This window comes from Cupriavidus sp. BIS7, from assembly GCF_000292345.1.
Classification (GTDB): domain Bacteria; phylum Pseudomonadota; class Gammaproteobacteria; order Burkholderiales; family Burkholderiaceae; genus Cupriavidus.
The window spans coordinates 113,092-228,434 of the sequence record NZ_ALOU01000019.1 but is presented as its reverse complement, the minus strand read 5'-3'; the positions used below and the strand labels follow the sequence as shown (position 1 = coordinate 228,434).

General features: G+C 63.1%; 96 protein-coding genes and 1 tRNA gene (2 of these 97 only partly in view). 37 read left to right on the top strand and 60 right to left on the bottom strand.

The window, feature by feature from the left end; translation table 11 throughout:
* The 4 genes from glp to B552_RS0107460 form a co-directional block, all read right to left on the bottom strand.
* Positions 1-201, bottom strand: the beginning of a protein-coding gene (gene glp / locus B552_RS0107475) for a gephyrin-like molybdotransferase Glp (protein WP_019448381.1). Its footprint begins 1,035 nt before the window's first position; only the first 201 of its 1,236 coding nucleotides appear in the window; it begins with the start codon at positions 199-201; its stop codon lies beyond the left edge, outside the window.
* A 150-nt stretch (positions 202-351) separates the two neighbouring features.
* Positions 352-1,797 (bottom strand): threonine synthase, encoded by a 1,446-nt coding sequence (gene thrC, locus B552_RS0107470; RefSeq protein ID WP_019448380.1) that lies wholly within the window; start codon positions 1,795-1,797, stop codon positions 352-354.
* Between the two features lie 21 nt (positions 1,798-1,818).
* A complete protein-coding gene (locus B552_RS0107465) occupies positions 1,819-3,129 on the bottom strand; it encodes a homoserine dehydrogenase (protein ID WP_019448379.1) in 1,311 nt (436 codons plus the stop codon).
* Between the two features lie 51 nt (positions 3,130-3,180).
* Positions 3,181-4,410, bottom strand: a complete 1,230-nt coding sequence (locus B552_RS0107460; protein WP_019448378.1) for a pyridoxal phosphate-dependent aminotransferase — start codon at positions 4,408-4,410, stop codon at positions 3,181-3,183.
* 307 nt (positions 4,411-4,717) lie between these two features.
* On the opposite strand from B552_RS0107460, the gene B552_RS0107450 reads away from it, so the two are divergent.
* The 5 genes from B552_RS0107450 (at position 4,718) to B552_RS0107430 (ending at position 9,169) form a co-directional block, all read left to right on the top strand.
* A complete protein-coding gene (locus B552_RS0107450; RefSeq protein ID WP_019448376.1) occupies positions 4,718-5,098 on the top strand; it encodes an Mth938-like domain-containing protein in 381 nt (126 codons plus the stop codon).
* Positions 5,099-5,291: 193 nt separating this feature from the next.
* Positions 5,292-5,753, top strand: coding sequence for a peroxiredoxin (locus B552_RS0107445; RefSeq protein WP_019448375.1), 462 nt, complete (start codon positions 5,292-5,294; stop codon positions 5,751-5,753).
* Between the two features lie 357 nt (positions 5,754-6,110).
* Positions 6,111-7,808 carry a PhoH family protein gene (locus B552_RS0107440; protein WP_019448374.1) on the top strand — a complete coding sequence of 566 codons (1,698 nt, stop codon included), beginning with the start codon at positions 6,111-6,113 and terminating at the stop codon, positions 7,806-7,808.
* Positions 7,809-7,972: 164 nt separating this feature from the next.
* Positions 7,973-8,449 (top strand): hypothetical protein, encoded by a 477-nt coding sequence (locus B552_RS0107435; protein WP_019448373.1) that lies wholly within the window; start codon positions 7,973-7,975, stop codon positions 8,447-8,449.
* A gap of 60 nt (positions 8,450-8,509) precedes the next feature.
* Positions 8,510-9,169 carry a C40 family peptidase gene (locus tag B552_RS0107430; RefSeq protein WP_026035418.1) on the top strand — a complete coding sequence of 220 codons (660 nt, stop codon included), beginning with the start codon at positions 8,510-8,512 and terminating at the stop codon, positions 9,167-9,169.
* 66 nt (positions 9,170-9,235) lie between these two features.
* On the opposite strand, the gene B552_RS0107425 is transcribed toward B552_RS0107430, so the two are convergent.
* The 8 genes from B552_RS0107425 to B552_RS0107390 all read right to left on the bottom strand — a co-directional run bounded on the left by B552_RS0107425 (position 9,236) and on the right by B552_RS0107390 (position 15,123).
* Positions 9,236-10,246 carry an inorganic phosphate transporter gene (locus B552_RS0107425; protein WP_026035417.1) on the bottom strand — a complete coding sequence of 337 codons (1,011 nt, stop codon included), beginning with the start codon at positions 10,244-10,246 and terminating at the stop codon, positions 9,236-9,238.
* Positions 10,247-10,259: 13 nt separating this feature from the next.
* Complete coding sequence (locus B552_RS0107420) at positions 10,260-10,886, bottom strand: DUF47 domain-containing protein (RefSeq protein WP_019448370.1); 627 nt, start codon at positions 10,884-10,886, stop codon at positions 10,260-10,262.
* A 149-nt stretch (positions 10,887-11,035) separates the two neighbouring features.
* Complete coding sequence (locus B552_RS0107415; RefSeq protein WP_019448369.1) at positions 11,036-12,427, bottom strand: replicative DNA helicase; 1,392 nt, start codon at positions 12,425-12,427, stop codon at positions 11,036-11,038.
* Between the two features lie 118 nt (positions 12,428-12,545).
* On the bottom strand, positions 12,546-12,998 hold the full coding sequence (gene rplI, locus B552_RS0107410; protein WP_019448368.1) for a 50S ribosomal protein L9: 453 nt from the start codon (positions 12,996-12,998) through the stop codon (positions 12,546-12,548).
* A gap of 30 nt (positions 12,999-13,028) precedes the next feature.
* Positions 13,029-13,307, bottom strand: a complete 279-nt coding sequence (gene rpsR / locus B552_RS0107405; protein ID WP_019448367.1) for a 30S ribosomal protein S18 — start codon at positions 13,305-13,307, stop codon at positions 13,029-13,031.
* Positions 13,308-13,310: 3 nt separating this feature from the next.
* On the bottom strand, positions 13,311-13,610 hold the full coding sequence (gene priB / locus B552_RS0107400) for a primosomal replication protein N (protein WP_019448366.1): 300 nt from the start codon (positions 13,608-13,610) through the stop codon (positions 13,311-13,313).
* Positions 13,611-13,630: 20 nt separating this feature from the next.
* Positions 13,631-14,005, bottom strand: coding sequence for a 30S ribosomal protein S6 (gene rpsF / locus B552_RS0107395; protein ID WP_019448365.1), 375 nt, complete (start codon positions 14,003-14,005; stop codon positions 13,631-13,633).
* 116 nt (positions 14,006-14,121) lie between these two features.
* The gene (locus tag B552_RS0107390; protein ID WP_035879533.1) at positions 14,122-15,123 is read right to left on the bottom strand and encodes an asparaginase; all 1,002 of its coding nucleotides are present in this window, start codon (positions 15,121-15,123) and stop codon (positions 14,122-14,124) included.
* Between the two features lie 203 nt (positions 15,124-15,326).
* On the opposite strand from B552_RS0107390, the gene lexA reads away from it, so the two are divergent.
* Positions 15,327-15,983, top strand: a complete 657-nt coding sequence (gene lexA / locus B552_RS0107385; protein WP_026035416.1) for a transcriptional repressor LexA — start codon at positions 15,327-15,329, stop codon at positions 15,981-15,983.
* Between the two features lie 122 nt (positions 15,984-16,105).
* Positions 16,106-16,273, top strand: coding sequence for a hypothetical protein (locus B552_RS29060; protein ID WP_019448363.1), 168 nt, complete (start codon positions 16,106-16,108; stop codon positions 16,271-16,273).
* Positions 16,274-16,456: 183 nt separating this feature from the next.
* Here the strand turns inward: B552_RS29060 and B552_RS0107375 are convergent, their stop codons facing one another.
* Positions 16,457-16,729: a hypothetical protein gene (locus B552_RS0107375; RefSeq protein WP_019448362.1), complete on the bottom strand. Its 273-nt coding sequence runs from the start codon at positions 16,727-16,729 to the stop codon at positions 16,457-16,459.
* Between the two features lie 251 nt (positions 16,730-16,980).
* Here B552_RS0107375 and B552_RS0107370 point away from each other — a divergent pair, with 251 nt between their 5' ends.
* On the top strand, positions 16,981-18,597 hold the full coding sequence (locus tag B552_RS0107370; RefSeq protein ID WP_019448361.1) for a bifunctional aspartate transaminase/aspartate 4-decarboxylase: 1,617 nt from the start codon (positions 16,981-16,983) through the stop codon (positions 18,595-18,597).
* Between the two features lie 54 nt (positions 18,598-18,651).
* Complete coding sequence (aspT, locus tag B552_RS0107365) at positions 18,652-20,340, top strand: aspartate-alanine antiporter (protein ID WP_019448360.1); 1,689 nt, start codon at positions 18,652-18,654, stop codon at positions 20,338-20,340.
* On the opposite strand, the gene B552_RS28320 is transcribed toward aspT, so the two are convergent.
* The 6 genes from B552_RS28320 to B552_RS0107340 all read right to left on the bottom strand — a co-directional run bounded on the left by B552_RS28320 (position 20,324) and on the right by B552_RS0107340 (position 25,083).
* On the bottom strand, positions 20,324-20,575 hold the full coding sequence (locus B552_RS28320) for a DUF3079 domain-containing protein (protein ID WP_083860251.1): 252 nt from the start codon (positions 20,573-20,575) through the stop codon (positions 20,324-20,326). The genes aspT and B552_RS28320 overlap by 17 nt on opposite strands.
* Before the next feature lie 179 nt (positions 20,576-20,754).
* Positions 20,755-20,830 (bottom strand) — tRNA-His (locus B552_RS0107360).
* Between the two features lie 117 nt (positions 20,831-20,947).
* Entirely contained in the window at positions 20,948-21,208 is a 261-nt protein-coding gene (locus B552_RS0107355; protein WP_026035415.1) for a hypothetical protein, read from the bottom strand.
* Positions 21,209-22,144: 936 nt separating this feature from the next.
* Entirely contained in the window at positions 22,145-23,149 is a 1,005-nt protein-coding gene (dusA, locus tag B552_RS0107350; protein WP_026035414.1) for a tRNA dihydrouridine(20/20a) synthase DusA, read from the bottom strand.
* 195 nt (positions 23,150-23,344) lie between these two features.
* Complete coding sequence (locus tag B552_RS0107345; protein ID WP_019448357.1) at positions 23,345-23,905, bottom strand: NAD(P)H-dependent oxidoreductase; 561 nt, start codon at positions 23,903-23,905, stop codon at positions 23,345-23,347.
* Positions 23,906-23,991: 86 nt separating this feature from the next.
* Positions 23,992-25,083 carry an enoyl-CoA hydratase/isomerase family protein gene (locus B552_RS0107340; protein ID WP_019448356.1) on the bottom strand — a complete coding sequence of 364 codons (1,092 nt, stop codon included), beginning with the start codon at positions 25,081-25,083 and terminating at the stop codon, positions 23,992-23,994.
* 144 nt (positions 25,084-25,227) lie between these two features.
* Here B552_RS0107340 and B552_RS0107335 point away from each other — a divergent pair, with 144 nt between their 5' ends.
* Positions 25,228-26,151 (top strand): sterol desaturase family protein, encoded by a 924-nt coding sequence (locus tag B552_RS0107335; RefSeq protein ID WP_019448355.1) that lies wholly within the window; start codon positions 25,228-25,230, stop codon positions 26,149-26,151.
* A 66-nt stretch (positions 26,152-26,217) separates the two neighbouring features.
* Here B552_RS0107335 and typA read toward each other — a convergent pair whose 3' ends face one another.
* A complete protein-coding gene (gene typA, locus B552_RS0107330) occupies positions 26,218-28,038 on the bottom strand; it encodes a translational GTPase TypA (protein ID WP_019448354.1) in 1,821 nt (606 codons plus the stop codon).
* 194 nt (positions 28,039-28,232) lie between these two features.
* Between typA and B552_RS0107325 the strand changes: the two genes are divergently transcribed.
* The 4 genes from B552_RS0107325 (at position 28,233) to B552_RS0107310 (ending at position 33,235) form a co-directional block, all read left to right on the top strand.
* Positions 28,233-28,745, top strand: coding sequence for a MarR family transcriptional regulator (locus tag B552_RS0107325; protein ID WP_019448353.1), 513 nt, complete (start codon positions 28,233-28,235; stop codon positions 28,743-28,745).
* A gap of 71 nt (positions 28,746-28,816) precedes the next feature.
* Positions 28,817-30,322, top strand: a complete 1,506-nt coding sequence (locus tag B552_RS0107320; protein WP_019448352.1) for an AdeC/AdeK/OprM family multidrug efflux complex outer membrane factor — start codon at positions 28,817-28,819, stop codon at positions 30,320-30,322.
* Between the two features lie 45 nt (positions 30,323-30,367).
* Complete coding sequence (locus B552_RS0107315; RefSeq protein ID WP_019448351.1) at positions 30,368-31,609, top strand: HlyD family efflux transporter periplasmic adaptor subunit; 1,242 nt, start codon at positions 30,368-30,370, stop codon at positions 31,607-31,609.
* A gap of 18 nt (positions 31,610-31,627) precedes the next feature.
* Positions 31,628-33,235: a DHA2 family efflux MFS transporter permease subunit gene (locus B552_RS0107310; protein ID WP_026035413.1), complete on the top strand. Its 1,608-nt coding sequence runs from the start codon at positions 31,628-31,630 to the stop codon at positions 33,233-33,235.
* A 47-nt stretch (positions 33,236-33,282) separates the two neighbouring features.
* On the opposite strand, the gene truB is transcribed toward B552_RS0107310, so the two are convergent.
* The 8 genes from truB to B552_RS0107270 form a co-directional block, all read right to left on the bottom strand.
* Positions 33,283-34,224 (bottom strand): tRNA pseudouridine(55) synthase TruB, encoded by a 942-nt coding sequence (truB, locus tag B552_RS0107305; RefSeq protein ID WP_019448349.1) that lies wholly within the window; start codon positions 34,222-34,224, stop codon positions 33,283-33,285.
* 59 nt (positions 34,225-34,283) lie between these two features.
* A complete protein-coding gene (rbfA, locus tag B552_RS0107300; protein WP_019448348.1) occupies positions 34,284-34,655 on the bottom strand; it encodes a 30S ribosome-binding factor RbfA in 372 nt (123 codons plus the stop codon).
* Between the two features lie 66 nt (positions 34,656-34,721).
* The gene (infB, locus tag B552_RS0107295) at positions 34,722-37,661 is read right to left on the bottom strand and encodes a translation initiation factor IF-2 (protein WP_019448347.1); all 2,940 of its coding nucleotides are present in this window, start codon (positions 37,659-37,661) and stop codon (positions 34,722-34,724) included.
* Positions 37,662-37,745: 84 nt separating this feature from the next.
* Positions 37,746-39,221 carry a transcription termination factor NusA gene (gene nusA / locus B552_RS0107290; RefSeq protein WP_019448346.1) on the bottom strand — a complete coding sequence of 492 codons (1,476 nt, stop codon included), beginning with the start codon at positions 39,219-39,221 and terminating at the stop codon, positions 37,746-37,748.
* On the bottom strand, positions 39,218-39,706 hold the full coding sequence (gene rimP, locus B552_RS0107285) for a ribosome maturation factor RimP (RefSeq protein ID WP_026035412.1): 489 nt from the start codon (positions 39,704-39,706) through the stop codon (positions 39,218-39,220). The genes nusA and rimP overlap by 4 nt, the downstream gene beginning before the upstream one ends.
* A gap of 355 nt (positions 39,707-40,061) precedes the next feature.
* A complete protein-coding gene (rluB, locus tag B552_RS0107280; RefSeq protein ID WP_019448344.1) occupies positions 40,062-41,987 on the bottom strand; it encodes a 23S rRNA pseudouridine(2605) synthase RluB in 1,926 nt (641 codons plus the stop codon).
* Positions 41,988-42,015: 28 nt separating this feature from the next.
* Complete coding sequence (gene scpB, locus B552_RS0107275; protein WP_019448343.1) at positions 42,016-42,909, bottom strand: SMC-Scp complex subunit ScpB; 894 nt, start codon at positions 42,907-42,909, stop codon at positions 42,016-42,018.
* A 549-nt stretch (positions 42,910-43,458) separates the two neighbouring features.
* Complete coding sequence (locus tag B552_RS0107270) at positions 43,459-44,226, bottom strand: sulfite exporter TauE/SafE family protein (RefSeq protein WP_026035411.1); 768 nt, start codon at positions 44,224-44,226, stop codon at positions 43,459-43,461.
* A gap of 84 nt (positions 44,227-44,310) precedes the next feature.
* Between B552_RS0107270 and fnr the strand changes: the two genes are divergently transcribed.
* Entirely contained in the window at positions 44,311-45,036 is a 726-nt protein-coding gene (fnr, locus tag B552_RS0107265) for a fumarate/nitrate reduction transcriptional regulator Fnr (RefSeq protein ID WP_026035410.1), read from the top strand.
* A gap of 62 nt (positions 45,037-45,098) precedes the next feature.
* Here fnr and B552_RS0107260 read toward each other — a convergent pair whose 3' ends face one another.
* From B552_RS0107260 to ugpB, 18 genes are all read right to left on the bottom strand, one after another.
* Entirely contained in the window at positions 45,099-45,344 is a 246-nt protein-coding gene (locus B552_RS0107260; protein ID WP_019448340.1) for a hypothetical protein, read from the bottom strand.
* Entirely contained in the window at positions 45,341-45,553 is a 213-nt protein-coding gene (locus B552_RS0107255) for a membrane protein (protein ID WP_019448339.1), read from the bottom strand. The genes B552_RS0107260 and B552_RS0107255 overlap by 4 nt, the downstream gene beginning before the upstream one ends.
* A 37-nt stretch (positions 45,554-45,590) precedes the next feature.
* A complete protein-coding gene (gene ccoG, locus B552_RS0107250) occupies positions 45,591-47,120 on the bottom strand; it encodes a cytochrome c oxidase accessory protein CcoG (RefSeq protein ID WP_026035409.1) in 1,530 nt (509 codons plus the stop codon).
* 55 nt (positions 47,121-47,175) lie between these two features.
* Positions 47,176-48,090: a cytochrome-c oxidase, cbb3-type subunit III gene (gene ccoP, locus B552_RS0107245; RefSeq protein ID WP_019448337.1), complete on the bottom strand. Its 915-nt coding sequence runs from the start codon at positions 48,088-48,090 to the stop codon at positions 47,176-47,178.
* On the bottom strand, positions 48,087-48,254 hold the full coding sequence (locus B552_RS0107240; protein ID WP_019448336.1) for a cytochrome oxidase: 168 nt from the start codon (positions 48,252-48,254) through the stop codon (positions 48,087-48,089). Before B552_RS0107240 ends, ccoP begins: the two co-directional genes overlap by 4 nt.
* A 4-nt stretch (positions 48,255-48,258) precedes the next feature.
* Positions 48,259-48,924 (bottom strand): cytochrome-c oxidase, cbb3-type subunit II, encoded by a 666-nt coding sequence (gene ccoO, locus B552_RS0107235; RefSeq protein WP_019448335.1) that lies wholly within the window; start codon positions 48,922-48,924, stop codon positions 48,259-48,261.
* A gap of 17 nt (positions 48,925-48,941) precedes the next feature.
* Entirely contained in the window at positions 48,942-50,390 is a 1,449-nt protein-coding gene (ccoN, locus tag B552_RS0107230; RefSeq protein WP_019448334.1) for a cytochrome-c oxidase, cbb3-type subunit I, read from the bottom strand.
* A gap of 171 nt (positions 50,391-50,561) precedes the next feature.
* Positions 50,562-50,708 carry a cbb3-type cytochrome oxidase assembly protein CcoS gene (ccoS, locus tag B552_RS0107225; protein ID WP_008647465.1) on the bottom strand — a complete coding sequence of 49 codons (147 nt, stop codon included), beginning with the start codon at positions 50,706-50,708 and terminating at the stop codon, positions 50,562-50,564.
* Positions 50,709-50,710: 2 nt separating this feature from the next.
* Positions 50,711-53,296 carry a heavy metal translocating P-type ATPase gene (locus B552_RS0107220; protein ID WP_019448333.1) on the bottom strand — a complete coding sequence of 862 codons (2,586 nt, stop codon included), beginning with the start codon at positions 53,294-53,296 and terminating at the stop codon, positions 50,711-50,713.
* A 141-nt stretch (positions 53,297-53,437) separates the two neighbouring features.
* On the bottom strand, positions 53,438-54,535 hold the full coding sequence (gene zapE, locus B552_RS0107215; protein WP_019448332.1) for a cell division protein ZapE: 1,098 nt from the start codon (positions 54,533-54,535) through the stop codon (positions 53,438-53,440).
* Positions 54,536-54,620: 85 nt separating this feature from the next.
* A complete protein-coding gene (gene lpdA / locus B552_RS0107210; protein WP_019448331.1) occupies positions 54,621-56,045 on the bottom strand; it encodes a dihydrolipoyl dehydrogenase in 1,425 nt (474 codons plus the stop codon).
* A 124-nt stretch (positions 56,046-56,169) separates the two neighbouring features.
* On the bottom strand, positions 56,170-57,429 hold the full coding sequence (odhB, locus tag B552_RS0107205; RefSeq protein WP_019448330.1) for a 2-oxoglutarate dehydrogenase complex dihydrolipoyllysine-residue succinyltransferase: 1,260 nt from the start codon (positions 57,427-57,429) through the stop codon (positions 56,170-56,172).
* Between the two features lie 93 nt (positions 57,430-57,522).
* Positions 57,523-60,375: a 2-oxoglutarate dehydrogenase E1 component gene (locus tag B552_RS0107200; RefSeq protein ID WP_019448329.1), complete on the bottom strand. Its 2,853-nt coding sequence runs from the start codon at positions 60,373-60,375 to the stop codon at positions 57,523-57,525.
* A gap of 291 nt (positions 60,376-60,666) precedes the next feature.
* The gene (gene ugpQ / locus B552_RS0107195) at positions 60,667-61,404 is read right to left on the bottom strand and encodes a glycerophosphodiester phosphodiesterase (protein ID WP_019448328.1); all 738 of its coding nucleotides are present in this window, start codon (positions 61,402-61,404) and stop codon (positions 60,667-60,669) included.
* Positions 61,401-62,507 (bottom strand): sn-glycerol-3-phosphate import ATP-binding protein UgpC, encoded by a 1,107-nt coding sequence (locus B552_RS0107190; RefSeq protein WP_019448327.1) that lies wholly within the window; start codon positions 62,505-62,507, stop codon positions 61,401-61,403. Before B552_RS0107190 ends, ugpQ begins: the two co-directional genes overlap by 4 nt.
* 9 nt (positions 62,508-62,516) lie before the next feature.
* Positions 62,517-63,365: a sn-glycerol-3-phosphate ABC transporter permease UgpE gene (gene ugpE / locus B552_RS0107185; RefSeq protein ID WP_019448326.1), complete on the bottom strand. Its 849-nt coding sequence runs from the start codon at positions 63,363-63,365 to the stop codon at positions 62,517-62,519.
* A gap of 10 nt (positions 63,366-63,375) precedes the next feature.
* Positions 63,376-64,257 (bottom strand): sn-glycerol-3-phosphate ABC transporter permease UgpA, encoded by an 882-nt coding sequence (ugpA, locus tag B552_RS0107180; protein WP_019448325.1) that lies wholly within the window; start codon positions 64,255-64,257, stop codon positions 63,376-63,378.
* Between the two features lie 77 nt (positions 64,258-64,334).
* Positions 64,335-65,645, bottom strand: a complete 1,311-nt coding sequence (gene ugpB / locus B552_RS0107175; protein WP_019448324.1) for a sn-glycerol-3-phosphate ABC transporter substrate-binding protein UgpB — start codon at positions 65,643-65,645, stop codon at positions 64,335-64,337.
* A 207-nt stretch (positions 65,646-65,852) separates the two neighbouring features.
* Between ugpB and B552_RS0107170 the strand changes: the two genes are divergently transcribed.
* Positions 65,853-66,653: an HAD-IIB family hydrolase gene (locus B552_RS0107170; RefSeq protein WP_019448323.1), complete on the top strand. Its 801-nt coding sequence runs from the start codon at positions 65,853-65,855 to the stop codon at positions 66,651-66,653.
* A gap of 101 nt (positions 66,654-66,754) precedes the next feature.
* On the opposite strand, the gene B552_RS0107165 is transcribed toward B552_RS0107170, so the two are convergent.
* Positions 66,755-71,308, bottom strand: a complete 4,554-nt coding sequence (locus B552_RS0107165; RefSeq protein WP_019448322.1) for a filamentous hemagglutinin N-terminal domain-containing protein — start codon at positions 71,306-71,308, stop codon at positions 66,755-66,757.
* A 333-nt stretch (positions 71,309-71,641) separates the two neighbouring features.
* On the bottom strand, positions 71,642-73,228 hold the full coding sequence (locus B552_RS0107160; RefSeq protein WP_019448321.1) for a ShlB/FhaC/HecB family hemolysin secretion/activation protein: 1,587 nt from the start codon (positions 73,226-73,228) through the stop codon (positions 71,642-71,644).
* 615 nt (positions 73,229-73,843) lie between these two features.
* On the opposite strand from B552_RS0107160, the gene B552_RS0107155 reads away from it, so the two are divergent.
* Together B552_RS0107155 and B552_RS0107150 are read left to right on the top strand one after the other, a co-directional pair.
* Complete coding sequence (locus B552_RS0107155; protein WP_019448320.1) at positions 73,844-75,529, top strand: hypothetical protein; 1,686 nt, start codon at positions 73,844-73,846, stop codon at positions 75,527-75,529.
* 46 nt (positions 75,530-75,575) lie between these two features.
* Positions 75,576-75,884, top strand: a complete 309-nt coding sequence (locus B552_RS0107150; RefSeq protein ID WP_019448319.1) for a hypothetical protein — start codon at positions 75,576-75,578, stop codon at positions 75,882-75,884.
* 104 nt (positions 75,885-75,988) lie between these two features.
* Here B552_RS0107150 and ntrC read toward each other — a convergent pair whose 3' ends face one another.
* The 4 genes from ntrC to B552_RS0107130 form a co-directional block, all read right to left on the bottom strand.
* Positions 75,989-77,551, bottom strand: coding sequence for a nitrogen regulation protein NR(I) (gene ntrC, locus B552_RS0107145; RefSeq protein WP_019448318.1), 1,563 nt, complete (start codon positions 77,549-77,551; stop codon positions 75,989-75,991).
* A gap of 93 nt (positions 77,552-77,644) precedes the next feature.
* Positions 77,645-78,856, bottom strand: a complete 1,212-nt coding sequence (gene glnL / locus B552_RS0107140) for a nitrogen regulation protein NR(II) (RefSeq protein WP_019448317.1) — start codon at positions 78,854-78,856, stop codon at positions 77,645-77,647.
* A gap of 5 nt (positions 78,857-78,861) precedes the next feature.
* Complete coding sequence (locus tag B552_RS0107135; RefSeq protein WP_035879552.1) at positions 78,862-79,434, bottom strand: hypothetical protein; 573 nt, start codon at positions 79,432-79,434, stop codon at positions 78,862-78,864.
* Positions 79,435-79,566: 132 nt separating this feature from the next.
* Positions 79,567-80,982 (bottom strand): 3-hydroxylaminophenol mutase, encoded by a 1,416-nt coding sequence (locus B552_RS0107130; RefSeq protein WP_019448315.1) that lies wholly within the window; start codon positions 80,980-80,982, stop codon positions 79,567-79,569.
* A 511-nt stretch (positions 80,983-81,493) separates the two neighbouring features.
* Between B552_RS0107130 and B552_RS0107125 the strand changes: the two genes are divergently transcribed.
* Positions 81,494-81,958: a rhodanese-like domain-containing protein gene (locus tag B552_RS0107125; RefSeq protein WP_019448314.1), complete on the top strand. Its 465-nt coding sequence runs from the start codon at positions 81,494-81,496 to the stop codon at positions 81,956-81,958.
* 131 nt (positions 81,959-82,089) lie between these two features.
* On the opposite strand, the gene B552_RS0107120 is transcribed toward B552_RS0107125, so the two are convergent.
* The 6 genes from B552_RS0107120 to hrpA all read right to left on the bottom strand — a co-directional run bounded on the left by B552_RS0107120 (position 82,090) and on the right by hrpA (position 90,900).
* Complete coding sequence (locus B552_RS0107120) at positions 82,090-82,890, bottom strand: molybdopterin-binding protein (RefSeq protein WP_019448313.1); 801 nt, start codon at positions 82,888-82,890, stop codon at positions 82,090-82,092.
* Between the two features lie 23 nt (positions 82,891-82,913).
* Complete coding sequence (locus B552_RS0107115) at positions 82,914-83,795, bottom strand: EI24 domain-containing protein (RefSeq protein ID WP_019448312.1); 882 nt, start codon at positions 83,793-83,795, stop codon at positions 82,914-82,916.
* A gap of 103 nt (positions 83,796-83,898) precedes the next feature.
* Positions 83,899-84,894 (bottom strand): sterol desaturase family protein, encoded by a 996-nt coding sequence (locus B552_RS0107110; protein ID WP_019448311.1) that lies wholly within the window; start codon positions 84,892-84,894, stop codon positions 83,899-83,901.
* Positions 84,894-85,742 (bottom strand): polysaccharide deacetylase family protein, encoded by an 849-nt coding sequence (locus B552_RS0107105; protein WP_237718175.1) that lies wholly within the window; start codon positions 85,740-85,742, stop codon positions 84,894-84,896. The genes B552_RS0107110 and B552_RS0107105 overlap by 1 nt, the downstream gene beginning before the upstream one ends.
* 52 nt (positions 85,743-85,794) lie before the next feature.
* A complete protein-coding gene (locus tag B552_RS0107100) occupies positions 85,795-86,781 on the bottom strand; it encodes a cytochrome D1 domain-containing protein (RefSeq protein ID WP_026035408.1) in 987 nt (328 codons plus the stop codon).
* 114 nt (positions 86,782-86,895) lie between these two features.
* Positions 86,896-90,900 (bottom strand): ATP-dependent RNA helicase HrpA, encoded by a 4,005-nt coding sequence (hrpA, locus tag B552_RS0107095; RefSeq protein ID WP_026035407.1) that lies wholly within the window; start codon positions 90,898-90,900, stop codon positions 86,896-86,898.
* A 23-nt stretch (positions 90,901-90,923) separates the two neighbouring features.
* On the opposite strand from hrpA, the gene argA reads away from it, so the two are divergent.
* The 16 genes from argA to B552_RS0107015 all read left to right on the top strand — a co-directional run bounded on the left by argA (position 90,924) and on the right by B552_RS0107015 (position 110,798).
* Positions 90,924-92,366: an amino-acid N-acetyltransferase gene (gene argA / locus B552_RS0107090; protein WP_019448307.1), complete on the top strand. Its 1,443-nt coding sequence runs from the start codon at positions 90,924-90,926 to the stop codon at positions 92,364-92,366.
* Between the two features lie 108 nt (positions 92,367-92,474).
* Complete coding sequence (locus tag B552_RS0107085; RefSeq protein ID WP_019448306.1) at positions 92,475-92,750, top strand: oxidative damage protection protein; 276 nt, start codon at positions 92,475-92,477, stop codon at positions 92,748-92,750.
* A gap of 224 nt (positions 92,751-92,974) precedes the next feature.
* On the top strand, positions 92,975-95,566 hold the full coding sequence (locus tag B552_RS27270; protein ID WP_193352175.1) for a hypothetical protein: 2,592 nt from the start codon (positions 92,975-92,977) through the stop codon (positions 95,564-95,566).
* A 238-nt stretch (positions 95,567-95,804) separates the two neighbouring features.
* Positions 95,805-97,112 carry a nitrate/nitrite transporter gene (locus tag B552_RS0107075; RefSeq protein WP_019448304.1) on the top strand — a complete coding sequence of 436 codons (1,308 nt, stop codon included), beginning with the start codon at positions 95,805-95,807 and terminating at the stop codon, positions 97,110-97,112.
* A gap of 35 nt (positions 97,113-97,147) precedes the next feature.
* Positions 97,148-98,530, top strand: a complete 1,383-nt coding sequence (locus B552_RS0107070) for a NarK family nitrate/nitrite MFS transporter (protein WP_019448303.1) — start codon at positions 97,148-97,150, stop codon at positions 98,528-98,530.
* Between the two features lie 28 nt (positions 98,531-98,558).
* A complete protein-coding gene (locus B552_RS0107065) occupies positions 98,559-102,320 on the top strand; it encodes a nitrate reductase subunit alpha (RefSeq protein WP_019448302.1) in 3,762 nt (1,253 codons plus the stop codon).
* Positions 102,317-103,870: a nitrate reductase subunit beta gene (gene narH / locus B552_RS0107060; RefSeq protein WP_019448301.1), complete on the top strand. Its 1,554-nt coding sequence runs from the start codon at positions 102,317-102,319 to the stop codon at positions 103,868-103,870. The genes B552_RS0107065 and narH overlap by 4 nt, the downstream gene beginning before the upstream one ends.
* Positions 103,871-103,886: 16 nt before the next feature.
* The gene (narJ, locus tag B552_RS0107055) at positions 103,887-104,546 is read left to right on the top strand and encodes a nitrate reductase molybdenum cofactor assembly chaperone (RefSeq protein WP_019448300.1); all 660 of its coding nucleotides are present in this window, start codon (positions 103,887-103,889) and stop codon (positions 104,544-104,546) included.
* Between the two features lie 37 nt (positions 104,547-104,583).
* Complete coding sequence (gene narI / locus B552_RS0107050) at positions 104,584-105,267, top strand: respiratory nitrate reductase subunit gamma (RefSeq protein ID WP_019448299.1); 684 nt, start codon at positions 104,584-104,586, stop codon at positions 105,265-105,267.
* A gap of 12 nt (positions 105,268-105,279) precedes the next feature.
* Positions 105,280-106,020: a carbonic anhydrase gene (locus B552_RS0107045; protein WP_019448298.1), complete on the top strand. Its 741-nt coding sequence runs from the start codon at positions 105,280-105,282 to the stop codon at positions 106,018-106,020.
* Positions 106,021-106,051: 31 nt separating this feature from the next.
* Entirely contained in the window at positions 106,052-106,411 is a 360-nt protein-coding gene (locus B552_RS0107040; RefSeq protein ID WP_019448297.1) for a cytochrome c, read from the top strand.
* Complete coding sequence (locus tag B552_RS0107035; protein ID WP_019448296.1) at positions 106,411-107,583, top strand: cytochrome D1 domain-containing protein; 1,173 nt, start codon at positions 106,411-106,413, stop codon at positions 107,581-107,583. Before B552_RS0107040 ends, B552_RS0107035 begins: the two co-directional genes overlap by 1 nt.
* 2 nt (positions 107,584-107,585) lie before the next feature.
* Positions 107,586-108,035 carry an AsnC family transcriptional regulator gene (locus B552_RS29020; RefSeq protein WP_019448295.1) on the top strand — a complete coding sequence of 150 codons (450 nt, stop codon included), beginning with the start codon at positions 107,586-107,588 and terminating at the stop codon, positions 108,033-108,035.
* Entirely contained in the window at positions 108,032-108,523 is a 492-nt protein-coding gene (locus B552_RS29015; RefSeq protein WP_019448294.1) for an Lrp/AsnC family transcriptional regulator, read from the top strand. The genes B552_RS29020 and B552_RS29015 overlap by 4 nt, the downstream gene beginning before the upstream one ends.
* A 2-nt stretch (positions 108,524-108,525) precedes the next feature.
* Complete coding sequence (locus B552_RS0107020) at positions 108,526-109,488, top strand: radical SAM protein (RefSeq protein ID WP_019448293.1); 963 nt, start codon at positions 108,526-108,528, stop codon at positions 109,486-109,488.
* Between the two features lie 119 nt (positions 109,489-109,607).
* A complete protein-coding gene (locus B552_RS0107015; RefSeq protein ID WP_019448292.1) occupies positions 109,608-110,798 on the top strand; it encodes a nitronate monooxygenase family protein in 1,191 nt (396 codons plus the stop codon).
* Positions 110,799-110,801: 3 nt separating this feature from the next.
* Here the strand turns inward: B552_RS0107015 and B552_RS0107010 are convergent, their stop codons facing one another.
* Both B552_RS0107010 and B552_RS0107005 read right to left on the bottom strand, forming a co-directional pair.
* Entirely contained in the window at positions 110,802-112,136 is a 1,335-nt protein-coding gene (locus tag B552_RS0107010) for a hypothetical protein (protein WP_019448291.1), read from the bottom strand.
* A gap of 30 nt (positions 112,137-112,166) precedes the next feature.
* Positions 112,167-112,607 carry a hemerythrin domain-containing protein gene (locus B552_RS0107005; RefSeq protein ID WP_019448290.1) on the bottom strand — a complete coding sequence of 147 codons (441 nt, stop codon included), beginning with the start codon at positions 112,605-112,607 and terminating at the stop codon, positions 112,167-112,169.
* Between the two features lie 233 nt (positions 112,608-112,840).
* On the opposite strand from B552_RS0107005, the gene B552_RS0107000 reads away from it, so the two are divergent.
* On the top strand, positions 112,841-114,856 hold the full coding sequence (locus tag B552_RS0107000) for a type IV pili methyl-accepting chemotaxis transducer N-terminal domain-containing protein (RefSeq protein WP_083860249.1): 2,016 nt from the start codon (positions 112,841-112,843) through the stop codon (positions 114,854-114,856).
* Positions 114,853-115,343, top strand: the 5' portion of a protein-coding gene (locus B552_RS0106995; RefSeq protein ID WP_019448288.1) for a response regulator. 193 nt of this gene lie beyond the right edge of the window; only the first 491 of its 684 coding nucleotides appear in the window; its start codon is at positions 114,853-114,855; its stop codon lies beyond the right edge, outside the window. The genes B552_RS0107000 and B552_RS0106995 overlap by 4 nt, the downstream gene beginning before the upstream one ends.

Below are 115,343 nucleotides of genomic sequence, written 5' to 3'. Positions count from 1 at the left end.
GCGCATCACGTAGCCGTCCATCGACGTGTTGTCGGCCGGCGGCACGCGCAGCGCGCTGGTCACCCCGGCGGCCAGCACGCGGCCATTCGCCTGGAGCGTATCGACGGTTTCGGTATCGGTAATCGGACGAACGCCGGCCATCAGGGCTTCAATTGCCTGGGCCATGGTCAGCATCGGGGGGCGCGCAGCAGTCTGGGTCATGGGATGCGTATGGGATTCGGGTTGACTCCAAATGAAACAGCCCCCGGGCTTGCAAGCCTGGGGGCCGTGGCGGAGCCCGGCAAACCCGATTGTAGCGAGTTGCAGCCAGGCCGGCGGATCACGCCGTGATAAGGGCTATTACAGCGGCACTTACAGGCCCGTGTGCTGCGCGATGTACGCCTTCACGCGGTCTGCATCGGCAGGCATCACTTCGAAGCGCTGCGGCAGACCCTCGATACCATCGAACGCGGACGGACGCTCCGGCTCATGGCCAAGCGCCTCGCGGATCGTGTCGGCGAACTTTGCCGGCAGCGCCGTTTCCAGCACCACCATCGGGACGCCTGCATCCAGGTATTCGCGCGCCACCTTCACGCCATCGGCGGTGTGGGTGTCGATCGTCACGCCATAGCGCTGGTTCACGTCGCGGATCGTCGTCAGACGGTCCTCGTGCGTGCTGCGGCCCGAAACAAAGCCGAACTGGCGGATGCGCTCGAACTCCGGCGTACCGGCCAGATCGAAACCGCCCTTGGTGTCGACGTCGCGGAACAGCGCCACGAGCTTGTCCGAATCCTGGCCCAGCAGATCGAAGACAAAGCGTTCGAAGTTGGACGCCTTCGAGATGTCCATGCTCGGGCTCGACGTGTGGTACGTCTGCGCCGAGGTCCGCACGCGGTACGTGCCGGTGCGGAAGAACTCGTCAAGCACGTCGTTCTCGTTCGTGGCCACCACGAGCTTGTCGATCGGCAGGCCCATCATGCGCGCGATATGGCCTGCGCAGACGTTGCCGAAGTTACCCGACGGCACGCAGAACGACACCTTCTGGCCCGGGCCGTTCGTGGCCAGCAGCCAGCCCTTGAAGTAGTACACGACCTGGGCCACCACGCGGGCCCAGTTGATCGAATTCACGGTGCCGATACGCTGGCGCGCCTTGAACGCATGATCGTTCGAGACAGCCTTGACGATGTCCTGCGCGTCATCGAACACGCCTTCGATCGCGATGTTGAAGATGTTCGGGTCCTGCAGGCTGAACATCTGCGCGGTCTGGAACGCGCTCATCTTGCGGTGCGGGCTCAGCATGAACACGCGGATGCCTTCCTTGCCGCGCATCGCATACTCGGCCGCGCTGCCGGTATCACCCGACGTTGCGCCAAGGATGTTCAGCTTCAGGCCCGCGCGCTTCAACGCGTACTCGAACAGGTTGCCGAGCAACTGCATCGCCATGTCCTTGAAGGCCAGCGTCGGGCCGTTCGACAGGCCCAGCAATTGCAGCTTCGTGCCACCTTCCTCGCCGAGCGTGCGCAGCGGCGTGATATCGGCAGTGTTGTCGCCCGGACGCGCATTGCGGTACACCTCGGCGGTGTACGTCTTGCGCGTCAGCGCGCGCAGATCCTCGGCCGGAATGTCGTCACAGAAGCGCGACAGCACCTCGAATGCCAGATCGGCATACGGGAGCTTGCGCCACGCTTCGAGTTCGTCGGCCGTGACTTGCGGGTACTGCTTCGGCAGGTACAGGCCGCCATCGGGCGCCAGCCCGCCGAGCAGGATTTCGGAGAACGATTGCGGCACGTCATGGCCGCGCGTCGACTGGTAATTCATGGGGCAAGCCTGCTCGATCTCTTAGTTCAGTTCTTCCATGCGCAGGCGCGTGACCGGCGACAGCACGGTCTGCAGCGCCTCGATGCTGCGGATTGCGGCATTGACCTGCTTTTCGCGCGTCAGGTGCGTCAGGATGATGATGTCGGTCTGCGGTTCGCCTTCGCGCGATTCCTTCTGCAGCATCGCGTCGATGCTGATGCCGGCCTCGGCCAGGATGCGCGTGATCTCGGCCAGCACGCCGGTCTCGTCGGACACGCGCATGCGCAGGTAGTACGAGCTCGTGACTTCCTCGATCGGCAGCACCGGCACGTTCGACAGTTCGTCCGGCTGGAACGCCAGGTGCGGCACGCGGTGGTTCGGATCGGCGGTGTGCAGGCGGGTCACGTCGACCAGGTCTGCGATCACGGCCGAGGCGGTCGGCTCGGCGCCGGCGCCCTTGCCGTAGTACAGCGTGGCGCCCACGGCGTCGCCCTGCACCAGCACGGCATTCATCGCGCCCTCCACATTGGCGATCAGGCGCGAGGCCGGCACCAGCGTCGGGTGCACGCGCAGTTCCACGCCATCCTCGCGGCGGCGCGTGATGCCCAGCAGCTTGATGCGATAGCCCAGTTCCTCGGCGTACTTGATGTCGATGGCCGACAGCTTGGTGATGCCTTCCACGTGGGCGCGATCGAACTGCACCGGCATGCCGAACGCGATCGCGCTCATCAGCGTGACCTTGTGCGCGGCATCGATGCCTTCGATGTCGAACGTCGGATCGGCTTCGGCGTAGCCCAGTTGCTGCGCTTCCTTGAGGACCGTTTCGAAGTCCAGGCCCTTGTCGCGCATCTCGGACAGGATGAAGTTCGTCGTGCCGTTGATGATGCCGGCGATCCACTGGATGCGGTTCGCGGTCAGGCCTTCGCGCAGCGCCTTGATGATGGGGATCCCACCGGCCACGGCGGCTTCGAACGCAACGATCACGCCCTTCTTGCGCGCGGCTTCGAAGATCTCGTTGCCGTGCACGGCCAGCAGCGCCTTGTTGGCGGTGACCACGTGCTTGCCGTTCTCGATGGCCTTGAGCACCAGTTCGCGGGCGATGCCATAGCCGCCGATCAGCTCCACGACGATGTCGATATCCGGGCGCGTCACCACGTCGTTGGCATCGCTGACGACGTCCACCGTGCCACCGGTCAGTTCGCGGGCGCGCTCGGTGTTGAGGTCGGCCACGACCGCAATCTCGATGCCGCGACCTGCGCGGCGGCGAATTTCCTCCTGATTGCGCTTGAGCACGTTGAACGTGCCGCTGCCGACGGTACCGATGCCGAGAAGGCCGACTTTGATGGGATTCATGGACGTCTGACTCTGGGTTGCTTGATTCTGAAATTGGGGGCGTCCGGCGGCTTAGACAGTGCCGTGACGTTTGCGATAGTTCTCAAGGAAGCGGCCCACGCGGCTGATGGCCTCGCGCAGATCCTCTTCATGCGGCAGGAACACGATCCGGAAATGGTCCGGCGCGCCCCAGTTGAAGCCGGTACCCTGCACCAGCAGCACCTTCGACTCCTGCAGCAGTTCGTAGATGAATTCCTGGTCGTCCTGGATCGGATACATCGACAGGTCGAGCTTCGGGAACAGGTACAGCGCGGCCTTGGGCTTGACGCACGTGATACCCGGGATCTGCGTGATCAGCTCATGCGCCAGGTCACGCTGGCGGCGCAGCCGCCCGCCGTCGGCCACGAGGTCGTTGATGCTCTGGTACCCGCCCAGGGCCGTCTGGATTGCCCACTGGCCCGGCACGTTGGCACACAGGCGCATCGACGACAGCATGTTCAGGCCTTCGATATAGTCCTGCGCGGGGCGCTTGTCCCCCGACACCACCATCCAGCCCGCGCGGTACCCGCACGAGCGGTAGTTCTTCGACAGGCCGTTGAAGGTCACGGTCAGCACGTCGGTGGACAGCGAGCCGATCGACGTATGGGTGTTGCCGTCGTACAGGACCTTGTCGTAGATCTCGTCGGCAAAGATGATCAGGCCGTGCTCGCGGGCGATGACCACGATCTCCTTGAGCAAGTCGTCGGAATACAGCGCGCCCGTCGGGTTGTTCGGGTTGATGATGACGATGGCGCGCGTGTTCGGGGTGATCTTGCTGCGGATGTCGTCGAGGTCGGGCATCCACTCGTTGGCCTCGTCGCACACATAGTGGATCGGCGTGCCGCCGGACAGGCTCACCGCAGCCGTCCACAGCGGGTAGTCAGGTGCCGGAACCAGCACTTCATCACCGCTATTGAGCAGCGCGTTCATCGACATCACGATCAGTTCGGATGCGCCGTTGCCCACATAGATGTCGTCCAGCCCCACGCCCTGGATCTTCTTCTCCTGGGTGTAGTGCATGATCGCCTTGCGCGCCGCGAAGATGCCCTTCGAATCGGAGTAACCGGCCGAATTCGGCAGGTTGCGCATCATGTCCTGCTGGATTTCCTCGGGAGCATCGAACCCGAACACGGCCAGGTTGCCGATGTTCAGCTTGATGATCTTGTGCCCCTCCTCCTCCATCTGCTTGGCCTTTTCCAGCACCGGGCCGCGGATGTCATAGCAAACGTTCTGGAGCTTGTTCGATTTCTGGATGGGTTTCACGGCGGTGTTGGCGATGTCAGGGCAAGCTGCCGGTCTCTGGCGGCAGCGGAATCTTGGAATCTTCTGGATTGACCTGGGCGTCTGGCGGCGCGTCCGCTGTGAGGCTCGCGAGGCGTGGCAGACCGGGAGGCAAAAGCTATAAGATATCGGATTATGACAGACTTCGGCATGGTTTCTTGCATTGCAGCGAGCGTTTTGCCCGCCTGCGCGCACGATCCTGCCACCAACCCGTCGCCAGTCCCCCGCTGCGGCACATCCCGCCTCGGGATGACGCACCGGAACCTCCCGGCGGCATGAGGCCCCCCACTTGAAACTCCACGCCGACCAGCCCCAGAACCTCAATACCGTGACCGGCTATGGCCCCGGCTATGTCGAAATCAACGCCATCCGCCACGAACAGTCCGTGCTCGTGATGCCAGAAGGCGACATCGAGCCGTGGCCGGTCAATCGTTTCGAGGATCTCCAGTCCGCCCACTTCGAAGCCCTGCTCGACAAGTCACCCGAAGTGGTGCTGCTCGGCACCGGCGGGCAACTGCGCTTCCCCCATCCGCGCCTGACCGCCGCGCTGTCGCGCCGCCATATCGGCGTGGACGCGATGGACTTGCAGGCCGCATGCCGCACCTACAATATCCTCATGGCCGAGGGCCGGAAGGTCGCCGCGGTGCTGCTGGTGGAGCCAGCCGCCTGAGACGCCCGGGCCGGCAACCGATGACGGAACCCTCTCCCGGGTTATCGTCCCGATTTTCGCCAGGTTGAGCCTACGCCACGCTTGAAGTCTCGCCGGCTGCCCCAATCTGCACTCGCCATGGCAGTACGCCCGGGACCAACATCGGGCTGCCGCCGTCACCGATGACGCAAAGCCATCCAGGAGAGCCACCAGCATGACCGTCAGTCTCAACAAGGCCATTCCCGACTTCCAGGCCCCCGCAACCGGCGGGGACTTCCGGCTTGCCGACCAGCGCGGCAAAACCACGGTGCTGTACTTCTACCCGAAGGACAACACGCCGGGTTGCACCACCGAAGCCATGAACTTCCGCGACCAGTACACCGACTTCGAGAAGGCCGGCGCCGTGGTGTATGGCATCTCGCGCGACAGCATGAAGTCGCACGAGAACTTCAAGGCCAAGCTGGAGCTGCCCTTCGAACTGATCTCGGACGCCGACGAGGCGATCTGCCAGCTCTTCGATGTCATCAAGATGAAAAAGATGTATGGCAAGGAAGTGCGCGGCATCGAGCGCAGCACGTTCATCCTGGACGCCAAGGGCGTCCTGCGCCACGAGATGCGCGGCATCAAGGTGCCGAACCACGTGGACGAAGTGCTTGAGATCGTCAGGGGGATGTGAACCCGGACGTCCACAGGGCATCTACAAGACAAGCGCGCAGCCGCGATGCAACGGCAAGTATTTGACCGATTGCAAAACAGAAAACCTTCGGGTAGATTGGGTCGTAATGCGTTCAGATCCCAGTTGCCACGCTGAAGTAACGTTCCGGCCCAGTAGGCTCAGTCCCCGGGCTGGTAGCGGATCTGCCGCGTCTTGGGTCCGCAAGCAAGCCGCCACACCTGTCCACCAGGCCTGGCGGCTTTTTTGTTTGCCCAGTCCCTCAACTTCACCCTTCGGTCTTCCCGTTTTCTGCCGTTCGTTGGCTGTAGCACGCCAGCCATTTCGCCCCCGTTTGTTTCCCTGAAAGGAAAGCCAAGCATGCCGCTGCCTACCATGCCCGCCAAGCCTGCCCAACTGCTGGACCCGAGCGAATTCGCCCCGGTCACACTGCCCAAGGCCAAAGCCGCGCAGGGTAAAAAACCTGTGCCGGTCCTGGAGCGTGTGGCACTGCTCGAGACCGGCGACACCAAGGCGCCCGCCACCCGCGCGCGCGCAGGCAGCACTACCCGGGCCAAGACAGTCGACGCTCCGGCGTCAACCACCACGCCGGCGGCAACGCCCGCGGTCAGCCTGGTCAAGCCTGCCGCCGGCCCGACGCGCCGTGCCCGCAAGGAAGCCGGTCCGAGCAAGCTGTTCGTGCTCGACACCAACGTGCTGATGCACGACCCGACGTCGCTGTTCCGTTTTGAAGAGCATGACATCTATCTGCCGATGATGACGCTCGAGGAACTGGACAACCACAAGAAGGGCATGAGCGAAGTTGCGCGCAACGCGCGCACGGTCAGCCGGACGCTGGACCAGCTCGTGGGCGGCACCGATGGCGTGCTCGACGAAGGCCTGCCGCTGGCGAAGCTGGGCAACCGCGACGCTGCCGGCAAGCTGTTCTTCCAGACCAAGCTGAACGACATCAAGCTGCCCGAAGGCCTGCCGCAAGGCAAGGCCGACAACCAGATCCTGGGCGTGGTCAGCGCGCTGCAGCAGCAGTACCCGGAACGCCAGGTCGTGCTTGTGTCGAAAGACATCAACATGCGCATCAAGGCCCGTGCGCTGGGCCTGCCTGCCGAGGACTATTTCAACGACCAGGTACTGGAAGACAAGGACCTGCTCTACTCGGGCGTGCTGCAGTTGCCCAGCGACTTCTGGGCCAAGCACGGCAAGGGCGTGGAAAGCTGGCAGGACCCGAAGTCCGGAACCATGTTCTATCGCCTGACCGGCCCGCTGGTGCCGTCGTTCCTGGTCAACCAGTTCGTCTACCTGGAGCCGATGGACGGCAGCCTGCCGCTGTACGCGCAGGTCAAGGAGATCAACGGCAAGACCGCCCTGCTGCAGACGCTGAAGGACTACGCCCACAACAAGAACAACGTGTGGAGCGTGGTGGCGCGCAACCGCGAGCAGAACTTCGCGCTGAACCTGCTGATGAGCCCGGACGTCGACTTCGTGACGCTGCTGGGCCAGGCCGGCACCGGCAAGACGCTGCTGGCGCTGGCGTCGGGCCTGGAACAGGTGCTGGATCAGAAGCTCTACAACGAGATCATCGTCACGCGCGCCACGGTGCCCGTCGGCGAGGATATCGGCTTCCTGCCCGGCACCGAGGAAGAGAAGATGCAGCCCTGGATGGGCGCATTCGACGACAACCTCGAGGTCCTGCAGAAGAGCGACGACAGTGCTGGCGACTGGGGCCGCGCTGCCACGCAGGAGCTGATCCGCTCGCGCATCAAGGTCAAGAGCATGAATTTCATGCGCGGCCGTACCTTCGTGAACAAGTTCGTGATCATCGATGAAGCGCAGAACCTGACGCCAAAGCAGATGAAGACGCTGGTCACGCGGGCCGGCCCCGGCACCAAGATCGTCTGCCTGGGCAATATCGCGCAGATCGACACGCCGTACCTGACCGAAGGATCGTCTGGCCTGACCTACGTGGTGGACCGCTTCAAGGGCTGGAGCCACAGCGGCCACGTGACGCTGGCCCGTGGCGAGCGTTCGCGCCTGGCAGACCATGCGGCGGATGTGCTGTAGATATCGGTGAGTGCAAGGGTCTGTCCTGCCGGCCTGTCATCCATGGCCGGCAGGCGGCCAATTCGCTTAGTGTGGTGAAGTACACAGCCGCAGCGTTGCACCAGCGGCACGGACCACACGACCCGGTATGATTCCCGGGTGTTCATGATTGGACGGAGGCGTCGATGAACAAGCAACAGCCGTTCAACCGGTATTTGCCAAATAGCAGGACACTATTTTCCCGCGCGACCCGTACGACACGGCGCCGCCGCATTGTCGCGGCATCGCTGATCGGCGTGACGATGCTGATCGCCGCGGCATTGCGCCCGGCGCGGGCGGCCGACGAAATGGTGATTCGCACCATGGGACCGGTCAGCTACGTATGCGGCGGCATTGCCGCGGATGAGCGCGCACAACTGGCCGAGCAGGAAAAGAACTTCAACATGGGCATCCTGTTCACCCAGGGCGATGGTGAGTTTCTGTCCGATGTTGACGTAAAAGTGACATTGGACGGCCAGCCCGTGGCGAATTTCAAGGCTGGCGGCCCTCGGTGCCTCATACGTGCTCCCGAAGGCAGCTACAATATCGAGGCCAGTTACAAGGGTCAGCTTAAGTCCATCAAGATCACTACCGGCACGCGTAACGCGCAATTGCGCTGGTAGCCCCGCTGGTAGCCCCCATGACGGACGGACGCATGACCTGGCAACCGAATCATAGGAAGGATGCCGCAGCGCCCGTTTCATTCACCCTCTCGTCGGCTTTCGCTTACCGCACTTTGCGCCACAGCCCTTTTGCTGGCCGCTTGTGCGGGAGGGCCGCCCACACGCCAGACCTCGTCGCTGCTCCGTACACCGGGCAAGCCGATGGTCGATCCGAGCGCGGGCCTTGAGGAGGTCTCGATCCAGGCGATGTCGCTGGTCGGCACCCCGTACCGCTATGGCGGCAACACCCCCGATTCCGGCTTCGATTGCAGCGGCCTGGTCCGCTACGTGGTACAGCGATCCGCCAACGTGACGCTGCCGCGCACGACCGAGCAGATGGGCCAGCGAGGCACGGCGCTCGAACGCAGCGAAGTCGCGTCGGGTGACCTGGTGTTCTTCAACACCACGGGGCGCGCCAACTCCCACGTCGGCATCTATGTCGGCCAGAACCGTTTTGTCCACGCGCCGGCTACCGGCGGCACGGTTCGGCTGGAAGACATGAGCAAGTCATACTGGGCGTCACGCTACAACGGCGCACGACGCGTGGTGGCGGCAGGCAGCCTGCCGATGACACCCGTGCCCACCGCATCACCGTCCGCGCCACCCACTGCGGCACCTCCAACGCCCCCTGCCCCAGCCACTCCGGAAGACGACCCGATTGCCGCGTTTGCAAACCGGTAAACGAAAAAAAGCCAGGCACTCAGCCTGGCTTTTTTGTTGGATGATCGTCTCGCGGATCAGTCGGCGTTACAGGATCTGTTTGCCGATCCACCACGCAATCGCCGACATGAACGCCGATGCAGGAATCGTCAGCACCCAGGCCCAGACGATATTGCCCGCCACACCCCAGCGTACGGCCGACATCTTCTGCGCCGAACCGACGCCGACGATCGCACCCGTAATCGTATGGGTTGTGGACACTGGCACGCCCATTGCCGACGCGATGAACAGCGTCATGGCGCCACCCGTCTCGGCGCAGAAACCGCCAACCGGCTTCAGCTTGGTGATCTTCTGACCCATGGTACGCACGATCCGCCAGCCGCCGAACAGCGTGCCCATGCCGATGGCGACGTAGCAGCTGACGATGACCCACATCGGAGGCTCGGCCCCACCTACGGCCACGTGGCCGCTCGCGATCAGCAGCATCCAGATGACGCCGATGGTCTTCTGCGCGTCATTGCCGCCGTGGCCAAGGCTGTAGAGCGACGCCGACAGCAGCTGCAGGCGGCGGAACCAGCGGTCCACGCGCGACGGCGGCGTACGGAAGAACGTCCAGCCGACGATCACCATCATGATCGAGCCGAAGATAAACCCGAGCAGCGGCGAAATCAGGATGAAGGCCACGGTCTTGATCAGGCCGTTGCCCACCAGCGCGCCGGTGCCGGACTTTGCCACCGCGGCGCCCACCAGGCCGCCAATCAGCGCGTGCGACGACGACGAGGGAATGCCGTACAGCCACGTGATCACGTTCCAGACAATGGCTCCGACCAGGGCGCCGAAGATGACGTAGTGATCGACGATATTGACGTCTACGGTGCCGGTGCCCACGGTCGCCGCCACTTTCAGGTGGAAGATGAAGATGGCGATGACGTTGCACATGGCGGCCATGGCCACCGCGTGATGCGGCTTGAGCACGCCCGTGGAGACTACCGTGGCAATCGAATTGGCCGCATCGTGGAAGCCGTTCATGAAGTCGAACAGCAGCGCAAGCGCAACCAGCAGGCCGATCACCCACAAGCTTATTTGAACAGTATGCATGCGAGTACGCGCCTCAGGCGTTTTCCAGGACGATGCCTTCGATGATGTTGGCCACGTCCTCGCACTTGTCGGTAATGGACTCGAGCTGTTCGTAGATCGCCTTCAGCTTGATCAGGCGCTTCACGTCGGTTTCCTCGCGGAACAGCTTCGACATCGCCGAGCGCATCACGCGATCTGCCTCGGATTCGAGCTGGTCGATCTGCTGGGCGGTCTTCAGGATCGTGCTGGCGTTGCTCATATCCTCGAGCAGGCCCACGGCGATCTTGACCTGGTCGCAGCACTGCACGCAGATCGCGGCCAGACGGCGCGCTTCGTCGGTCAGGCTCGTCACGTCGTACAGCGAGATCGTCTCAGCCACGTCCTCCATCAGGTCCAGGATATCGTCCATGGTCGTGATGAGCTTGTGGATCTCGTCGCGGTCCAGAGGCGTGATGAAAGTCTTGTGCAGCAGGTCGATCGTGTCGTGCGTGACGCGGTCCGCCTTCTTCTCGGTGGCCTGCACGCGGCGGGCATGAGCTTCGGCGTTGGGCAGGTCGTTGACCAGCGCTTCCAGTTCGTGCGCGGCGGTCACCGCGCAATCGGCGTGCTGGTTGAAATATTCGAAGAACTTGCCCTCGGTGGGCATGAATCGACCGAACATGAAATGTCCTTGTGGCGCGCCTCACGGCAGCGCTTGGTTGTTTTGCAAATGGGAGGCAGTGCAGATTGCATGACAGCCGCACGAAGCGGCTGTCATCACGGCGCAACATTTTACAGGGTTGCACCGTCCAGCGGTGTAACTGTGGAAGATCAGGTGTCGTTGTCGAAGAACGCAGGCCCGCCACTAAAGTTATCGAACTTCGTGAATTGCCCCAGGAACGTCAGCCGAACGGTGCCGATCGGACCGTTACGCTGCTTGCCGATGATGATTTCGGCAGTACCCTTGTCCTGCGAGTCGGGGTTGTACACTTCGTCGCGATAAATGAACAGAATCACATCGGCATCCTGTTCGATAGCGCCTGATTCACGCAAGTCGGACATCACGGGACGCTTGTTCGGGCGTTGTTCCAGGCTTCGGTTCAACTGCGACAGCGCGATGACCGGACAGTTGAGTTCCTTGGCCAGGCCCTTCAGCGAACGCGAGATTTCCGAAATTTCGGTCGCCCGGTTTTCGCCACCGCCTGAACCCGACATCAGCTGGAGGTAGTCGATGATGATCAGGCCAAGCTGGCCGCATTGACGTGCCAGGCGACGCGAACGCGCGCGCAATTCCATCGGATTCAGGGCCGGCGTTTCATCGATGAACAACTGCGCGTCGTTCATGCGCTGAATCGAATGCGTCAGGCGGGGCCAGTCTTCGTCGAGCAGGCGGCCCGTGCGCAGCCGGTGCTGGTCAAGACGACCCACCGAACCAAGCATACGCATGGCCAGCTGCACGCCGGCCATTTCCATCGAGAACACAGCCACGGGCAGGCCCTGCTCGACCGCCACGTGCTCGCCAATGTTCAGCGAGAAAGCGGTCTTACCCATCGAGGGACGCCCCGCCACGATGATCAGGTCACCGGCCTGCATGCCGCTCGTCATGCGATCGAGATCGATGAAGCCGGTCGGCACACCGGTCACGTCGCTGGAGGAATCGCGGTGGTACAACTCGTCGATCCGCTCAACCACCTGCGTCAGCAGCGGCTGGATCTCCTGGAAGCCCTGCTGGCCACGCGCACCCTCTTCGGCAATGGCGAATACCTTCGACTCGGCCTCGTCGAGGAGCTCACGCACTTCGCGCCCCTTTGGCGCGAACGCGGCGGAGGCGATGTCATCGGCGACCGTCACGAGCTTGCGCAGCACCGACCGTTCGCGCACGATTTCCGCGTAGCGCCGAATGTTTGCCGCGCTTGGCGTGTTCTGGGCCAGCGAATTCAGATAGGCGAGCCCGCCCACTTCCTCGGCCTTGCCGGCCACCTGGAGCATCTCGAAGACCGTGATCACGTCCGCCGGCTTGGTGGCGGAGATCAGACGGGCAATGCTCTGGAAGATCAGGCGATGGTCGAAGCGATAGAAGTCCGCTTCCGAGAGGAAGTCGGCAATCCGGTCCCAGGCGGCATTGTCCAGCAGCAGCCCGCCAAGTACCGATTGCTCGGCCTCGATCGAGTGCGGTGGAACCTTGAGACTGTCTAGTTGGGGATCTGCGGCGGGCGCGTTCATGGGGGGCAATTATAGCGGTGCAGAAGCCCCGCAAACAAAAAAGGCAGGAGCACGGCCCCTGCCTTTCTGTGCATCGGAAGCGTCAGGCAGCGCTGACGCATCGTTCGCGAAGTACGACTTAAACGTGCTCGCCCAGGACGGACACGGTCACATCCACCACCACGTCGGTGTGCAGAGCAACGCTGACCGGGTGGTCGCCCACCATCTTCAGCGGGCCGTTCGGCATGCGGACTTGAGCCTTTTCCAGCTTGAAGCCTTGGCCAGCCAGGGCTTCAGCGATGTCGGCGTTGGTCACCGAACCGAACAGACGGCCATCCACACCCGACTTCTGGGTGATCTGGACGGTCAGGCCGTTCAGCTTCTCGCCTTCGACTTGAGCGGCAGCCAGCTTTTCGGCGGCAGCCTTTTCCAGCTCAGCGCGCTTCACTTCGAATTCAGCGATGGCGCTTTGCGTTGCGCGACGAGCACGCTTGGTCGGGATCAGGAAGTTACGAGCGTAACCGTCCTTCACGCGAACGATGTCACCCAGGCTACCCAGGTTGATGACTTTTTCCAGCAGAATGACTTGCATCGTGTATTTCTCCTTGCGGTCCTGGGACTATCAGTTCTTGTGCAGGTCGGTGTACGGCAGCAGCGCCAGGAAGCGGGCGCGCTTGATGGCCGTATCCAGCTGACGCTGATAGTGAGCCTTGGTACCGGTCAGGCGAGCCGGCGTGATCTTGCCGTTGTCGCCGACGAAGTCCTTCAGCGTGTCCAGATCCTTGTAGTCGATCTGTTCGACGCCAGCCACGGTGAAGCGGCAGAAGCGCTTGCGCTTGAACAGCGGATTCTGTTGCTGGAAGCGCTTCTTGTTCTTGTTGTCACGTTTGATGAATGCCATGATTCAATCCTTTTCGAATGCTTTACATCGAGTGATGTGAAAGACCAGTGTCCTGCTGTTGCGGTGCTTGCGGGCCAGAAAGCCTTCGCAATCGAGCAGCGTGCCGAGCGGTAAGCGCTCCAGCCGCTGGCCAATGGGGCCTATACCCATGGCCACGATTGCAAACTCCACCTGTCGGGGCGTCTCCGCCTCCAGAGCCTCGCCGGCATGCTGCAGAATGCAGTTGACGACGGGCACTCCGGCCGGTGTATAGCGCAGCGTATCTCGCTCGGCGAGGGTGGCGGTCAGCCGAAGCTGGTTCACCTGGACACTGCAGTCCGCTCTCAGGCGGCCTGGCCTTCCGTGGTCGTTTGCGCGGCCTTGCGGGCTTCTTCGCGCTGCACTTCCTTCATCATCGGCGAAGGTGCGGTCTCGGCCTTCTTGGTCTGGACGATCAGGTGACGCAGCACGGCATCATTGAACTTGAACGCGTGTTCGAGTTCGGCCAGCGTTTCCTTGCCGCATTCGATGTTCAGGCAAACGTAGTGAGCCTTGGCCAGCTTCTGGATCATGTAGGCCATTTGACGACGGCCCCAGTCTTCCACGCGGTGAACCTGGCCGTTTTGCGACGTGACGAGCTGCTTGTAACGCTCGATCATCGCCGGCACTTGTTCGCTCTGGTCCGGATGGACGATAAATACGATTTCGTAATGACGCATTGACGCTCCTTTTGGGATGAGCCACCCGGGCGTCACGTCCGGTGCGGCAAGGTTGAGTAGCCCGCGAGTATAGCCCGGAACCCGGCCGCCCCGCAAGGCGCGGCCCGCATTCCGCCTCAGTACTGGCTAAAGAGGTCTTGCAGGCGAGCGCTATCGCGCCCGAGTGCCGGGTCGGCGGCAAGCAACAGCAGCAGCAGGACGCGGGCCTTGTACGGATTGAGATCCGCGGCCGATACGAATACGCCACCTGCCGGGCGCGGCGGAACAGGAATCGCCACATGACCGGCGCCGGTACGGGAACTGCGCACCACTGCCACGCCGTGCGCCAAGGCATCGCCCAGCGCGGCGGCCAGCGTTTCGTGCACCGAGCCGTTGCCCGCGGCGGCCACCACAAAGCCCTTCACACCAGCCGCCACCATCGCGTCGATGGCCACCCTGCCCGGCTGCGCATAGCTGGCGACAACCTCCACCAGCGGCCAGTCGCCCGGCACCGCGAGGCGAGGCACCGTGACGCGGCTCGGCGCGTGCGCGAATCGAACATAACCGTCCTGCACGAACCCCAGCGGGCCGGCCATTGGCGATACGAACGCATCGACTGCCGAGGTATGCCCCTTGGTAACGTCGCGCGCAGCATGGATCTGCTGGTTCAGCACCACCAGAACCCCTTTGCCCACAGCCTCCCGACAGGCGGCAACGCGCACCGCATCCAGCATATTCAAAGGGCCATCAGCCGACAGCGAAGTCGAGGGACGCATGGCTGCAGTCATGACCACAGGCACGGGGCAGGCCTGCGTCAGATGCAGGAACATCGCCGTTTCCTCAAGCGTGTCAGTCCCGTGCGTGATGACAATGCCCGCCACGTCGGGCTGCTCCGCCCAGAATCCGACTCGCGCCGCCAGCGTCTGCCAGAGGCCAAACATCATGTCCTTGCTGTCGACCTGCGCAACCTGCTCGGCCTCGATGCGTGCCACATCGCCCAACGCGGGCACGGCCTGAACCAGTTGCGATACCGGCACGGTAGCGGCCTGGTAGTGCGCGCTGCTGGCGGGATTCGCCGAAGAACCGGCGATGGTGCCGCCCGTGGCGAGCACGACGATGCGGGGCAAGAGTGCTGACATGAATGGAGCCGACAAAGCTGAATGCGGGCAGATTGTAACTGCCCGGCCGCCCGGCCGAACCCGTGGCAAACCCGTGGCCGGCACCTTACGGCCAAGCGATGTTGAGCCGGATGCGCAAATTGTGCTTGCACTTCACTCGATACTGTATAAAATCACAGCATACTGTTTAAACATACAGTGCCTCGGCACAAGACCGGCGACCCATGGCAACCCTGACACCCCGGCAGCAACAGATTTTCGACCTGATCCGCGACACAATCCGCCGGACGGGCTTTCCGCCGACGCGCGCGGAAATCGCCGCTGAATTCGGCTTCTCGTCGCCGAATTCGGCTGAGGAACACCTGCGAGCACTAGCGCGCAAGGGCGTAATCGAGCTAACGCCGGGCGCCTCACGAGGGATTCGCCTCAAGGTGGCGCGTAGTGACTCCGAGCTCCCTGACCAGTTTTCGTTACCGATGGCGGGCGTGCTGCAGTTGACGTTACCGCTGGTAGGACGTGTTGCGGCCGGCAGTCCAATACTGGCAGCCGAACATATCGATCGGCAGTATCAGGTTGACGCATCAGTATTCGATGAACGCCCCGACTATCTGCTTCGCGTCCGCGGCCTGAGCATGCGAGACGCCGGCATTCTCGACGGCGATCTGCTGGCCGTGAAAAAGGCCAGCGAGGCACCCAACGGCAAGATTGTTGTGGCTCGCCTTGGCGATGACGTGACAGTCAAACGACTGAAGAAACGGGGCGACACAATCGAGCTGATCGCGGAAAACCCCGACTTCAAGACCATCGTGCTGCAGTCAGGCCGTGACGAGTTCTCTCTTGAAGGTATCGCAGTAGGCCTGATCCGGTCCTCAGGCTTCTGACTTCCCGGACCCAGGCAGCTGGCCACCTGCCCCGGTCACCCGCTTTTGCTTTGCCAACGCCGCCCCGTCCTTGCAGGACGACGGGCGCGGACATCTGCTGTCGCAAATTACGAGGTGTTGCCATGCTGCAATCCAATCCCATCGCTTCCCGCCGCCCGGTCAAGCCTGTCCCCTTCCGCCAGATCAAGGGCGTTCGCGTCTATCAAGGCGCCCAACGCCGCACAATGGTCGGCAACATGGCCGCGATCTGCCGCATGCTCGAACTCGCGGAGCCATCATCGAAGCTGTAGGCCCGAGCACCGTTGTGGCGTTCATGTGCCATTGTGGGCACTCAATTCGATTGAATTTTGCTTATAGCTGTTAGCAAAACAATCAAATTCACTGTGACGCAGACGCGTCGCCAACGCATCGGCGCGATGCGCGGAACCGGGACTTGTCGACCTCGCCAAGTCCCGATTCTTTTGTGCACCGACTCAATCCGCCAGCGGAGCACCAAACCAGTCCACCGCAAGGTCTGCCTCAAAGGCGGCCAACCAGGACGCGTCACCACCGGTTTTGTCGTTGTATTGCTTGAAGTGACCGCCTATCACTCGCTCGACCGTCACGATCCGTTCTGCGATCTGACCTAATGCGGGCGTGTCCGCAATCTCGAATTCAAAATCTTCAGGAACAAATCCGCGCCTCGCGCACATGGATTCCAGGGCAGCCCGCACATCGGGAGAAAGTTCGTGAAATCTGAGTGTCATGTTTCACCTCCACTGAAACAGCAGATTGTGTTCTTCACAGATTACAAAGCAGACGCTGCAAAGTCCCCAAAAATCCTAGGTGATATGTAGTTCTTTGGGCCAATGAAAATTTCCGGCTCTCCAGCTAGGGTGATTAGCGGGACCATCGATCGTGGCGCAAAGCATCAAGTAGCAGCGTATTGCTCACCGCACGGATCGATGCCGATAAATGAAAAACCCCATTGCGGGACAGCACCTTCAGGAGATGCACGATGGCCAAGCACGATACGTCCAAGCTCGCCAGTCTGTCGCCTTTCGAACTCAAGGATGAGCTTATCAAGTTGGCGGGCAGCGTATCGAATCGCCTGATGCTCAATGCCGGCCGCGGCAATCCCAACTTCCTTGCAACCGTTCCGCGCCACGGCTTCTGGCAGCTTGGCCTCTTCGCCATGATCGAATCGGAGCGATCGTTCTCATACCTGCCTGAAGGCGTGGGCGGCTTTCCGAGGCGCGCGGGAATTGAAGAGCGATTCGATCTCTTTGCACGTGTGCACAAGGATGTACCGGGAGTGAAATTCCTGTCAGGGGCCGTTTCATTTGTGCGCGACCAACTCGGACTCGACGGCGGCGATTTTCTTTATGAAATGTGCGAAGGAATATTGGCCTGCAATTACCCGGTTCCTGATCGCATGCTGCGATTGACAGAGAAAATCGTCAAGCAGTACATCCGCAAGGAAATGATTGGGACGCACCCATTCATTGGTGATTTTGATCTGTATGCGGTCGAGGGCGGCACGGCGGCCATGACATACCTGTTCAATTCAATGCGCGTCAATCACCTGCTCAATCCAGGTGACACGATCGCATTAGGCATGCCGATCTTCACGCCCTATATCGAGATACCAGAGCTGCAGGAATATCACCTGACGGAAGTCTCGATTGATGCCGATCCGGCAGGCGGATGGCAGTATCCCAAGAAGGAACTGGACAAGCTGCGCGACCCCAAGGTCAAGGCATTCTTCCTGGTGAATCCAAGCAATCCCCCATCGGTGAAAATGAGCGATGAGAGCCTGAGATACATCGCCGAAATTGTTCAGGAGCGCCCGGACCTTATTTTGCTCACAGACGATGTGTATGGCACGTTCGCCGACAATTTCACATCCCTGTTTGCGATGTGCCCCAAGAACACGCTTCTGGTGTATTCGTACTCGAAGTACTTTGGCGCCACCGGCTGGCGGCTTGGCGTTATTGCCACACACAAATCCAATTTATTTGACGAACAGATTGCCAAGCTGCCCAAGGATATCCAGAAAGATCTGAACAAGCGCTACTCATCCATTACCACTGAACCAGAGAAGCTGCTCTTCATCGATCGCGTAGTGGCCGACAGTCGCACAGTGGCGCTCAACCACACCGCGGGCCTCTCCACACCTCAGCAGGTCCAGATGGTGTTGTTCTCGCTATTCTCGCTAATGGATTCGGCGGACCGCTACAAGAAGACCATGAAGCGGCTGATCAGAAGCCGAAAGGCTGCGCTGTATCGCGGCATGGGCGTCGCCCCGGAGCCCGTGGACGAAAACGTCGTCGATTACTACACGCTGCTCAATGTCGAGCAGATGAGCCGCGAAGTCGGCCCCGATTTCGTCAAATGGCTGCTGGAATCGATCCAGCCTCACGAGCTGCTGTTCAGGCTGGCAGAGGAAGCCGGAGTGGTTCTGCTGCCCGGCGGCGGCTTTGGTACCCGACACCCATCCGGGCGGGTCTCGCTGGCCAATCTCAATGAAGAAGACTACGTAAAGATTGGCCGTTCCGTGCGCAAGCTGCGTGACGAGTATCTGGCGCGCTATCAGGAAACCGGCGGCAAGACACAGAAGCCGAAGAAGAAGTAACTCGCAAATTCGCAGCAGTTCCTACATTTCAGTCTACAACAACGGGAGTAGGCAATGACATGGTTTGTCTCGACCCTCAAGGCGTATCCCGAAATTTCGATCTTCCTTGCGCTTGGAATCGGTTACTGGGTTGGCGGGAAAAGCTATAAGGGATTCAGCCTCGGTGCCGTGACATCGACACTGCTGGTGGCGATCGTTATCGGCATCCTGGGCGTGAAGATCTCGCCGAATGTAAAGTCGGTCTTCTTTCTTATGTTTCTGTTTGCCGTTGGTTATGGCGTGGGACCGCAGTTTGTTCGCGGCATTGCCAAGGACGGCATCCCGCAGGCCATATTTGCAGCGATAATGGCCGTGCTTTGCCTGGCCTCTTCGGTCGTCGCTGCGAAGATTGCCGGCTACGACCTGGGGTCGGCAGCCGGACTCTTCGCGGGTTCGCAGACGATTTCAGCGTCAATGGGCCTGGCTACCGATGCCATGAACCGCTTGGGGCGATCCCCGGAAGAAACCAAGCAGCTTCTTGACGGCATGCCAATTGCCTACGCGGTGACCTATATTTTCGGCACGGTCGGTTCCGCGATCATCCTGGCACAGATTGGCCCCAAGTTGCTTGGTATCGACCTGGTTGCGGCCTGCAAGGATTACGAGCGGGAGCTTGGCGCCGGGGCAGAAGGCGAAGGCGGCACCGAATGGCACGATTTCGAGTTGCGCGCCTATGCGCTGGCGCCGCAGAGCCCTTACATCGGCAAATCAGTGGGGGAACTGGAAGCTCACACTCCGGAAGGCGTGCGCGCGTTTATCGAGCGCATTCGCCGCGGCGGCAAGATCATCGAGGCGAACGCCGACACCGTTCTTGAACCCGGCGACGTTGTTGCAATTGGAGGGAAGCGCGATCAACTGATCGCTAAACTCGGGCCGAGCGGACGAGAAGTCGAAGACTTGGAACTGCTCGACGTACACACCGAAGGCGTGGACATCTACATCACCAATAAGAAGGTGGATGGCCATACTCTCCAGGAAATGGCCCACTGGCCCGGGGCCCGCGGTGTGTTCCTGAAGAAAATCAAACGGGGCCCAACCGAAACGGTCATTCCGGTACTGCCCAAGACCAAGCTCTATCGCGGCGACGTCGTTACCGTGGTCGGCCGCACGCAAGACATCAACACGACGGCCAAGCAAATTGGCTATATCGATCGCCCAACGACTGTCACCGACGTAGCATTCGTGTCGCTGGCCATCACCGTCGGCGCATTGATTGGCGCCATCGTGATCAATGTCAGCGGAATCCCCTTGACGATTTCCACCGCAGGCGGCGCGCTGATTGCCGGCATTATCTTCGGCTGGTACCGGGCCATTCATCCGACCTTCGGTCGCATCCCCGAACCAACTCTCTGGTTCATGAATTCGGTCGGCCTCAATGTGTTTATTGCGGTTGTGGGAATTTCTGCGGGCCCGGGCTTCATCGCTGGCTTGCAGAAGCTCGGCATCAGCCTTTTTCTATGGGGCATATTCTCGACAGCGGTACCCCTCATTATCGGGATGTTCCTGGCCAAGTATGTGTTCCGCTTTCATCCGGCGCTTGTGCTGGGAACCTGCGCCGGCGCGCGAACCACCACGGCGGCGCTTGGCATGATCTGCGAAGCAGCACAGAGCCAGGTGCCCGGCCTTGGCTACACGGTGACCTATGCCGTAGGCAACACACTGCTTACGATCTGGGGGATGGTCGTGATCATGCTTTTGTCGTGACCGAGTTCTGATCAGCACGCAGCACTGGTACGACTTTCGTTTCGGGAGCTACTTCGACTTGGGGCTCAATGCCCCAGTCGCCGTGCAGAAACCAATCCTCACCGAGCAATTCGGCAGGATGCTGCGTGCGGCTCGATCCATTGCCGCAGCCCAGGGCATCGACGGAGCAATACTTGTCGCAGCCCCAACACACACGCTCAGGGTGCTTGGGATGAATAGGAAACTTCTTGGCCATGGCTAGCAAACATCGCTGAAATCCGATGGCTTGATGGTAGTGCGGGGAAAGTTGGCTCGATGGTAAAACTGGACGCCAGTTGCGCCAACGCAAACTTTGCTCAGATCCTAGCCACTCGATGAACACCCAGAAAGCAAAACAGCCGCTTGTCTAAGCGGCTGTTTTGCAAGGGAATTCTTTGGGGTGGCTGATGGGACTCGAACCCACGACGACAGGAATCACAATCCTGGACTCTACCAACTGAGCTACAGCCACCGTAGAGATTTTTTGCTGCCGGCGTTGCCGATCAGCGAAAAACAAGACTATACAAGACTTTCAAGCCGATGGCTAGTATCCGGCACAAAAAAATTCAAAAAACTTCGATGCTGGTCGTCAGCGAGGCCCCTGCCACTTCGCCTCCAACAGCACGGCCTCCCTGATGGCGGCGATCGTATCCGCTTCAGTGGGGAACAATCCAAGCAATCGCTTCGATTTGCCGTTCAGCACATCGCGCTGCAGGGCCTTTCCCGCCTCTGCCGACGTCCCTTCATGCCAGCAATAGCGCGCGGTCCATTTACCGTCCTGCAGTTGCTCAACTACCCAGATCACCCGGTAGTCCTCGAAAACCTCACCGAATGGCTCGTCCGTTTCCATGCTGAACCTCCAGAGCTCGCTTCCGATCCGGAGCAACGGCGCCCGCTCCGCAAGCGCTCAATTCCCGGTCGGCCAGCCCCGCTTCTTTTATTCCCCCACTTGAACCAGCCCAACGCGGCCGGCTCACTGCCCACATGCCGACTGCGCGGCAATGGGCGACATCCTAACATGGCGCCAACGCACCTCAGCTGCCGCAACTCAAGCAGGGGCGCACAGCCAGGCTGGAAAGCGCCCAATGCAGACTCCGCACCAAAAATCAGTAACTGAGCAATTCAAAAATACGCTCATCTGCCCCCACCAACGCAGGGTTCAATGGAATGATGCTGCCGGGGATACTCCTATTTGAGGGACATTGACCCCCCTCGACATTCCCGTCAGGCGACCTTCAAACGAACGTCGCCTGTTTTTTTATTCGACGTAGTTGTAGCGCCGGAATAATCCGCAACAACATTGTCGAATTATTCCCTGCCAGTGAACCTGGAACTCTTTTTACGTCCGCCTGTCGAAGCCTTGTTCCTAAAACGACGGCAAGCTCCATCCAGGACGAGGCAAAAAAAAGAGCCCGCCAAAGCGGACTCTCAATTTAGCGATCTCAATGCCCTGAAGGCGCTTTCAATGTAGACGCAGGATGGAACGTCCACTATCCGGGCAAACCCAAGGGCCCGGAAAGTGATGAAAAGACATCAAACAAGAAAAAACAGCCCGCACACGGCGGGCTGCAAAATCAGTTGAAGAAAGCCCTGTATTCGAGGGCAGGCACAGTGTAAGAACATGGGACGCCGCTGGCTAATTAGGGGAATCCCTTTGCTGGCGCGGGTTTCAGGCCAACCGACAGGCGCAAACGCCGCAACAGCATACATTTGAGTCTTACGGCACGGAACGACTGTTCTATTTTAGAGTCCTTCCTCGACATCCAGTCATCAAAGTGACACCGGGTCAGGCAGCCTCAAGCAGGTCTGGACGAAGATGCGAACGCGCTTCCTCGAACAGCGCATCGACATCCGCACGGGTGCGTGCGGCATTCATGCGGCGCGCGTCTGATAGCACACGCCGCCAGCCACGCCCACCGTGCACGCCTCGATGCAATCCGAGCATATGGCGCGTTGCCGCACCCATATAACCGCCCTGCTCCACAAGCTTGCCAATATATTCCTGCATTGCCATCTCGGCATTTTCACGCGTGGGGATGGGCGTGTCTGCCCCATAGAAGCGCATGTCCATTTCGGCAAGAAAATATGGCTCGTGGTAAGCCTGGCGTCCGATCATTACCCCATCGACATGTTCCAGGTGCTCTGCAATTTCGCCGTACGAAACAACGCCACCATTAATCAGGATTTCGAGTTTCGGGAACTCGTCCTTTAGCTGATAAGCAACCTCATATCGTAGCGGCGGAATTTCACGATTCTCCTTTGGGCTCAATCCTTTCAGAATCGCATTGCGGGCATGAACAATGAAAGTTTCACAGCCGGCATCGGCAATAGTGCCGACAAAATCACGCACAAAGCCGTAATGCTCGATCGTGTCGATCCCGATGCGATGCTTGACCGTCACAGGCACGGACACCACATCGCGCATCGCCTTCACGCAGTCGGCCACAAGCTGTGGTTCTGCCATCAGACAGGCGCCGAAGGCGCCGCGCTGCACGCGCTCTGACGGGCAGCCACAGTTCAGATTGATTTCCTTATAGCCCCATTGCTCGCCGAGCTTTGCCGCTTGCGCGAGATCGGCCGGCTCGCTGCCGCCAAGCTGCAATGCCACGGGCTGTTCCGCCGCACTGAAGTCGAGATGCCTCGCAACATCCCCGTGCAGCAACGCGCCCGTCGTCACCATTTCCGTGTAAAGCCAGGTGTGCTGGCTCAGGGCGCGGTGAAATGTGCGGCAGTGGCGATCCGTCCAATCCATCATGGGGGCCACCGAGATGCGGCGCGGATTTATAGTCATGCGAGTAATGCGGCGGGAATGACGTCGGCAACTGCAGCCAATCGTCGGATATTGAGGACCAGAAAGTATACGCGACTTGCCGCACCCAGGCAGGGCCACGCAAACACGCGTGAACTGCTCAAAAGGAAAACGGCACCCGGAGGTGCCGTTCCAGCAACTCGCCCGGTGCCAATTGGCGGGAGACCTCTCTTCTAATCAGCGTGGCGCGTTCTTCTCGATCCAGGACGCGAATGTCGCCAGGTACTTGCTCAGGAAGCCTCGTGTCGATTCATTGGCGATGGCGCCGTGTTCGTCAAACAACTTGTCCGCGCCGCTGATATAGGCCTCGGGCTGCTGCAGAACCGGGATATTCAGGAACACCAGCGACTGGCGCAGATGGTGGTTCGCGCCGAATCCACCAATGTTTCCCGGCGATGCGCTGATCACCCCGCCCGGCTTGCCATCCCAGGCACTCTGGCCATAGGGGCGCGAACCGACGTCGATAGCATTCTTGAGCGCGCCGGGGACAGAGCGGTTGTACTCGGGCGTCACAAACAGCACCGCGTCGGCACGACGGATTCGGTCACGGAACGCCACCCATTCGGCGGGCGGACTGGCATCGTCGTCCTGGTTGTACAGCGACAGTTGCCGGATCTCGACAATGTCGAGCTTCAGTTGCGGTGGCGCGAGCGCGGCGAGGGCCTTGGCCAGTTTCAGGTTGAAGGATTCCTTGCGCAGGCTTCCCACCAGTACGGCAACATCACGAGGACTGCTCATATCGGCTCCTTTCACTGTTCACACGAGTTCGAAGTGAAGCGAAGGCCGGCCCGGCGTCAATGCTGCGGGCCAGTCCAGCCGTCACTCTACTCGACTTGGCCGCCCAGCGTGGCAAGAGGATGATCCTCCCGGCGCCACGGGCTATCGAAGAATGCGCGCACGCGCGCCGGACTAACTTCATCCAGGGGCAGAGGGTTCCATTTGGGCTGGTGATCCTTGTCGATGGCCAGTGCGCGAATCCCTTCGACACCATCCCCATGGCGGAATACGTCATGCATCATGTCGAGTTCCATGCGCAGTTCGTCTTCGAGCGACATCGTGCGGGCGCGACGAATCTGCTCGAGCGTGACACACAGCATCAGCGGCGACCGGCTGCGCAGCGCGGCCGCAATCTGCGCGGCCCAGTCGCCTTCGGCATCGCTCACGGCGGCCAGAATGGCTTGCGCCGTCGCCCCGGCAAACAGCGCGTCGATCTGGTCCGCGTGGCGCGCCAGTTGACTGTCACGCGGCACACAGGCGCCAGTGTGCTGGCGCGTGAAGGTTGCAATGTGGGTCAGCACCGCATCGCCATTGTCGAAGCGTTGGGCCTGCATGGAAGCCACCATCTCGGCGACCGCGTTCGTCGGCAGATAGGCATCGGCCAGCCCGGCGAAGAGCGCATCGGCCGCGCCGATCACCGTGCCAGTCAGGCCCAGAAACTCGCCGATACGACCCGGTGTACGCGCCAGGAACCATCCGCCGCCGACGTCGGGGAACAGGCCGATATTGGTCTCCGGCATCGCCATCTTCGTCCGCTCGGTCACGACGCGCAGTCGCGCCCCTTGCGAGATTCCCATGCCACCGCCCATCACCACGCCGTCCATCAGTGCGATGTAGGGCTTGCCGTATCGATGGATCAGATAGTTGAGCGCGTATTCCTCGACAAAGAACTGGTCGAGCAGCGGATCGTTAGCATGGTGTGCATGGTGGAACCAGCGAATGTCGCCGCCAGCGCAGAATGCCTTGCCGCCGGCGCCAGCTACTACCACCGCGTGCACCTCGGGATCGCTCTCCCAGCGTTGCAGCGCGTCCGTAAATGCCCGAATCATCTCGAGCGACAGCGCGTTCAGGGCCTGCGGGCGGGTCAGCGTCAGGTAGGCAACGCCGCCCTGTACCTGGGTCGATACAAACTCCGTCATTTCTGTCTCCAATCCTGAAGGCAGCGATTCTACGCCAGTCACGTTTCCTGCCTTCGGAGCATGCGGAGGAGGCCCACCCGCCACTTGCGCGCGTATGGAGGAATCCTTCCATGCGAAGTTGCTGAAAATGTGCACACTTGCGCCATGACACCGAACGCTCCCGCCCCCGCTGCATTCGATCCCGGCCTGATCCTGCTGGCCTTCGCCCCGGTCTTCGTGCTGACGATTGGCTGGGAGGCCTGGTACTGGTCGAAACGAGACCGCACGGTCTATAGCTGGCGCGACACGCTGTCCAACGCCACGCTCGCGCTGATGCACCAGGCGTCCGATGCGTTCTTTCTCTGGCTGATGGTGCGCACGGTCTATACATGGTGCTACACGCATGGCTTGCGTGCGATGCCGGAGACCCTGTGGTCATTTGCCCTGCTGTTGCTGCTTCAGGACTTCCTTTACTACTGGTTCCATCGGGCCAGTCATCGCGTGCGCTGGATGTGGGCGTCGCACGTGGCGCACCACTCCTCTGAGGGCATGAACTTCTCGACGGCCTTCCGTCAGAGCCTGACCTACCCGATCTCCGGCATGTGGATCTTCTGGATTCCGCTGGCCTTCATCGGATTCACGCCAGATTGGGTGATCCTGGCCGTAGGCCTCAACCTGGCCTTTCAATTCTTCGTGCACACCCGGTTAGGGCAGCGCTGGCCGCTAATCGAAACGCTCGTCAATACGCCTTCCGTGCACCGTGTGCACCATGCGAAGAATCCGCAGTACATCGATCGCAACTACGCGGGAGTTCTGACGATCTGGGACCGGATGTTCGGTACGTTCGTACCTGAAGGCGATGCGCCACAGTATGGGATCACGCGACAGGTTCACACACACAATCCGCTGACGCTGACGTTTCACGAATGGCGCGATATGTTTGGCGACGTATGGCGCGAAAAGGATCTGCGTTATCTGTGGAAGCCGCCGGAATGGCGGTGTTCGAAAGCTGCGGCACTAGACACGCCTGCCCTCTCCCCCGACCACTCTCCCGCAGGCGGGCGAGGGGAGCGAACCGAGGGCATCTGATTCGCTAGAGGACATAAAAAAAACCGCGCCAGAACGGCGCGGTTTTTTGTTCGGCGAGAACCGGTATTACACCGCTTCGCGCGAAGCACGCTTGCGCTCGTGCTCCTTCAGATGGCGCTTACGCAGACGAATGCTCTTCGGCGTAAGTTCGACCAGTTCGTCGTCGGCGATGAATTCCACCGCGTACTCGAGCGACATCTGGATCGGCGGCACCAGGCGCACCGCTTCGTCGGTACCCGACGCGCGCACGTTGGTCAGTTGCTTGCCCTTGATCGGGTTCACGACCAGGTCGTTGTCGCGGCTGTGGATGCCGATGATCATGCCTTCGTACAGCGCATCGCCCGGCTTCACGAACATGCGGCCGCGATCCTGCAGCTTCCACAGTGCGTAGGCCACGGCATCGCCGTCGTCCTGCGAGATCAGCACGCCGTTGTGGCGTTCGCCCAGGCCGCCTTCGCGCACCGGTGCGTAGTCATCAAAGATGTGGCTGATCAGGCCGGTGCCGCGCGTCAGCGTCAGGAACTCGCCCTGGAAACCGATCAGGCCACGAGCCGGGATGCGGTATTCCAGACGCGTACGTCCCTTGCCGTCCGAAGCCATGTCGAGCAGTTCGCCCTTGCGGCGGCCCAGCTCTTCCATGACCGAACCCTGGTGGCCGTCTTCGACGTCCACGGTCAGCAGCTCGTACGGCTCGTGCTTGACGCCATTGATTTCCTTGAACACCACGCGCGGACGCGACACGGCCAGCTCGTAGCCTTCACGGCGCATGTTTTCCAGCAGGATGGTCAGGTGCAGTTCGCCGCGGCCGGACACTTCGAAGATCGTGTCGTCGCCCGTATCGCTCACGCGCAGCGCCACATTGGACTTCAGTTCGCGGTCCAGACGCTCGCGCAGCTGACGGCTGGTCACGAACTTGCCTTCGCGGCCGGCCAGCGGCGACGTGTTGACGCAGAAGTTCATCGTCAGCGTCGGCTCGTCCACCTTCAGCATCGGCAGCGCGTCCTGGGCATCCGGCGCGCACACCGTGCAGCCGATGCCCAGTTCTTCGATACCGTTGATCAGCACGATGTCGCCGGCTTCCGCCTCGGACACGATCTCGCGCTCCAGGCCGCTGAACTTCAGCACCTGGTTGATACGGCCCTTGATCGGGTTGCCTTCCGGACCGAACTTGACCACCACGTCCTGCAGCGGCTTGGCGCGGCCACGCGAGATGCGGCCAACGCCGATCTTGCCAACGTAGCTGGAATAGTCCAGCGAGATGATCTGCAACTGCAGCGGGCCGTCGAGGTCATCGTTACGGACCGGCACCTTGTCGAGCACGGTCTCGAACAGCGGCTTCATGTCGCCGTCGCGCACGTCTTCGGTCATGCCGGCGTAGCCGTTCAGGCCCGACGCGTAGATGACCGGGAAGTCGAGCTGTTCGTCGGTAGCGCCCAGCTTGTCGAACAGGTCGAAGGTCTGGTTGATCACCCAGTCCGGACGCGCGCCCGGACGGTCGATCTTGTTGATCACGACGATAGGCTTCAGGCCCAGCGCCAGTGCCTTGCGCGTCACGAAACGCGTTTGCGGCATCGGGCCTTCCACGGCGTCCACCAGCAGCAGCACGCCGTCGACCATCGACAGCACACGCTCCACTTCACCGCCGAAGTCGGCGTGTCCCGGGGTATCGACGATGTTGATGTGCGTGCCGTTGTACTCGACGGCACAGTTCTTCGCGAGAATCGTGATCCCGCGTTCCTTTTCCAGATCGTTCGAGTCCATCACCCGTTCGGCGATCTGCTGGTTGTCGCGGAAGGTGCCTGCCTGACGCAGGAGTTGGTCGACCAGTGTGGTCTTGCCATGATCGACGTGGGCGATGATGGCGATATTACGGATGGCGCGGGTCATTCGGCGTCCCCTGAAGCGGAGCTATCGGAAAAAATTAACCCGACATTCTAGCATGTTGCAGCGCAGAATGCTCCATTGCTGTTCAGCATAGATCAACGGACGCGATTGCGTTTTCCGCAATAGCCTATTTCCGATCTTGTCCTATCATTGACACATGCTTATATTTGCCCAGGCAAAGATTGCAGCGACAAGAGATGACGTCAAGCACACCCACTGACCTGTTCGATCCCGAGCATTATGAAATCGGCAAGAGCGTCGGCTATCTGCTCGCGCGCGCCAGGAGCATGCTCTCCCAGGGTGTCGAGCAGGAGCTGAACGGCATGGACATGACTCATGCCCAGGCCAGTTGCCTGATGATGCTGGCCAAGGGGGAAGCGAACACGGTGACCGACCTGGCCCGCGAACTCAGTACCGATGCCGGCTCGGTGACCAGGCTCCTGAGCCGCATGGAAAAGCGCGGCCTGATAGAACGCACACGGCGAGACAACGACCGCCGCGTGGTTGACCTGTCGCTGACGCCTGAAGGCGAGACAATGGTCGACAAGCTGCCAGTGGTGTTCTGCAACGTGATGCGCCGGCATTTCGATGGCTTCAGCCAGGAAGAAATAGATATCCTGCGCAGCTTTCTGCTTCGGCTTATCGCGAACAACCGCGGCGGCAGTGCCAGTGCCGTCTGCCCTTTGGACGAAAACGAAAACTCCGGATAGGGCCCGAACAAGTATTCAAACCAAGGCCGAGTGCCCTTCCCGTTTGAGAAAGATCTGGTCACAGTCACACCATGAATCCCTCCACTTCCTTCGCCCCCGACCGCAATCGTATTGCGGCCCGCGCCGGCAGCCTGGCCTTGACGGTCCTGGCTGCCGCGGCCATTTCAGGCTGCGCGGCGCTGGGCAATTCGCACAGCACCCAGACGATGTCCGAGCCCGGCACGCTGGCATCGCCGCAGACGTTCACCGCCGACCACGGCCAATGGCCGTCGCAGGATTGGGTTGACCAGTTCCACGATCCGCAACTGCGTGCGCTGGCCGATGAAGCCGTCAACGACAATCCGAACCTGCAGATCGCCCTGGCGCGCGTGGAGGCCTCGCGCGCGATGGCGGACGCCACGCGGTCCGCGCTGTATCCCAGTGTCGATTTCGAGGGCAGCATCATCCGCCAGCGCTTTTCGGCCACCGACCTGTTTACGGGCACGCCGCTCGCGGGCTCGTGGCAGAACCAGTCACGCCTGCAGTTCGGGCTGTCGTGGGACCTCGATTTCTGGGGCAAGAACCGCGACGCGCTGGAAGCCGCGCTGTCCGACGACCGCGCAACGGAAGCCGAAAGCCAGGCAGCGCGCCTGATGCTGACCACGTCGATCGCCCGCAGCTACAACCGTCTGGCCGCCCTCTACGCCCAGCGCGATGTGGCCGAGCGCGCGATCGCGCAGCGCCGCGACCTGACCGACCTGTCGCGCCAACGCCTGGCCGCCGGCCTGGACACGCAGGTGGAAACCACCCAGGCACGTGCCACGGTGGCATCTGCGCAGACAGACCTGCAGGCTGTCGACGAGGAAATCGCGCTTGCGCGCAACCAGATTGCGGCGCTGCTCGGCAAGGGACCGGACCGCGGCATGCAGATTGCACGCCCCACCCTGCTGGCCAATCCCACGCCCCAATTGCCTGATGATCTGACGATCGGACTGATCGGCCGCCGCCCGGACCTCGTCGCCGCGCGCTGGCGCGTGGAAGCGACCTCCAAGGACATCAGCGTGGCCAAGAAGGAATTCCTGCCCGACGTGACGCTCACCGCGTTCGCCGGCCTGGCTTCCCTTGACCCTTCCAACCTGCTGATGAGCGTCAGCCGGACGTTTGGCATCGGCCCGACGCTGCGCCTGCCCATATTCGAAGGCGGCCGCCTGCGCGCCAATCTCAAGGGCAAGTACGCGCAATACAACATCGCCGTGGCCAGCTACAACCAGACGCTGGTTGACGCACTGCGCGAAACCGCCGACACCGTAACCAGCATTCGCAGCGTAGACCAGCAGATCAAGACCCAGCGCGAAGCGCTGGAACTGGCCGAGCACGCCTATTCGCTGGCCACCACGCGCTACAAGGCCGGCCTTGGCACCCAGTTGACCGTGCTAAACGCGGAAAGCACGGTGCTGCAGCAGCGCCGCCTGGCCACCGACCTGCAGGCGCGCCGCCTGGATCTGCAGATGGGGCTGATCAAGGCCCTCGGCGGCGGCTATCAGGAAGCCGACGAACAGGCCGGGAAGCCCGGCACGGAAAAGGGTACCCGGGGCTGACAGCCGGGCCACGCAAGACACGACGATAAAACGTACGAGATCGATATGAGCAACAACCCGCAATCGGCCGGCCAGAATCCCGCCCCCACAGCAGACAACAAACGCAAGCGCCTGCTGATGACGCTGACCGCCGCGATCGTGGTGGCCGGGGTCGGCTATGGCCTTTACTGGGGCCTCTATGCACGTCACTTCGAAAGCACCGACGATGCCTACGTAGCTGGCAACGTGGTCCAGGTGACCCCGCTGGTGGGCGGCACCGTGGTGTCGATCGCCGCCGACGATACGCAACTGGTCACGGCTGGCCAGCCGCTGATCCAGCTTGATCGCGCCGACACGCAGGTGGCCATGGAGCAGGCGGAGGCCCAGCTCGCCCAGGTCGTGCGTGAAGTGCGCACGCTGTACGTCAACAACGGCTCGCTGGCGGCCAACGTGGCACTGCGCGAGGCAGACGTGGCCAAGGCGCGTGACGACCTGCGGCGCCGCCAGGCCATCGCCGGCTCGGGCGCGGTATCGAATGAAGAGATTTCACATGCGCAGACCTCGCTGAAGGCCGCCGAGTCGGCCCTGCTTGCCGCGCAGGAACAGCTTGCGTCGAACAAGGTGCTGACCGACCAGACCACAGTGGAAAAGCACCCGAATGTGCAGCGTGCCGCAGCCAACCTGCGTTCGGCCTACCTGGCCTTTGCCCGCTCGACGCTGCCTGCGCCCGTTACCGGCTATGTGGCCAAGCGTTCGGTCCAGGTGGGCCAGCGCGTTTCCGCCGGAACGCCGCTGATGGCCGTGGTGCCGCTCGACCAGGTCTGGGTCGACGCCAACTTCAAGGAAGTGCAGATCACCCATATGCGCATCGGCCAGCCGGTTGAGCTCGAGGCCGACGTCTATGGCTCGAAGGTCAAGTACACCGGCCACGTGGAAGGCTTCTCCGCCGGTACCGGTGCCGCGTTCTCGCTGCTGCCGGCACAGAACGCCACCGGCAACTGGATCAAGGTGGTACAGCGCCTGCCGGTGCGCATCGCGCTCGATGCGCAGCAACTGAAGGAGCACCCGCTGCGCGTGGGCCTGTCGATGAACGTGACGGTGGATGTGCGCAAGGAAGAAGGCGCGGCACTGATCACGGCGACGTCCGCCAAGCCGCTTCAAACCGACGTCTATGACAAGGTGGCGCAGGATGCCGACGAACTGATCGCGCGCATCATCGCCGTCAATAACGGCGGCCGCACGCCGGCACCGTCCGCTCCGGCGGCGGCCAGCGCAGCGCGCGCCGCGGCCAAGCCGGCCAACACCTGATCCACAGGCTGACTGTCCATGGCAGATTCAACCACCGCAATGCCGGGTTCCGGCGCGGCGCCGGCGCCAAAGCCCGCTCCCGCTCGCCCGGCAGCGCATCCGCCGCTGTCCGGCGGAAAGCTCGTGATCGGCACGATCGCGCTGTCACTGGCCACGTTCATGAACGTGCTGGACTCGTCGATCGCCAACGTGTCGATCCCGGCTATTTCGGGCGACCTCGGCGTGTCGCCAAACCAGGGCACCTGGGTCATCACGTCGTTCGCCGTAGCCAATGCGATCTCGGTGCCGCTGACCGGCTGGCTGACCACGCGCTTCGGCGCCGTACGCCTGTTCGTGCTGTCCATCCTGCTGTTCGTACTGTCGTCGTGGCTGTGCGGCGTGGCGCCGAACCTGGAGACACTGCTGGCCGCGCGGGTGCTGCAAGGTGCAGTGGCCGGCCCGATGATTCCGTTGTCGCAATCGCTGCTGCTGGCCAGCTACCCGGCAGCCAAGAGTTCGATGGCCCTGGCGCTGTGGGGCATGACCACACTGGTGGCGCCGATCATGGGGCCGCTGCTGGGCGGATGGATCTCGGACAATTTGACGTGGCCGTGGATCTTCTACATCAACGTGCCCATCGGCATCATGACGGCCTACGCCACGTGGGCGATCTACCGTCACCGTGAGACGCCAACCAAGATCCTGCCGATCGACCGGATCGGCCTGGCCTTGCTGGTGATCTGGGTTGGCTCGATGCAGCTCATGCTCGACAAGGGCAAGGAACTGGACTGGTTCCACTCATCGGTGATCCTGACGCTGGGCGTGGTGGCAGTTGTCGGATTCCTGTTCTTCCTGATCTGGGAGAACTACGAGAAACACCCGATCGTCGACATCCACCTATTCAAGGGCCGCAACTTTGCCGCTGGCGTAGTGGCAATCTCGGTGGCGTACGGGCTGTTCTTCGGCAATCTGGTGATTCTGCCGCTTTGGCTGCAAACCATCGTCGGCTATACGGCCACCGATGCGGGCCTGGTCATGGCGCCAGTCGGGATCTTCGCCATCATCCTCTCTCCGATCATCGGGCGCACGCTGCCAAAAGTGGACGCCCGATGGGTGGCCACTGCCGCGTTCATCACCTTTGGCGTGGTCAGTTTCATGCGTGCCGGGTTCACCACGGGGGTCGACACGCGCGCGCTGGTAGTCCCCACGCTGATCCAGGGGGCTGCGATGGCGATGTTCTTCATCCCGCTGACGTCGATCATCCTGTCGGGCCAGCCACCCGAGAAGATCCCGGCCGCGTCCGGCCTGTCCAACTTCGTGCGGATCACGTTCGGCGCAATCGGTGCGTCGATCTCGACGACGATCTGGGAAAACCGTTCGGCGCTGCATCATGCGCAACTGATCGAGCAGATCAATCCATACAACCCGGTGTACCAGGCGCAGATCGACCACCTGATGCAGATGGGCATGAGCCGAATGCAGGCAGACGGCATGATCGAGCGCAATATCTCGCAACAGGCAGCAATGCTTGGAGCGAACGATATCTTCTGGATCTCAGGCGTGCTGTTCTTCGTGCTGATCGGCTTTGTCTGGCTGACAAAGCGGGCGAAGGGCGGCGGCGGCGCAGACGCGGCCGGCGCGCACTGATCGGATTGTGCCCCCCTCTCCCGTTTTTTACGTGAGAGGGGAAAACCTCAGAGCTTCACCAGCCGTTCCGGCCGCAACGCGCCTTCCCGCATCCGGGCAACGCCGAGCAGGCGGCCGTCATCGCCATAGACACGCGCCAACGCACCTTCTTCGGGTACCTGCCCCTCCGGCAGATCCCGTCGGGCAATGCGCTGCCCTTGCAGGAAGCGCCCCACGGCGGCGGCGTCCAGATTCACGGGTGTGCAGCGCTGCAGCAATGCATCGACGGGCGCAAGCATTGCCGGGCGCATCTCGTCGGCTTGTGCTTCGATCTGTTCGAGCGTGACCGCGCCGGCCAGCGTCAAATCGCCCACGGCGGTCCGGCGCAGCCCAGTCAGATGTGCTCCGCAGCCCAGCGTCTCGCCGATGTCCTCCGCCAGCGTGCGGATGTACGTACCCTTGCTGCACGTAACAAGCATCGTGAACGCTGCGGCATTCAGATCGACGTCCAGCAGGGAGATTGCGTGAATCGTGACCCGGCGCGCCGGGCGCTCAACGGTCTGGCCCGCTCGCGCATATTCGTAGAGCGGCTTGCCATCCTTCTTGAGCGCCGAATACATCGGCGGCACCTGATCGATCTCGCCCGTAAAGCGAGCGATTGCCGCATCGAGTGCGGCGCGGTCACACGTCACCGGGCGCTCGACGACGATCTCGCCCTCGGCATCGCCAGTGCTTGTGGTGGCACCAAGCCGTACCGTCGCTTCGTAGGTCTTGTCCGCATCCAGCAGATCCTGCGAGAACTTGGTCGCCTCGCCAAAGCACAATGGCAGCAGCCCTGTTGCCAGCGGATCGAGCGTGCCCGTATGGCCGGCCTTGTTGGCGCGCAGCAGGCGCTTGGCCCGCACCAGCGCATCGTTGGACGACAGGCCTAGCGGTTTGTCGAGCAGCAGCACGCCATGCACGTCGCGGCGGGGCAGCCGGGGCGGTCGGTTGGCTTGGAAATCGGTCATTGCGGGGGAGGAGATTGCGGCGCCGGCACCAGGGCCGGCTCGCGGGATACGCCGGAGACTTACTCGTCGTCCTTGGCGCGCGTCGAATTCGCTTCGTTGATCAGCTTCGACATCTCGATCGCGTGTTCAACCGACGTATCGTGATGGAAGTGCAGCGTCGGCACCGTATGGATATGCAGACGCTTGAACAGCAGCGAATGCAGGTAGCCCGCCTTCTCCTTGAGGATGGCAGCGGCCGTCTCGGGCTCGGCGCCAAGCACCGTGAAGTAGACCTTGGCGTGCGCGTAGTCGGGCGTCAGCGACACCGACTGCAGCGTCACCAGGCCCAGGCGCGGATCGCGGATCTCGCGCTGGATCATCGCGGCCAGTTCCTTCTGGATCTGATCCGAGAGACGCAGGTTACGGGAGGAAATATTGCCTTTCTTGGCCATGCAAAACTGAGAGCGTGAGCCGAAGTGAAAACGGCAGGCCGGAGCCTGCCGTCTTTGCGTATCGCCTTACAGCGTACGCGCCACCTCGGTGATTTCGTACACCTCGAGCTGGTCGCCTTCCTGAACGTCGTTGAAGTTCTTGATCGACAGACCGCACTCGAAGCCCTGCTTGACTTCCTTGACGTCGTCCTTGAAACGCTTGAGCGAGTCGAGTTCGCCGTCGTGGATGACCACGTTGTTGCGCAGCACGCGCACCATCGAGGAGCGCTTGACGAGACCGTCGGTGACCATACAGCCGGCCACAGCACCCACCTTCGGCACACGGAAGACCTGGCGGACTTCCACCTGGCCAATCGTGGTCTCGCGCTTTTCCGGCGCCAGCATGCCCGACATCGCCGCCTTGATCTCGTCTACCGCATCGTAAATGATGTTGTAGTAGCGGATGTCGATGCCGTTGTGCTCGGCCAGCTTGCGCGCACCAGCGTCGGCACGCACGTTGAAGCCGATGATGACCGCCTTCGAAGCCGTCGCCAGGTTGACGTCCGACTCCGAGATGCCGCCCACGCCGCCGTGCACAATCTGCACGCGCACTTCGCTCGTCGACAGCTTCTGCAGCGACTGCACCAGTGCTTCCTGCGAACCCTGCACGTCGGCCTTGACGATCAACGGCAGCGTCTGGACTTCGCCCTCGGTCATCTGCTCGAGCATCGTTTCCAGCTTGGCGGCCTGCTGCTTGGCGAGCTTCACGTCGCGGAACTTGCCCTGACGGAACAGTGCGATTTCACGCGCCTTGCGCTCGTCCGGCAGCACCAGCACTTCCTCGCCGGCGGCTGGCACTTCCGACAGACCCTGGATTTCCACCGGGATCGACGGACCAGCTTCCTTGGTCGGCTTGCCGTTTTCGTCCAGCATTGCACGCACGCGACCGTAGGCGCTGCCGGCCAGCACGACATCGCCGCGCTTGAGCGTACCGCTGCTCACCAGGATCGTTGCGATCGGGCCCTTGCCCTTGTCCAGCTGTGCTTCCACCACCAGACCCTTGGCCGGAGCTTCGACCGGGGCCTTCAGTTCCAGCACTTCGGCCTGCAGCGAAACCTGCTCGAGCAGATCGTCGATGCCGGAACCAGTCTTGGCCGACACCGGCACGAACGGCGAATCGCCACCGTACTCTTCCGGCACCACCTGTTCCGCCACAAGCTCCTGCTTGACGCGATCCGGGTTGGCTTCCGGCTTGTCGATCTTGTTGATCGCAACGACGATCGGTACCCCAGCAGCCTTGGCGTGCGCAATCGCTTCCTTGGTCTGCGGCATGACGCCGTCGTCGGCGGCCACCACCAGGATCACGATGTCGGTTGCCTTGGCACCGCGCGCACGCATGGCCGTAAAGGCCTCGTGACCCGGGGTATCCAGGAACGTGATCACGCCGCGATCGGTTTCCACGTGGTACGCACCGATGTGCTGCGTAATACCGCCCGCTTCACCCGCAGCAACCTTCGTGCGGCGGATGTAGTCGAGCAGCGAGGTTTTGCCGTGGTCGACGTGACCCATCACGGTCACCACCGGAGGACGCGGCAGCATTTCTGCATCGCCGTGATCCTCGCCACCCACCACCAGCAGCGCTTCCGGATCGTCCAGCTTGGCGGCGAACGCCTTGTGGCCCATTTCTTCCACCACGATCATGGCGGTTTCCTGGTCCAGCACCTGGTTGATCGTCACCATCTGGCCGAGCTTCATCATCTGCTTGATGACCTCGGAAGCCTTCACCGCCATCTTGTGGGCCAGATCGGCCACGGAGACGGTTTCAGGCACGTGCACTTCACGCACCACCGGTTCGGTAGGCGCCTGGAAGTTGCTCCGGGAATCATCGGCGTGCTGCTTGCCGCCACGGCCACGTGGGCCGCTGCGCCAGCCGCCAGTACCGCCCGACGAATCTCCACGCGTCTTCAGGCCACCGCCCTTCTTGCCGCGGCTGCCTTCATCCTTCCACGTCGAAGCGCCAGCACCCTTGCCACCCTTCTTGTCGCCAGCGGCGGCAGTCGTGGTCGATGCGGCCGGTGCGGCCTTCTTGTCGTCCTTCTTGGCTTCTGCCGTAGCGCCAGCCGGCTTCACCGGCTTGTGCAGCGTACCGGTCTGCTCGGCCTTCTTTTCCTCGGCCTTGCGTTCCGACGGCGCCTTCAGCACGCGTGGCGGCGCATTCAGCATCTGCTGAATCGCGCGCGCTTCCGCTTCTGCGGCCTCGCGACGGCGACGGGCGGCAGCATCCTGCTCGGCACGTGCCTTGTCGGCCGCGGCCTTGGCGCTGTCCTGCTCGGCGCGTGCCTTGTCGGCGGCAGCCTTGGCGTCGTCGGCGTTCTTCTGAGCCTGCGCGCGTTCGGTGGCCAGACGGGCCTTGTCCTCTTCTGCCTTCGTGCGCGCGGTTTCCTCGGCGGCATCGGCTGCGGCCTGTGCGGCAGCAGCTTCTTCAGCAGCCTTCTGCGCCAGTAACTCGGCCTGACGACGCTGCTCGGCCTCGAGAGCCTCCTGCTTCGCGCGGCGCTCCGCCTCATCACGTTCGGCGGCCTCGCGGCGTGCCTGCGCCTCGGCTTCCTGGCGTGCCAGGGCCTCAGCTTCCACGCGGCGCTGCTCTTCTTCGCGGCGCACCTGTTCGTCGGCGGCCTCGACCGCTTCCTGGGAGTCGGCGCCATCGCCGTGCGATTCGACCTCATCGCGCTTGATCAGGACGCGCTTCTTGCGCACCTCGACCTGCACCGTACGGGTCTTGCCCGTGGAGTCGGACTGGCGGATCTCGGAAGTCTCGCGCTTGGTCAGCGTGATCTTCTTGCGCGCGCTGTCATCGGACTGACCGTGTGACCGCTTCAGGTAATCCAGCAGTCGGGTCTTGTCCGATTCGGTGATGATGTCTTCTGGCGTTGCCTTGCCCACCCCAGCTGCCTGCAATTGTTCCAGCAGTGCAGCAGGGCTGCGGCTCAGTTCTGCGGCCAGTTGGGCAACTGTTGTGCTTGCCATTCAAACCCTTTCAATGCTCGGTTTCTACGTCGGGACAATTCGTGTGTGGAAAGCGCGTCCGGGCCACAGGCCCGGACGTGTCCCTCAGTTAAACCAATGTTCCCGTGCTTTCATGATCAGCGCCTTGGCCTCTTCCTCGCTCACGCCGGCCAGTTCGACCAGTTCGTCCACGGCCAACTCGGCCAGGTCGTCACGCGTGTGGATGTTGCCTTCGGCCAGCTTGCCGATCAGCTCGGGGGTCAGGCCGTCGAGCGAACGCAGATCCTGCGACACCTCTTCCACCTTTTCTTCCCGGGCCAGTTCCATCGTCAGTAGCGCATCGCGTGAGCGATTGCGCAGCTCGTTGACGGTGTCCTCATCGAAGGCCTCGATTTCCATCATCTCGCTGATGGGCACGTAGGCCACTTCTTCCAGCGTGGAGAAACCTTCCTCGATCAGGATGTCCGCCACTTCCTCGTCCACGTCCAGTTTGGCCATGAACAGCTTGCGTACTGCTTCGCTTTCCTCGGCCTGCTTCTGCGCCGATTCTTCCTGCGTCATGATGTTGATCTGCCAGCCAGTCAGTTCCGACGCCAGGCGTACGTTCTGACCGCTGCGACCAATGGCGACGGCGAGGTTTTCCTCATCCACCACCACGTCCATGCAATGCTTCTCTTCGTCGACGACGATCGACTGCACCTGCGCCGGTGCCAGCGCGCCGATGACGAACTGCGCCGGATCTTCCGACCACAGCACGATATCCACAGCCTCGCCGCCGATCTCGTTACGCACCGCGGTCACGCGCGTACCGCGCACGCCCACGCAAGTGCCGATCGGATCGATACGCTTGTCATGCGCCACCACGGCGATCTTGGCGCGCACACCCGGGTCGCGGGCGGCTGCCTTGATCTCCAGCAGTCCTTGTTCCATCTCGGGCACTTCATTCTCGAAGAGCTTGATCAGGAACTCGGGTGCGGTACGCGAAAGTTCGATCTGCGGCCCGCGCGCGGCGCGGTCCACATTCAGGATATACGCCCGCACACGGTCGCCGGTGCGCAGATTTTCCTTCGGGATGATCTGATCGCGGGCCAGCAGTGCTTCGACGCGGCCCGATTCAACGATCAGGCCCTTCTTGTCGGCGCGCTTGACCGTGCCGGTCATGATCTTTTCGCCGCGATCCAGGTAATCATTCAGGATCTGCTCGCGCTCGGCATCGCGGATGCGCTGCAGAATGACCTGCTTGGCAGCCTGCGCACCGATACGGCCGAACTCGACCGACTCAATCTGCTCTTCGATGAAGTCATCGATCTGCATATCGTCGTTCTGCTCGCGGGCTTCGAACAGCAGGATCTCCTTGTCCGGCTCCTGCAGGCCCTGTTCGTCAGGGACGACAAGCCAGCGGCGGAACGTCTCGTGCTCACCGGATTCACGGTCGATATGGACGCGAATATCCACGTCCTCCTCGAAACGCTTCTTGGTGGCCGAGGCGAGAGCTGCCTCCAGCGCACCGAAAACCACATCCTTGTCGACGTTCTTTTCGCGCGCTAGCGCATCGACGAGCAACAGAACTTCGCGGCTCATTGCTTGTTCCCTTTTCTTTGATTTCCCTTGAAGTCGATCACCGGCACCAGGCGTGCGCGATCGACATCGGATATGGCGAATTCCAGCAGCGCCGTACCGTCCTTGCCTTCGAATTCCAGACCGATCTTCTCGGCTCCGGCCTCACCGGCGGGTTCCCGCAGGATGCCCACGAAATTCTTCTGGCCGTTGACGGGCAGGCGCAGCGTGACCCTGGCCTCGGCGCCGGCAAAACGGACATAGTCAGCCAGCTTCTTCAGCGGGCGATCCAGGCCGGGCGACGATACTTCGAGGCGTTCGTAGTCAACGTTTTCGACGGTGAGCACGTGCGTGAGCTGGCGGCTGACCTTCTCGCAATCCTCAATGACGATGCCGGTTTCAGGCTGATCGATGTAGACACGCAGAAGTCCGGCTGGGGCACGCTCAAGCTCAACCAACTCGTAGCCCATGCCGATAAGGGTGGTTTCGATCAAATCTGCCAGATGCACTGTAATCCCGAGTAGTGGCCTTCAACACCGTGGCAGACACTGGACAACGCCATACGTTCTGAATCGAGATTCCGAAACGACGAAACGACGAAACGACGAAACGACCTGCAACTTGTCCTGCCTGCCTCATCACCCCACCGGCACCGCATATCGCGGAGCAAACCAGTTGCTGCACAAACGGGCGAACCAAAAAAAAATGGGCGCAATGCCCATCATTCGCCCATCCTCGCCGAGGATGATACTTTTGAATAGACTTGGATTATACGCGGATTATGTCCAAAAGGCAAAAGCCCCTGGAAATCCTCGATGGACCGCGGCGAGTGCCGGCTGTCGCCGGCACCGCCCGATCCATTAATCAGCGCTGACCGCGGCCACGCGGGCGACGATTGCCGCCACTACCGCCGCCGGCACCGCCCTTGGCAGCCTTTGGCATCACATTGCCATTGGCATCGCCACCTCGGCGCTGACGGTTGCCACCAGTGTTGCCGCTGGCGTTGCCCGCCGCATTGCCGCCACGGCCACCTCGCCCACCCGCACCGCGCATGCCACCGGCGCCGCGCATGCCACCGGCGCCGCGCATGCCACCGGCGCCTGCACCACCACCAAATTTGGTTGTGTGTGACGTCAGCGGAGCCGGACCCGACGGGATATAGCCCATCGAGGTCTGCATCGGATCTGGCTGGCCGCGACCCGCGCCGCCATTGCCGCGGCCACCGCTCTTTTCATAGCGCGGCAGGCCATCCATGCCCGTGTGCATCGGCATGCCGGCAATCGCGGCTTCCGTACGCTGCTTGCGCCCGCCAACCTTTGTTGCACCCTTGCCACCACCCTGGCTGTCCTTCGAGGGCGCTTTCAGACCAATATTGGCCATCAGGGTACGCACCTCGGTCGGGTCAAGCTCCTGCCAGCGGCCACGCTTCAGGCCGCGCGGCAGCAGGAACTGACCATAGCGGGTGCGGATCAGGCGCGACACGGTCAGGCCGACGGCCTCGAACATGCGGCGCACTTCGCGATTGCGACCTTCAGTCAGGGCAACGTGATACCACTGATTCACGCCCTCGCCACCGCCATCGGCAATGCGAAGGAAATTCGCCTCGCCATCGTCCAGCTGGATACCGTGCAGCAGGCGCTGACGATCGGCCTCGGCCAGTTCGCCAAGCGTGCGTACCGCGTATTCACGCTCCACACCATAGCGCGGGTGCATGAAACGGTTGGCGATATCGCCCGACGTCGTGAAGATCAGAAGGCCCTCGGTGTTGAAGTCGAGTCGACCCACGGCCACCCACTTGCCGTTCTTGATACGCGGCAGACTGTCGAATACGGTCGGACGGCCTTCCGGGTCCGACTGGCTGACGATTTCGCCCGATGGCTTGTGGTAAAGCAGCACACGCGGCGGCTTGGTCGTGACCTTGCGGTGAATCAGCTTGCCGTTCACGCGAACCTGGTCGGTCGGCAGAATGCGCTGGCCGATATGGGCAGGCAGTCCATTCACCGAGACGCGCCCCTGCAGGATCAGCTCTTCCATCTCGCGGCGCGAACCGAGCCCGCCCTCTGCCAGCACCTTGTGGAGCTTGGGCGCATCGTCGTCGGCCGACAGTTCGCGCACCGGCTTGGCCTTGGTGCGCGGAACAATCGTTTCTTCCTGGTCGAACTGCTCCGAGATGACGAAGCGGAACAGATCCTCGCCGCCAGCCGCCGGCTTCGCACCAGCTTTGCCGCCCTGCCGGCCCGGCCTGTCGCCCTGGCGCTGTTCGGCACGCTGCTCGCTCTTTTCTCCGCCCTGCTTGCCGCCCTGCTGCGGGCCCTTGCGCTGGCTGCCCTTGTTGCGTCTGCCAGACTGTTCCGCGACGGGCTTGCTGTCACCATCGACCAGCGCCGCCTTGCGCTGCGGCTGCTGGCGACGCTTGCGCGCACCCTGTGCCGGTTGGGCTGCCTGGGGTTGCGCCGGCTGCCCTTCTCCGCCGGTCTCGACGGCAGCGGATGCCGCGGCAACATCAGCGGCCGGGGCCGGCTTGCGGCGCCCACGGCCACGGGCAGCGGGAGCCGAAGATTCGGCCTGCTGCACACCTTCGGCCGGTGTGGCAGCGTCATCACTACGGCCAGTATCCTGGGCATCCCTATCCTGCGCGGACTGGCGGCGCGATGCCACCAGATTACGCAGGCCACGGCGAAGCCCCTTGCGGCGGGGAGCGCCTTCGGCGCCATTGCCCCCTTCGGGAGCTGCGCCGGTATCGCCCGGCACGTCCGGCTGGCGGACGTCTTGCTCAGCGGAATCAGACAAAGTATTCACTATCGATGTTGCATGTTGTTCAGTTGGACACGCGCTCGTCGTCGTCCTCGGTCGAAAGCGGCGCGTTGCCGTCCCGATCCAGGCTTTCGGCGTCTTCCCGTGCGGGAGACTCGGTGTCCACGTGGAATCCGTTGGCAAGTGCCACCGGCGCGTCGTCGTCCAGCCCGATTTCGCGGGTTAACTGCGCAACGCTGTCATTCTGTTCGTCTTCGCCGTGAGTGGCGCCACTCACGTCAATCGGCTGGCCATGAGGCTCAGCCGGAGCCGATTCCTGGCCCGGCTCTTCCACCGCGGCTGCGGCGTCAGCAAATGCCTCTTCGTCACCGGCTGGCGGATTGGCAGTTGCAATCGCCTCAAAGTCGATCGCCTGCTGATCCAGCAGCGCCGCCTGGGCTTGCGCCTGAGCGTCCTCCAGCGGCGGCAGTTCGTCGAGCGAACGCAGCCCCAGATCGTCAAGGAATGCCTTGGTCGTAGCATAAAGCGCCGGCCGGCCCGGCACGTCGCGGTGACCGATCACCTCGATCCAACTCCGATCCTCGAGCTTCTTGACGACGTCCGTGCTGACCGTCACACCCCGGATTTCCTCGATATCGCCCCGTGTCACAGGCTGACGATAGGCAATGATGGCCAGCGTCTCCATCACCGCGCGCGAGTACTTCGGCGGCTTTTCCGGATTCAGCCGGTCAAGGAATTCGCGCATCTCGGGCCGGCTCTGGAAGCGCCAGCCACTGGCCAGCGCCACGAGTTCCACCCCGCGCTGCTGCCAGTCCTGGCGCAGTTCCTCCAGGAGGACCCGGATGGTATCGGCACCGACATCGTCGGCAAATAACCGCCGCAGATCGCTGACGCGCAGCGGCTCCTGCGCACAGATCAGCGCGGTCTCGAGGACGATCTTCGCCTCTTGGGTATTCATGTGATTGCGTGCAGCCTGTCTTTGCACCTGCTCCCGGACGAATCCCGGAGCACTGGAGATTGCAGATACAGCGAGGCCGAAGCCACCGCCATCTCATCGCGCAGCCAACTCGCATGCTCATCGCAGCGCAGCCGTGCACCTCATTTCACTGCATCGAATTGCCGGGTCGGTCCGGCAGGAGATCGTCCGCGTCCGGCAAACTTCGCCAGTCAATGGACCTCTTGCGTCGCGCCTTCTCCCTTTGGGGCGGACATTCGCCTGGGCAACCAGATTGCCAAGGCGGCAAGAAACTTACCGATATCGGTTCAGGCAACATCGCCTGAAACCGGCGTCACCCTTCCACACAGCTTCGCCAGCCTTTGGAACCAGATCTTTTGAACCGGATGGACTGTGGGGACTAGTCCGGCAAGCCAAAGCTGCCAGGAACCCCTGGATTGGCACCCCAGATCAGGATTGCCGCCCCGGCGACGCCACGAGCACGACGCGGCGCGATACCGTGGTTTCGCGATTGTATGGCATTCCCGCCCTGCCCTGCAACCGGCAACAAGCCTAGAACACTACACAGAAACCATGACTTGCCAGGGTTTCCGGCAGCCAAATGGCGCGCGCTACCCCCAACGCACCAAATCCGATCACAACCAGCGCGGCCGCCATGCGCACGGCCGGCCGCCGTGACAATTGCCTCAAATGGCCAGACAACCCTGAAATCACCAGCAGATTTGGCAGCGTGCCCAGGCCGAACGCGGCCATCACAAGCGCCCCCGAGGGCGCGTTGCCAGCCAGCAACGCCAGCGCGAGTGCACTGTAAATCATGCCGCACGGCACCAGACCCCATGCAAGACCCATGGCAAAACGGCGCGCCATGGGGCCACTTCGGCTCAACCGCGTCGGAATCGGCACACCAAGCAGCCGCACGCCCCGCACAACGCGAGAGGCCGCCTGCGCCGCAAGCTGCTCGAGCCAAGCGGCCTGCATGACGCGGCCGCGCAGCAGCCAAACCCCGGTCAGCAACAGCAAGAGGCTGCCCGCGCCATACAGCCAGCGCTGCACTGGCAGGTACTCCTGCTTCCAGACAGTCGCGCCTACCGCTCCCATCAACGCGCCGAGCAACATATACGTAGTGAGCCGGCCCGCATGCATGACCAGCAGTTCTCCCCACCACTGCCGCCGCGATCGGTGCACAACGCTGATGGTCGCAACTACTGAGGAAGTCTGCTTCTGCTCAACCGAAATAGCAATTCCTCCACACATCGCGGCGCAGTGCATACCACCAAGCAGGGCAAGTGTGAAAACACTGAAAAGCACACCAAATGGCAACTGTTCCTCGCTTCTGCGTCACATCACGCTGTAAAATGCCACCATCGCGCCATCACTGCAAGCGCACTCATACGAGCACCACAATTGCTTACCTCCATTCCTGTCACCGAGATGTCGCCGCGTTGCTCCACATGTTCCATGGGCCAGCTTTGCCTGCCCGTGGGCATGTCACAACAGGACCTCACGAAGATGGACACGCTCGTGCAGGAACGCGTTCGCGTCCATAAGGGCGAAACGCTTTATCGTATGGGCGAGCCGCTCACCGCGGTCTATGCGATCCGCTTCGGCACGTTGAAAACGCACGTCACGATGGAAGATGGGCGCACGCAAATCACGGGCTTCCATCTGCCCGGGGAGGTCATCGGACTCGACGGCCTCGGCGAGATGCAACATGCTTCCGATGCCACGGCGCTTGAAGACACCGAGGTCTGCGTCGTTCGTTTCGATGACCTGCAAAAACTGTCGGGAACCCTGCCCTCGCTGCAGCAGCAATTCCTGCGGCTGATGAGCAAGGAAATCTCGCAGGACCAGCTCATGCTGATCACGCTGGGCTCGATGCGCGCCGAAGAACGCCTTGCAGCGTTCCTCGTCAACATGTCCGAGCGTCTTTCGATGCGCGGCTACTCGTCCAGCGAATTCGTGCTGCGTATGAGCCGCGAGGAAATCGGCAGCTACCTCGGACTCAAGCTCGAAACCGTAAGCCGTCTCTTCTCCCGCTTTGCAGAGGCCGGCCTCATTCAGATCAGGCAAAGGCATGTAAAGCTCGTGGACATGGCGGGCATCAAACAGGTTTACAGCCGGGGCTGCTGACGCTCGGCTATGGACGGAACAGGCCGCCCCGGAGATCCGGGGCGGCCTTTTTGTTTTCATTGCTACTCAAGCTCCTCGGTATCCTCGAGCTTCGTTGGTATTGTGTACAGCGTCAGCCCACTGGACAGCGCACAGAAAAACCACGCCACCAGGAAGCCGATCGTGTAAACCGCCTCGCGCGAAGCGTCCAGCGGATGGCCGAAGAAATTCAGATCGCCCGGGTCGACGACGGAAAACACCACGGCCGTAGCCGCACCGCCCATCAGGAACGCCGGCCACAGCACCCACATCAGCCAACGGAATCTCATGGGCGCCTCGCCGCGGCCGAGTCGACATGATCTGCACCCGCCTTCTGGATGACAAGGCCATGGCGCTCGGCACCAGTCACTGGCAAATCAGGATGCGTATTGGCGAGCCAGATGGTCACGCCGCAACCGATTATCGCGAGCAACGGTCCACTCATCAGAAGCCATGGCCACGGTTCCTTGTACCAGGGCTTGGACTGCTGGGATGTCATTGCACTCTCCTTGTTCACAGCCGCTTAGCTTTCAGCATCACAGATTTCGGGGAACAATGAAACTTGTGGATTGCCCGATATGCGCATTGCGTCCGTCCTCGCCTTCGGCGGTCACGGTCACGTTGATCTTGTGCGTACCTTCCTTGGCATCCTCTATCGGCACGCGGATACGGATCGGCAGCAGCCGGTTCGACGTCGGCGACAGCGCTTCCGCAGCCTTGTCATATTCGACGGTCAACCCCTTGAGGTCATCGCCCTCGGCCTGCACACGGATTCGCATTGCCGCTTCCGTCGTGTTGATCACCTGCAGGCGATAGACGTTCTCGATCCAGCGCCCTTCCACTTCACGGCCTAGTGCCCCGCGGTCCCGAATGATGTCGACCTTGATCGGCGATCGCATTGCCAGCGAAGCAACAAACCCTGCCGCGAGCAGCAGCCAGATCAGCGAATAGATGATCGTGCGCGGCCGCAGCAGACGCTTGCGCGCGTCCGAGGACGTGAGGGACTTGCGCATCGCGTTCTCCGATGTGTATCGGATCAGGCCGCGCGGATAATCCATCTTGTCCATGACCTGGTTACACGCGTCGATGCACGCGCCGCAGCCGATGCACTCGTACTGCAGACCGTCACGGATATCGATGCCAGTCGGACAGACCTGCACGCAAATGCTGCAGTTCACGCAGTCACCGATGCCAGCCGCGTGCCGATCCGTCTTGCGCGACCGGCTGCCACGCGGTTCACCCCGGCCCACGTCGTATGTCACGACATAGGTATCGCGATCCACCATTACGCTCTGGAAGCGCGCATAGGGACACATGTACTTGCATACCTGCTCGCGCATGAATCCCGCATTGCCCCAGGTGGCGAACGCATAGAACAGCATCCAGAAGCTCTGCCAGGGACCAAGCGTGAAGTGCAGGACCTCGCTGCCAAGCTCGCGAATCGGTGCGAAGTATCCGATAAACGTAAAGCCGGTCCACAGTGCAATCACAACCCAGAGGACGTGCTTCGTCGCCTTGATCCGGAACTTGCGCAGACTCCACGGATCGCCGTCGAGACGGATGCGCGCAATGCGGTCGCCTTCGACATGCCGCTCGATCCACATGAAGATCTCGGTGTAAACCGTTTGCGGACAGGCATAGCCACAGAACAGGCGCCCCGCGATAGCCGTGAACAGGAACAGGGACAGTGCGGAAATCACCAGCAGCACTGCGAGGTAGATCACATCCTGCGGCCACAACACCAGGCCGAAGATGTAAAACTTGCGCGCACCAAGGTCAAACAGGACGGCCTGGCGATCGTTCCATTGGAGCCATGGCGTTCCGTAATAGACCAGTTGCGTCAGGATGACCAACCACACCCGCCAGCTTGAGAACGCGCCGGTAGTCGAGCGAGGGTAGATTTTGCGACGGACCTCGTATAAGGCCTCCTCGGTCGTCTCGGCGTCCTTGGGAGGGGGCACCGGACGCCAGACATTACCACCACGGTCCTCCGCGGATTGGCTTGCGGCCGGATCATTCGATGCGCGATTGTCCGACCGATCTGGGGCGTTAAGGGGCGCGTTCATCGTGTTGCCCTCACGCCCCGGCGGGCGGCTTGCCGCCCTGTCCCGGGGCTTACTGTCATTTTGCTGCGCCTCCCGTGTTCGAGAGGCCCCACACATACGCCGTCAGCATACGGATGCGCTCGGGCGTCAGGATTTCTTCATGTGCCGGCATATGGCCGTTATGGCCCTTCAGGATTGCGTCGACAATCGTCCCTTCCGAGCTGCCATACAACCAGACATTGTCGGTCAGGTTCGGTGCGCCAAGCGCCTGGTTACCCTTGCCATTCGAACCGTGGCAGGCGGCACAGGTCGACTTGAACGTGCTTTCGCCCCGTGAGGCACGGATCGGGTCGTATGCCAGACCGGACAGCGAGCGGACATACTGCGCCGTATCGCCGGCCTGCTTGGCATCGATCGTGCTGGCAAACGACGGCATCATCCCGTTGCGGCCCTTCGTGATCGTCTGCTGGATCGTTTCCGGATCGCCGCCATAGAGCCAGTCGTTGTCGGTCAGGTTGGGGAAGCCCCGGCTGCCACGTGCGTCCGAACCATGGCACTGGGCACAATAGTTCAGGAACAGCCGCTGGCCGATCTCGCGTGCATCCGGGTCCGCCGCCACCTGCTTGACATCCATGCCCATGTATTTGGCATAGATCTGGTGCTGCGTCTTCTCAGCCGCCTCGCGGTGAGCAGCCAGCTCGCCTTGAGTCGAGAACTTGAGCACCCCAGCGTATGAACCCAGACCGGGGTAGAGAACCAGGTAGGCGAGCGCGAAAATGCAGGCCAGCAGGAACATCCACATCCACCAGCGCGGCAGTGGGTTGTTCAGTTCCCTCAGGTCATCATCCCAGACATGACCTGTGTCTGCGGTGGCGCTGACACCCTTCGGAAGCTTGCGCTGGGAGAACAGCAGCCAGACGCACCAGACGATTCCGATGAGCGCGATGGCCGCGATGTAATAACTCCAGAAATCGGAAAAGAAATCGCTCATGACTGTGGGTTCCGGCTTGTAGTTGTGGTTTCGTCGGGCAGGGCAAACGGCAACATCGCCGATTCCTGATTGGCGGCCGCGCGGCCGCCCGACCATGCCCACCAACAGATGCCGATGAACGTCAGCATCGACACGATAGTCGCGATTGCGGTGACGATCATCATGACATCACTCCTTCGCCGGAGCCGGAGCCGCCGCCGCATCGACACGAACGTTGCGGCGATTTAGGCCAAGCCCCTGCAGGTACGCCACCAGCGCATCCTCTTCGGTCTTGCCGACCAGATCCTCGGGCGCGTGTGCAATCTCTGCGTCCTTGTACGGCACGCCAAGACGCTGGAGCGCACGCATGCGGGCCTGAACCGAATCGGTCGGCAACTGGGTCTTCTCGAGCCACGGATACGACGGCATTACCGACTCGGGCACAACATCTCGCGGATTGCGCAGGTGAATCCGCTGCCAGTCATCCGAATAGCGGCCGCCAACACGCGCGAGGTCCGGGCCGGTACGCTTCGAGCCCCACAGGAACGGGTGGTCGTACACCGATTCGCCGGCCGTCGAGTAGTGGCCATAGCGCTCGGTTTCTGCCTGCAGCGTACGCACCTGCTGCGAATGGCAACCAACGCAGCCCTCGCGGATGTAGATGTCGCGGCCCATCAGGCGCAACGGCGAGTACGGTGTGATACCGGGATCGGGCTCAGTGGTCGAGTGCTGGAAGAACAGCGGCACGATCTGGACCAGGCCGGCGATGCTGACAACGAGAATCGTGGCGATGATCAGCCAGCCGACGTTCTTTTCCAGCGTTTCGTGGGTAAAGAATCCTTGTTTTTGAGACATCTTTCGGTCCTCGGCGATCAGTGGGCGGAAGCCGGCAGACTGGCGGGGATCGGAGCATCGATCGCCGGCTTGCCAATGATGGTGCGCGCCACGTTATAGGCCATGACGAGCATGCCGGTCAGGAAGCACAGGCCACCCAGCAGACGGATCAGGTAGAACGGATACTTGGCCTTCACCGCTTCCACGAACGCATAGGTCAGCGTGCCGTCAGGCTGCGTGGCACGCCACATCAGGCCTTCCATCACACCGGCGATCCACATCGAGGCGATATAGAGCACCACGCCGATCGTCGCAATCCAGAAGTGCCATTCGATCAGGCGCGTGCTGTACATCTGCTTCTCGCCGAACAGGCGCGGAATCAGGTAGTAGAGCGAGCCGATCGAGATCATCGCCACCCAGCCCAGCGCGCCAGAGTGTACGTGGCCGATGGTCCAGTCCGTGTAGTGCGACAACGCGTTGACAGTCTTGATCGACATCATCGAGCCCTCGAACGTTGCCATGCCGTAGAACGACAATGCAACCACCAGGAACTTGAGGATCGGATCGGTGCGCAGCTTGTGCCAGGCACCTGACAGCGTCATGATGCCGTTGATCATGCCGCCCCAGGACGGCGCCAGCAGGATCAGCGAGAAGACCATGCCCAGCGACTGCGCCCAGTCAGGCAACGAGGTGTACTGCAAGTGGTGCGGGCCAGCCCACATGTACGTGAAGTTGAGCGCCCAGAAGTGGACGATCGACAGACGATAGGAGTAGATCGGACGCTCTGCCTGCTTCGGGATGAAGTAATACATCATCCCCAGGAAGCTCGTGGTCAGGAAGAAGCCGACGGCATTGTGGCCATACCACCACTGAATCATTGCATCCTGCACGCCAGCATAGGCCGAGTACGACTTCCAGAGCGAAGCCGGCATCTCCATGTTGTTGACGATATGCAGAATGGCAATCGTGAGGATATACGCGCCGAAGAACCAGTTGGCCACGTAGATATGCTTGGTCTTTCGCTTGACGATGGTGCCGAAGAACACCACGGCGTACGCCACCCAGACCAGCGTGATCAGGATGTCGATCGGCCATTCGAGCTCGGCGTACTCCTTCGACGACGTGATGCCCATGGGCAACGTGATCACGGCTGCGATGATCACAGCCTGCCAGCCCCAGAACGTGAACGACGCGAGCGGGCCGCAGAAAAGGCGGGCCTGGCACGTGCGCTGCACCACGTAGTAGGACGTGGCGAAGAGCGCGCTGCCACCGAAGGCGAAAATCACCGCATTGGTATGAAGCGGACGCAAGCGGCCGAATGACAGCCAAGGTGTATTGAAATTAAGATCCGGCCAGATCAGTTGCGCCGCAAGCAGAACGCCTACGGCCATGCCGACAATCCCCCATACCACAGTCATGACGGCGAACTGCCGTACAACTCCGTAGTTGAAGGTGTCGACGCGTGAGGACGCGGTGGTGACAGCCATTCAGACCCCCAAAGCAAAAGTAAGAATAAACCTATTGACGGTGTGACTTTAGAAAATCGGCCTGCATACCGTGTTGACTTTCATCAAGCCACCAGCATCCCGAGCGAACCGTGTGCAATTTCCGTAGTCAATGCACACCGCCTGCGACGCTCTCCCACACTTCCTTGACAATCACGGCTTGTCGTTGTCCAGCAGAATGGCTTCCGCAGGTCGATCAAGATCGTCGTACTGTCCCGCGTGCAACGCCCACCAAAGGGCGCCGGCAATCACGGCTACCAGCACCAGGCTCATCGGCACCAGCAGATATAGCGTTTCCATATTCAGCACTCCGCGCTCTTCGGCGCCGCGGCTCGCAGCAGACGCCACGCATTGGCAACCACCAGCAACGATGACACGGACATGCCGATGCCTGCCATCCAGGCCGTCACGAATCCGGTTGCTGCCAGCGGGATCGCCACAACGTTGTAGAAAAAGGCCCAGCCCAGGTTCTGGCGCACCACGCTGCGCGTCCGGCGCGCCGTGGCAATCGCCGTGGCAATCTCGCCGACGCCGCCATGCGTCAGCACCGCATCCGCGCCAGCCTGCGCGAGTGGCGCCCCGCCACCGATTGCGATGGACACTTGCGCTTGCCCGAGTACGGGGGCATCGTTGATACCGTCGCCCACGGCCAGCACGACGGCGCCCTGCTGCTGCAGTCGCGCCACATAGTCGCGCTTGCCCTCGGGGGTGACGGCACCCAATGCCGTCTCGATGCCAAAGCGGTCTGCCCACCAGCGCACTGCCTCCGGGTGATCGCCGGACACAAGGTGGCAGCGCACGCCAAGGCGGGAAAGCGATTGAAGGAGGGCCGCAGTCTGCGGGCGCTCAACATCTGCCAGCAGGAAACACGCCAGCGGGCCGCGTTCATCGCCCAGCCAGACCTCGGTGGCCCCTGGATGGCGGTTGCCGCAGTTGACTGCGTTGACAGGTGCAGACGCCAGATCTGCTACGAAATCGCGGCGACCCAGGCGCACCGTGCGGCCATTGACACAGGCCTGCAGCCCTTGCCCCGGAACATTGCGGAGGTCGGCGATCGACGGCCCGGTTTCGTCCGGGGCGGCGTCGATCAAGGCCCTGGCAATTGGATGCTCCCCGCCCCGCTCCATCGCGGCGGCAATGCTGCGGCAGGCTGCGTCATCCAACTCGCCCACGATCTCCGAGGATACGAGTGCAAAGCGTCCCTCGGTCAGGGTACCGGTCTTATCCAGCATCACATCTGTCACACGGGACAGCGCTTCAAGCGTATGTGCACGTGTCAGCAAGACGCCTCGGCGCGACAGTGCCGCCCCCGCTGCCGCCAACGCCGCAGGCGTAGCCAGCGACAGCGCACAGGGACAACTCACCACGAGCACGGCGACCGTCACAAGCAACGCACGCGACGGGTCGATCCAGATGGCCCAGACCAGGCCGGTGATTGCAGCCAGGATCAACAAGGTTCCGACAAACCATCCCGCAACGCGATCCGCCAGTTGGGCCAGACGCGGCTTGTCGGCCAGCGCGCGGTCCAGCACCGCCACAATCTCGGCAAGGCGCGTCTGGGCGCCAATACGTCGCACGTCGACTTCGATAGGGCTTGCGGCATTGAAACAGCCAGCCAGCACCGGATCGCCAATCGATCGCCTAACCGGACGGGCCTCGCCGGTCAGCATGGATTCGTCAACTTCACTGACACCGGCCACCACCACGCCATCGGCCGGGACGATTTCACCGGCCTTGACCCGAATGCGGTCCCCAGCCTGCAGGCGCGCAACCGGAATGCGTTCTCCAACGCCGCCAGCTTCCATCAGGCGCTCGCAAGTCGCAGGGAGCTGGCGCGCCAGCATCTCGGCGCCACTGCGCGACGCTTGCCGCACGCGCAGCTCAAGGTAGCGCGCCAGCAACAGGAACGCGACGAACATCGTCACGGAATCGAAGTAAACCTCCCCCACCCCACGCACGGTGGCGACTGCGCTGGCAATGAAACCGGCTGCAACGCCAATCGCCACAGGGACGTCCATGCCCATATGCCGCTGGCGCAGCGCGCGCCAGGCGCCGGCAAAGATCGGCGAAGCGGAATAGAGAACGACGGGTACCGTCAGAGCAAAGCTGGCCCAGCGCATTAGCTGAAGCTGCCCCGGATCGATCGTGGCCTCGTGCGTATAGATCGGCCACGCGTACATCATCACCTGCATCATGCCGAGCATCGCCACGGCCATGCGCATCAGCAGGCCGCGCCGTTCGCGCCGGTCCTGCTGGTCGGTACGGGAAACTTCGAACGGCCACGCCACATAGCCGATGTCCGCCAGCGTCGAGAGCAGCGTGGCTACGCTCTGCCGACCTTCATGCCAACGCACCACCACACGGCGGGTGGCCACGTTGGCCACGGCCGACTCCACGCCGGCAAGCTGGCCAAGGTGCTGTTCGATCAGCCATGCGCAGGCGGCACAGCGAATATTTTCGGGTGCCAGCGTGATCTCGACGCGGTCATCGCCAAGCGGGCGAACAAACTGGCTGCGCAGTTCCGGCGTGTCGTAGGCGGCCCAGACGGGTTCGGCTTCCCGGCGCGCCTGCGAGTCGATCGGCCGCGCAAAGCGCGTGACATCGCTATATAGGTGGCCGAATCCTGCGGTATGAAGCGTTTGCGCCAGCGTCTGGCAGCCGCCGCAGCAAAACGTATGACGCTGCCCGCCGATATCGGCAACGTGCGGCGTGGCACCCCGCTCCAGCGGTTGGCCACAGTGAAAGCAGTTGATTGATGAATCTGACAGGGACGCCCGCCCGGGCCGTGTGCCCGTAGTTTGGGCGGCGGCAGACGACGGTTGTGCGCTGGGAATCGACGAAAGCGGGTTTCCTTCAGGCGCGAGGGGGCTGGCGTGCAGGGACGGCATAGTGCGCTTTTATTACCCAGTGGATACTAGGCAACCCGCACGCCACACACATTGATACAAATCAAGTTTGCGAAAACGGCGTCATCACCGTTCCCGACAAACAACGGATTGCGTCCAACCCGTCAGCCGGTCCAGAAATTGTCAGGTCAGGGACGTATCCATAACCCGCCGCTCGGACTCCAGGTACTCGCGCGACTGCATCTCGATGATGCGCGAAACGGTCCGATGGAACTCGTTGGCCATCTGGCCTTCCAGATAGAGTTCGTCGGCCGGCACCTCGGCGGACATCAGCAGCTTGACCTTGTGGTCATAGAACACGTCGATCAGCCAGGTGAAACGGCGCGCTTCGGAGGACATACGCGGCGTCATCTTCGGCACATCCGAAAGGATCACCGTGTGGAACTGCGACGCAATCTCCAGATAGTCGTTCTGCGATCGCGGCCCGCCGCACAATGTCGCAAAGTCGAACCAGACCACGCCGTTGGCCTTGCGCAGCGCCTTGATCTCGCGATGTTCGATATGCAGGATCGGCGATTCGTCCGCCGTCCCGGCGATGCCCACGAACGCGTCGCGCAGTGCCGCGCTGGCTTCGCGGTTGAGCGGCGTATGGTAAGCCTCCACCTGTTCCAGCGCACGCTTGCGATAGTCGATGCCTGCGTCGACGTTAAGCACGTCGAGCCTTTGCTGCAGCAGCGCAATGGCCGGCAGCACGCGGTCGCGGTGCAGGCCGTCCGGATACAGCAGATCCGGCCGATAGTTCGACGTCATCACGAACTGCACACCGTTCTCGAACAACTGCTGAAGCAGGCGATGGAGGATCATCGCGTCGGCCACGTCATTGACGTGGAACTCGTCGAAGCAGATCAGGCGGAAGCGCCGTGCAATGCGTTTGGCGAGTTCATCGAGGGGGTCGGAGCGGCCGCGCAGCTCTTCAAGCTCGCGGTGCACCTCGCGCATGAATTCGTGGAAATGGAGCCGTGTCTTGCGCACCACCGGCACGCAGGAATAGAAGCTATCCATCAGGAACGACTTGCCGCGCCCCACCCCACCCCACATGTAGACGCCCTTCGGCACTTCAGGGTGTACCAGCAGCTTCTTCAGCGTGCTGTTGCGTCGGCTCTTGTAGGCCACCCACTCGTCGTAGCATTGCTGGAGCCGCGCGACGGCGCGCAGTTGCGCCTCGTCGGACTGATAGCCGCGCTGCTTGAGTTCGTGCTCGTAAAACTCGGTGACGTTCATGTCGGGTTCAACCGGGGACTGCAAGTGAAAACGGCGCGCCGCGAATGGCGGCGCGCCGATGCTCACACAAAGTGAGGCAAACGCCTTACATGTTGAGCTGACGCTTGTCGACAGCCAGCGCGGCTTCGCGCATGACTTCGGACATCGACGGGTGCGGGTGGCAGACGCGACCGATATCTTCGCTCGCGGCCTTGAACTCCATCGCCACCACGGCTTCGGCGATCAGGTCCGAAGCATTCGCGGCCACGACGTGCACGCCCAGGATTTCGTCGGTCTTGGCATCGGCCAGCATCTTCACGAAACCGTCCGAAGCACCCATGCCCAGCGCACGGCCGTTGGCCATGAACGGGAACTGGCCCGACTTGTACTCGCGGCCTTCGGCCTTGAGTTGTTGCTCGGTCTTGCCGACCCAGGCGATTTCCGGGAACGTGTAAATGACCCACGGAACCGTGTTGAAGTCGATGTGCGGCTTCTGGCCGACGATGCGCTCGGCCACGGCCACGCCTTCGTCTTCAGCCTTGTGCGCCAGCATCGGGCCACGCACCACGTCGCCGATCGCCCAGATGCCCGGCACCTTGGTCTGGCAGTGGTCGTCCACCTCGATGAAACCGCGTTGGTCCACGCCCAGGCCCACGGCTTCCAGACCGAGGTTGTCGGTGTTCGGCACGCGGCCGACCGACACGATCAGGCGATCGACTTCCAGCGTCTGGGCATTGCCGTCCTTGTCGGTGTAGTTGACCGTGACGTTGTCCTTGCCGGTCTTCACTTCACCAACCTTGACACCCAGGTGGAACTGCAGGCCCTGCTTGGTCAGCAGCTTCTGCGCTTCCTTGGCCACGCCTTCGTCAGCGGCGCCCAGGAATGCGGGCAGTGCTTCCAGCACGGTCACGTCGGAACCCAGACGGCGCCACACCGAGCCCAATTCCAGGCCGATCACGCCAGCACCGATCACGCCGAGCTTCTTCGGCACGGAACCGAACTTCAGCGCGCCTTCGTTATCGCTGATGAGGTTGTTGTCAACGGCGATGCCCGGCAGGTGACGAGCCTTCGAACCGGTGGCGACGATGACCTGCTTGGCGGTCACGGTCTCGCCTGCGACTTCCACCTGGAAGCCTTCGGCGCCCTTGCCGGCGAACTTGGCGTAGCCCTTGAACAGGGTCACCTTGTTCTTGCGGAACAGGAACTCGATGCCCTTCGTCATCTTGCCGACGATGTCATCCTTGCGCTTGAGCATCTTGGCCACGTCGACCTTGACGTCACCCACGGTGATACCGTGGTCGGCCAGGTGATGCGCGGCGTTCTCGAATTCTTCCGAGGATGCCAGCAGAGCCTTGGACGGAATGCAGCCCACGTTCAGGCAGGTGCCGCCCAGGCGCGCTTCGCCCTTCGGATCGTCGTAGGCATTGCCTTCGCAGCAAGCCACGTTCAGGCCCAGTTGGGCAGCACGGATGGCGGCGATGTAGCCGCCAGGACCGGCGCCGATCACCAGCACGTCAAATTGTTTGCTCATGGGAAATATCTCTCTGGTGCGTCATGCCCACGCGAAAGGCAGGCATCCGGCGGCAACGCGGCCGCCGGGTCCCCGCACGGAGCGCGGGGACGACGACAAACGGTAGACGGAGGTCTGGACTGGATTACAGGTCCAGCAGCAGGCGGGCCGGATCTTCCAGCGCTTCCTTCATGGCCACCAGACCCAGCACGGCTTCGCGGCCGTCGATGATGCGGTGGTCGTAGGACATCGCCAGGTAGTTCATCGGACGGATCACGATCTGGCCGTCTTCCACCACGGCGCGGTCCTTCGTGGCGTGCACGCCCAGGATGGCCGATTGCGGCGGGTTGATGATCGGGGTCGACAGCATCGAACCGAACGTACCGCCGTTCGAGATCGAGAACGTACCGCCGGTCAGCTCTTCCAGCGACAGCTTGCCGTCACGAGCCTTGGCGCCGAATTCGGCGATCTTCTTCTCGATGTCGGCCAGGCTCATCTGGTCGGCGTTGCGCAGGATCGGCACCACCAGGCCACGCGGCGAACCCACGGCGATACCGATGTCGAAGTAGCCGTGGTAGACGATGTCGTTGCCGTCAACCGATGCGTTGATGACCGGGTACTTCTTCAGCGCGTGCACGGCGGCCTTCACGAAGAACGACATGAAGCCCAGCTTCACGCCATGTTCCTTCTCGAAGCGGTCCTTGTACTTGGCGCGCAGATCCATCACCGGCTTCATGTTCACTTCGTTGAACGTGGTGAGGATGGCGTTGGTCGATTGCGACTGGATCAGACGCTCGGCGATACGGGCACGCAGGCGGCTCATCGGCACGCGCTCTTCCGGGCGGTCGCCCAGCGCAGCGAAGTCGACCTGGGCGGCCACTTGCTGCAGAGCCGGCTTGGCAGCGGCCGGAGCCGGAGCAGCCTTGGCGGCCGGAGCCGGAGCCGAGCCGGCGGCCAGCACGTCACCCTTGGTGATGCGGCCATCCTTGCCCGTGCCGGCCACTTGCGAAGCCGACAGGCCACCTTCGGCCATCAGCTTGGCAGCCGACGGCATGGCGATGGCGCCCGGGTTGGCAGCGGCAGCCGGAGCGGCAGCAGCCGGAGCCGGTGCAGCGGCGGCGGGAGCCGGAGCAGCAGCGGCCGGGGCGGCGGCGCCAGCGGTGGCTTCCGTATCGATCTTGGCGATCAGTTCATCGGCCACGACGGTATCGCCGTCGTTCCTGATGATTTGTGTCAGCACGCCAGCGGACGGAGCCGGCACTTCCAGCACGACCTTATCGGTTTCGATTTCGATCAGGATCTCGTCCTGAGCGACGGCTTCGCCTGGCTTCTTCTTCCAGTTCAGCATGGTCGCTTCAGCGACCGATTCCGACAGTTGGGGAACCTTGACGTCAACAATAGCCATGGTTTGGAATTTCCTCGATGTATGCGTGTGTTTCGTTTCAGGCAGGCCGTCCCGCGGCGCGCATTCCTGTGCGCTGCCGCGGGGGCCGACGAATTACTTGGTCAGAACAAAGCCCTTGAGCTTGGAGAACGCAGCGTCCAGCAGCGCCTTCTGTTGCTCGTTGTGCTTTGCGTAGTAGCCCACCGCCGGCGAAGCCGAGGCAGGACGACCGGCATAACCGAGCTTCTGGCCTTCCGTCATGTTTTCCATGATGTAGTGCTGCACGAAGAACCAGGCACCCTGGTTCTGCGGTTCGTCCTGGCACCACACGATTTCGGTCGCGCCCGGATACTTCTTGAGCTCCGCGGCCACGGCCTTGTGCGGGAACGGGTACAGCTGTTCCAGGCGGATGATCGCCGTGTCCGAAGCACCACGCTCGCGGCGGGTGTTGACCAGGTCGTAGTAGACCTTGCCCGAGCACATGATCAGGCGCTTGACCTTGCTGGCGTTCAGTTCTTCGTGATCGGCAATCACGGTCTCGAAGTGGCCCTTGGCCAGATCGGACAGCGGCGACACGGCGTCCTTGTTACGCAGCAGCGACTTCGGCGTCATGATCACCAGCGGCTTGCGGAACAGACGGATCATCTGGCGACGCAGCAGGTGGAAGATCTGGGCCGGCGTGGTCGGCTGAACAACCTGGATGTTGTGGTCGGCGCAGAGCTGCAGGAAACGCTCGATACGGGCCGAGCTGTGTTCCGGACCCTGGCCTTCGTAGCCGTGCGGCAGCATCATCGTCAGACCCGAGGCGCGGCCCCACTTCACTTCACCCGACGAGATGAACTGGTCGATCACGACCTGCGCGCCGTTGACGAAGTCGCCGAACTGGGCTTCCCAGATCACCAGCGCGTTCGGTTCGGCAGCCGAGTAGCCGTATTCGAAGCCGAGCACGGCTTCTTCCGACAGCACCGAGTCGATCACCGTGAACGGCGCCTGGTTTTCCGACACGTTCTGCAGCGGCACATAGCTGCCGGCATCCCAGCGCTCGCGAGCCTGGTCGTGCAGCACGGCGTGGCGGTGCGTGAACGTACCGCGGCCGGCATCCTGGCCGGTGATGCGCACCGGGTAGCCCGAAGCGACCAGCGAGGCGAAGCCCAGGTGTTCACCCATGCCCCAGTCCAGCATCTGCTCACCCTTGCCCATGTTGGAACGGTCCTTGATGACCTTCTCCACCAGCGGGTGCAGCTTGAAGTGATCGGGGATCGTGGTGATACGCTCGGCCAGACGCTTCAGCTCGGTCATCGGCACGGCGGTGTCGGCGGCGTCCGTCCACTTGCGGTTCAGGAACGGCATCCAGTCCACGGCGAACTTGTTCTTGAAGTTCGACAGGACCGGGTCGACCGTGTGCTTGCCCGCATCCATCGCGGCACGGAATTCCTTGACCAGCTCGTCGCCGAATTCGGCGCCGGTCAGGTTCTGAGCAACCAGCTTGTCGGCGTACAGCTTGCGCGTACCCGGGTGCTGGCTGATCTTCTTGTACATCAGCGGCTGCGTCACAGCCGGGGTGTCCTGCTCGTTGTGGCCCAGCTTGCGGAAGCAGATGATGTCGACCACGACGTCCTTGTTGAATTCCATGCGGAAGTCAACGGCGAGCTGCATGGCGTACACCACGGCTTCGGGGTCGTCGCCGTTCACGTGCAGCACCGGGGCCTCGATCATCTTGACCACGTCCGTGCAGTACAGCGTCGAACGGGCGTCGCGCGGGTCCGAGGTGGTGAAGCCGATCTGGTTGTTGATGACGATGTGCATCGAGCCGCCCGTGCCGTAGCCGCGGGTCTGCGCGAGGTTCAGCGTTTCCATCACCACGCCCTGGCCTGCAAAGGCAGCGTCGCCGTGCACCTGCACCGGCAGCACTTCCTTGTGGCCGGCATCGCCACGGCGTTCCTGGCGGGCCTTGGCCGAGCCTTCCACCACCGGGTTGACGATTTCCAGGTGCGACGGGTTGAACGCGAGCGACAGGTGAACCGGGCCGCCTTCGGTCGAGACATCGCTCGAGAAGCCCTTGTGATACTTCACGTCACCGGCCGGCAGGTCGTCCACGTGCTTGCCTTCGAATTCGGCAAACAGGTCAGCCGGCATCTTGCCCAGCGTGTTGACCAGCACATTCAGACGGCCGCGGTGGGCCATGCCGATCACGATTTCCTGCACGCCCTTGCTGCCGGAGTGCTGGACCAGTTCGTCCATCGCGGCGATGAAGCTTTCGCCACCTTCGAGCGAGAAGCGCTTCTGGCCAACGTACTTGGTGTGGAGGAAGCGCTCCAGGCCTTCGGCCGCGGTCAGGCGGTCGAGGATGTGCTTCTTCTTCTCCAGCGTGAACACGGGCTTGGAACGCGTGGTTTCCAGGCGCTCCTGCCACCAGCGCTTCTGCGCCTGGTCGCTCAAGTACATGAACTCGGCGCCGATGCTGCCGCAGTACGTCTCGCGCAGGTTGTTGAGCAGCTCGCGCAGGCTCATCGACTCCTTGCCGAAATACGTGTTGCTGGCATTGAAGACGATGTCGAGGTCGGCTTCGGAGAAACCGTAGAACGCCGGATCCAGGTCAGGAAGGGGCGGACGCTCCTGGCGCTTGAGCGGATCGAGGTCAGCCCAGTGCGAACCGATATTGCGGTAAGCGGCGATCAGCTGCGTGGCAGCGACGCGCTTGCGGCCCATATCGGAATCGGCCGAGGCAACAATGGTCTTGATGGGGCCCTGCTTGGCGCGCTCGGCGAACGAGGCGACGATCGGTGCGTGGGGGATATCGCGGGCGTTGGAACCATCCACAGCCGGGACGTTCTGCATCGCGTCGAAGTACGCGCGCCAGTTGTCGGGAACCGAGCTGGGATTCTGGAGATAGGCCTCGTACAGCTCTTCCACATAGGGGGCGTTACCGCCGAAGAGGTACGAATTGCTCTGATACTGTTGCATCATGGGGCGCTCACTATTCTCCGGGAATGCCGGAGTTAAGCGGGTTCATCAACCTTCCGCGACACGGCTTGACCGGTTAGCGGATTGCAAACAACTCTTGGGGGACCAACGGTTACCACCTTGAACGAACGGCACCCCGGTGGGTGCCGCTGGTTTTCGGTCTCGCCGCCTGACCCGAAAGGGCAAGTTGTGCGGGGAAGGACCTAAGTCTTCACTCGCGAAAGCATAGCACGTTTGCCAGCGGATCGTAGGGACTTTTCGTGATGCAAAACCGTTGCGGTCTGAACAGACTGTTCAGGGCTGCGGCCGAATCTGGTCGACGGCATCCGTGATCAGGCCATCGAGCCCCCAGTCCAGCAGGTCTTGCGCCCGGGCCGGATCGTTGACCGTATAACAGAGCACCTTGAAACCGGCCGCGTGGGCTGCCCCGATGACAGCGGCATCGAGTTCACTGTGGTTAGCATCCAGCGCCACGCATTCCAGCCGGCGCAGCCGCTCCAGCCAGTCCGGCGGCAGCTTGTCCAGCAGCAGTGCACGCGGCAGGCCCGGAGCCACCTTGTGAGCGGCTTCCAGCGCTTCTTCCGAAAACGACGAGAGCAATGGCGGGACAGCCGCGTGCTTCCATAGCGTAAGTGCATCAAGAGCCACTGCAGCGCCAGTCCGGTACTCGGTACCAGGCACCGGCTTGATCTCGATATTGACCATGAAGCCATTGGCCTGGGTATACCGGGCGATCGCCACCAGCGTGGGAACCGGCTCGCCCGCATACGCCGGGCTGTGCCAGCCACCGGCATCCAGCGCCGCGAGTTCGCCCAGCGTCATCGCATCCACGCGCCCGCTGCCGGTGGTCGTACGATCCAGCGTGGCATCGTGCATCAGTACCGGTTCGCCATCGGCGGACAGCTTCACGTCGAACTCGAACATCCGGTAGCCGAACGACGCGCCGTGCCGGAAGGCCGCCAGCGTGTTCTCGGGCGCCAGCTTGCCGGCGCCGCGATGGGCGATGTGGCGCGGAAAGGGCCAATCCTTCATGCCAGGGCCTCGATGCGTTTGCCGGACTGGATATCGAAGAAATGCAGATGCTCGGCCGATGCGGTGATCGGCAGCTTGTCGCCGCCGCGCACCTGCATCTGGCTGTCCAGCCGTACCACTATAGGCTGGCCGCCAAGCGCGCCATACGCGAACGAATCGGCGCCGAGCGCCTCCACCACGCGCACGTCCACTTCGGCAATGGCCTCGTGGGCCGCGCACGGCTCGATATGTTCGGGCCGCAGACCCAGCAGCGCCTGCTCGGGCAGATGCAGCCCCATCGGCAGGTGGCCCAGCGTGGCGGCGCCAGCCTGCGCATCCTTCGGCTCCACCCGCATTTGCGCCCCGCCCTGCCCGCTTCCATTCCTTGCCACCGGCACCAGGTTCATCGGCGGGGAGCCGATAAAGCCGGCCACGAACGTGCTGGCCGGGCGTGCATAGACTTCCAGCGGCGTGCCGATCTGTTCAACCCGGCCGCCGTTGAGCACCATCATGCGGTCAGCCAGCGTCATGGCTTCCACCTGGTCGTGGGTCACGTAGAGGCTGGTTGTCTTGAGCCGACGATGCAGGTCCTTCAGTTCCAGGCGCATCTGCACCCGCAGCTTGGCGTCGAGGTTCGACAATGGCTCGTCGAACAGGAACACAGACGGTTCCCGCACAATGGCGCGGCCCATTGCCACGCGCTGGCGCTGCCCGCCGGACAGCGCACGCGGCTTGCGCTCGAGCAGTGGTGCAAGCTCCAGGATGCCCGCCGCGTGCCTGACGCGCTGCTCGATCTCGGCCTTTGCCATGCCGCGGATCTTCAGGCCGTAGGCCATGTTGTCGTACACGCTCATATGCGGATAGAGCGCGTAGTTCTGGAACACCATTGCGATATCACGCGCGGCCGGTTCCAGGTCGTTGACGACCTTCTCGCCGATATGGACCTCGCCGCCGGTGATGGTCTCGAGTCCGGCCACCATGCGCAGCAGCGTGGATTTGCCGCAGCCAGACGGCCCGACGATCACGATGAACTCGCCGTCGGCGATTTCCATATCGATGCCATGCACGACCTGCGTGCCGCCGGCATAGGTTTTCTGAACGTTGCGAAGAGACAGCTTTGCCATGGATTGACCTTACTTTTCCGTTTCCACGAGGCCCTTGACGAACCAGCGTTGCATCAGCACGACCACGACCGCGGGCGGAATCATCGCCAGCATCACGGTGGCCATTACGAGGTTCCAGTCGGTGGCGGCGTCGCCGGAACGGGAAATCATCTGCGTCACGCCCACCACCACGGGCGTCATCGACTTCTGCGTGGTGATCAGCAGCGGCCAGAGATACTGGTTCCAGCCGTAGATGAACTGGATCACGAACAGCGCCGCAATGCTGGTGCGCGATAGCGGCAGCACCACGTCCCAGAAGAAACGCAGCGGCCCGGCGCCGTCGATGCGCGCGGCCTCGGCCAGTTCGTCGGGGATCGTCAGGAAAAACTGCCGAAACAGGAACGTGGCCGTGGCCGAGGCGATGATCGGGATCGTCAGCCCTAAGTAGCTGTCCAGCATGCCGAGGTCAGACACCACCTTGTAGGTCGGCAGAATCCGCACCTCAACCGGCAGCATCAGCGTGACGAAGATCATCCAGAAGAATGTCTTGCGCAGCGGGAATCGGAAATAGACGATCGCGAAGGCCGAGATGATCGAGATGGCGATCTTGCCCAGCGCAATGCCCAGCGCCATGATCAGGCTGTTCTTCATCATGGTGGAGACCGGCGATGCGGCCTCGCCCACGCCCTGGAACAGCACGGCGCGGTAGTTCTCGATCAGATGGCTGCCCGGGATCAGCGTCATCGGCGCGTCGAGCACCTGCTCGGCCGTGAGCGTCGACGCAACGAAGGTCAGGTACACCGGGAACGCCACAACAGCGATGCCAAGGATCAGCACGAGGTGGGTAATGAAGTCGAGTACGGGACGTCTTTCTACCATGGCCGGCTCCTCAATACTGGACCTTGCGTTCCACGAACCGGAACTGCACCACGGTCAGCGCGATCACGATCACCATCAGCACCACCGACTGTGCGGCCGAGCCACCAATATCCATGCCACGGAAGCCGTCATGGAACACCTTGTAGACAAGCGTGTTCGTCGAATTGAACGGGCCGCCATGCGTCACCGCGTCGATGATCGCAAAGGTATCGAAGAACGCGTAGACCATGTTGATCACCAGCAGGAAGAACGTGGTGGGCGACAGCAGCGGGAACACGATCGACCAGAACCGCTTCCATGGCCCGGCGCCGTCGATGGCCGCGGCCTCGATCAGCGACTTCGGAATGCTCTGCAGCCCGGCCAGGAAGAACAGGAAGTTGTAGCTGACCTGCTTCCATGCGGCGGCCAGCACCACGAGCAGCAGCGCCTGATTGCCATTGAGCAGGAAGTTCCATTCCACGCCCGCGCGGCGCAGCGCGTAGGAGACCACGCCCAGCGTCGGGTTGAACATGAACATCCAGAGCACACCGGCCACGGCCGGCGCCACGGCGTACGGCCAGATCAGCAGCGTCTTGTAACCGGTGGCCGCGCGCACCACGCGATCGGCGAAGTAGGCCAGCAGCAGCGCCACGGACAGCCCCACCACGGTCACGCCGATGGCGAAGATGGCCGTGGTCTGGAATGACTCGATGTACTGCGGGTCCTTCCACAGCGTGGCGAAGTTATCGAGTCCAACGAATTCAAGATTGATGCCGAAGGCATCCTGCTGCAGCATCGACTGCCACAGCGCCTGCCCGGCGGGCAGGAAGAAGAAGATCAGCGTGATGGCGATCTGCGGCAGCACCAGCAGATACGGCAACCACGACGAGCGAAATACGACACGCTTTTCCATCGGGGCTTTCCAAAATCAAACGCAAGCGGGCGACGGTTGTGCCGCCGCCCGCTTCAGGTCCATCACCGTGACGGTGCTTATTCCTTCACGGTCTTCTGGAAACGTTCCAGCAAGACGTTGCCACGGGACACCGCGCTGTCCAGCGCCTCCTTCGGCTCCTTCTTGCCGGCCCAAACGGCCTCGAGTTCCTCGTCGATCACGGTACGGATCTGCACGAGGTTGCCCAGCCGCACGCCGCGCGACTTGTCGGTGGTCTTCACGACCATCTGCTCGACCGACACCTCGGCACCGGGGTTCTTGTCGTAGTAGCCCGACTTCTTCGTCAGTTCATACGCGGCCATCGTCACCGGCAGGTAGCCCGTGGCCTGATGCCAGTCGGACTGGATCTCCGGGCGCGACAGGAACGTGAAGAACTTGGCCACGCCCTTGTACTCTTCCGGCTTCTTGCCACCCATGACCCACAGCGAGGCCCCGCCGATGATCGTGTTCTGCGGGGCGCCCGGCACGTCCGGGTAGTACGGCAGTTGCGATACCCCGAACTGGAACTTGGCGTTCTTGCGGATATTGGCCAGCGACGCCGACGAGCCCGTGAACATCGCGCATTCGCCGTTATAGAACTTGGCCTGCGATTCCGCCTTGCGGCCGCCGTAGCTGAAGTAGCCCTTCTTGACCATGTCCTGCAGGTTCGTGATGTGCCTCACGTGCAGCGGGCTGTTGAAGGCCAGGCGTGCATCGGTGCCGCCAAAGCCGTTGTTCTTGGTCGCGAACAGCGTGTTGTGCCAGGCCGAGAAGCTTTCCAGGTGTACCCAGCTCTGCCAGTCCGTGGTGTAGGCGCAGTTCTGGCCAGAGGCCTTGAGCTTGGCCGAGTACTGCATCACCTCGGGCCAGGTCTTCGGCGGTGCCGACAGGCCGGCCTTCTTGAAGGCGTCCTTGTTGTAATAGAAGACCGTGGTGGAGCTGTTGAACGGGAACGACAGCATCTCGCCCTTCGACGAGGTGTAGTAGCCGGCCACGGCGGGGATATAGGCCTTCTGGTCGAACTTTTCGCCAGCGTCCTTCATGACCTGCGACACCGGCTTGATGGCACCCTTGGCGCTCATCATCGTCGCGGTACCCACCTCGAACACCTGCAGGATTGCCGGTGCACCGCCTGCACGGAACGCCGCGATGCCGGCGGCCATCGTTTCATCGTAATTGCCCTTGTTCACGGGCACGATCTTGTATTCCGACTGGCTGGCGTTGAACTTGTTGGCAATCTCGTTGACCTTGTCGTTCAACGCGCCCTCCATGGCGTGCCACCACTGGATCTCGACGGCAGCGTGGGCGGTACCCGCCAGCGCCAGGCTGGCCACGGCGGCGAACTTCAACGCGATACGTGGAAAGGACATCGGCATTTCTCCTGAGGCTGTGTTCGGTCCGACCAATTTTTTTGAAAAAGCGACCGACTGTATGCATTTTTTGTGACAGGCATGTTACGCCGCTCTTTTGTCACGGAATACAGGGCAAACCCGCCTTGCCGAAGAGATTGTTGCGGCATATTGACAACGCGCAACCGTCAAACGCTGGCAGACAGACGCCAGCTACAATGCGCCGCCATGACCTCGCCAAAACCGTTTTCCGCCCTGCCCGACACCGCGCTGCGCCGCGTGCGCGGCATCCTGACCGACATTGATGGCACGCTGACGACGGACGGCCAGCTGCCCGCCCCGACCTACCTCGCGCTCGACCGTCTGGCCCGCGCCGGGCTGCACGTGATTCCGGTAACGGGGCGCTGCATCGCGTGGGCCGAGATCCTGACGCGGCTCTGGCCCGTTGACGCGATCATCGGCGAAAACGGCGCGTTCTACTCGCATCTGCACAATGGGAAGCTGGTGACCCGCTTCCTGGACGATGCCGCCACGCGAGATGCGAACCTCTTCAGGATTCATGCACTGGGGCAGGAAATCCTGCGCGAGGTACCCGGTTGTGCGCTGGCATCGGACCAGGCATGGCACGCCGCCGACCTGGCAATTGACCACGCCGAAGACGTTCGGCCGCTGCCGCAGGCTGCAGTCGACCGCATCGCCACGATGATGCGCAACGCAGGCATGACCGCCACGGTCAGCTCGATCCACGTGAACGGCTGGTTCGGCCGCCATGACAAGCTGTCGATGAGCCGGCTCTGTGTAGAGGAATTACTCCAGGACGATATCGACGCGAATCGCGACGAGTGGCTGTTTATTGGCGATTCGGCCAACGACGTGGCGATGTTCGGCCATTTCCCGTTGTCGGTCGGTGTGGCGAACGTGCGAGAGATCCTGGACAAGCTGCCGCAGAAGCCGGCTTACATCACCGAAGCGGCCGGTGGCGAAGGCTTCGCGGAGATGGCGGCGCGCCTGCTGGCGGCGCGCGCCTGAAAGAAAAAAACCGCCCGCCGCCTGCAATGCTGCAGGACGGCGGGCGGGTAGATTGCACTGTCAGCGCACTGTCAGCGCACTGTCAGCGTTCAGGCCGACGATCAATCCGCACCAGCCTCCGCTTCCGGCGCCACGGCTTCAGTCGCTCCGGCTCGGGCGGGCATGCGGTACGCATGCAACTGGCCGTGCGTGCCAACCAGGTACGACTTGCCGTCCCGGACTCCAGACTCGGTGTATTCGAACGCGTGCGTCTTGACGTCGACACTGAGTTCCGAGGTCGTCTCCGTCACCGGATCGACGTACGCGTAGTGCGCCACGCCGTCTTCGGTGCCCGAGTACTGCAGGCCGCGAACCAGTGACGCGGCGGGCGTCTGCAGCTTGACGGTTGCCACGTCGGTCAGCGTATCGAGCGACGCAACATCCAGTACCGCACCGTGCCAGTCTGCGGGGTCGCCGGCTTCCATCACCAGCGCCTCGGGTTCAGCCATTTCCAGGGCGACAACCACCGACGTATCGGGCTCCAGCGTCACCGCTTCATCGCTGTCAAGCGATCCAGCTTCGCCAGTCGCCCACGCCGCCAGGGCGCCGCGGCCGCCGAACTGCCCGCTGGCCGACTTGTCCACCAGCTGGACGTTGCCCTCGCCAGTGATGTGCATGCCATCGGACAGCGACTTGCCGTACGTCGACTTGCCAGCAATGGTCACCGACGCACCGGGGCCGACATCGACCACACCGTCGGGGCCTTGGGCCACGCCAGTTCCGTCGACGGAGGTGCCCTTGATCGACCCGCTGCCACCATCGGTGAAGCGGATGGCACCGTTCTGATCCACCCCTGTACCACTTGTGGACTTCCCATCGATCGTCGCCGATCCGGTGCCGCCTACATCGATGGTGCCGGTGCCAGTCTGTGCAATGCCTGTACCGCTGCCCGACTTGCCGTCAACGGCGAGGCCGCCGCCATCGGTTACGCGGATCGCACCGCCCTGATCTACCCCTGTGCCACTTGTGGACTTCCCGTCGATCGTCGCCGATCCGGTGCCGCTTACATCGATAGTGCCGGTGCCAGTCTGTGCAATGCCTGTTCCGGTGTCCGACTTGCCGTCAACGGCGACGCCGCCGCCATCGGTTACGCGGATCTTGCCGCCCTGCTCGGCACCGGTTCCGTTCACGGAGTCGCCTGTCAGGCCCACCTGGCCCGTGCCGCCCACGTCGACGGTGCCGGTATCGGTCTGCTTCAGGCCGGTACCGTTCGTCGATGAACCGTTGACGGCGCCCTGACCACCGTCCTTCACACTGATTGCACCGCCCTGGCTGACGCCGGTACCGTCCACCGAGGTGCCGTCGACATTGATGCCGCCGCCGCCGCTCACGTCAATCACGCCGCCGTCACTCATATCCACACCGGTGCCACTGCCCGATTGTCCGTCGACGTTGACCCGGCCAGTGCCGGTCACATCGATCTGCCCGGTGTGCGATACACCGCTGCCGCTGTCCGAGGTACCCGAAATATCGAGCGTGCCCGTATCAGTGACGCCGATCGTGCCGGTGCCGGTCAGCTTGACGCCATCGCCGCCCGAAGAGGTGCCGTCGATGGCGACCTTGCCGCCGCCACCGATATCCATGGTGCCGCCCTGGCTTACGCCGGTGTCGGTCGTCGACTTGCCGGAAAGATTCAGTGATCCGGTATCGCTCACCTTGATGGAGACGTCATCGGTCAGGTCCACGCCCGTGCCGCTCGTCGACTTGCCCGTGATGTCGATGTCGCCGCTACCGGTGATATCAAGCTTGCCCTTTTGCAGGATGCCGGCGCCCTCTTCCGACTCACCATTGATGGTGAACGAACCATTCTCGCCGACGTTGGCGGTAAATTCGCCGTCGAGTAGTACACCAGCCCCCTTGACCGAGGTGCCCTGGAGGTTGACCGCACCACCGTCGCCAATATCAAGTGTCCCGCCAGTAAGGCGAATGCCCGATCCAGTGGTGGAATTACCTGTGACGTTCAGTTTCCCGGCCTTGGAGACCTCGAAGTTGTTATTCCATTGCACACCGCTACCGTTTTCGGAAGTACCCGTTACGTTGGCCGTTGCGTTGTCCGTGACATGCAATTTCACCACCCCCGGCCCGACACCGTAACCGTTCACGCTACTGCCATTGACTTCCAGCGAGCTTGAACCGCCAATGGTGCCGCCCACAAGAACCCCGAGGGCCTCCTGGGAACTGCCCGTGACACTCACCCGCGCATTGTCGGTCAGGTTCGCATTGCCTCGCGCGCCTCCTCCGTTGACGGACTTGCCGTTGATGTCTGCGGAAGAGTTACCGGAAGCATTCACATGGTATCCATAGACACCGGCGTCAGCTTCGCTTTCCCCATTCATGGACAGATGCGCGTCGTCCGAAAGATAGTTACCGAAGCCTGCGGTCTGCAGAATGCCGGCCCTGTTTTTGCTAGTACCCGAAAGGTTGACGGTGGCATTGCCGCTTGCACTAATGCTGCCTTGTCTCTGCTCAAGACCGCTTTGATTCACTGACGTGCCCTTGATACTGAGGCTGCCGTTATCGGCGACGGACATTTCGCTTCCCCGGCCAAACACGTACACGCCGCGGCCCGTCTGACTGGTCCCGGTGATATCGGCGCTGCCCTCGTCACGGACATTGAGCTTCGCGTCGCCATCGAAGTACACGCCGGTGCCGTTTGTGGACTGGCCGTCGACCACAAGCTTCGCCTGGTCTCCCACGTTGATCGTTGCCCCATTCATCCGGACGCCATTACCCCTTACTGCTGTGCCGTTGACATTGAAGGTGCCATCGCCGACCAGATCGATCGTCCCAGTCAGCCTCACGGCTTCGCCGGCCCCTGTGGCACCCGTCAACGAGCCGCCACCGATATTGAGCGCCTTGCCTGACAGGTCGACCCCATTGTTCGTGATGCCCGCCCCCTTCGCAGTGCTCCCACTGACATTCAGGGAGCCGCCATTCAGGTCGATGGTGGAAGCGCGATCCTGCCGCACCGTGCCCCTGCCCGTGTCGGCGCCCGCCGACATGTTCAGGTTCAGCTTGTCTGACGTCGAGGCAATATTGCCCTTCAGATCGATGCTGCCGTCCGCCAGGAGTGTCAGGGTCGCCTCGCCACCGCTGGACTTGATGATGTCCGCGCCGGCCTCCTGGGTGATATTGCCCACAGCCGGGCCGCTGCTGGCTGTTGTGATCGTCACGTCGGTGCCGGTATTGAGCGCATCGCTGATCGACGTGTTGCGCACCGTCGCCGGGCCAGTGACGCTGCCGCTGAAGCCATCGGTCACATCGCCGGTATATCCGGAATCGTCACGGGTGCTGATCGTGATGGTGGTCGGGTCGATCAGCCATGCGCCAGCCTTGCCGTGTTCCGACTTCGCGCTGACGGCCCCCTGGACATCAAGGCTAAGGCCCGATGTCTCGACAAAACCGCCGTTGCCATGCACGGCATCGGCACGGACCCGCGCGCCGGCGTCTACCTGCGTCAGGCTGGCGAAATTGACGCCGTCCTGCAGCAACGCCTCGGCCTGGGTGCCTGTCAGACGATGCAGGGTGTCGCCGCCGATGACGACCGTACCGCCCGCCGCATCGCCGCTAACGTCAACGCTGGCATCGCCGAACAGGCCCACCCGGTCACCGGACAGCACCACCGTGCCGCCCGATGCGCCCGGGGCGGTGTTCGACGCGTCGATGGCGCCGGTCACAACCACGTCACCCGTGGCGCCTGCATCGGCCACCACCGTACCTGCACGGACAAAGCCATCGAGGTTCACCACGGTATCGAGCAGCGTGTCCTTGCCGCGCGCCGTCAGCAGGACCGTGCCGTCCTGTGCGTGAATGTTGCCCGTGTTCTCCACCAGCGCACCGGCGGTGGCATCGTTCAGCACGAGCTTGATGCCCTGGCCGTTGGCCAGCGCCACCGTGGCACTGTCACCAGCCGCCAGTACCACCTGGCCGCCCGGCGCCGTGCCGATCGTGCCGCTGTTGCGTACTGTGTCGCCCATCAGCGTCACATAGCCCGCCGCCTGGATATTGCCCTCGTTGACAACGCCGGCCTGGGTGCCAGTGGCACTGAGCACGAGCGGATCGCCTGCCATGAATGCGTTGGCATCGATTGCCTTCGTCGTGGCCAGCAGGCTGCCCACGTTCACGACTGCATTCTTGCCGAACAACACGCCGTTGGCGTTCTGGATCAGCACCTGGCCATTGGCCAGCAGCGCGCCGTGAATGGCTGACGGTACGCCGCCCGTGACCCGGTTCAGGGCCTGGGCTTGCGCATTGGGCTGCTGGAACTGCACGGTGTTGCCCTTGCCGATGTTGAAGGTCTGCCAGTCAATCACTGCGCGCTGGCTGGCCTGGTCGATAGTCATTGTGTTGCCGTTTGGCTGCGAGATCGCCGCCTGGCCCGCCACCACCTGACCGTTGGTCGGCAGTGTCTGAGCTTGCAGGTTCGCGGCACCGAACGTTGCCAGCGCAAGCGCGATGGACGTCAGCGACGACACCACGCCACGCATGGTCGTGGCACCCGACGAACTGCCGGTACGCTGGCCGCCGTTTGCGCCATGGCCAACGGCGGTTTCCGGCACGGCAACGAGCATGCCCAGACGCTTGCTGAAGATACGGTGAAAGAGGTTCGAGTTCATGATGGAAGGCTCCGATAGGTTGTGTTCGAATCCTTGGCCGTCTAACGGCATTCAAGGGATGGGGGCGTTCGATGCGGAACCGGATCGGAACTCCGGGAAACGCAGGGGACTGGCCTCACACGACAAGCGTAGGTGTGGGCCGTCGCCGGCGGCATAGCAGAAACTTGAAACTGCGATCTCAGACGCGGACGCGGAAGATGAGGGGGCCGTCAGGCATCACGCCTACTTGCTTCAGGCGGCCTGCGACATAGTAGAACCTTGAATTTGCGACCTCGAACGAGGGCGCGGAGGATGCCGGCCACCCGCACCAGATGCAGGCGGCCGGCAGGAGGACTACATGCTCCAGGAGACGGACAACCAGTACTGCACGGGCTTCTTGCCTGGCTCTACCCATGACGTCGACGAGAAGCCATAGGCCTTGGACACCGAAGCCGAGAACAGGATGCCGATCGGCGTCAGCCAGTCCACACCAAGGCCGTAGCCCCCCAGCACGCGGTGGTTCGAAACGCCGGGAACGCCGATAAAGCTGAGTTCCCAGTTGGGCCACGGACTGTGATTGACACGGCCAAACGCGAAGTCATTGAACACGCCGGCCTGTAGTTGGTGGCCGGAGCCAATTGCGATGCGCTTGTAAAGCCCGAGGTTGAGGACGATACCCTCGTCCAGCGAACCTTCATCAGGGCGATATGCGCGCACCGCGTCCGGGCCGCCGATAATCAGCTTCTCACTGGGATCGAGGTTGCGGTTAGGCACCTGGGCATTGAAACGCCCGCTCACGAACACGTCGCCGCTGCGGTTCAGGCCATAGGTGCCATACCCCGACCCGGCCAGCTTGAAGTAGTTGCCACCAATGTTGGCGGCCTGGTCCAGCAACGGCGTGTCATTGCTCTGGTGGCCATACGTCAGCGCAAGCTCGCCGCTCCAGATGTTGGCGCGCAACTGTCGGGGCCGATCGCCGTTGTTGGCCTGCAGCGAGATGCGCCCTGCGTCGATCGTGGAGTGAGACGCCAGCGAAAACTCGTTGAATTCCGATTTCGTTTTGCTGTGCAAGTAGGAGGCCCCCAACCAGATGTTGCTGTCGAGGCCGCGCGCAATGGGGTAGACCAGGCCCAGCTGGGCGATGTTGGCAACGCCGGTCAGGCGTGCAATGGAGTTGATCGTATATTCCTGGCGAGTGATGCCAGCTGCCACACGCAGGCCATCGTCAAGGATCGGCATGCTGGCGTTGAGGGAGCCGGTCCACATTCCTTCGTTGGTGCCGGTCAGCGCAAGCCCGTAGTTCTCTCCCGCGCCGAAGACGTTGTTGCCCGACACGGAAAAGCCGAAGCGATAGCGGCCGGTGGAAGGAATGCCCTTGTTGTCGGCCACCACGCTGCCCTGCACGGGCTTGCCCGCAGGCTCCAGGCTGAAGACCACCCTGACATCGCCCGTTTCGGCGCCCGGCGCAAACTGCGGAGGTTCGGCGATGGCCACGCCCGGCACGTCCTGCAGCAATTGCGTGGTGCGCTCAAGGCGCGACGTCTGCAACATACAGACGTCCTCGAGTGTGGTCTTTCCACACAACGCCTTGTTGACGAGCCGTTGCAGCCGCGCGTCTTTCACTCGCGTCTTGTTTTCGATGACGACTTCGCTGATCCGCCCCGGGAACACGCTGAATGTCAGCGGCGCGCTGCCCTGCTCGGTGGCCTGCCAGTCGGACTGTCCCATCAGCACCTGCCCCAGCGGAAACCCGCCGTTGCGCAGTGCCTGCGTGAGCGCTTCCGACCATTGCCGAACCTCCTCCAGCGTTGCCGGCGCCTTGCCGAGTCTCAGCACCGCGGCCCGCAACACGGCTGTCGCAGCGCCTTCCGCTGAACTGCCGGCCGGCATCACGTGAAGTTCGACAACGGGCAGAGGTTCCTGCTCGCCGCTGGCTGCCACTGCCGTCTCTGACTCTGTTGACGGGGACTGCGGCGAGGCCTGATCGATGACCGAAGCGGAATCGCCAGCCGGCGGACTATCAGCCGGCACTGTTTGACCATGCGCAGCCCCTTGCGCCACGGCCAAACACGCGCAAATCGCGATTTCAATCTGATGCCTGGTCTTCAATTGAAATAATGGCATTCACGGTCCCCAATCGATAGTTGGCGGCATCGCTCATTACTGATGCATCCTTCATTTCTTTTCGATATTCAACGATGCCGGAGTACGAATATTAGATGCACTGCACCCGACATTGCGGCGGATTCTCCGCAAATTGAATCTGATATGGCCGAGAATGTTTTATCAACTCATCGAAATTTCCGTGACAAGTTTCTGGCTTTGCAGATTCATTATCGATAATCAATGGAGAAAAATGTCTTTTCCAATCGATGCATTACTGGAAAGACAATTGATTCGAGATGGTGAAAAGCCCGACGAAATTGAGGCAATTGGCGTGATGGTCGTCAAACAAAAAAGGAATTCCCCGAAGAGATTGACGCTCTTTCCGTTCGCACCGGTATAAGCATGGCTTCGCCGCAACGGCACACCAACACCAATACTCAGGGGAAAACCGTGACGCACACATCGCGCATATCGTTGTTTCCGAGGTCCATTGCAATCACGCTGCTGACCGCAGCCGCCCTGAGCGCCTGCGGCGGCGGTGGCGACGAACAGCCCGCAACGACCGCCGGCACGCCTTCCACGCCTCCCACGCCCGACCTGCCGTCGCCCAAGCCGACGCCGGCCATTGCCGCAACGCCCGCTTGCACCAATTGCGGTGCCATCGACGCGAATACCTATGCCGGAGACGGTGTGGGGGTGTGGCAGCACATCAACGCCGAGGCCTCGGCCGTGGATGTGCCAATCAGCATCTCTGGCCTGCGCGGCCACGACGTGACGCTTGTCTTCACGAATGAGACTGGTATCGCGCAGACCATGCCGAGTATCTCGCTGACGACGTCAAACAGTTCAAACGTCGTAGCCCGTGCATTGAAGTGGGATGACGGTGCGATACCGTCCAAGCGCCGCATCTCGGAATTCAACCGCGAAGGCTGGGCGGCACTGGCCGGCACAAGAGGGATGACACCGAGCTTTTCGATGACGAGCGCGCCGAACCAGTCGGCAGTGAACGACACCAGAACCTGGTACCACTCGGACGATTCCGCGCGCTCGGCCACGCTGGTGCGTCAACGTGTGGCTGCCGACGGCACCACGATCAATTTCTGGCTGGAAGATTCCGAGAACGACGCGACGAAGGTGAGTTCGGCGATTGTCGATTTGCTCGCGAACAACTTCGCTTCGTCAGGCAGGATCTATGACATGGTCAAAGCGGTCGGCGGCCCGGTCTGGGGGTCGCACACCTATTCCAACTTGATCGGCGGGACAGACCGGCCGATCGACATCGTGATCCTGAACTTTGACTCGAACGGCCAGCCGTTTGGAGAAGTCGGGTACTTCTATTCTCGCAACGCAATCAAGCAGGTCCCCATCATCAATCCGTATAGCAATGAGTCGGTATCGCTGTACCTGGACGCCGAGACCCTCTACCTTGGCGGCGCCGATGGTTTGAGGGAAATGCTAGTGACGATGGCACATGAAGCGATGCACATGCAGAACTTCTACCGCCGCAGCGTGCTCAAGGGTCCGGCTCACATGTTCGCTGAGTGGCTGGATGAAGCTTCGGCAATGATGATGGAGGACTTCGCGAGCCTGTCGATCGATGAGGAATACAACACGATCCGCGACGTTCGCTTGCCGGAGTACATCGGCTACAAGGCAGGCTCCTACAATTGCAGCCTGATTACCTGGACACCGTATGCCGAGTCCTGCGAGAGTTACGCGGTCTCAGGTTCGTTCGGCGGCTTCCTGAACCGGCAGCTTGGCCTGGATTTCTACAAGGCCATGCTGACCGACTTCAGCAGCACCAATTCCGCGTCGGTACTCGATTCGGCCATCCGCTCGGTCGAGCCAACATCGAGCCTCGGCGAGCAACTGCGCCGTTTCGCGGCAACGTCTGGCGCGCTGATGAAATCGCCCAGCCCTGCTGGCTATGGCTTCCCTGAACGGGTGGACGGCCCGTTCACGCTGCCCGTGATCGATCCGCAGACACTCTTGCCCTCCCGGACGCTGACACAATCGGTACCGGCCACGCTTGAGTCATATGCTAGCCTGCCGGTAGTCCGCACTGCAGTAAGCGGCATCTACAGCGAGACAGTCAAGGTTCCGGCTGGCACCACACTGTCTGTCGTGATCCAGTAACGTTTTCAGCTACAGGGCGGCCGCCTTGCCTTGATGGGAGTACTGTGTGAAAGCAATCATCGGCGCAGTTCTTGCCGCACTTGGCATTGCGGCGTGTGCGGCGGATTCACCGCCAGATGCCCGGCAAACGCTGGTGGGAGAAATCCATATCAAGGGCAACGAGCCATTCCCGACGGTGATGCTTGAAACGAGCGACCAGACCTTCTGGGAGTTGAGCGGCGTTAACGTGACCGAAGCTCGCGCGTTAGACGGCAGGCGCGTGACCGCGCGCGGGACAATCGTGCGGCCGCCGGGGCCCAGTACCTGGCTGCCTTCCATGCGCGTTGACGGCACCCCCGAGCCAGTGAGTCCGTGATCGACACACACAGCGCCTAGCCCGGATGAAACAAGGCCTCGCTTGAAAGCGAGGCCTTGTTTATTTGGCGTCTAGTGAAGCGAAACGAGCATCCGAGCCGGACCTTAATCGAACCCAAGCTCCTGCAGCTTGCGTGTGATCGTGTTGCGGCCGATGCCCAGGCGCGTCGCGGCTTCTACGCGCCGTCCACGTGTCACGCCAAGCGCGGCTTCCAGCACCGCCTTTTCGAACCGCCGGGTCAATGCATCCATGACTTCCGGCTGCCCCGACTCAAGCATCGCCCTTGCTTCCGCGGCCAGCAATGTCTCCCAGCTTGCCGTGGCGGCGCTCGCCGCGAACGCTGGTGCCGACGACGCGGCCGGAACCACCGCCGGCGGGCGCGTTGCGACCATCGTGTCACCGTCGCCGCCGGCCAGGTGGCCGCCGTAATCGGCAACGTCCGGCGATTCGTAATCGGCAGCCGGGCGCCCCTCGCCCGACGAACGCGTCGATGTCATGCCGCCTTCGCCATGTCCCACGCCGATCATCTCGCGCGGGAGATCCTTGACCTCGATGGTTTGCGCGGGCGCCATCACGGTCAGCCAGTTGCAAAGGTTCTCGAGTTGCCGCACGTTGCCCGGGAACGGCAGCGTGCTGACGTAGGCCAGCGCTTCGTCGGACATGCGCTTGGTTTCAACGCCAAGCTCCTTGGCACTCTTCTGCAGGAAGTGTCGCGCCAGCAGCGTGATGTCCTCGGGACGCTCACGCAGCGGCGGCAGGCGCAGGCGGATCACGTTGAGGCGGTGGAACAAGTCCTCGCGGAACAGCCCTTCCTTGACCCGGGTTTCCAGGTTCTGGTGGGTGGCGGCGATCACGCGCACGTTGGCCCGCAACGGGTTATGGCCGCCGACGCGATAGAAGTTGCCATCGGACAGCACGCGCAGCAGGCGCGTCTGCAAGTCGAACGGCATATCGCCGATTTCGTCGAGGAACAGCGTGCCGCCTTCGGCCTGCTCGAAGCGGCCGCGGCGCATGGTCTGCGCTCCCGTGAACGCGCCACGCTCGTGACCGAACAGTTCGGACTCCAGCAGATCCTTCGGGATGGCCGCCGTGTTCAGCGCGATAAACGGGCCGTTCGCGCGCGGGCTGTGCTTGTGCAGCGCGCGGGCCACCAGCTCCTTGCCGGTGCCGGACTCGCCGGTGATCATCACGGTCACGTTCGATTGCGACAGCCGTCCGATGGCGCGGAAAACATCCTGCATCGCCGGCGCCTGGCCCAGTATCTCCGGCGCATCGACGAGCCGGTCGTCCATCTCCTCCTCACGCAGGCTCTCCTCCAGCGCGCGGCGGATCAGTTCGACAGCCTTGTCGACATCGAACGGCTTGGCCAGGTACTCGAAGGCACCGCCCTGGAACGCGGCCACGGCGCTGTCGAGGTCGGAATAAGCGGTCATGACGATGACCGGCAAACCCGGATGGCGCGCCTTGATTGCCTGCAGCAGATCAAGGCCGGAACCGCCCGGCATGCGGATATCCGAAATCAGGACCTGCGGCTCGTCTTCCTCCAGCGCCGCGAGCACGTCGCGCACGTTGGTAAAACTGCGGGAGAGCAGGCTTTCACGGGCAAGGGCCTTTTCCAGGACCCAGCGGATTGATTGATCGTCGTCGACTATCCAGATCGGCTTCATGTGCGTCGCTTGTCTGCTCGGTGTCATGTGGTCTCCCGTTTTCCTGCTGTTGGCAGGTCCCCCACCGTTCACACCTTTTCGCCGATCGGGCGGTCAGTGCAATGGCAACAGGATACGGAAGTCGGTACAGCCCGGCCGGCTCTCGCATTCGATCAAGCCCTCGTGCTGCTGCACGAAGGTTTGAGCGAGTGTGAGTCCGAGTCCGCTGCCGCCATCCCTGCCCGATACCAGCGGATAGAAGATGCGTTCGCGAATGTCCTCGGGGATGCCCGGGCCGTTGTCGATGACATGCAAATCCAATGCCAGCTTGAACAGCCGCTTGGCGATCGTGACTTGCCGCGCCACCCGGGTCCGCAGGATGATCTGGGCATCGCCCCGTGCGATGCGTTCGTGCAGCGCCTGCGCAGCGTTATGCACGATGTTCAATACGGCCTGGATCAGCTGTTCCATGTCGCCGCGCAGTTCGGGCAGGCTGGCGTCATAGTCGCGCACGATTTCCAGCCCGTTGGGAAACTCGGCCAGCACCACCGAGCGCACGCGCTCGAGTACCTCGTGGATATTGAGGTCCGAGACGATATGCGGGTGGCGATGCGGCTCCAACAGCCGGTCCACCAGCGTCTGCAGGCGGTCCGACTCCTTGATGATGACCTGCGTGTACTCGCGCAGCGTGCGCTCCGGCAGTTCGAATTCGAGCAACTGGGCCGCGCCACGAATGCCGCCGAGCGGGTTCTTGATCTCGTGGGCCAGATTCCGGATCAGTTCCTTGTTGGCCGATGTGAGGTCGAGGATGCGCTCCTCGCGATCGCTTCGGACCTTCTGCTCGTTAAGCAGGACCTCGACCAGTGCCGTGTTCGCGTGGCCTTCCACCCCGCCGATCACCACATGGGCGTGCATCGGTTCCTGCAGCGGCGGCCGCAGCACCAGATCCTGCCTGCGCACGTCCACCTGCCGCGCAATCACCGTCTCGATCATGCTGTCGAGCTCTTCCGATGCGCCGAACAGGTCCGGCAGCGACAGTTCCACCATTGCCTTGCGCGACACGGCAAAGCTGGCCTCGGCGGCCGGGTTCGCGTAGATCACCTGCAGGCCGGGCTGGCGCACCAGCAGCACCGGGTTGGCCACCACGTCCAGGCCGGGGTGCAGGGCCAAGTGCTGGGTCGAGTGCTGGTTCGGCTTCTGGGCCGGGTGCAAGCCCGCGCCGCCCAATGGCAGGATGTCCGCGCCACGTTCTTCCGGCTCAGTGGCGTCCGGCTTGCGGTCCGCTCCGGAAACCTTGCGGGACACTCCGCGAATCAGGCGACGCATTCGAATCAATCCTTCAGACTGGAAAGCTCGCGGCGAAGCGATGCCACATTGGCTTCGCTGCGGGCGATGTCATCGCGCATCTGTGCCACGCGATCCAGGTACTTCTGATAGTTTCGCTCGCCGCCCTGGCGCTCCGGCTCGCCGTTGTTGTATTCGGCGCGCAGGCCGGCCAGCTTGGCTTCCTCGGTTTGCAACTCCGTCTCCAGCACGTTCCGGCGTTCGCCGTCGCGGCTCTTCTGCGTGGCGCTGTCCACGCGCGGGAAGGCGGCTGGCGAAGCCGCAGGCGCCTTGCCCCCCGACCCGCCCGACGCACCGCCGCCCCGCGAGCCAGGCACGGTGACGACGTCCGGCAGGTTCAGCTTCCGGCAATCCTTGCTGTTGCCAGGATTGCCATTGCGATACTCGGGCACGCCGCCGGCGCCCTTGCACACGTACACGTCCGACGACTGCGCCGCCGCGGGCTGGCTCCACCCCAGCGTCATGGCCACGGCCATCACCACAATGGGGCAAACCACACGAATCTGGTGCGGCAGCGCGCCGCCGGCTTTGCTGTAGACCCTGCTCGAAATCGCTTTCATGAACACCGACATGAAGGTTAGGGAAAGAGCCTCATTCTAGCGACCAACGCCGCCGCAAAACAAAAAGGGACAGCCGAAGCCGCCCCTTCCTGGTGCAACTGTTGCCCGGTGACAACCCGGCAACTCACTCGATTACAGCGAGTAGTACATGTCGAACTCGATCGGGTGAGTCGTCATGCGGAAACGCGTGACTTCTTCCATCTTCAGTTCGATGTAGGCATCGATCATCGAGTTCGAGAACACGCCGCCGCGGGTCAGGAACTCACGGTCGTTGTCCAGGTACTCCAGCGACTGGTCGAGGCTCGAGCAGACGGTCGGGATCTTTGCGTCTTCTTCGGGCGGCAGGTCGTACAGGTTCTTGTCGGCAGCTTCGCCCGGGTGGATCTTGTTCATCACGCCGTCCAGACCGGCCATCAGCAGTGCCGAGAAGCCCAGGTACGGGTTCATCAGCGGATCCGGGAAACGCGTTTCGATACGGCGGCCCTTCGGGTTGGCCACGTACGGAATGCGGATCGAAGCCGAGCGGTTGCGGGCCGAGTAGGCCAGCTTCACCGGTGCTTCGAAGCCCGGCACCAGGCGCTTGTACGAGTTCGTGCCCGGGTTGGTGATGGCGTTCAGCGCGCGAGCGTGCTTGATGATGCCGCCGATGTAGTACAGCGCGAACTCCGACAGGCCGGCGTAGCCGTTACCCGCGAACAGGTTCTGGCCATCCTTCCACACGGACTGGTGAACGTGCATGCCCGAACCGTTGTCGCCCACGACCGGCTTCGGCATGAACGTGGCGGTCTTGCCGTAGGTGTGCGCGACGTTCTGGATCACGTACTTCTGCAGCTGGGTCCAGTCGGCGCGCTGCACCAGCGTGCTGAAACGCGTGCCGATTTCATTCTGGCCCTGGCCAGCCACTTCGTGGTGGTGCACTTCAACCGGAATGCCGAGCGATTCCAGAATCAGGCACATTTCCGAACGCATGTCCTGGAACGTGTCGATCGGGGCAACCGGGAAGTAGCCGCCCTTCTTGCCCGGACGGTGGCCGCTGTTGCCGTGCTCGAATTCCTTGCCCGACGACCACGGTGCTTCTTCCGACTGGATCTTCACCGAGCAGCCCTGCATGTCGATGTTCCAGGTCACGCCGTCGAAAATGAAGAACTCGGGTTCCGGACCGAAGAAGGCGGTGTCGCCCAGGCCGGTGCTCTTCAGGTACGCCTCGGCGCGCCTGGCGATCGAACGCGGGTCGCGGTCGTAACCCTTGCCGTCCGACGGCTCGATCACGTCGCACGTCAGCACCAGCGTCGGCTCTTCATAGAACGGGTCGATGTAGGCGGTACCCGAGTCCGGCATCAGCAGCATGTCGGAGGCTTCGATACCCTTCCAGCCGGCGATGGACGAACCGTCAAAGGCATGGCCGCTCTCGAACTTGTCTTCGTCGAAGTGCGACACCGGCACCGAGACGTGCTGTTCCTTGCCTTTGGTATCCGTGAAACGGAAATCGACGAACTTCACGTCGTTTTCATTCACGAGCTTCATCACATCTGCAACGCTCTGCGCCATGCCTATCTCCTGGGAATTCGGGCTGTGTCTGAGAAAGCCATTGTTGGTGCGGTCCCTCGATGCGACCGCCCCAAAAGGGACGTCGAATGTTAGCAGAAAGCGTGCCAACCCTAGCCACCTTTCCGCCGGCCAAATCCCCCGACTTCCCGAAAAACGTGCACGGGCTTGAGCTTGCGTGCACTGGCATGGAAACCACAGATTGCATACAACCTTGGCTGCCACCCCGATGCCACCGGGAGACGCATCTTCCGGCGTGCCACTCTCACCCCATGAAACACCATAATGGTGCGCATCTCAAGGTAATGCACCATTCATGTGCAATCCAATCAATCACGCACCATGACGATGCAAAAAGGCAACCGCATCGCCGGGACATTTTTCGGGCCTGTCACAACGGCCGCGCGCTAGAATAGCGCCGATTGCGGCAGTATCCCAGTGCCATTTCAACCTTGTTGTCCCCGCGCAGCCGCCGCCCGCTTCCCACCTTTTCTCATTGACTCCGTCCCAGAAGATGACTACCCGAGACGACCTCCTCCAGGCCGCGCATGCGCGTCAGCAACAGGGCCAATTTGCCTATTACGGTGCCCTCACCCCGCAGGAGGCCTATGCGCTACTTCAGGCCGACCCGAAAGCCGTGCTGGTTGACGTGCGCACGCAGGCCGAGCTGGATTGGGTAGGTGGCGTGGACTTGCCGGACGAGCAGTTCGCCCATATCGAATGGATGTCGTACCCGGGCGGCGCACAAAACGCCAACTTCGTGGGCGAGCTGAAGGCGCGTGTGCCGGCCGACGCGCCCGTGCTGTTCCTTTGCCGCAGCGCAGCGCGCTCCAAGCATGCAGCGCGCGTGGCTACCGAAGCCGGCTATCTGCTGGCGATGGATGTACTCGAAGGCTTCGAAGGCAACCGCGACGACCACCACCACCGCAAGACGGTGGAAGGCTGGTGTGTACGCGGCCTGCCGTGGCACGGCGCCTGAGAGGCCGCTTCAAAATGATTCTGGCGTCGTTGCGGGGCCTTGCCGTACCACTTGTACTGTCTGCGGCCCCGCGCCTAGCCAGAACCGCTTCGCTTCATTTTGAAGCAGCCTCCAAGCGCCGCTGGCGCTGCTTACTGCTCGATGATCTCGAAGCCCAGCTTCCGCACGCCGTCGAGCAGCATCGCATAGGCCGGCTGGACCAGATCCGCTGGCCCTTTCACACCGAGGTCGATGTGCCGCCGCGCGAGTTTGTCGCCGCGCGTGGCATCCCCCACTGACGGCAGGCTGAACACGCGGATCGGCGCGTATGCCGCCTCCACCTGCTCCATCAACGGAGTCAGTGTCGACTCCGGCGCTTCGAACACGTAGAACGCGCGTGATTGCTCCGCATCCAGATGGAACAGATGCGAGTAGTAATGCTCGAGCACCCACTCCATCATCGGCCACGCCATGACCGGGAAGCCCGGCATGAAATGGTGATCGGCCACCGAAAAGCCCGGAATGCGGTTGTAGCTGTTCGGAATGATCCGGGCGCCCACCGGAAACTCGCCCATCTTGAAACGATGCTGGTTCTCGGGCAGGTTCAGGTCTCCCTTGACCGGATCGCCATTGGCGGTCTCGGCGATGCGCAGCGCGATCTGTTCGCGCGCCTCGGGATGCAGGACCAGATCCACGCCAAGCGCGGCCGCCGCGCACTGGCGCGTGTGGTCGTCCGGCGTGGCGCCGATGCCGCCCGTGCAGAACACGACGTCCGGCCCGGCCAGCGTGCGGCGCAGCGTGGCCGTAATGCGGGAGCGGTCGTCGCCGATGTACTCGGCCCAGTCCAGCGCCAGCCCGCGCGCGCCAAGCAGTTCGATGGCGCGGCGCATGTGCTTGTCCTCGCGCCGGCCGGACAGAATCTCGTCGCCGATGACAATCAAACCGAAACCCATGGTGCGCTCGCTAAGAATTGTTTTCAGGAAGGCTCGATGCGGCGCACATCCGATGGCGCCAGGTCGATCACGTCAGTAGGCGGTGGCGGTGGCGACGGCGGCGCCGCGGCCGCGCGCTCGGCACGCAGGTCCGCCAGCGCGCGCAGGCAGAAGTGGCCGAACCACAGCGCCGAGAAAATGAAAATCAGCACGTAGAGCCACAGCGTGCCGGCCAGCACCACCGGAAACAGGAAGATGATGACAGCCGACCAGACCCACAGCAAGGTGGGGGCGGACCCCAGCAGGCCAACCGCCACACCGATCATCAGCAACGGCCCGCGATGGCGCTTCATAAGCGTCTTGCGCTCCTCCGCCGTGGCATGCTCGGACAGCGCGTCATAGGTCATCACACGGTACGTCAGCCAGCCCCACAGCACCGGCGGAATCAGCGCGAAGAACGGCGGAATCAGCCATAACGGCAGCGTGATGAGCATCAGCATCAGGAACACCAGCGTGCTGCCGAGCGTCTGGAAAACGCTGCCGACGACGCTGCCGCCGTGGGCCTTGGCCAGGTCCGGGTAGCTGCGGTCGAGATGCCTGACCACCGCAGGCACCGAGAACAGGCTGATGAAGATCAGCATCGACGCGATCACCAGCGGGATCGCCAGCGTCAGCACGAACAGCGGCGCAACCACCGTGCGCAGCGACTGCAGGCCCAGCCAGTCGAGCATCGAATAGATCCAGCTTGTGAAAACCGAACCTTCAAGAATGGCGCGCGCGGTGCCCATGATCGGGTCCCAGCCCCACCAGATCAGGCCGCCCCAGAGCACCGTGGCGAGGATGAACGGCACGATGGTCAGCATCAGCATGCGCGGATGCAGTTGGCTGACCAGTGCACGGCCAAACGAGCGGAAAATATCGTTCATGCGGCGAAGAGGAGAAAAAGGCCCTCGGAGCCTAGCACAGCCTGGCAGCGGCGGCGCCCTGGAAACCGTTTCAGAACGAAACGGAGCGAAACGAAGCGGTTTCCTACCCCAGACGCAGCAGCCGTTTGATGCCGAGCCATTGTTGCGACAGGAAACCGTCGCCATAGCTCCGTCCACGGCCGGCAGGTGGTGCCATCTGGTCGCGGATGCCGGTCGGGTGATAGACCTCGGTGAAGACGGCCGTGCCGAACAGCATGTCCCACCAGGGGAAGATCACGCCGTAGTTGCAGCCGCCCAGACGCACGGGCTTGCCGGCGGCAGCCTGCTTTTCGTGACCAATCCCAACGGCGTGGTGCGTGCGGTGGAAGCGCGGCGAGATCAGCAGCCGCTCGCCAAGCCAGCCGAAGTTCAGACGCAGGTTGGCGTGCTGCAGGCTCTGCAGCAGTTGCGACAGCGCCACCAGCAGCACATATTGCGACGGCTCCACGCCAACTGCCAGTGCCGCCGTGGCGAATACGAAATCGCGCAGGGTGTCGTCGAGCAGATGGTTGCGGTTGTCGCTCCAGAGCGTCATCTGGCGCTGGCTGTGATGCACCGCGTGCAGACTCCACCACCAACGGTAGGTATGCGACAGCCGGTGGTACCAGTAGTCGAGCAGGTCGAACAGCACCAGATAGACCAGGAAGCTGACCATCGGGACCGACGTCACCGCAGGCCACCAGTCCTCCACATTGATCCGCTGCCAGCCCAGCAGCCGCAGATGGCCTTCAATGCCGTCCATCAGTGGCGCCAGCAGGAAGAACATCGCCAGACGGAACAGACCCAGGCGGTGGATGATCGTGTAGAGGATATCGGTGCGGACGGCAGCGCGGTCGGTCACCGCCTCCACGGGGCGCAGCTTTTCAAGCGGACCAAGAATCAGGACCATCACGGCGATCTGGACCAGCCCAACCAGCAGCCATTCGGTGCCCGTGAACGCATCTTCGGCATAGCCGCCGAAGCCGAGGTTATAGACCACGGGCAACACCACGTCCTGGAAGACCGTGGCTTCGATCTGGCCCACCCACAGGTTGAGCCAGTTGGTGAGCGCGTCCCACATTACTGTTTCGACCCCGATGCTGACGTTTGAGATTGTGCGCCCGATTGGCTCGATTGGCCCGATTGGCTCGATTGGCCCGCTTGCACGGGTCCGCGCTGCGTTATCCAGTTCTTGTACTGCGGATGCTCGCGCAGCGTGGCAAAGCAGAAGCCCTTCTGCTCAAGCCCGCTGATCAGCGGCTCCAGCACGCCCGGCGCCCAGGGGTCCTTGCGCGACCAGATGCCCAGATGGGCCATCGTGATATCGCCGTCGCGCAGGTCGCGCAGCGCGCGGTCCAGCAACTCCTTGTTCGGGTAGCGCTCCGAGGATAGTTCATCGCCGAGGAACCCTGCCGGCGCCCAGCCCACGTGCTTGAATCCGCATTGCTCGGCCCAGGCCAGCGTCTGCGGCGAAGTATGGCCACCCGGCGCGCGCCACAGCGGCACCATCGGCTGGCCCGTCATCGACTGGAAAGCCTGCGCGCTGCGGCGCAGCTCGGCGCAGAACGATTCCTCGGTCATCGCCACGTCCTTGCCGCCCTGCGCACCGAACTGCGGGCGCATGACGACCTTGCCGCCCTTCACGCTACGCAGGTAGACGTGGTCGAACGTGTGGGTGCCGAACGCGTGGCCGTCTGCGGCCAGCGATTTCCAGTACGGCGCCCACGTCGGGTCAAGCGAACTGTCGTGGTTGATGGTCGGCTCGTTGGCCAGGAAGAACGTCGCGCGGATATGGTGCTTGCGCAACGTGCGCGCAATCAGCTCCGCCTGGCTCATGCTGCCGGTATCGAACGTCAGGTAGAGCGTGCCGGCACGGCAGGCGCCAGGGTTGGCCTCGGCGGCCATCGCGAATGACGCACCAGCAAGCATCGCTGCCGCCAGTACGCCGATCCGGGTCATCAGCTTGCGCATGGCGCTGACCTCAATACAGCGGTGCCCGCGTACGGAAATAGATGCCGTGCGGCGACTTGCCAACGCGGATCGTCTTGACCATCTTGCGGCTGGCCACGTCGATCAGGCCGACCGAGCGCGCCCAGCGGAACGTCACCCAGAGCGTCTTGCCGTCGGCAGTCAGCTCCATGTCGTCAGGACCGGGCAGCAGGCCGGTGATGTCGCCAACCTTGGACAGCGTCTGCTGGTCGATGATGCTGATCGTTCCCGATACGCGGTTGGACAGGAACAGGTGGCGCTTGTCGCCCACGGCGCGGAAGTTGTGCGCGCCCTTGCCGGTCTGGATCTGCTTGACCACCTTGCGCGTGTGCCAGTCGATCACGGCGACGTAGTCGGCACCTGTCATGCCCACGAGCAGGTATTTCTGATCAGGCGTGACCCAGATGCCCGCCGGCGCCGAGCCGGCTTCCATGGTCCAGAGCACGGTCAGCGTGGTCAGGTCGATCGCGGCGATCTGGTTGGAGTCCTGCAGCGTGATGAAGGCGATCTTGCTGTCGGCCGTGAACGCGATGTGGCTCGGCGTCTTGGCCAGCGGGAACTGCTTGGCGATCTTCAGCTGATGCCCGTCCCAGCGGTAGACGTCAACGCGGTCAAGCCGGTTGCCGGTGGCCACGAACCACTTCTGGTCAGGCGAAAAGCCAATCTGGTACGGATCGTCGATACCCGGCACGCGCTGCTGCACCTTGCCGGTTACCGGATCGAGGAAAACAACGTCGTTGCCTACCGCATTGGCGACGATCAGCGACTTGTCGTCGGGGGTGGCAATCAGGTGATGCGGCTCCTTCCCGATCGGGAAGGTCTCCAGCACCTTCTGGGTGTCCTTGTCGATCAAAGTGACGCTTGCGTCACCAGAATTCAGGATCACTACGACTTCCGCACGGGCGGGTGCGGAAACAAGTGCCAATGCCAGGGCGCCGACCGAAACAACGCCAGCCACTACACGACGCAAAGCGAGCATAAGACCGTTAAATCATGACGAATCGCGCATTCTAACGTTTCAATACGCTGAATCGATGACCTGAATCATGATTCTTTAGGGTCTCTCACATTTAGATACAAATCAGTCACCCGATCAGCGCTGCATCGATTCCCAGACCTTCTGGAGACGCTTGACCGACATCGGCTGCGGCGTGCGCAACTCCTGTGCAAACAACGCCACCCGCAGCTCCTCGAGCATCCAGCGGAACTCGTCGAGCCGCACATCTTCGGCACCGCGTCCCTGCGCGCGCAACTGCTTCTCGGCGCGCTGCCACTGCTGCACCAGCGGCGTCATTTCCTGCACGCGCTGGCTGTCGCGGGCCGGGTCGCCCTTGAGCTTGTCCACCCGCATCGCCATACCTTTCAGGTAGCGCGGGAAGTGAACGATCTGCGCGTATGGCGTATCAATCACGAATGACTTGGTCATCAGGCGCGCAAGCTGCCCTTCCAGATCCTGGTACGCCGAGCCGAACGGCTTGGCCTGCAGCAGCTTGCGCGGCAGGCCGGCGAATTCGGCGAGTATCGTCCCCACGAGGCGCGCAATTTCCTGCGCAAGCAGCGACAACCGCGCCCGCCCCTCGTCCTTGCGTGCGTTGAACTCGGCCTCGTTGCGCGGCAGCGGCGCCTGCAGGCATGCGCGTTCCAGCGCCATCATGACGATCTGGCCGCGCAGTTCCTCCTGCGTACCCAGCGTCATGTACTGCATCGCCATCTGCTGCAGATTGGGGATGTTCTTCTCGACAAACCTGACCGGCTCGCGCAGTTGCAGCGCAAACAGCCGGCGCAGCCCGGCGTGGTGGATGCGTGCGGCTTCCTGCGGATCGTCGAAGACCTCCACGTCGCAGTGGTCGGTACGATCGACGAGCGCCGGATAGCCGAACAGCGTCTGGTTGCCCTTGCGGATTTCCAGCAGCTCGGGCAACTCCCCGAACGACCACGACGTCAGGTTCTCGTACTGCCCCGCCTCGGCGGCCGGCACGTCACGCGCGGCGATATTCTGGAACGACTGCTGCGCCTGCCCGCCGAACTCCGCGCGCAACTGGGCCAGGTTGCGGCCCATGTCGAGCTGGCGACCGTGCTCGTCGATCACCTTGAAGTTCATCGCGTGGTGCGCCGGCAGCGTTTCCAGCTTGAAATCGGCCCGCTTGATCATCGTGCCGGTCTGCTCGCGGATATCGGCGATCAGCACGTCCAGCAGGTCGCCCTCGCCAAATGGCTGGCGATCGACAAACCCGGCTGCGTAGTCCGGCAGCGGCACGCAATGGCGGCGCAGCTTCTGCGGCAGCGATTTCAGCAGCAGATGCACCTTCTCCTTGATCATGCCCGGCACCAGCCATTCCACGCGCTCGGGCCGCACCTGGTTGAGCGCGTACAGCGGCACCGTCAGCGTCACGCCATCGCGGTGGCTGCCCGGCTCGAAGTGATACGTCAGCGCCATATCGATGCCGGCGATCGGCAGCAGCTTCGGGAACAGGTCCGTGGTGATGCCCGCGGCCTCGTGGCGCATCAGCTCGTCGCGATTCAGGTACAGCAGCTTGCGGTCCTTCGCGGACTCGGCCTGGTACCACTTCTCGAACGACACCTGGTTGTGGATGTCGGCGGGAATCGCGCCGTCATAGAACGCGTAGATCAGCACGTCATCCACCAGCACGTCCTGGCGGCGGGACTTGTGTTCAAGATTCTCGATCTCGCGCACGAGGCGCTGGTTGTGGGCGAAGAACGGCAGGCGCGTGTCGAACTCGCCTTCCACAAGCGCGCTGCGGATAAACAGTTCGCGCGCTTCCACCGGGTTCATCGGTCCGTAGTGGACGCGGCGATGCTGGTAGACGGGCAAGCCATAGAGCGTGCCCCGTTCCAGCGCCACCACCTGGCCCGCCTTCTTTTCCCAGTGCGGCTCGCTCCAGCTCACGTTGAGCAGATGGCGGCCGACCTGTTCGATCCATTCGGGCTCGATGCGGGCCAGCGTGCGCGCATAAAGGCGGCTCGTTTCCACGAGTTCCGCCGCGATGATCCACCGCCCGACCTTGCGCGCGATCAGCGAGCCCGGCCACAGGTGGAACTTGATGCCACGCGCACCAAGGTACTCTCGGCCACGGCCGTCGGCTTCATCGAGCTTGAGGCCGACGTTGCCAAGCAGGCCGGTCAGCAGCGCCTTGTGCACCTGTTCGAAGGTCGGCTCGCTTTCGTTCAGGCGCCAGCCCTGCTCGGTCACCGTGGTCAGCAGCTGCGAATGCACATCGCGCCATTCGCGCAGCCGTACGTGCGACAGGAAGTTCGCGCGGCACTGGTCCTGCAGTTGCCGGTTGGTCTTCTTGTGCGCCACGGCCTCTTCAAACCATTTCCACAGCTTGACCCAGCCCAGGAACTCGGACTTCTCGTCCATGAACTTGCGGTGGGCCTGATCGGCGGCTTCCTGCGCCTCCTGCGGGCGGTCGCGCGGGTCCTGCACGGACAGCGCGCTGGCGATGATCAGCACTTCGCGCAGGCACTGCTGGTCGCGTGCGGCCAGGATCATGCGCGCCACGCGCGGATCGAGCGGCAGCTTGGCCAACTGGCGGCCGATACCGGTCAGCTGGTTGGCTTCGTCGAGCGCGCCAAGCTCCTGCAGCAACTGGTAGCCGTCGGCAATCGCCCGGCCCAGTGGCGGCTCGATAAACGGGAACGCCTCGATATCGGTCAGGCGCAGGCCCTTCATGCGCAAGATCACCGCGGCCAGCGACGAGCGCAGGATTTCCGGATCGGTGAACCGAGTCCGGCCCTGGAAATCGCTTTCCTCGTAAAGGCGGATGCAAACGCCGTTCGCCACCCGGCCGCAACGGCCGGCGCGCTGGTTGGCGGCCGCCTGCGAGATCGATTCGATCTGGAGCTGCTCGACCTTGTTGCGGTACGAATAGCGCTTCACGCGCGCCAGCCCCGTATCCACCACGTAGCGGATGCCGGGCACCGTCAGCGAGGTTTCGGCGACGTTGGTCGCCAGTACGATGCGCCGCGCGTTGGACGGCTTGAACACGCGTTCCTGCTCCTGCACGGACAACCGCGCGAACAGCGGCAGGATCTCGGTGTGCGGCGGATGATGCTTGCGCAGCGCCTCGGCGGCCTCGCGGATTTCGCGTTCGCCGGGCAGGAACACGAGCACGTCGCCGGGGCCAAGCCGGCACAGTTCGTCCACCGCATCGACGATGCCGTCATACAGGTCGCGCTCCCTGGCCTTCTCCGTGCGCGGCGCGGCATCGGCGGGCGCATCGGCCTGGATCGGCCGGTAGCGAAGCTCCACCGGGTAGAGCCGGCCGCTGACCTCGATCACCGGCGCAGGCTTGCCGTCACGCGCGAAATGCTCGGCAAAGCGCTTTGCGTCAATCGTTGCCGACGTGATGATCACTTTCAGGTCCGGCCGCTTTGGCAGGATCTGGCGCAGGTAGCCGATCAGGAAGTCGATATTGAGGCTGCGCTCGTGCGCCTCGTCGATGATGATCGTGTCGTACGCGCGCAGCAGCGGGTCGTTCTGCGTCTCCGCCAGCAGAATGCCGTCCGTCATCAGCTTGACCGACGCACCGGCTGACATCGTGTCGTTGAACCGCACCTGATAGCCAACGGTTTCGCCAAGCGGGGTGCCCAGTTCCTGTGCAATGCGCTTGGCCGTGGACGTGGCGGCGATCCGGCGCGGCTGCGTGTGGCCGATCAGTCCGCCGCCCGGCTTGCCCTCGCGCGCCGGGCCGCGGCCGATCGACAGCGCGATCTTGGGAAGCTGCGTGGTCTTGCCCGAGCCGGTCTCACCCGAAACGATGATGACCTGGTTGGCCTGCAGCGCCCGGGCGATCTCGTCGCGGCGCGCCGAAACCGGCAGCGCCTCGGGGAAAGTGATCTCCGGCAGCGGATTGGCCATCCGCACGGGTTGCGGCGCACGCGGCTGCCTTGGCTGGCCTGACGGACGAGCGGAGCCCGACTGACCTGGCTGACCTGACGGCCCCGACGAACGCGCGGGCCGTGCCGGGCGCGGGCCGGCCTCCGCCGGGCGCTGGGCGGGCTTCGGTTGAGCCGGGGAGGAATTGGCCTCGGCAGGCCGGGCGGGGGCAGGTTTGGCGGGACGTTGTGCTGACATTGGCCGGGATTATAATCCGCCGCATGAACGCCAGAACCGACTCCCCGCAGCAGGACCCAGATCCTGCCTCCGCGCCGCTGCCGCTGCCCCTGAAGGCCGAGCCCGGCACCTCGCCCGACACCTCGCCGCCGGCCGCCGAGCTATCCGAAGCCGCCGGTCCGGACCAGCAACAGTTCGTTGACTGGCTGCGAGCGGTCGCGCCCTATATCCACGCGTTCCGCGGCAAGACCTTCGTGATCGCGTTCAGCGGCGAACTGGTCAAGGCCGGGGTGCTCAATGCGCTGGTCAACGACGTGGCACTGCTGCACGCGATGGGCATGCAGATCGTTCTGGTGTTTGGCTCCCGCCCGCAGGTGGAAGAGCAACTGGCACTGCGCAACGTGCAGTCGCAATATGCCGAAGGCATCCGCATCACCGACAACGCGGCGCTCGAATGCGCCAAGGAAGCGGCTGGCGAACTGCGGCTGGACATCGAGGCAGCATTCAGCCAGGGCCTGCCGAACACGCCGATGGCGGGCGCCCAGCTTTCGGTGGTGTCCGGCAACTTCATCACCGCGCGCCCGGTGGGTATCGTCAATGGCGTGGATTACCAGCACACGGGCCTGGTGCGCAAGCTCGACGGCGAATCGATGCGCATGTCGTTGTCGCACGGCAAGATCGTGCTGCTGTCGCCACTTGGTTTTTCGCCCACGGGGCAGGCGTTCAACCTGTCAATGGAAGACGTGGCGAGCGCCGCGGCCAGCGCGCTGAAGGCGGACAAGCTGATCTTCATCACCGAGGTGCCCGGCGTGCCCGACCCGGTGGGCAAGCTGATGAAGGAAATGTCGCTGCGCACCGCCGCTGAGCGGCTGCAGAGCAGCCATCTGCCGCCCGACGTGGCCTATTCCCTGCAGCACCTGGTCAAGGCGCTCAAGGGCGGCGTGCCGCGCGCCCACCTGATCCCGTACTCGCTGGACGGCTCGGTGCTGCTGGAACTGTTCCTGCACGATGGCGTGGGCACCATGGTCTCCGACACTGACCTGGAAAGCCTGCGCGAAGCCACGCTCGACGACGTTGGCGGCATCCTGCAGCTGATCGCCCCGCTGGAAGCCGACGGCACGCTGGTGCCGCGAGGCCGTCACCTGATCGAGCGCGATATCGACAAGTTCTCGGTGATCGAGCACGACAGCGTACTGTTCGGCTGCGCCGCGCTCTACGAATTCCCGCGCGAGAACATGGGCGAGATGGCCTGCCTGACCGTGTCCCAGGAAGCCCAGGGCACCGGCGATGGCGAGCGCCTGCTCAAGCGCATCGAGCGCCGCGCGCGCACGCTCGGCCTGGACCGCCTGTTCGTGCTCACCACGCGCACCGAGCACTGGTTCCTCAAGCGCGGCTTCGTGCACGCCACCGTGGACGACCTGCCCGAGGACAAGCGCAAGCTCTACAACTGGCAGCGCAAGTCCATGGTTCTGATGAAGAAGCTTTGAGGCGCCAAAGCACCAGTAACAACATGGCGCGCAGGGGCATGGGCGAAGATCGCCGCCCCGCCGGGCCAGCTTGGCTACAATAGCGCCCACACGAACAAGGAGTCCCTCATGGCCCGCATGGTCCAATGCATCAAGCTGAACAAGGAAGCCGAAGGCCTCGACTTCCCGCCGCTGCCGGGCGAACTCGGCAAGAAGATCTGGCAAAGCGTATCCAAGGAAGCGTGGGCCGGCTGGCTCAAGCACCAGACCATGCTGATCAATGAGAACCGCCTGAACATGGCCGATCCGCGCGCGCGCCAGTACCTGCTCAAGCAGACCGAGAAGTACTTCTTCGGCGAAGGCGCCGACCAGGCAGCCGGCTACGTGCCGCCGCCGTCGGCTTAAGACGCTAGCCGCCCAGGCTTGAGACTCCCTTTCCCGCCACGCGGGAGAGGGAATGGAACACCTCCCCCGCACCTCGCTGCACCTCTCCGCACCTCGCTGCACCTCGCTGCACCTCCCTGCCCACCGCGGGCAAATCCATTCCCACCGCTCACCCTGCCCCATAACCTGTGCTCACGCCGGCGCACATCGAGCGCCGCGTTCACAACCATGCGGAGGCAGGAATCATGACAATTCTTTTCGATATCAGTGTCGATGCCGGGGCATCGCAGTGGTACGGCGTAATCAGCATCAAGAACATCCGGCACAGCACCGGCACGGCAGTCAAGGTCAATCAATTCCTCGGACTGAAATTCCATTCGCCGGCGGCCGTCCAGCCGACCGACATCAACGTGCAGTTGTGGAGTTGGATGGCCCACACCGCGGCCACCGAGAACGACCGGATCGACAGCCAGACCTGGGACGTCGAGGCCAAGGTCATTTTCGAGTCGGCCCATACGTTCGTCGCGCAGGACACCATCAAGATCGGCATCAATGGTGACCTGACCGGGCCCAACGCCGGCGACTACCTGTCGTCGTTCGCGCTGGCCGCTGATTCGCTGCCCAACACTGACGGCACGGTGCGCGTGCAGACGGCGTCGGCCCCGGACCCGGCACTGTATTCGGTTGCGCAGAGCATTACGTTCACACAGGGTACGCAGACGCACGTGGAGACCGTGTCGCCGGGCACGACCACGCCGCTGGCGCTGCCGGCCGGCACCTACAACGTGTCCGCCACGGCCCTGACAAACCCGTCCGGCACGATCGTCGCCGAAGCCCACGTGCATCCCGCCACGGTTTCGGTCACCCCGGGCAGCACCGCCGTGGTGGTCGTGAACTACGCCGATGCCCAATACTATGCGCGCCTCAATATCGCCATCGGCGACATTCCCGTGCTGGCCGACGAGGAACTCGACGTCAGTGTCGTCGCGCGCAATACGGGCGCTGTGCTTGCCGAATTCCGGATGCCGCCCGGCAGCACCATGCCGCTGAGCGGGTTGCCGCCGGTCGGCGTGGTCGACATCACCGTGGCGCCCGTGGCCCTGAACAACGTGCGGTACACGTTTGCCACCAAGTACCGCACGTTGTCGACGTCAGTCGAGAACGTCGTGTTCACGGCGGCCGACATGCACTCCACGGCAGTCGACACCACGGGCTTCGTCCCTCTACCCATCGCGGTCACGTCGGGCATCACCGTCGGCACCTCGCTCGACGTGAGGCTCATCGCGTCGAACATGACCTACCGGCAGGCCGTGCCGCTGAAGGCGGGCACCTTTACGTACCAGTTCTCCGTGCCAGTTCAGCCGCAGACCTACACGGTCGATGTGCCGGACTTCATCCTCGACGGCGTGGTGTACAACGTGCAGGCCGCCAGCGAACTCCGCGTGGCGCCGAGCGGCGCAACGCGGCTGGTGATCGATGTCTCGCAGGGTGCCAACCTGAACGTGCGCGGCTTCCCCAACTTCCTGAGCTTCGGCGGATGCGCCGACCTGACGCCCGGCAACGCCGCCGATTTCGTCGCGGCACGCGCGTCGTCGGTCTTCAAGTACGCCGGGTTCGATGGTGCCGGCGATGCCAACGTGTACCTGACCTCGGATAACCAGACCACGGCAACGGTCCTGCTGGCGCGCGATGTCGAGAAGCAGATCGGCGGCGGCCATCAGGTGCTGCCGGTGCTTGTGTCCTACACCTGCAACCTGTCGCTTGGCGACACGCCGACACAACTGGCGAACAAGCAAGGCCTGGCGCATAGCCTTGCCAACCTGATCCTCTCGCTGAATCTGGCCAAGGAGCACACCGACGCCGATCACCCGGTGCCCGCCGGCTACGTCATCAACCCCGATTTCCTCGGCGCCTGCCAGCAAGGCGGCTTCGGGCCGGAGTATGCGATGCCGGTACGCGAGCCGCTGCAGATGGCACTGTCCCACTGGAACGTGCGCGCCACGATCCCTCAGGACATCGAGGAAAACATCCGTGGCTACGTGGCAGCCGTCAACTGGCTGATCCGCACCGTCGCGCCGGCCGTCACGTTCGGCTGGCAGGTCAATCTCTGGGGCGTGGGCGCTTCCGAGTGGATCTATGCGTCCGGCGACGAGCCGATCAGGAACGCCCAGGCGACAGCCGCGTTCGTGCGGTCGATGAAGGTCCACGAAGGCCCGTATGCGCCCGATTTCCTGGCCGTGGACCGCTACGAGGCCGACGACTTCACGATCCGCAGCTACGCCAACGGCTATTGCTACTGGACGCACGAGTGGGAACGCTTCTACGACTTCTGCGGCGAACTGAGCCGTGACCTCAAGGTTCCGATCATGCCGTGGCAGATCCCGGTCAGCCATGCGCCGCTGGTGACGGACCAGGTCAACGACAACTTCGACACGCAGAACTGGGGCACGGGCGGGACCTACCTGTTCGGCGATGCAGCCATCGGGACGGACTACCACAACATCAACCCGAAGATCGTCGCGCTGAACTTCCCATCGGCGTTCCATTGGGCGATGGGGAGCACTGCGGAGGACATGTTCAAGCGTTCCGAGCCGTTCAACGTCAGTGTGCCGGCCTATGGCGACTTCCCGTACCGTGGCATCTTCACGATGCTGCTGGGCGGCGGCGCCACGACGGGCATCATCTCGACCGTGGGCGACAAAACATCGTTCGTGCGCGACAAGATCAACGCGTATATGAACGATCCGATCCCGTTCGGCGGTGACGCGGCACCGGTCTGCGAGTCCTGCATGCAACGCCGGCCACGACGCCAGCGGCGGTCGAATCACGGCTGCTAAGGAGGCACGGCCGGCGTCACTGCCGGCCGCAATGGCAATGGCCCGCCCCGTCTTTCGCGCTGCGCGAGAGGGGGCGCCTGGCCCCGCCCTTCTGCTGTCCATATGCCGGCATATGCCATTAGAACTAGTCCGACGGGCATAGCCCCGTTGCGAAGCACCTCTACGCCCGGCGAATAGTCGGCAGCACGCCACAGGCCTAACCTGACGTCACTCCCCAAAGTGACTTCGGAAACCGGCCATGGCCACTCCCAATCTCCCCTCCAGCAAGCCAGACCCCGCACCCCCGGGCGCCTGGACCACGCTCTGGTCCAGCACCTTCGCCTTCACGATCTGCTTTGCCGTCTGGATGATGTTTGCCGTGCTCGGCATTCCGCTCAAGAACGAGCTTGGCCTCAATGACACGGAATTCGGCCTGCTGGCCGCCACGCCCGTGCTCAGCGGGTCGCTGATCCGCGTGCCGCTGGGCATCTGGACCGACCGCTTTGGCGGCCGCATCGTGTTCTTTGTGCTGATGCTGCTGACGGTGATCCCGATCTGGCTGATTTCCTATGTCCACACACTGTGGCAATTGCTGGTGCTCGGGCTGTTCGTCGGCCTGGCCGGCGGTTCGTTTTCGGTGGGCACGCCGTACGTGGCGCGCTGGTTCCCGCGCTCGCGCCAGGGTCTGGCGATGGGTATCTTCGGCGCCGGCAACTCGGGCGCCGCGCTGACCAAGTTCGTTGCGCCGGCGCTGATCCTGGCCGCCGGCACCTGGGAAATCGTGCCGAAGGTCTACTCGGTGGCGATGCTGATCACCGCCATCGTGTTCTGGCTGTTCTCGCGCAGCAACCCGGCCCATTGCGTGCCTTCGGCAACCAGTTTCCGTGCCCAGCTTGCCGTGATGCGCGACCCGCGCGTCTGGCGCTACTCGCAGTACTACTCGGTGGTGTTCGGCGGCTACGTGGGCCTGTCGCTGTGGATGACCAAGTACTACATCGGCGAATACGGCTTTGACATCAAGACGGCCGCGTTCCTGGCCGCCTGCTTCTCGCTGCCCGGCGGCGTGCTGCGCGCCATTGGCGGCTGGATCTCCGACCGCTACGGCGCCCATCGCACCACGTGGTGGGTGATGTGGGTCAGCTGGGTGGGATTCTTCCTGCTGAGCTACCCGAAGACCGACTTCGTGATCCATACGGTCAGCGGCCCGCAAAGCTTCCATATCGCGCTGACCCCGACGCTGTTCACGATCCTGATGTTCGTCGTCGGCATCGCGTTCGCCATCGGCAAGGCATCCGTCTTCAAGTTCATCTCGAACGACTTCTCGCACAACATCGGCGCGGTGTCCGGCGTGGTGGGCCTGGCTGGCGGTCTCGGCGGCTTCATCCTGCCGATCCTGTTCGGCGCGCTGGCCGACCTGACCGGCATCCGCAGCAGCTGTTTCATGCTGATGTACGGCACGGTCTGCGTGAGCCTGGTCTGGATGCACTACAGCCAACGCGCGGAGCAACGGCGTGCGCGGCCGCAACCGGAGGCCGCCTCCATCGGCAAGGCCACGCAAACCGCCTGATCCGCGATTCCTGACGATTTCACTACCCCCACATCATGACCAGTACCGTACTGACCCGCTGGGAGCCCGAGAACGCGACGTTCTGGCGCGACCGTGGCGAGCGCATCGCCTATCGCAACCTCTGGATCTCGATCCCCGCACTGATGCTGGCGTTCGTGGTCTGGATGCTCTGGAGCGTGGTGGCGGTCAACCTTGACCGCGCCGGCTTCCAGTTCAGCAAGAACCAGCTGTTCTGGCTGACCGCATTGCCGGCGCTGTCCGGCGCCACGCTGCGCATCTTCTATTCGTTCCTCGTGCCAGTGTTCGGCGGCCGGCGCTTTACCGCGATCTCCACGGCACTGCTGCTGATCCCGGCGCTCGGTATGGGCTTCGCACTGCGCGATCCGTCCACGAGCTACCCCACGCTGCTGGTCCTGGCGCTGCTGTGCGGGCTGGGCGGCGCCAACTTCAGTTCGTCGATGGCCAATATCAGCTTCTTCTTCCCGAAGGCGAAGAAAGGGCTGGCCACCGGCCTGAATGCCGGCATCGGCAACCTCGGCGTCTCGGTGGTGCAGTTTGTCACGCCGCTGGTGGTATCGGTGGCCGTGTTCGGCGCACTCGGCGGCGAGGCCCAGACGTATCAGGCAGGCGACGCCTCGCAGCAGTTCTGGCTGCAGAACGCCGGCTTCATCTGGGTGCCCTTCATCGTGGTTGCATCGCTGGCTGCATGGTTCGGCATGAACGACATTGCCGAAGCACGCGCCTCTTTCGCCGAGCAGGCCGTGATCTTCCAGCGCAAGCACAACTGGCTGATGTGCTGGCTCTACGTCGGCACGTTCGGTTCGTTCATCGGCTTCTCGGCCGGGCTGGCACTGCTGACCAAGTCGCAGTTCCCGGGTGTCAACCCGACCGCCTACGCGTTCCTCGGGCCGCTCGTTGGCGCGCTGACCCGCCCGGTCGGCGGCTGGATCTCGGACAAGCTCGGCGGTGCACGCGTCACGCTGTGGACCTTCGTCGGCATGATCGGCGCCGTCTGCGCCGTGCTGGTTGCGCTGCCGGGCAATGGCGACGCGGGCAGCTTCCCGGCGTTCCTGGGCGCATTCATCGTGCTGTTCGCACTGACCGGCATCGGCAATGGCTCGACCTTCCGCATGATTCCCGTGATCTTCCTGACTGAGCGCCAGCGCGCCGCCGGCAAGGACGCCGCCGCGCAACGGCAGGCGCTGCAGGACGCCGGCAAGGAATCGGCTGCCGTGCTCGGCTTCTCAGGCGCAATCGGCGCCTACGGCGGCTTCTTCATCCCCAAGAGCTTTGGCACGTCGCTGGAACTGACAGGTTCGGCCGACGCCGCGCTCTTCTGCTTCATCGCCTTCTACGTGAGCTGCGTGCTCGTTACCTGGTGGTACTACGCCCGTCGTAACGCCCCCATGCCGTGCTGACGGAATCCCCACTGGAGAACCCTACAAAATGAGTCACTTTCTCGATCGACTAAAGTTCCTGTCGCGCGTGAAGTCCACCTATTCGGACGGACACGGCGCGGTGGTCAATGAAGACCGCAAGTGGGAAGACGCGTACCGCAGCCGCTGGCAGCACGACAAGATCGTGCGCTCGACGCACGGCGTGAACTGCACGGGCTCCTGCTCATGGAAGGTCTACGTCAAGAACGGCCTGATCACCTGGGAAACCCAGCAGACCGACTACCCGCGCACGCGGCCCGACCTGCCGAACCACGAACCCCGTGGCTGCCCGCGCGGCGCATCGTATAGCTGGTACGTCTACTCCGCACAGCGCGTGAAGTACCCGATGATTCGCGGCCGGCTGATGGAAATGTGGCGCGAGGCCCGCAAGACGATGGACCCGATCGCCGCGTGGGAATCGATCAGCCAGAACCCCGAGAAGGCCCGCCGCTACAAGAGCGTGCGCGGCCAGGGCGGCTTCGTCCGCGCCGACTGGAAGACCGCCACCGAGATCATTGCGGCAGCCAACGCCTACACGATCAAGCAGTACGGCCCCGACCGCGTGGTCGGCTTCTCGCCGATTCCCGCCATGTCGATGGTGTCCTACGCAGCCGGCGCGCGCTACCTGAGCCTGATCGGCGGTGCCTGCCTGTCGTTCTACGACTGGTACTGCGACCTGCCGCCTGCCAGCCCGCAGATCTGGGGCGAGCAGACCGACGTGCCCGAATCGGCCGACTGGTACAACAGCACCTACCTGATGGTGTGGGGTTCCAACGTGCCGCAGACCCGCACGCCGGACGCCCACTTCTACACCGAGGTGCGCTACAAGGGCACCAAGACCGTGGCCGTGTCGTCGGACTTCGGCGAAATGGTCAAGTTTGGCGATATCTGGCTCGCACCGAAGCAAGGCACCGACGCAGCGCTGGCGATGGCCATGGGCCACGTGGTGCTCAAGGAATTCCACGCGACGGCCAAATCGGCCTACTTCCGCGACTACGTCAAGCAGTACACAGACATGCCGATGCTCGTGCTGCTGCGCGAGCACGAAGACACGCTGGTGCCCGACCACTTTTTGCGCGCCTCCCACCTGGACGGCAGCCTTGAGCAGGCCAACCATCCCGAATGGAAGACGCTGAGCATCGACGATGCCACCGGCGAGATCGTGGCGCCGAACGGATCGATCGGCTTCCGCTGGGGCGAGGCCGCCCATGACAACGGCGCGAAGGTCGGCCGCTGGAACCTGGAGATGAAGGACGGCGGCAGCGGCCGCACGATTGATCCGCGCCTGTCGCTGATCGGCCATCAGGACGAAATCGTGGAAGTCGGCTTCCCGTACTTCGGTGGCGAACACGATGCGCTGCTCAAGCGCCGCGTGCCGGTGCGCCGCCTGACGCTGGCCGATGGCAGCGTGGTGCGTGTGGCCACGGTCTATGACCTGCAGATGGCCAACTACGGCGTGGACCAGGGCCTTGGCGGCCCCAACGTGGCCACATCGTTCGATGACGATGTGCCCTACACGCCCGCCTGGCAGGAAAAGCACACGTCGGTGCCGCGCAACCTCGTGATCCAGGTGGCGCGCGAGTTTGCCGACAACGCCGACCGCACGCAGGGCAAGAGCATGGTCATCGTCGGTGCCGCGCTGAATCACTGGTACCACAACGACATGATCTACCGCGGCATCATCAACCTGCTGATGATGTGCGGCTGCATCGGCAAGAGCGGCGGCGGCTGGGCGCACTACGTGGGCCAGGAAAAGCTGCGGCCGCAGTTCGGCTGGGCCCCGCTGGCGTTCGCCTCCGACTGGTCGCGCCCGCCGCGTCACATGAACGGCACCTCGTTCTTCTACAACCATACGAGCCAGTGGCGTCACGAAAAGCTTGGTGTCGATGAGATCCTTGCGCCGACGGCCGACCACAAGCGCTACGACAACCTGTCGCTGCTCGACCTCAACGCCAAGTCCGAACGCATGGGCTGGCTGCCGTCTGCGCCGCAGCTTGATAGGAACCCGCTCGACGTGGTGGCCGAGGCCCGTGCCGCCGGCAAGGACCCGATAGCCGACGCCGTCGAGCAACTGAAGTCGGGCAAGCTGCAGTTTGCCTGCGACGACCCCGACAACCCCGCCAACTTCCCGCGCAACATGTTTGTGTGGCGCTCGAACATTCTCGGCAGCTCCGGCAAGGGCCACGAGTACTTCCTCAAGTACCTGCTCGGCACGCAGAACGCCGTATTCGGCGACGAAAACGATGCGATCAAGCCGAGCGAGGTCAACGTGCGTCCGGCCGCCGAGGGCAAGCTGGACCTGCTGACCGTGCTGGACTTCCGCATGAGCACCACCTGTCTCTACGGCGACATCGTGCTGCCCACCGCCACTTGGTACGAGAAGGACGACCTCAACACGTCCGACATGCACCCGTTCATCCACCCGCTATCCGAAGCGGTGCAGCCGCTGTGGGAAAGCAAGACGGACTGGGAGATCTACAAGACCATCGCCAAGGCATTCACGGAGATCGCCGGACCATACCTCGGCACGCGCGAGGATCTGGTCTGCACGCCGCTGCTGCATGACACGCCGGGCGAACTGGGCCAGCCGTTCGAGCCAAAGGACTGGAAGCACGGTGAATGCGACCTGATTCCGGGCAAGACCGCACCGTCGATGACCGTGGTGGAGCGCAACTATCGCGACATCTACAAGAAGTTCACGTCGATCGGCCCGCTGCTCGACAAGCTCGGCAACGGTGGCAAAGGCATCGGCTGGAATACCGAGCATGAAGTGCGCGAGATCGGCCACCTGAGCAAGACCGTGACCGAGCCTGGCGTCAGTCAGGGCCGGCCGCGCCTGGAAACGGCCATCGACGCCGCAGAGATGATCCTTACCTTCGCGCCGGAAACCAACGGCCACGTGGCGGTCAAGGCGTGGGAAGCGCTGTCGAAGATCACGGGCCGCGATCACACACACCTGGCCGTGGGCCGCGAGCACGACAAGATCCGCTTCCGCGACGTACAGGCACAGCCGCGCAAGATCATTTCCGCGCCGACCTGGTCGGGCCTCGAATCCGAGGAAGTCAGCTACAACGCCGGCTACACCAACGTGCACGAACTGATTCCATGGCGCACGCTGACGGGCCGCCAGCAGTTCTACCAGGACCACCGCTGGATGCTCGACTTCGGCGAAGGCGCGTGCGTGTACAAGCCGGCCATCGACACCAAGACAGTCAGCCCGATGCTCGGCAAGAAGCCCAACGGCAACCCCGAGCTTGTGCTGAACTGGATCACGCCGCACCAGAAGTGGGGCATCCACTCCACCTACTCCGACAACCTGCGCATGCTGACGCTGTCCCGCGGCGGCCCGCACGTGTGGATCTCGGAGGCCGAGGCAAAGGCCAACGACATTCGCGACAACGACTGGGTGGAAGTCTTCAACGTCAACGGCACGCTGACCGCACGCGTGGTGGTGTCGCAGCGCGTTCCCAAGGGGATGTGCCTGATGTACCACGCCCAGGAAAAGATCGTGAACGTGCCCGGCGCCGAGACCAGCGGCATGCGCGGCGGCATCCACAACTCGGTCACGCGCGCCGTGACCAAGCCCACGCACATGATCGGCGGCTACGCGCAGCTTGCCTACGGCTTCAACTACTACGGCACCGTCGGCAGCAACCGCGACGAGTTCGTGATCCTGCGCAAGATGAACAAGGTGGACTGGATGGACCAGCCGCTGCGCGAAGAACGTACCGCAGCAAACGAGACTGCGAAGACTGAAGGAGCATCGCAATGAAAATCCGCGCCCAGGTAGCCATGGTGCTCAACCTCGACAAGTGCATCGGCTGCCATACCTGCTCCGTGACCTGCAAGAACGTGTGGACCAGCCGCGAAGGCGTCGAGTACGCCTGGTTCAACAACGTGGAGACCAAGCCCGGTGTCGGCTTCCCGAAGGAATGGGAAAACCAGGACAAGTGGCAAGGCGGCTGGAAGCGCAATGCCGACGGCAGCCTGACGCCGCGCCAGGGCGGCAAGGCGAAGATCCTCTCCAACATCTTCGCCAACCCGAACCTGCCGCAGATCGACGACTACTATGAGCCGTTCACCTACGACTACGAGCATCTGCAGAACGCCCCGCTGATGCAGACACCGCCCACCGCGCGGCCCGTGTCGGCGATCACCGGCAAGAAGATGGAGAAGATCGAATGGGGTCCGAACTGGGAAGACGACCTCGGCGGCGAATTTGATCAGCGCAGCCGCGACAAGCTGTTCGACGACATCCAGAAGGACATGTACTCGACGTTCGAGAACACCTTCATGATGTATTTGCCGCGCCTGTGCGAGCACTGCCTGAACCCGACCTGCGTGGCGTCGTGCCCGTCCGGCTCGGTCTACAAGCGCGAGGAAGACGGCATCGTGCTGGTGGACCAGGACAAGTGCCGCGGCTGGCGCATGTGCGTCTCCGGCTGCCCGTACAAGAAGATCTACTTCAACTGGCAGACCGGCAAGGCCGAGAAGTGCGTGTTCTGCTATCCGCGCATCGAGGCCGGGCAGCCAACGGTCTGCTCCGAAACGTGCGTGGGCCGTATCCGCTATCTCGGCGTGATGCTCTATGACGCCGACCGTATCGAGCAGGCCGCGTCGGTGGAAGACGAGCGCGACCTGTACCAGTCGCAGCTGGACGTCTTCCTGGACCCGCACGACCCCGCGATCCAGGCAGAGGCGCTGCGCCAGGGCATTCCGCAAAGCTGGCTCGATGCAGCCGTCAAGTCGCCGGTCTACAAGATGGCCTGCGAGTGGAAGATTGCCTTCCCGCTGCACCCCGAGTACCGCACGCTGCCAATGGTCTGGTACGTGCCGCCGCTCTCGCCGATCCAGTCGGCCGCGGAATCCGGCTTCATGGGCATGAATGGCGTGATCCCAGACGTGAAGAGCCTGCGCATTCCGGTCAAGTACCTGGCCAACCTGCTCACCGCAGGCGATGTGGCCCCGGTGCTGTCCGCGCTGGAACGCATGCTTGCGATGCGCGCGTACAAGCGCTCGCAGACCGTGGACGGCGAGCAGGACCTGGCCGTGCTCGAACAGGTGGGCCTGACGCCGGCGCAGGTCGAGGACATGTACCAGATCATGGCCATCGCCAACTACGAGGACCGCTTCGTCGTGCCGTCGTCGCACAAGGAAATGGCCGAAGACAGCTTCGACGAAAAGGGAAGCTGCGGCTTCAGCTTCGGCAACGGCTGCTCGGGCGGCGACTCCGAAGGCACGCTGTTCGGCAGCAAGAAGCCCAAGCAGGATGTCTACTACGCCGACCTGCCGCGTTCGCGCCGCAAGGCCATCACCGGCTAATGGAAGGAACACGATCATGCCGATTCACCAAGTACTGAGCACCCTGCTCTGCTATCCCGAGCAGGAATGGATAGACCGCCTTGTCGATATCGACTGGGCACTGGCCGAATGGCCGCAGGCGCGCGACATGCTGGCACCGCTGGTTACCCAGCTGCGCAGCCAGCCGCTGATCACGCTGCAGGAAAACTACGTCGCCACGTTCGATCGCAACCCGGCCCATTCGCTGCACCTGTTCGAGCACGTGCACGGCGAGAGCCGCGACCGCGGCCAGGCCATGGTCGACCTGATCGACGAGTACCGCCGCGATGGCTTCGAGCCGCTGGACACCGAACTGCCCGACTACGTGCCGCTGTTCCTGGAGTACCTCGGTGCGCTGGCGCTGGACGGCAAGGAAGCGCGCTCCGAGCAGTTGCTAGGCGATGCGATTCACGTGTTGGCCGCCATCGGAGGCCGTCTGGCGCGCAGTGAAAGCCCTTATGCGGCGGTCTTCACGGTGCTCCAGACGCTTACCGACGTGCAGCCGGTGATGCAGATGGACCCACCCGTGCGCGACATGGATGAAGCGCTGGAGACCTTCGGGCCGGGGGCCGATGGCGTGGAGCCGCTGCTGGGTAACAAGCCCGCCATCGACGTGATCACGTTCCACAAGCGCGCTGCGTCGCACCCTCGCCCGTGACCCGGTCACGCACGAAAACCCAACCAGAGCCACTACCATGAACCTGGTCCACCAGTTCCTCTTCGGGATCTACCCGTACATTGCCGCGGCAATCTTCCTGTTCGGCAGCCTGGCGCGCTTCGAGCGCGAGCAGTACACGTGGAAATCGGACAGCTCGCAGGTGCTGCATCGCGGCAACCTGCGCACGGGCAACATCCTGTTCCACGTCGGCATCCTCGGCCTGTTCTTCGGCCACCTCGCAGGCCTGCTCACGCCGGTGGCGGTGTGGGATGCGCTCGGCGTTTCGCACAGCTTCAAGCAGGCCGTGGCGATGATCGCCGGCGGCGTAATGGGCACGATGTGCCTGACCGGCCTGCTGATCCTGCTGCATCGGCGCCTTACGAACGCACGTGTGTCGGCTGTCACGCGCACGGGCGACAAGGTGCTGCTGCTGTGGTTGCTGGTCACGCTGCTGCTTGGCCTGTCGACGATCTTCGAATCAGCCGGCCATATGGACGGCCACATGATGGTGCAGTTGATGACCTGGGCCCAGCATATCGTCACGCTGCGTGGCGATGCGGCCAGCTACGTAGCCGATGCCCCGCTGGTCTTCAAGGCGCACCTGTTCATGGGCATCTCGCTGTTCGCGATCTTCCCGTTCACGCGACTGGTGCACGTATGGAGCGGCTTTGCGTCGGTGACTTACCTGGGCCGCGCATGGCAGCTTGTCCGTAGCCGGTAGGACGGCATCGGCATGCACGAGATCGAACGTCTGCTCAAGGGCTTCGAACGGTTCCAGCGGCGCTATTTCGAGGCCAAGCCCGAGCTTTTCGATGCCCTGCGCACTGGCCAGCATCCACAGACACTGCTGATCGGATGCAGCGATTCGCGCGTGGACCCGGGGCTGCTGCTCGGCTGCGACCCCGGCGAGCTGTTCACCGTGCGCAACGTCGCCAACCTCGTGCCGCCGTATGGCGACGGCGGCAGCGGCCGGCTTCACGGGGTGTCGGCCGCGATCCAGTTCGCCGTGGAGCAACTGCGTGTCGCACGCATCATCGTCATGGGGCACGCCGGTTGCGGCGGCATACGCGCGCTGCTGGCCCGCCCCGACGACAGCACCACGGACGGCGCGCAGGACTTCATCGGCCCATGGGTCCGCATTGCCAGCCCGGCACGGCGCCTGGTGGAGCAGAGCCTGCCCGAGGCCGACCCCGCCGAACGCCAGCGCGCCTGCGAACAGGCCGCCATCCTTGTTTCGATACGCAACCTGGAGAGCTTTCCGTTCGTGCGCCAGGCGTGCGAACGCGGAGCGCTGACTCTGCATGGCTGGTACTTCGATCTTCAAGCGGGGGCGCTGCTGGCCTACTCACCAAGGGCCGACGACTTCCTGCCGCTCGTCTGCCCGCTTGGCCCAAACGTCCGTCCCCTGCACGACAGGTCGAATCGGCCCGGCGTTGACAGCGATCAAGCCGATGCGATGGCTTCTTCACCATGATGTCGGCATTTTCCCAACTCGCTGGCGACCCATGTCTACCACGCGCTGGATCTGCGTCCCGCTGCTTTCCTGGCTAGCCGCCACGGCCATTGCCGCCGAGACCCCGGCATCGGCACCATCACCGGCACCTGCACGTCAGGCCGAACTGGTCCGGCTGCTGCGCGACGATTGTGGCGCCTGCCATGGCATGACATTGCAGGGGGGACTGGGCTCGCCGCTGACATCGGCCGCGCTGGCCGACAAGCCGCGCGACGGCCTTGTCGCCACTGTGCTCCAGGGACGGCCCGGAACAGCCATGCCGCCCTGGCAACCCTTCATGACACAGGACGAAGCACGATGGCTGATCGAAAGACTCCAGTCCGGGCATCTACCGGGCACACCCAAACCATGATGCGCCGCGCCGCCCTTCCGTTGGTGCTGTTGCTGGGCACGGTACTGGCCGGTTGCACTGGCGCTGTGCGCGGCACCGGCGACCTGGGCGTGGTGGTGGAACGCGCCACGGGCAGCATCCAGGTGGTTGAGACCACGGGCATGTCCCGGCTCGCCACCATCGACGGTCTTGGCGACCTGTCGCACGCGAGCGTGGTGTTTGCGCGCGACGGCCGATACGCCTACGTATTCGGGCGCGATGGCGGACTATCGCGCGTGGACCTGTTGCGCGCCACGGTGACCCATCGCGTCATCCAGGCTGGCAACAGCATTGGCGGCGCCATCAGCCAGGATGGCCGCGTGGTGGCCGCGCAGAACTATGATCCCGGCGGCATCCGGCTCTTTGACGCGGCCACGCTCGAACCGCTGGCCGACATTCCGGCGATAACGCGCGACGGCCAACGTTCGAAGGTAGTCGGCCTGGCCGACCTGCCCGGCCAGCGCCTGGCCGCAAGCCTGTTCGATGCCGGCGAGATCTGGATCATCGACATCGCCGATCCCCGCAAGCCCGAGGTCACCCGGCTACCCGCAGGCCGCCAGCCCTATGACGCGCTCGTGACGCCAGATGGCCGCTGGTATCTGGCGGGATTGTTCGGCGAGGACGGCCTGGCATTGGTCGACCTGTGGCAGACGCCACCCGCATCGCAACGGGTCCTGTCGGGCTATGGGCGGGGTACGGCGCCGCTGCCCGTCTACAAAATGCCACACCTGCGCGGCTGGGCCATGGCGCAAGGCAAGGCATGGCTGCCCGCGATCGGGCGTCACGAAGTCCTGATTGCCGACACGGCCAATGCATGGCGCGAAACCGGCCGTGTGGAAGTAGCCGGCCAGCCAGTATTCGTGATGGCACGGCCGGACGGACGGCAGGTCTGGGTCAACTTCGCCTTTCCGAACAATGACACCGTGCAGGTCATCGATACCGCCAAAAGGCAGGTCGTACGCACACTCAAGCCATGCCGCGGCGTGCTGCACATGGAGTTCACCCCCAAGGGCGAGGCCGTGTGGCTGTCGTGCCGTGACGACAATCGCGTGATGGTCTATGACACGGCCAGCTTCGAGCCGCTGGCCACGCTGCCCGCCGACCATCCAAGCGGCATCTTCTTTACCTCGCGTGCCCAGCGCTTCGGGATGTGACCATGACGCTCGATGATCTGGACCGGCGCATCATCGATACCCTGCAGCGTGGCTTGCCATTGACGCCGCGCCCTTATGCCGACGCCGCGCTGGCACTGGGCACCGACGAGTCCACGCTGCTGGCCAGACTCCAGGCGCTGCTCAACGCCGGCGTATTGACGCGTTTCGGCCCGCTGTTCCAGGTCGAGCGCATCGGCGGGCAGTTCATGCTCTGCGCCTGCCACGCGCCCACCGATCGCCTGGAAGCGGTGATCGAGGCCATCAATGCCTTCCCCGAAGTCGCCCACAACTATCTGCGCACGCATCATCTGAACCTGTGGTTCGTGTTGGCCGTGGCGCACGCTGACGACGTCGGCCCCACCCTGCAACGCATCGAAGCCGCCGCCGCTGTGGAAGTCCTCTCATTCCCGAAGGAGCGCGAGTACTTCGTCCATCTTCACCTGCCGACATGACCCACGACTCGCTCGATCTCGCACTGATTCGCGCCACGCAGCATGGGTTGCCGCTCGTGCCTGCGCCGTACGCCGCAGTCGGGGCATCGCTCGGTATCGACGAGCGCGAAGTCATTGCACGGCTGCAGGTGATGCAGGGCAACGGCACGCTACGCCGCATCGGCGCGGTGCCCAATCACTATGCGCTGGGCTGGCGCGCCAACGGCATGACGGTCTGGGACGTAGACGACCAGTGCATCGACGTGCTTGGCGAACGTATCGGCGCGCTGCCGTTTGTCAGCCACTGCTATCGCCGAACCCGGCGCCCGCCGGCCTGGCCTTACAACCTGTTTGCGATGGTCCACGCGCGCACGCGCGACGAGGCGCAAGCGCTCGTCGCGCAGATTGCCGCATTGCTGGGCGATGCCTGCCGAAGCAGCGACGTACTCTGGTCGACACGCATCCTGAAGAAAACGGGTCTTCGACTGTCCCCCGGGAAAGGCGCCTGATCATGTTCCGTGTATCCCGCTTCATGGAGGCGCTGCGCGACGGCACGCCGATCCCACCCGCGCCACGCAAGCGCCGCGGCCAAGCCGGGCCCGCCGTGATATGGCATCCGTGCCAGGACGCACCGACGCCGCCTGCGCGTGGCAGCGAACTCGATACGCACGAAGCCCTGTCCCTGCTCGACCAGCTCCATGCCACCCACGTGCGGTCGCTGATCCTGTCCGGAAACGAGCCGATGACGCGCCCCGACTTCTTCCGGATCGTCGCGCGCGCACGCGAACTGGGCTTGCGCGTAGCGCTTTCGACAGATGGCAGCCGCCTGACCGCCATGAGCGCGCTCAAGCTGGCGGCCTATCGCGTTGACTACGTCGGCATTCAGATCGAAGGCCTGCAACCCACGCACAATCACATCCGGCGCTCGCGCCATGCGTATCAGCGGGCGTTGCGCGGACTCGGCGCCGCACGCAACGCCGGACTGCAGGTGGGCATGCACATGGCCCTGAATACGCTCAATGCCGCGGAACTGCCAGCCATCGCGGCCCTGGCGGAGAGCGAAAACGTGGACAGGTTTCACCTGACGCAAGCCCCGCCGGCAGACTGCCCGCAAGGTGGGGTGCCCTGCAATGCGCCGCAACAGATGACGCTGGCCGCTCTGGAATGGCTGTTCGACCATGTCTGGAAGCGGGCCCAGAAAGGCGACGCAGGCAACTTCGTTACCAGCCGGCACGCAGCGGACCGCGTCTATCTGCTGTACTGGATGATCACGCGCATGCCGAACCGGCTGCCGGAGCTGCGCGAACGGATTGATCGCAGTGCGGCCACGAAACACGCTGGCGTTCTCAATATCGACCCATTCGGCAACGTGCGCACCGACACCACTGGCTTGCGTGAAGCGCTCGGCAATGTCCGAGAGCAGCGCTTTTCTGATATCGCAGATATTGCGGCGAGACATCCGCGGCGCTCATAGTCCACTGGACCTATGCCGATCGCACACTGCCTTACGGACATTGATGTACAACAAACGTGTTGCAGACAGCATGTGCCACGCTTGCCCGTCACGACTTACGCGTACGAGGTAAAACCAACATGACAGAGCATTGGCTGACGCTGGCAGGCCGGCGGTTGCTGCCGATCGTGCAGGGCGGCATGGGTATCGGCATATCGGCACACAGGCTTGCGGGCACCGTGGCCGCGCAGAACGGCGTCGGAACCATCGCCAGCATCGACCTGCGGCACCACCATCCAGATTTGATGGCAGAGACCGCCGGCACGCGCGACAAGGCGCGCATCGAGGCTTCCAACCTGGTGGCGCTCGATCGGGAAATCCGTTCGGCACGGCAGATCTCGGAGGGGCGCGGCCTGATTGCCGTGAACGTGATGAAAGCGGTCGGCTCGCATGCACAACTCGTGCGGCAAGCCTGCGAAAGCGGTGCCGACGCCATCGTCATGGGAGCCGGCCTGCCGCTCGACCTGCCGGAACTGGCGGCCGATCACCCCAAGGTTGCGTTGATTCCGATCCTGTCGGAGTCACGCGGCATTGGGCTGGTGCTGCGCCGATGGATGAAGAAGGGGCGGCTGCCGGACGCCATCGTGGTCGAGCATCCGGCCCATGCGGGCGGCCATCTTGGAGCATCGACGATAGAAGATCTTGGCGATGGCCGCTTCTCGTTCGAGCGCGTGCTGGACGAATGCCGCGAGTTGTTCCGGACGCTTGGCCTGGCGTGGGGCAGCATTCCGCTGATCCTGGCCGGCGGCATGAACAGCCACACGAAGATACGGCATTGGCTGGACAAGGGCGCCGCGGCGGTGCAGGTTGGCACGGCGTTCGCCGTGACCGAGGAATGCGATGCGCACCCGGCGTTCAAGCAGGTACTGGCCACGGCGCCAGCCGAATCGCTGCGCGAGTTCACCAGCGTGGCCGGCTTGCCCGCACGCGCCGTGCTGACACCATGGCTGGCAAAGTACCTGTCGGCGGAAAGCCGCTTGCAGCGCCGTGCAAAGACGCGCGACTGCCTGGAAGGGTTCGACTGCCTGCAGGCTTGCGGCCTGCGTGATGGTGTTTCGCGTATCGGCCAGTTCTGTATCGACCTGAAGCTTGCACAGGCAGTACGTGGCGATGTGGAACGCGGCCTGTTCTTCCGGGGCAAGGGTTCGCTGCCGTTCGGCGAAGCCATCCGCCCCGTGGCCGACCTGATGCACTATCTGATGACCGGTGAGAAGCCGGACAACCTGGCTGCCGGCACGACCAGCAATGTCGGCAACCTCATCACAACCTGATCGCTAACCGCGCGGAGCCTCGTGCTCCGCCACTGCCGCCGCCACGCGTGGCGGCAGTCCGCCCTGTTTGCGCATCGCGCGCATGCAACGCAGGGCGCTCAGCAACTGCACCCCCAGCCAGCCGTTTGCAACGGCAAATAGCACACCGGCAACGCTTGCAAGCAACGCCGGAGCGACGGGCAGTGCAAGCAGCAACCCGAAGGACGCGAGCACCAGCCATCCCTGCTGTTTCTGCTTCTCTGGCGAGATGATGACCTGCATCGCCGGTACGCGTGCACGCGGCGGCAGCAGGCGGCGCAGATGGAGCCAGACGAGGAACGGCACGATCTTGCCGAGCATCGCATTCACGGGCAGCACGCCACCGCCAACCAGCGCGAGCACACCGATCCACCACTGCAGCACGGCAGGCACGCCGTTTGGCGCCAGCACTTCAATGGCTGCCAACAATGCGGCCGTCAGCAGGCTGGCCGCCGCCACGGGCCACAGCAGCCACTGCGGATCATGACGACGCCGTGCGCGCAGCGTCGCCGCCAGCGCGTATGCGCCGACCAGCATGGCAAACAACAGCCATGGCAGCAGCGCAAAGCGGGCTGCCTTGCCATCAGGCTGTTCGACCATGACGATGCTGAAGGCCAGCAGCAATCCCCAATGCCCGAGCGGCAGACAGCGTTCAAGCCACGCCGGAAGGCGCTCCGCCTGCCAGAACATCGGCAACACGGTAGTAGCAACGCCCGTCACCAGTGCGGCCAGCCATCCGCCAAGGCCCCATGCCACGTGCAGCGCCAGCACCTGATGCGGCGCCACCGTCCAAAGCCCCCCAAATAACCCGGCCAACGTTGCGCCGCCGAGTGCCGTGACGATCAGCGGTGCGCCGATCCACGCGAGCGTACGCGTGGTGGCATCGACGGCCGCCACGCGTACGCCAGCCGAAAGCAGCAGAATGCCCGCCAGCGTCAGGAACGTACCGCCCAGTGCGGCGGCCCATCGGAATGGTGTCGGCCCCGCACCCAGGAAGCCCGCCGCGAGTGCCACTGCAGTGCCCGCACCGGCAGCGGCAACGAACGGCGAAATGCGCCCGGCGAAAGGCACGGACACCCCGGCCACAACCGGCATCATCTGGAATAGCGCGCCGAGCATGACCGGCAACAGCATCCCCAGCGCCAGCACATGCACGGCCGCCAGCGCCAGCGGCGCAAAGCGGTCAGGCAGTGCTTCGGCCGGCCCCAGGGCCAGCAGCAATCCCGCGGCGGCGCCCAGCCAAGGCGCCGGCATCAGGCAGCCAAAAACCAGGCCGGGACGCGGCGCACGTGCGTAATCGAGATTGACCGCTTTCACCATGATGCTTCGTGAAGGAGTTCAGGTTCCGGCTCAGGTCGCGGCCCCCGGGCTTGCATCGGCCAGCAGGGCGTCAAGCCCCCTCACCTGCGCCTGGCACATCGGGAACAGCACATTCTCTTCCTTCACGTTGTGCTGCTGCAGAAGCACGACCAGCGTATCGAGTTCGGCCGCCAATGCGCTGATGTCCTGCAGTTCCAGCCATTCACGCGCGTTGTCCAGCAACCCGCGCACCTCGTCATGTTCATGCCGCATTACGGCGGTGGGACCATTGCTGAAGCCCATTGCCTGCTCGAATGCCGGAAACAGGCGCTGTTCCTCGGTATTGAAGTTGCCCTGCAGGGCCGCTTCAAGGCACGCAAACGCGGCGGCTGCGGCGTTCCAGTCCTTGGCACGCACGCTGGCTTCAACCTGCTCGATCGCGCTGTCGCAATCACGGTGCTGGCGCACAAGGGTTTCGATGGTTCTGGACATTTCGGTTCTCCGATTCTGAAGATTCGTACCGAAACGATGCTAGGACCATGTCGACCGCATGGATTTGATCGGAAATAAATCTCGCAGAAATACGACGCGCCCCTCCGGGTAAATTCTCTTCTAGCGGTTTCTTGATCTGAAGCAGATGTGCCATACCCGCCTCCGGGCACAATTCCCGGCAAGGTCGCCCGTCTCCCGCCACATTGGCTTTCTGGCGGACTGGCCTTGTCCCCATGTCCGCCCCAACTACACAAGAAACCCCCTCCCCGCTGCCGGACAACGGCCACGTGCCGGAAACCGTCCGGCTGACGCCGCTGCGCTACCGGCTGTCCACGCGCATCATCCTGCTTTCGTTCGCCGCGTTGCTGGTGGTGCTGGGGATGATTTCCGGCACGCTCTACCTGTCCTGGAAGCTCGAAGGCGCCGGGGCGGCAATCAACGACGCCGGGAGCCTGCGCATGCGCGCGAACCGGATCGCCATCGAACTCTCGCTGGCCCGGGACGGCAAACCCAACGACCTCGCCGCGCAAGTTGCGGCGCTCGATGCCACGCTTGCACAGTTGCGCCGCGGCAATCCGGCGCGCCCGCTGTTCCTGCCGGAAGAGCCCGCCATCCGTGCCAAGCTCGATCAAGTGGTGGCCGACTGGCAGCAACGGCTGAAACCATTGGCCGTCGCCTCACCCGGTAGCGCCGGCCCTGCCGCGTACATCGAAGCGTTACCCAGCTTCGTCTATCAGGCCGACAGCCTGGTGAAACTGATCGAACAAGACAATGCACGCAAGACAGACCTGCTGCGTCTGTCACAAGCGAGCCTTGCCATCATTGCGTGCTTCGGCACGGTGGCCGTGATCTGCTTGCTCTATCTGTGGATCATCCTGCCGGTCCTGCGGCTGCAGGATGGCCTGCAGCGCATGGCCGCCCGCGAGTTCTCGCTGCGCCTGCCAGTGGCCACGCGCGACGAATTCGGCACACTCAACGCAGGTTTCAATCGCATGGCCGGCGAACTGCAGGAGCTGTATCAGGACCTGGCAGCGCGCGTGGCCAGCAAGACCACGGAACTGGCGCGCCAGAACCGGGATCTCGAAGCGCTCTATGACGTGACCGCATTCCTGAACCGCACGAGCGATGCCGAGACAATGGCGCGCGGCTTCCTCGATCGCGTGATGCGCCAGTTCGATGCCGAAGGCGGCTCGGTACGAGTGATTGATACACAACACAAAAAGCTTCACCGGCTTGTATCAATAGGAATATCGGACGAGATGGCTGACAGCATCCGCTGCACCACGGTCAGTGCCTGCCATTGCGGCATGGCCACCGAAGCGGGCGTCATCGCAATCACCGATCTGCGCCGGGCCGGAAGACAGTCCACCGATTCTCAGGAATCCCCGTGCGGCCGCGAGGGCTTCCGGGCCATGGCTGCCTTCAGCCTGAACACGCCTCGCGGCACGCTCGGCTCGTTCACGCTGCATTTCCGTGAACCACACGAACTGCCACCGTCCGACCGGCAACTGCTGGAAGCGCTTGCCCGGCATCTCGGCACTGCGCTGGAGCACCTGAGCCTTGCAGCGAGTGCGCGGCAGCTTGCCGTTGTCGAGGAGCGCAACCTGGTGGCGCAGGGCCTGCACGACAGCATCGCGCAAGGCCTGAATTTCCTGAATCTCCAGGTACAACTGCTGGGCGATGCCGTCGAGCGCAACGACGTGGCCGAGACACGCGAGATCGTGCCGCTGCTGCGCCACGGTGTTGAAGAGAGCTACCAGGATGTTCGTGAACTGCTGCACAACTTCCGCTCGCGGCTGACCACCGGCGACATGCGGCCGGCCGTGGAGGACACGGTCGAACGTTTCCGCCGCCAGTGCCGCACCAAGGCCTCGCTGACCATCGACGATCACGGACTTCCGCTGCAGCCGGAACAGCAGCTACAGGTGCTGTTCATCCTGCAGGAAGCGCTTTCCAACGTGCGCAAGCATGCGATGGCCGAGCATGTGGCGATATCACTGACGCACGGGCGCGACTTCCGGCTCGTGGTACAGGACGACGGCGAAGGCTTCGATCCGGCTGAATCGGATGAGTCGGACGCCGCGCATATCGGCCTGCACATCATGCGCGAGCGCGCCACGCGGCTCGGCGCCCAACTGTCGATCGACACCAGCCCTGGCGCTGGCGTCCGGATCGAACTGACATTGCCGCGCGGCGAATCAGCGCCAAACACCACCGCGCCGCTCGCGGCACAGGAGCTTTCCTCATGACCATCCGTATCCTGCTGATCGACGATCACACGCTGTTCCGCTCGGGCGTCCGCGCGCTGCTACAGAAGCAGGGCGACTTCGAAGTTGTCGACGAGGCCGCCGACGGCGTGGAAGGTATCAAGCGCGCCAAGCAGCATCGACCGGACGTGATCCTGCTGGACTTGAACATGCCGGGGCTGTCCGGACTGGAGGCACTGCAACTGCTGGTGGAGGATCTGCCGGACAGTGCAGTAATCGTGCTGACCGTGTCCGAGGAAGGCGAGGAGCTGGCAGCCGCCTTGCGCAGCGGCGCACGCGGCTATCTGCTCAAGAACATCGAGACCGAAGCGCTGACAACCGCCATCCGGCGCGCAGCGGCCGGTGAGCCGGTGATTTCAGAGACGATGACCGCCAAGCTCGTCCAGCAATTCCAGGCGCCCTCGGCACCCTCCGCGCCCTCCGCAACCTCAGGGCCCGCTGCCGCTCCGCTACAGCGCAGCGAAGGCGC

Excerpts from the sequence above, each read along its gene's own strand:
- B552_RS0107465 (WP_019448379.1), bottom strand. The coding sequence starts at position 3,129 with ATGAATCCCATCAAAGTCGGCCTTCTCGGCATCGGTACCGTCGGCAGC.
- nusA (WP_019448346.1), bottom strand. The coding sequence starts at position 39,221 with ATGAGCCGCGAAGTTCTGTTGCTCGTCGATGCGCTAGCGCGCGAAAAG.
- B552_RS0107190 (WP_019448327.1), bottom strand. The coding sequence starts at position 62,507 with ATGGCAAAGCTGTCTCTTCGCAACGTTCAGAAAACCTATGCCGGCGGC.
- B552_RS0107445 (WP_019448375.1), top strand. The coding sequence starts at position 5,292 with ATGACCGTCAGTCTCAACAAGGCCATTCCCGACTTCCAGGCCCCCGCA.
- B552_RS0107045 (WP_019448298.1), top strand. The coding sequence starts at position 105,280 with ATGCACGAGATCGAACGTCTGCTCAAGGGCTTCGAACGGTTCCAGCGG.
- B552_RS0107100 (WP_026035408.1), bottom strand. The coding sequence starts at position 86,781 with ATGCTCGCTTTGCGTCGTGTAGTGGCTGGCGTTGTTTCGGTCGGCGCC.
- B552_RS0107240 (WP_019448336.1), bottom strand. The coding sequence starts at position 48,254 with ATGATGATCGTCACCGCAATCGCGACTATCGTGTCGATGCTGACGTTC.
- zapE (WP_019448332.1), bottom strand. The coding sequence starts at position 54,535 with ATGAACGTCACCGAGTTTTACGAGCACGAACTCAAGCAGCGCGGCTAT.
- B552_RS0107015 (WP_019448292.1), top strand. The coding sequence starts at position 109,608 with ATGACAGAGCATTGGCTGACGCTGGCAGGCCGGCGGTTGCTGCCGATC.
- B552_RS0107010 (WP_019448291.1), bottom strand. The coding sequence starts at position 112,136 with ATGGTGAAAGCGGTCAATCTCGATTACGCACGTGCGCCGCGTCCCGGC.
- B552_RS0107120 (WP_019448313.1), bottom strand. The coding sequence starts at position 82,890 with ATGGGTTTCGGTTTGATTGTCATCGGCGACGAGATTCTGTCCGGCCGG.
- B552_RS0107340 (WP_019448356.1), bottom strand. The coding sequence starts at position 25,083 with ATGACGGAGTTTGTATCGACCCAGGTACAGGGCGGCGTTGCCTACCTG.
- B552_RS0107005 (WP_019448290.1), bottom strand. The coding sequence starts at position 112,607 with ATGTCCAGAACCATCGAAACCCTTGTGCGCCAGCACCGTGATTGCGAC.
- ccoS (WP_008647465.1), bottom strand. The coding sequence starts at position 50,708 with ATGGAAACGCTATATCTGCTGGTGCCGATGAGCCTGGTGCTGGTAGCC.
- B552_RS0107040 (WP_019448297.1), top strand. The coding sequence starts at position 106,052 with ATGTCTACCACGCGCTGGATCTGCGTCCCGCTGCTTTCCTGGCTAGCC.
- narI (WP_019448299.1), top strand. The coding sequence starts at position 104,584 with ATGAACCTGGTCCACCAGTTCCTCTTCGGGATCTACCCGTACATTGCC.
- B552_RS0107335 (WP_019448355.1), top strand. The coding sequence starts at position 25,228 with ATGACACCGAACGCTCCCGCCCCCGCTGCATTCGATCCCGGCCTGATC.
- ccoG (WP_026035409.1), bottom strand. The coding sequence starts at position 47,120 with ATGAACGCGCCCCTTAACGCCCCAGATCGGTCGGACAATCGCGCATCG.
- B552_RS0107425 (WP_026035417.1), bottom strand. The coding sequence starts at position 10,246 with ATGCATACTGTTCAAATAAGCTTGTGGGTGATCGGCCTGCTGGTTGCG.
- ugpB (WP_019448324.1), bottom strand. The coding sequence starts at position 65,645 with ATGTCCTTTCCACGTATCGCGTTGAAGTTCGCCGCCGTGGCCAGCCTG.
- B552_RS0107165 (WP_019448322.1), bottom strand. The coding sequence starts at position 71,308 with ATGAACTCGAACCTCTTTCACCGTATCTTCAGCAAGCGTCTGGGCATG.
- B552_RS0107070 (WP_019448303.1), top strand. The coding sequence starts at position 97,148 with ATGACCAGTACCGTACTGACCCGCTGGGAGCCCGAGAACGCGACGTTC.
- B552_RS0107085 (WP_019448306.1), top strand. The coding sequence starts at position 92,475 with ATGGCCCGCATGGTCCAATGCATCAAGCTGAACAAGGAAGCCGAAGGC.
- rpsR (WP_019448367.1), bottom strand. The coding sequence starts at position 13,307 with ATGGCATTCATCAAACGTGACAACAAGAACAAGAAGCGCTTCCAGCAA.
- B552_RS29015 (WP_019448294.1), top strand. The coding sequence starts at position 108,032 with ATGACCCACGACTCGCTCGATCTCGCACTGATTCGCGCCACGCAGCAT.
- ccoN (WP_019448334.1), bottom strand. The coding sequence starts at position 50,390 with ATGGCTGTCACCACCGCGTCCTCACGCGTCGACACCTTCAACTACGGA.
- B552_RS0107310 (WP_026035413.1), top strand. The coding sequence starts at position 31,628 with ATGGCAGATTCAACCACCGCAATGCCGGGTTCCGGCGCGGCGCCGGCG.
- B552_RS0107105 (WP_237718175.1), bottom strand. The coding sequence starts at position 85,742 with ATGCTTGCTGGTGCGTCATTCGCGATGGCCGCCGAGGCCAACCCTGGC.
- glnL (WP_019448317.1), bottom strand. The coding sequence starts at position 78,856 with ATGCGTCGCCTGATTCGCGGAGTGTCCCGCAAGGTTTCCGGAGCGGAC.
- B552_RS0107260 (WP_019448340.1), bottom strand. The coding sequence starts at position 45,344 with ATGAGATTCCGTTGGCTGATGTGGGTGCTGTGGCCGGCGTTCCTGATG.
- B552_RS0107020 (WP_019448293.1), top strand. The coding sequence starts at position 108,526 with ATGTTCCGTGTATCCCGCTTCATGGAGGCGCTGCGCGACGGCACGCCG.
- B552_RS0107170 (WP_019448323.1), top strand. The coding sequence starts at position 65,853 with ATGACCTCGCCAAAACCGTTTTCCGCCCTGCCCGACACCGCGCTGCGC.
- thrC (WP_019448380.1), bottom strand. The coding sequence starts at position 1,797 with ATGAATTACCAGTCGACGCGCGGCCATGACGTGCCGCAATCGTTCTCC.
- ntrC (WP_019448318.1), bottom strand. The coding sequence starts at position 77,551 with ATGAAGCCGATCTGGATAGTCGACGACGATCAATCAATCCGCTGGGTC.
- B552_RS29060 (WP_019448363.1), top strand. The coding sequence starts at position 16,106 with ATGCTGCAATCCAATCCCATCGCTTCCCGCCGCCCGGTCAAGCCTGTC.
- hrpA (WP_026035407.1), bottom strand. The coding sequence starts at position 90,900 with ATGTCAGCACAACGTCCCGCCAAACCTGCCCCCGCCCGGCCTGCCGAG.
- B552_RS0107355 (WP_026035415.1), bottom strand. The coding sequence starts at position 21,208 with ATGGAAACGGACGAGCCATTCGGTGAGGTTTTCGAGGACTACCGGGTG.
- truB (WP_019448349.1), bottom strand. The coding sequence starts at position 34,224 with ATGACCGATTTCCAAGCCAACCGACCGCCCCGGCTGCCCCGCCGCGAC.
- scpB (WP_019448343.1), bottom strand. The coding sequence starts at position 42,909 with ATGAATACCCAAGAGGCGAAGATCGTCCTCGAGACCGCGCTGATCTGT.
- B552_RS0107430 (WP_026035418.1), top strand. The coding sequence starts at position 8,510 with ATGCCGCAGCGCCCGTTTCATTCACCCTCTCGTCGGCTTTCGCTTACC.
- B552_RS0107345 (WP_019448357.1), bottom strand. The coding sequence starts at position 23,905 with ATGAGCAGTCCTCGTGATGTTGCCGTACTGGTGGGAAGCCTGCGCAAG.
- lexA (WP_026035416.1), top strand. The coding sequence starts at position 15,327 with ATGGCAACCCTGACACCCCGGCAGCAACAGATTTTCGACCTGATCCGC.
- B552_RS0107315 (WP_019448351.1), top strand. The coding sequence starts at position 30,368 with ATGAGCAACAACCCGCAATCGGCCGGCCAGAATCCCGCCCCCACAGCA.
- lpdA (WP_019448331.1), bottom strand. The coding sequence starts at position 56,045 with ATGAGCAAACAATTTGACGTGCTGGTGATCGGCGCCGGTCCTGGCGGC.
- B552_RS0107320 (WP_019448352.1), top strand. The coding sequence starts at position 28,817 with ATGAATCCCTCCACTTCCTTCGCCCCCGACCGCAATCGTATTGCGGCC.
- ccoP (WP_019448337.1), bottom strand. The coding sequence starts at position 48,090 with ATGAGCGATTTCTTTTCCGATTTCTGGAGTTATTACATCGCGGCCATC.
- B552_RS0107110 (WP_019448311.1), bottom strand. The coding sequence starts at position 84,894 with ATGTGGGACGCGCTCACCAACTGGCTCAACCTGTGGGTGGGCCAGATC.
- B552_RS0107035 (WP_019448296.1), top strand. The coding sequence starts at position 106,411 with ATGCGCCGCGCCGCCCTTCCGTTGGTGCTGTTGCTGGGCACGGTACTG.
- B552_RS0107200 (WP_019448329.1), bottom strand. The coding sequence starts at position 60,375 with ATGATGCAACAGTATCAGAGCAATTCGTACCTCTTCGGCGGTAACGCC.
- rbfA (WP_019448348.1), bottom strand. The coding sequence starts at position 34,655 with ATGGCCAAGAAAGGCAATATTTCCTCCCGTAACCTGCGTCTCTCGGAT.
- narJ (WP_019448300.1), top strand. The coding sequence starts at position 103,887 with ATGCCGATTCACCAAGTACTGAGCACCCTGCTCTGCTATCCCGAGCAG.
- B552_RS0107390 (WP_035879533.1), bottom strand. The coding sequence starts at position 15,123 with ATGTCAGCACTCTTGCCCCGCATCGTCGTGCTCGCCACGGGCGGCACC.
- ugpA (WP_019448325.1), bottom strand. The coding sequence starts at position 64,257 with ATGGAAAAGCGTGTCGTATTTCGCTCGTCGTGGTTGCCGTATCTGCTG.
- B552_RS0107000 (WP_083860249.1), top strand. The coding sequence starts at position 112,841 with ATGTCCGCCCCAACTACACAAGAAACCCCCTCCCCGCTGCCGGACAAC.
- B552_RS28320 (WP_083860251.1), bottom strand. The coding sequence starts at position 20,575 with ATGGCCAAGAAGTTTCCTATTCATCCCAAGCACCCTGAGCGTGTGTGT.
- B552_RS0107125 (WP_019448314.1), top strand. The coding sequence starts at position 81,494 with ATGACTACCCGAGACGACCTCCTCCAGGCCGCGCATGCGCGTCAGCAA.
- B552_RS27270 (WP_193352175.1), top strand. The coding sequence starts at position 92,975 with ATGACAATTCTTTTCGATATCAGTGTCGATGCCGGGGCATCGCAGTGG.
- argA (WP_019448307.1), top strand. The coding sequence starts at position 90,924 with ATGAACGCCAGAACCGACTCCCCGCAGCAGGACCCAGATCCTGCCTCC.
- B552_RS0107375 (WP_019448362.1), bottom strand. The coding sequence starts at position 16,729 with ATGACACTCAGATTTCACGAACTTTCTCCCGATGTGCGGGCTGCCCTG.
- narH (WP_019448301.1), top strand. The coding sequence starts at position 102,317 with ATGAAAATCCGCGCCCAGGTAGCCATGGTGCTCAACCTCGACAAGTGC.
- B552_RS29020 (WP_019448295.1), top strand. The coding sequence starts at position 107,586 with ATGACGCTCGATGATCTGGACCGGCGCATCATCGATACCCTGCAGCGT.
- B552_RS0107325 (WP_019448353.1), top strand. The coding sequence starts at position 28,233 with ATGACGTCAAGCACACCCACTGACCTGTTCGATCCCGAGCATTATGAA.
- rpsF (WP_019448365.1), bottom strand. The coding sequence starts at position 14,005 with ATGCGTCATTACGAAATCGTATTTATCGTCCATCCGGACCAGAGCGAA.
- ccoO (WP_019448335.1), bottom strand. The coding sequence starts at position 48,924 with ATGTCTCAAAAACAAGGATTCTTTACCCACGAAACGCTGGAAAAGAAC.
- infB (WP_019448347.1), bottom strand. The coding sequence starts at position 37,661 with ATGGCAAGCACAACAGTTGCCCAACTGGCCGCAGAACTGAGCCGCAGC.
- ugpQ (WP_019448328.1), bottom strand. The coding sequence starts at position 61,404 with ATGAAGGATTGGCCCTTTCCGCGCCACATCGCCCATCGCGGCGCCGGC.
- B552_RS0107440 (WP_019448374.1), top strand. The coding sequence starts at position 6,111 with ATGCCGCTGCCTACCATGCCCGCCAAGCCTGCCCAACTGCTGGACCCG.
- B552_RS0107135 (WP_035879552.1), bottom strand. The coding sequence starts at position 79,434 with ATGAAAGCGATTTCGAGCAGGGTCTACAGCAAAGCCGGCGGCGCGCTG.
- B552_RS0107435 (WP_019448373.1), top strand. The coding sequence starts at position 7,973 with ATGAACAAGCAACAGCCGTTCAACCGGTATTTGCCAAATAGCAGGACA.
- B552_RS0107415 (WP_019448369.1), bottom strand. The coding sequence starts at position 12,427 with ATGAACGCGCCCGCCGCAGATCCCCAACTAGACAGTCTCAAGGTTCCA.
- dusA (WP_026035414.1), bottom strand. The coding sequence starts at position 23,149 with ATGACTATAAATCCGCGCCGCATCTCGGTGGCCCCCATGATGGATTGG.
- B552_RS0107075 (WP_019448304.1), top strand. The coding sequence starts at position 95,805 with ATGGCCACTCCCAATCTCCCCTCCAGCAAGCCAGACCCCGCACCCCCG.
- B552_RS0107370 (WP_019448361.1), top strand. The coding sequence starts at position 16,981 with ATGGCCAAGCACGATACGTCCAAGCTCGCCAGTCTGTCGCCTTTCGAA.
- rplI (WP_019448368.1), bottom strand. The coding sequence starts at position 12,998 with ATGCAAGTCATTCTGCTGGAAAAAGTCATCAACCTGGGTAGCCTGGGT.
- aspT (WP_019448360.1), top strand. The coding sequence starts at position 18,652 with ATGACATGGTTTGTCTCGACCCTCAAGGCGTATCCCGAAATTTCGATC.
- ugpE (WP_019448326.1), bottom strand. The coding sequence starts at position 63,365 with ATGGTAGAAAGACGTCCCGTACTCGACTTCATTACCCACCTCGTGCTG.
- B552_RS0107420 (WP_019448370.1), bottom strand. The coding sequence starts at position 10,886 with ATGTTCGGTCGATTCATGCCCACCGAGGGCAAGTTCTTCGAATATTTC.
- odhB (WP_019448330.1), bottom strand. The coding sequence starts at position 57,429 with ATGGCTATTGTTGACGTCAAGGTTCCCCAACTGTCGGAATCGGTCGCT.
- B552_RS0107065 (WP_019448302.1), top strand. The coding sequence starts at position 98,559 with ATGAGTCACTTTCTCGATCGACTAAAGTTCCTGTCGCGCGTGAAGTCC.
- B552_RS0107115 (WP_019448312.1), bottom strand. The coding sequence starts at position 83,795 with ATGAACGATATTTTCCGCTCGTTTGGCCGTGCACTGGTCAGCCAACTG.
- B552_RS0107255 (WP_019448339.1), bottom strand. The coding sequence starts at position 45,553 with ATGACATCCCAGCAGTCCAAGCCCTGGTACAAGGAACCGTGGCCATGG.
- typA (WP_019448354.1), bottom strand. The coding sequence starts at position 28,038 with ATGACCCGCGCCATCCGTAATATCGCCATCATCGCCCACGTCGATCAT.
- B552_RS0107130 (WP_019448315.1), bottom strand. The coding sequence starts at position 80,982 with ATGGCGCAGAGCGTTGCAGATGTGATGAAGCTCGTGAATGAAAACGAC.
- B552_RS0107220 (WP_019448333.1), bottom strand. The coding sequence starts at position 53,296 with ATGCCGTCCCTGCACGCCAGCCCCCTCGCGCCTGAAGGAAACCCGCTT.